Below are 115,343 nucleotides of genomic sequence, written 5' to 3'. Positions count from 1 at the left end.
AAACGATGGCGAAGTCAGCCTTGAGGCGCGACTGCGCGTCGACGACGCCGAGGTCGACGCCACCCACGTCGGCAACGGCCCGATTGATGCATTCTTGGGCATGCTGTCCGCACAGGGCCAAGGCATTGAAGTGAAGCTCTACGACTACGTCGAGCACACCATGAGCGCGGGCAGTAATGCGCAGGCTGCTGCCTACGTTGAGCTTGACATCAACGGTCAACGTCTGTGGGGCGTTGGCATCGATGGCGACATTTCGCGGGCATCGCTCAAGGCGATTGTCTCGGCAGTCAACCGCTGGGTGCGAGCAACGCGCACCGCTCCCGAACCAGAACTGGTTGCAAGCTAGCTCAAGTTGTGACATCACTAGAGCCCCGCTGCCGTGTGCCGTGGGGCTCTAGTGCCTCTGTGCCTCTGTGCCGTTGGTGCGTTGGTGCGTTAGTGCGTTAGTGCGTTAACCGTCGCTGAGACGAACACATCGAATGGACCCTGCACGGATGCGACTCACGCCACCTTCGTGCTCAGGGCCGACGGAACTTGGGCATGCCGCTGATAGTTCGTTGCTCCGGCAGCGTCCAGTTGAAGAGCACCGCCAAGACGCGCACGCCGACCGTGAGCCCGACACAGATTGTGGCGGCGAGAAACACAGGAACGTCGAAACTTCGCATGATCACTAGGCTCGTCGCGCCGGCAGTGGCGGCGACGGCATAGAGCGAACCGACATGCATGAGTGCGATTGGCATCGATAGCAGCACGTCGCGCAAAATTGATCCGCCAACAGCGGAGATCACGCCAACGAAAATTGCCGGCACCTCGGGGAGCCCCAACGACAGTGCTTTCGTTGTTCCGATTGCTCCAAACAGGCCAATCGTGAGTGCGTCGAGCACTGTGATCAGTGGGCCCATGCGAGCAATGAGCCGCTCAAGCAGCATTCCGAACAGAGCGGCACCCGTTGCCACGATGAGATACCAGTTGGTTGTAAGAACTATTGGAACCTCAGACAGCACGATGTCGCGGACCATGCCACCGCCAAAACCTGTCGAAATGCCAATAATGGCGACTCCGAGAAGATCCAGCCGGCGATCGCGGAACTGGGCCGCAAGCATTGCACCCTGCATGGCGCCAACGCCGACAGCCAACAGTCCGGCCCACAGCGGGATCTCGAAAGTCTCATTCACGCACCATTCGTACCATGGGCGCCGTGGGCCGGGTAGTTGTGTTGCGGGCAAGCCTGCGATTGCCGCTCCTGAGAGAAGGGACAGGTTGGAAGACGCGAGCAGCGATAGAGGGCTCGGGAACCGAGGCGGCGCGTCGCTTTTGGATCCTCGACCCGACCTCACACCGCTGCGATCTTCGAAAACTCAGGAAAATTTGACCGAGTGGCGACTTGACCCCTGAAAACTGGTGCGGCATCAAATCAATGCGCCCTAGCTTCCTGAATTTCCGAATAGGAGCGGTGAGCAGCCTAGAAGTGAGGATCAAGGTTCACTGGCGGCGCGGGGGTAACCCCGCAAACCAAGTGTCCGGGTAGATGGTGCAAACTGCTTCGACATGATCATGGACCCGCAGCTCACTATTCGCTACTTTGTCGATGCGGATGCTCCCGCGCAGAAATCGCATCCGAATTGTGGCGCTTGTGGCGCTTGTGGCGCTTGGGGCGTGCGTGGGCAGCGGAGGAGGGAGCGGCCTCGGTTGGTGTCGACACCGCGGTTCCTGCCGAGCATCTCGTGCGGCTGTATCGTGCCTGGGGCTTCGAGCAGGTCACGACGATCCACTGGTCAGGCAAAACCTACGACAGCGTTGTGATGGTTCGACTTCTCGGGCCAGCCGATACCGAGTAGCCTCGGGCCGTCGCTCAGTAATCGCAGGCTAGCCGGGGGATACTTGAGGGGTGCCAACCTATCGTGATGAAGCCGTCGTGCTGCGCACCCACAAACTGGGTGAAGCAGACCGCATTGTCACGATGCTGTCCCGCGAGCACGGCAAAATCCGCGCGGTAGCAAAGGGCGTTCGTCGCACGGGGTCAAAATTTGGGGCGCGGCTAGAGCCATTTATGGTCGCCGACATCCAGTGCTATATCGGTCGCAGTCTCGACATCATCCAGCAGGCAGAGTCTCTTGGTTCGTATGGCTCAGACATCACCGCTGACTATGCGAGCTATACCGCAGCCAGCGTAATGGTCGAGACGGCGGACAAAGTCACGGATGACGACGGCTCGCTGCAGCAGTACTTACTGCTGGTGGGAGCGTTGCGGTCTCTCGCACGACGCGAGCACAACCCGAGCCTGACGCTTGACTCGTACCTGTTGCGCAGTCTGTCGATTGCCGGTTGGGCACCAAGTTTTGTCGACTGCGCGGTGACCGGAGCCCCCGGCCCGCACTCCGTTTTCGTGGCGCAGATGGGTGGTGTGGTCGCCGATGAGGTTGCCCCACCCGGCTCGCCCCGGCTGAGCCAAGACACCCTTGAACTGCTGGGCGCGCTGCTTGCCGGCACATGGGATATCGCCGAAGCGTCAGATGAACGCTCACGGTCTCACGCCAGCGGCGTCGTTGCCGCTTACACGCAGTTTCACCTGGAGCGCAGTCTTCGCTCCATTCAGCATGTGGATCGGAGCGCATGAGCCGCGTAGCAAAAACCCACAAGATGGCCGAAGAATTTCGTCCGCTCGATTGGACGGGCATCCAGCCGCCCACGCTGCCCAAGGGCGCCGTTCCTGAGCATATTGCGATCGTCATGGACGGCAATGGCCGCTGGGCCAACGCCCGCGGCCTGACGCGAGTGGAAGGTCACAAGGCGGGGGAGGCGAGCCTGCTCGATGTGGTGGCAGGCGCCATCCAAATCGGGGTCAAGCACATCAGCGTCTACGCGTTCTCAACCGAAAACTGGAGCCGTTCTCCCGAAGAGGTGCGCTTTTTGATGGGCTTCAACCGCGATGTGTTGCACCGCCGCCGCGATCAACTCAACGAGTGGGGTGTGCGCGTGCGCTGGGCTGGGCGTCGACCTCGGCTGTGGACGTCAGTAATCAAGGAGTTGCAGTTCGCTGAGAAGCTCACCGAGAAGAACAGCACTCTTACTCTGACGATGTGTGTGAATTATGGCGGTCGCACTGAGATTGCGGATGCCGTGCGCTCGATTGCCGATGATGTTGCGACCGGAAAGCTGAAGCCCTCCGCGGTTTCAGAGAAGCTCATCCAGAAGCGTCTCTATCAACCCCAGCTTCCCGACGTTGACCTGTTTGTGCGCTCGTCAGGGGAGCAGCGGATGAGCAACTTCATGCCCTGGCAGAGCGCCTATGCCGAGATGGTGTTTTTAGACACTCTGTGGCCTGATTTCACTCGCGAACAGTTGTGGCAGGCGATCGAGATTTATGCGGGTCGCACGCGACGTTTCGGTGGGGCAGTCGACGCCCCCGATACCTCTCCCGGCTAACGGCTCTTTCGTTTTGGTCACGCTGACTTTAAGGTGTATTCTGTGTTCAGGTCAACATGACTCTTACTGAAGGGAGTGGCGATGCAGAAGAATGAACAACGAATATCGCTCGCGGTTTCAACCGTGATTTTTGCGTTGCGCCCCATTCCTGAGTCGGGCCAGAGCGCTCTCTGGATCCCTCTGGTTCGTCGCACGCGCGAACCTTTCGCTGGACAGTGGGCATTGCCTGGTGGCTGGGTCGGCAACGACGAAAGTCTGGCGGATGCCGCGGCCCGTAATTTGCTCGCGACCACCGCGCTTGAACCTGCCTACCTAGAGCAGCTTTATGCCTTTGGCGATGTGGAACGTTCGGTCAGCAGCAGAGTGGTATCGATCATCTACTGGGCACTGGTTCGGCAAGAAGAGGCAGAGCGCGCCACAGAGAACGAGAACGTGCGCTGGTTCGCCGCCGACAACCTTCCCGAACTTGCTTTCGACCACAACGTCATCATCGACTACGCGCTCTGGCGACTCCGCACCAAGATGGAATACTCGCGCATCGCTCGTGCCTTTCTCGGTGACACCTTCACGTTGAGCGAGCTGCGACTCGTGCACGAAGCCGTGTTGCAGCGGCAGCTAGACCCCGCGAACTTTCGCCGCCAGATCGAAAATTCGGGCTCACTGGTGCCCACAGATCATGTTGTCTCAGGTGGGCGTCATCGGCCGCCGAGGCTGTACCGCTATGACGAGGGCGTAGAGCTCGTCGACAACGGCCCTCTGGGTCACGAAAAGACAGGGAGCACTCGTGTCGTCAATTGATTCGACCATTCAGCGCATCACCAAGACCGGAGATGGCGAAACCTGTGCTCCTGAGCTAGCGGATGGTCCTTGGACCTTCGACCTCGGCGTGCCCAGCTACGGCCCCGGCGCATCGATGGGCGATGTGATTCCCACCGGTGCACCTCGACAGGGCCAACTGCCCGTCGAATACCAGAAGGCATCCAACGAAGACTTGCACGCCCGCATCATCGCGGCGAAGGCAACGCTCGGCGACCGCGCGGTAATTCTCGGTCACTTCTACCAGCGCGATGAGGTCGTGCGGCACGCCGATTTCCTCGGCGACTCGTTCCAGCTCGCCAACGCCGCTCAGACCGTACCGAACGCCGAAGCAATCGTCTTTTGTGGTGTGCACTTCATGGCCGAAACCGCTGACATTCTTGCGCGTTCCGACCAGGCCGTAATCCTGCCGAACCTTGCCGCCGGATGCTCCATGGCCGATATGGCTGACATCGACTCGGTTGAAGAGTGCTGGGAGCAGCTCATGGAGGTGTACGGCACCGAGCCGGATGCCGATGGCCGTGTGCCGATCATCCCCGTCACGTACATGAACTCGTCTGCCGCGCTCAAGGGCTTCTGCGGCCGCAACGGCGGAATCGTCTGCACGAGTTCTAACGCCACAACGGTGTTGGAATGGGCGTACGAGCGTGGACAGCGTGTGCTGTTTTTCCCCGACCAGCACCTGGGGCGCAACACGGCAAAGAAGATGGGCATCTCGACCGATCTCATGCCGATGTGGAACCCCAATAAGCCACTCGGCGGCAACGATGCCGAAGCACTCAACGAAGCAAAGGTTGTACTCTGGCACGGTTTCTGCAGCGTGCACAAGCGCTTCACCGTTGGCCAGATCGAACAGGCTCGCGCAGAGCATCCTGGTGTGCGTGTGATCGTGCACCCCGAGTGCCCGATGCCGGTTGTGGATGCCGCAGATGAGGCTGGGTCGACCGACTACATCCAGAAGGCTGTTGCTGCCGCCACCGAGCCAACCACCTTTGCGATCGGTACCGAGATCAACATGGTGAATCGTTTGGCTGCCGAATACCCGCAGCACACGATCTTCTGTCTCGACCCGGTGGTGTGCCCGTGCTCGACGATGTACCGCATCCACCCCGGCTACCTTGCGTGGGTGCTTGAGGGGCTCGTTCGCGGTGAAGTGCTCAACCAGATCACTGTTCCGGACGATGTTGCAGAACCAGCGCGGATTGCGCTCGAGCGGATGCTCGCAGCCAAGCCCCCGGTGGCGCCGAAAGAGGCATAACTATGGCACGGGTCATTGTTGTCGGTACAGGAATCGCGGGGCTTATCACCGCCTACCGGGCGAGCGCACACCACGATGTGGTTCTTGTTACGAAGGCAGAGCTTGCGGAGAGCAACACCAAGTACGCGCAGGGCGGTATTGCTGCGGTGCTGTTCCCCGATGACTCGGTAGCCAGCCATGTCGCCGACACCATGCGTGCTGGCGCGGGCCTGTGCGAGCGGGATGCCGTTGAAGTGTTGTGCAGCGAAGGTCCGCTACGGGTGCAAGAACTCATCTCCCTCGGCGTGGAGTTCGACCGCATCAACAGCGGTGAGCTTGCCCGTGGTCACGAAGCCGCCCATTCCTCGCGTCGCGTCATCCACGCCGGTGGTGACGCGACCGGGCTCGCCATCGAAGTCGCGCTGTTGCGCGCCGTTCGCGCCCTCGCGGTGGAAACCTACGCGTACACGTTCATGCGCGATCTCGTCACTGAAACTGACGCTGACAGCAAACCCCGCGTCACGGGAATCGACGTCATTGCCCCCGACGGCAATTCGCGCGTGATCGACGGTGACATCGTGGTTCTCGCTAGCGGTGGTGCGGGCCAACTCTACAAGCACACAACGAACCCGTTCGTCACGACAGGTGATGGTGTGGCTGCCGCCTACCGCGCTGGTGCCGCACTCGCCGACGTTGAGTTCTTCCAGTTCCACCCGACCTCGCTTGCTGTACCCGGCAACCCGCTCGTTTCTGAAGCGGTGCGCGGAGAGGGGGCAACCCTGCTCGACGAACACGGCAAGCGCTTCATGTTTGATGTGCACCCCGATGGCGAACTCGCACCCCGCGACGTTGTTGCGCGTGGCATCGCTCGGGCAATGGAGAAACAGGGCGGTCGCCCAATCATGCTCGACGCCACCGCCCTCGGTGCCGAGTTCCTCGCCACGCGGTTCCCTGGCATCACCGAGGTGTGCGAGGAGCACGGTTTCGAATGGGGAACCCAGCCCATTCCTGTCACGCCAGCAGCTCACTACTGGATGGGCGGTATCCGCACCGACATCGACGGCCGCACGAGCGTTCGCGGACTCTATGCCGTCGGAGAAGCATCCTGCACCGGCGTGCACGGCGCAAACAGACTCGCATCCAACTCGCTGCTGGAGTCGTTGGTCTTTGCCTGGCGTGCAGCCGACGCGCTCAACGAACCCCAGCGCGCGATCGAGGTCGACGCGGTGGAGCCCCAGTTTGAGATCACCGGCAAGGATCCGTTCACTCGCGATCAGCTGCGTGAACTCATGTGGACCCACGTCGGTCTCGAACGCGATGCAACTCGACTCGAAGAAGCTGCCGCGATCCTGGCGAGTTGGCACTCCGAGGCAAAGACCGTTGAGGGTGCAGAGAATGCGAACCTGCTCGACCTCGCACGACTGGTTGTTGTCGCAGCCCTCCGCCGCACAGAGTCCCGCGGCGCTCACGAGCGCACCGATTACCCCGAGACGCGCGAAGAGCTCGCCTTCTCCACGCGCTGGGCTGCAGTCAACGTCGCAGGAGACTTCATTCCAGCAGAAGATCGAATTCCGGCAGAAGACCAAGCAGAAACGGCCACTCGATGAATCAACAGCTCGTCGACGACGTCATCCGTATGGCGCTCGCAGAGGATGCCCCGTGGGGTGACGTGACGAGCGAGGCGTTCGTGCCGGAGACTGCCGTGGCCACAGCGGTGCTCAACGCTCGTGAGCCCGGGGTTGCGAGCGGACTCGAGGTCTTTGCTCGCACCTTCATGCTCGTGGATGCTCAGGCCGAGGTCACTCTTCATGCCAGTGATGGGGACACTTTCACCGCAGGCCAGCAACTCGCTACCGTGTCAGGTAACGCACGCGCCGTGTTGCGGGCGGAGCGCATCGCTCTCAACCTCAGCCAGCGGATGTCGGGAATCGCTACGCAAACTGCGGCCTACGTCGCGCAGGCTGCTGGCACGCACGCGCGCATCGTTGATACTCGCAAGACGACGCCGGGGTTGCGCGCTCTCGAACGTCACGCCGTGCGCTGTGGTGGCGGACACAACCATCGCTTCAGCCTCTCGGATGCGGTGATGGCTAAGGACAACCACCTGGCGGTTCTCGCGGCCGAGGGAATCGACCTCGGTGAGGCTATTCGTCGTGCCCGTGCTCGCATCGGACACACCACGCACCTTGAGGTGGAGGTTGATCGCCTCGATCAGGTGGAGACGGTGGTGTCGGCTGGTGTCGACACGATCATGCTCGACAACTTTTCGCTCGAAGACCTGCGTTCCGGTGTTGCACTCGTTGCCGGTCGCGCAATCGTGGAAGCCAGTGGTGGAGTGAACCTCGACACTGTTGCCGCAATTGCCGCAACAGGGGTTGATGTGATCTCCGTCGGGGCGCTCACCCACAGTGTGCGTTCGCTCGACCTTGGTCTCGACATTGCGGTGAGTGCAGCAGCCTAATGATCTTTCTCGACTCCGCAGCAACCACGCCTGTGCGCCGCGAGGTGTTAGAGGCGATGTGGCCGTTTCTGACGGGTGATTTCGGTAACCCGTCGAGCCATCACGAGCTGGGGGAGTCCGCGAAGCGTGCCCTTGATGGTGCGCGCAAGAGTGTCGCAGCGGTGATGGGGTGTCGGGCATCCGATGTCGTCTTCACGTCTGGCGGTACCGAGTCAGACAACTTGGCTATCAAAGGGTTGGCGCTCGCTGAGCCGCGCGGACGCCACATTGTCACGAGCGCGATCGAACACGAAGCAGTGCTGGAGTCGGTTGACTACCTGAAGCGCATTCATGGCTTCGAGGTTTCGGTCGTGCCGGTAGATAGCGCGGGCCTCGTCGATCTGCAGCAGGTGGGCGAAGCACTTCGCCCCAGCACGACGCTCTGCACGATCATGTACGCCAATAACGAGGTGGGTGTCGTGCAGCCCATTGCGGCGATAGCCGAGTTATGTCGCGAGCACGCCATACCGATGCACACGGATGCCGTGCAGGCGGCAGGCTGGCTGTCTCTCGACCTTGCCGAGCTCGGCGTCGATGCGCTGAGCCTGTCAGGCCACAAGCTCGGTGCGCCCAAGGGCATTGGTGTGCTCATCGTCAAGGGCCGCCGCAGTCTCGAACCCGTGCTGCACGGGGGAGGCCAAGAGCGGGGCAAGCGTTCGGGCACCGAAAACGTTGCTGGCGCTGTCGGCTTTGCGCATGCCCTCGCGCTCGCGGAAAGTGACCGCCTAGAGCGAGCAGAGCGCACCTCACGACTGCGCGACGACTTTGTGGCCGATGTGCTGAGCCGAGTGCCGGATGCGATCCTCACTGGGCCCGCGCTGGCTGGGCCTTCTCTGGCTGAGCCTGCTCTGACTGCCGACGCCGACACGGGCGTTGATGCCAACGCCGCATCGGAGACAGTGGCACACACCAGCGCGTCCACGCCCCGACGACTCCCCAACAACGCGTCGTTCTGTTTCCCCGGCACGAGCGGCGAATCACTACTGCTGGAGCTGGGGCGCGCCGGAATCATCTGCTCAGCAGGCTCGGCCTGCGCAGTAGGCAGTGACGAGGTCTCTCATGTGCTCACCGCACTGGGCATCGAGGAGGCGATCGCTCAAACGGCCGTTCGCTTCAGCCTCAGCGGGGATACGACGGCCGAACAGCTCGCCACGGTTGCCGCCGAGATCGAGACCGCCTACCGCGCGGTTCGCTCGCTCTCGGGATAATCCCGTAGGCCCCACGCGGCTCCACCAAGCGCGGTGAGGGTCGCAATTGTTGTGGCGACACTCGGGATCCGGGTTGCCCCGGGCTGAATCACGTACTGAATAGTGCGCTCACTTGATGGCTGCGGAGCATGGATGCTCACGCCCTCGGGCAGCGTCAGTGACGACAGTGCCAGCTGGGGGAGTAGAGCAACACCCAAACCTCGGGAGACAAAGCTCAGCACGGCGAGAGCGTTATCCGTCTCCAACCCGATCTCAGGGGCGAAACCCTCAATGTTGCAGAGGGCAAGCAAGTGACCACGGCACAGCGTGCAGCCAGCAATCCAGGCATCATCAGCCAGATCGGCGAGGCTGACACTATCTGCCGACGCGAGAGGATGGCTGTCGGGCAGCACAAGCACAACAGGTTCCGTGAACAACGGCACCGTCGTATGGCCGCCATCGCGGGAGAGATGCGGGTCTGCTCGGTCTTCCGGATACGAGAACGTGATCGCCACATCCGCGGCCCCATCCCGCAGCAATTGCAGCGCCTGGGGTGGCTCAGCCTCCACATAATTCACCGTCAGATGTGGATGCTGCTGCCGCAGTTGACGGATCAGCCGCGGAATCAATGTCGATGACGCAGTCGGGAACGCCGCAATGCGCACTGTTCCACTCGACAGCCCGGCCAGTTCTGAGAGTTCGGCGCTCGCAGCATCCACCGCATTGAGCACCGTGACGGCATGGCTGGCTAGTGCTCGACCGGCTTCGGTGAGGCGCACTCCACGGCCGGAGCGAACGACGAGCGCGAGCCCAATGCGGGTCTGCGTGCGAGTGAGGTGCTGGCTGAGCGCTGGCTGGCTGTAGCCGAGCGTGCGGGCGGCTTCGCTAATGGTGCCGTGCTCGGAGATCGCGCGAACGATGCGCAGCGAGAGAAGGTCTGGAGTGGTGTCCATCGATCAAGCATAACCAAATATGATTGTTTATATCCCAAGCATGCCCTTGTCGCATGAATTTCACGAGAGCACTATGGAGACATGACATCACCGGCCCTGGCGCACGCGATCGCGAGCTTCGACAACACTCGCGGCTATCTCTCTGCCGCCACCATGGGATTACCGACGCGTGCTGCCGTCACCGCGATGACCGAGAAGCTACACCAGTGGGCAGCAGCGACCTGCAACCCGATGAACTACGACGACATCGTTGAGCGAACCCGCGGTCACTACGCGAGTCTCGTCGGCATCGATCACACCCGCGTTGCCATTGGCTCGCAAACCTCGGTGATGGCGTCTCTCATTGCCTGCTCGCTCCCGGCTGGCTCCGAAGTGCTGTGCGTCGAATCAGACTTCACCTCGATCGTGTTCCCGTTCTTGCAGCATCGCGACCTCGTCGTGCGCGCGGTGCCACTCGCCGAACTCGCCGACTCCGTGCGTGACAGCACGGCGCTCGTTGTGTTCTCGCTCATCCAATCGTGCAACGGCGCCGTCGCCGATGTTGAGGCCATCACCGCAGCGGCATCTCGTCACGGAGCCCGAACGCTGTGCGACGTCACCCAGGCTGCCGGTGTGTACCCGGTGGATGCCACCCAATTCGATGCGACCGTCTGCCACGCCTATAAGTGGTTATGCTCGCCTCGCGGCGTCGCGTTCCTCACGATTTCCGAGGATTTCGCGCAGCACATCACTCCCGTTCAGGCGGGCTGGTACGCCGGTGACGACGTATGGAACAGTGTCTACGGCACCGAGATGAACCTTGCGAAGAATGCGCGCCAGTTCGACGTTTCGCCCGCATGGCAAGCATGGGTGGGTGCCGAGCAGTCGATCGCGTTATTCGCCGACCTCGACATTGCCGAAGTGTGGGAGCACACCACACGCTTGGGCAACATGCTGTGCGACAAACTCGGAATCGAACGACAGAACCAAGCGATTGTGACCTGGCCGGATGAGAGTGGCACCGATCTGGCCAAGCTCGCGGCTGCTGGAATCACCGCTTCGGCTCGCGCCGGCCGGCTGCGCGCAGCATTCCACCTCTGGAATACGGAAGAAGACGTCGCTGCGGTTATCGCGGCGCTGCGTGTCTAGCTAAACTGGACACCCGCCGACCGTGCATCCAGCTCGGCTGACTATTGGAGTTTCTGTGGCTACGCCTAACCCCCTCGACGCCGTTATCAACCTCGCCAAGCGCCGAGGTTTCGTCTTCCAGTCGGGAGAGATCTACGGCGGTTCACGCTCAGCTTGGGACTACGGCCCGCTGGGAACCGCACTCAAAGAGAACATCAAAAAGCAGTGGTGGCAGACCATCGTTCAGGGCCGCGAAGATGTTGTTGGTCTTGACTCCGCAGTCATCCTGCCACGTAAGGTCTGGGAAGCATCCGGGCACGTGGAGGTCTTCTCTGACCCGCTCGTGGAGTCGCTGCACACCCATAAGCGTTACCGCGCCGACCACCTTCTCGAAGCGTACGAAGAGAAGCACGGTCACCCACCTGCTAACGGGCTTGCCGACATCCGCGACCCTGACACCGGTCAGCCCGGATCGTGGACCGAGCCGCAGAACTTCTCGGGCTTGCTGAAGACCTACCTCGGCCCTGTCGACAACGAAGAGGGCATGCACTACCTGCGTCCCGAGACTGCTCAGGGTATCTTCACCAACTTCGCCAACGTCATGGGCGCTGCGCGCATGAAGCCGCCGTTTGGTATCGGCCAGGTCGGAAAGTCGTTCCGTAACGAAATCACGCCAGGAAACTTCATTTTCCGCACGCGTGAGTTTGAGCAGATGGAGATGGAATTCTTTGTCGAGCCCGGCACGGATGAAGAGTGGCACCAGTACTGGATCGATGAATCCATGAAGTGGTACACCGACCTCGGCATCAACCCCGACAACCTGCGCTTCTACGAGCATGCTGAAGAGAAGCTCTCGCACTATTCCAAGCGCACTGTGGATGTCGAGTACCGTTTCCGCTTCGCTGGCAGCGAATGGGGCGAGCTCATGGGTATCGCTAACCGCACCGACTTTGACCTGCGCACGCACTCCGAAGCATCCGGTGCTGACCTGTCGTACTTCGATCAGGCCAAGGACGAGCGCTGGACACCGTACGTAATCGAGCCCGCGTTCGGACTCACCCGTGCACTCATGGCTTTCCTCATCGACGCGTATGCCGAAGATGAAGCGCCCAACGCCAAGGGCGGCGTTGATAAGCGCACTGTGCTGCGTCTCGACCGCCGTCTTTCGCCGGTGAAGGTTGCCGTTCTGCCGCTCTCGCGCAACGAACGCCTCTCGCCGCTCGCACGCAGTGTTGCAGCGGACCTGCGCAAGTTCTGGAATGTCGATTTCGACGATGCTGGCGCAATTGGTCGTCGCTACCGTCGTCAAGACGAAATCGGAACGCCGTTCTGCGTCACGATCGACTTCGATTCGCTCGACGATAACGCGGTAACGGTACGCGAGCGCGACACGATGGAACAGAAGCGCATGCCGCTGGAAGAACTGCGCGGCTACCTCGCCCAGGAGCTCATCGGCTGCTAACGCACCCCGATCACTCAGCCACACTTCAGCACTACACGAGCGGGTCCGAACAAGTTTCGGGCTCGCTTCTGCTGTGCGGGAATAGCGCGCGCGTCCCAGCAACGCTCCCGGTGCGCCAGCGCTCCCGCCCGCTCCCGCCCGCTCCCGCCCGCTCCCGCCCGCTCCCGCTCGCTCCCGCCCGCTCCCGTTACTGTTATCCCGGAAACTCAGGAAAACGGAGGGCGCAGGACTTTCAGCCTCGCTGAATACCGACAAGCGCTACAGCGATTCCACTAATTTCCTGAATTTCCGAAGCTGTCGGCTACTCCACAGCCGTAACACACGGGGTAAGTCCACCGATCAATGCTGCTTCTGATCGGCCGCTAACTTTCGCCTCGATGCTCTCTATATGACGGACATTCAGGCACTAGTCAACGGGCTGGGCGGACTCGCGCAGAAACGCCAGCTTGTGACTCGAGGTGCGCAAGACTGCGAATTGACCCGGGCGGTCAGGGATGGGGCGGTAGCGAGAGCGCGCCAAGGCTGGTACACAACGGTGGACCTCGCGGCACCGCGGGTGAGAGCGGTTCGAGTCGGCGGACGACTGACCGGGATATCCGCCATCAGCGACTGGGGCGGTTGGGTTCTTGGAGAGCACCCGCTTCACGTTTCGGTTCCGCAGAACGCGGCGCGATTGCGCAATCAGTGGAACCGAAAGAAACTAATTGGGGCGCGCCGCGGAGTGCGTCTGCATTGGGATCCGCCATTCAGCGGCGAACGCGGATCTGTCTGGCACGTCGGTCTGGCTGAGGCCCTTCGGAGAGTGGTGGTAGACGAGGATCTCGAGACAGCGGTTGCTGCTATCGATTGGGCACTGTACACGGCGCGGATTGACCACTTCGACTTCGAGCAGTTGATCCTCAGCCTGCCTCGTCACAAACGGTGGATCAGGTCGTGGGTGGATGGCAGGTGCGAAAGCCTTCCGGAAAGCCTCGCACGCACGCGATTGAGGCTTGCTGGTCACACCGTTGAGATTCAGGTCGCCGTCGGGAATAAGCGAATAGATATGGTTATTGACAATATTGTCGGACTCGAGATCAACGGGAAACAGTTTCATGCGCACACCTTCGAAGAAGACCACCTGAAAAGCATCGAGATCACGATCGTTGGTTTTCACGCGATGAGCGTGAGCGCAAAAATGGTGTTCACCCAGTGGGACCTCTTCTCCCGAGCGGTCAGGATGGCGCTGGCATCCCACGCCCCGCGCAACTTCGGAAATTCAGGAATTTCGTCCGGATGAGGTGCAGGACACCTGTGCTATCAGGCGCGCACAGCCGCACTTGGCGGGGATTCCTGAATTTTCGATTGGAGCGGCGGGGAATACCTATAGCTGCGGGGTGTTGAGATCACAGTGAATGAAACTGCTGCAACTGCGAACGAGCCCGTAAAAATCGACATCTGGTCTGATGTTCAGTGCCCTTGGTGCTACATCGGAAAGCGACGGTTCGAAGCCGCAATCGAAAGCTCGGGCGTTGCGGTCAAGATCGAGTACCACTCCTTTGAGCTCGCACCAGACACCCCTGTTGAGTACGAAGGCACCCCGATTCAGTTCTTGAGCGAGCGCAAAGGCTTGCCAATGCCGCAGGTCGAAGAGATGCTCACTCGTGTGACCGATATTGCGACGAGCCTGGGGCTCGACTACGACTACGAGCACATCCACCAGACCAATACGGTCAAAGCTCATGAACTTCTGCACTACGCCAAGGCTCAGGGCCGCCAGCTTGAGATGAAAGAGCGCCTGCTCGACGCCTACTTCATCAAGACCGAGCATGTCGGCCGCATCGAGGATCTCGCGGATATCGCGGCATCCATTGGCTTCGACCGCGACGAAGTGATTCGCGTTCTCGAGTCGAGCGAATACCTGCCCGCAGTGAAGGCAGACATGGAAGTTGCCATGCAATATGGCATCCAGGGTGTGCCATTCTTCGTGATTGACGGCAAATATGGGGTTTCGGGCGCGCAAGAAAGTGAAACTTTCGCTAACGTTCTCACACAGGTACTTACCGAAAGAGATGCATAACCCATGGACGCCGTAACGAAGCCCATCCCGACCTTCGATCTACAGCAGGTCGGTGACCCCAATGTTGGTGTTTGCGAGGGTGACGCATGCGTCGTTGACGACCACCGCTCTCAAGCCTTCGTCAACCGCCAGATCGACGAAGGACTCGTTTAGTCGCTGATTGTGGCGCCGGACTCGCGTGGGTTCGTAAACCAGCGTTAGCCGACGAAGCCTCTGTTCGCCCATTCGATGATTTCTGTTGCGGTCGAGTGAGGGGGAGCAGCCCGCGCGACTCTTGAGGGCACGTGCGTAAGGGGCACAGTCGTGGGGCGATCCGGAAGTGATGCATGCTGCCCATCAGGCGCAGTGAACCGCTTGTTCACGAGCGCTCCCAGGACGGCACCGACGCCGAATCCGAGCGGAAGCAGCAGCAGGTACCCCGTCGGATCCGCTTCCGCCACCGTGCCGAGCGCCAGGGTCGAAGCCACGCCGACCACAGCCCCGATCGTGATGGCGACCCACCATCGCTGAAGTTTTGTATTTGTGGCATCCCACTCTCGCTGGGCGCGAAGCTGCGTAATTGCTTCGTCTCGCGGTGCCATGCTTACCCACGTGCGACCTTCGAAGCGGAAGACATTGGGGTGATTGTCGAGTGCCACTAGTTTGTTGACCCTTCGATAGTGATGTCGGCGATGGTCGCGTCGAGGCCACCGATGAGGTCATCGGTGTGAACCCACGCGGCATAGCCGTGGTCTCCTGAACCCATCGAGACTCGCTTGCCAGTGATGCGTTCGTCAGCGAACACGGGCCAGGCGGTGCTGCTGCCGAGTGGGGTGATGGTGCCGCGCGCAAACCCGGTGGCTTCGAGGGCAAGTTCGGCTTCGGGCATCCGGAGCTTATTGACGCCGACGACGGCACGCAGTTTGGGCCACGATATTTGGCGATCACCAGGCACGAGGGCAAAAAGGTAGCTGCCATCGCTGCGTTTGATGACAAGCGACTTCACGATCTCGGCTGGCGTGATGCCCAAGAGCTCAGCGGCGTGCTCGAGCGACTGTGCTGGCGGACGTTCGACGATTTCGATCGGGATTCCACGGCGTTCGGCATCGTCGCGAACGCGGTCGGTTCCTGCCGTCATTCGGGGCCTCCCGGTATGTGCGGCGTCGGATCAGGCGCGCCGTGGGACAATTACTGTGTGACCATTCTTGCCCCTGCCGACCCGCGTGTCGCGCCACAGCTATCTATTGGGCGTCTTGAGCTCGACGTACCCGTCGTTCTGGCGCCCATGGCGGGCATCACCAACACCGCTTTTCGGCGTTTGTGCCGCGAATATGGTGCGGGGTTGTATGTCAGCGAAATGATCACGAGCCGCGCGCTGGTTGAGCGCACGCCCGAAAGCATGCGGCTGATCACGCACCACGAATCCGAAACGACGCGCAGCATCCAACTGTATGGTGTCGACCCTAAGACGGTCTCTGAGGCCGTGACGATGCTGGTGGCCGAAGACCGTGCCGACCACATTGATTTGAACTTTGGATGCCCCGTGCCCAAGGTCACTCGCAAGGGTGGGGGAGCGGCTCTCCCGTGGAAGATCGACTTGTTCCGCGACATCGTTGAGGGCGCTGTTAAGGCCGCCGGCGACGTGCCGCTGACGATCAAGATGCGCAAGGGCATTGACTCTGACCATTTGACCTATCTGGAGGCTGCCCGCGTTGGCGCTGGGGCTGGTGTTGCCAGCATTGCACTGCACGCACGCACGGCCGCAGAGTTCTACTCGGGCACGGCTGACTGGTCGGCTATCGAGAAACTCAAGAACACGATCACCGATACCCCCATCCTCGGCAACGGTGACATTTGGAGTGCAGCGGATGCACTCCGCATGGTCGATGAGACCGGATGCGACGGGGTTGTTGTCGGTCGCGGTTGCCTTGGTCGTCCGTGGCTTTTCGGTGACCTCGCCGCCGCTTTCCGTGGTGAAACCCTCAAGGCGGAGCCAACACTTGGCCAGGTTGCGGCCGCGTTCAAGCGGCACGCAGAGTTGCTCGTCGAGTTCTTTGGCGAAGAGGATCGTGCCTGCCGCGACATCCGCAAGCATGTCGCGTGGTATTTCAAGGGCTATGCGGTCGGTGGCGAATTGCGTGCCGGAATGGCAACGGTTCAGTCTCTGGCGCAACTCGATGACCTTCTCGGCCAGCTTGACTGGTCGCAGCAATATCCGGGTGCTGATGCCGAAGGTCAGCGTGGTCGCGCTGGCACCCCTAAGAAGCCGTCGCTTCCGCAGGGTTGGCTCGATAGCCGCGAGCTGCAGGAGATGCACCGTAGCGAACTCAACCAAGCAGAATTGAGCACCAGTGGCGGCTAAGGGCTACACCGAGGCCGACGCAGAGCGTTGGTTCCCCGAGCAGCACTCGAGTCGTCGTAGCGATTTTGCGCGCGATCGTGCGCGGGTGTTGCACTCGAGTGCCCTCCGCCGCCTTGCTGCGAAGACGCAGGTTTTGAGCCCCACGATGGGCACCGACTTTGCCCGCAACCGTCTGACGCACTCTCTTGAGGTTGCGCAGGTCGGCCGCGAGTTGGCCGACAGTCTGGGTCTCGACCCCGATGTGGTCGACACTGCGTGCCTCTCGCACGACATCGGGCATCCGCCGTTCGGGCACAACGGTGAGCGCGCGCTCAATGAGTGGGCGGATGACATTGGCGGCTTCGAGGGTAATGCCCAGACCCTGCGACTGCTGACCCGCATCGAACCCAAGGTGTTTGGCCCTGAGGGCAAGAGCTACGGCCTCAACCTCACTAGGGCAAGCTTGGATGCGAGCACCAAGTACCCCTGGCCGAGCGCTCAGGGCATTCCTGACCCCAGTGGTCGCAGCAAATACGGGTTCTTCGACGACGACACAGCAGCCTTCGAATGGCTGCGTTCGGGCGCCCCCGACCGTCAGCGCTGTATCGAAGCGCAAGTCATGGATCTGTCCGACGACATCGCCTATTCGGTGCATGACTTCGAGGATGCGATTGTTGGCGATTTTATTGACGTCACCGCGCTGGGCGCCCGCGTCAACCACGACGACCTCGTGAAGTCGATGTTCGAGTGGATTGGAGGCGAGTTCACGCACGAGGAACTCATCGCGGCCTTTGACCGTCTTGATCTTCTCGAGCCGTGGATTGACCAGTGGGATGGCAGCCGTGCAGCCCACGGCCTCCTCAAGAACCTCACGAGCCAGCTCATCGGTCGCTTCGCTGGAGCGGCTGTTCAGGCCACACGCGAAGCCCACCCCACCGTCGCCCTTGCCCGTTTCGGCGGAAGTCTCATCGTGCCTCACGAGATCCAGGCCGAGATCGCCGTGCTCAAGGGAATCGTCGCCGCATTCGTGATGTCAACAAACGCTCGTCGACCGATCTACCAACAGCAGCGTGACGTGCTCACTGAACTCGCCGATGTTCTGCTGTGGACAGGCCCGAGCAACCTCGATTCCGGGTTCACTGCCGATTGGAATTCCGCTGAGAATGATCACCAGCGCAAGCGCGCAGTAGTAGATCAGGTGGCTAGCCTCACGGATCAGTCCGCAATGGCGTGGCATACACGGCTAGTTGGCTAGAGTCACCGGCCGGTGAGCCTACAATTACGAATGTGGCTGGCCTGATCAAAAGAAGCGATATCGACGAGGTGCGTTCGCGCACTAACCTCGCCGATATCGTTGGCGACTATGTCACTCTCAAGAGTGCGGGTTCCGGCTCGATGAAGGGCCTGTGTCCTTTCCACGAAGAGCGCAGCCCCAGCTTCCATGTTCGACCGCAGGTGGGTTTCTACCACTGCTTCGGATGCGGTGAAGGCGGCGACGTTTTCACGTTCCTGCAGCGCATGGACCACGTCTCATTCTCCGAAGCTGTTGAGCGCCTTGCTGGCCGCATCAGCTATGAGCTGCACTATGAGGATGGCGGCGCGGCAACTGATCACGGCAACCGCGCACGCATCCTCGCTGCCAATCAGGCGGCATCCGACTTTTTCGTCGCCCAACTAGCGACCCCTGAGGCAGAACCCGGGCGCAGCTTCTTGGGAGAGCGCGGGTTCGACCAGTCGGCAGCCGAGCGATTCGGTATCGGTTTTGCGCCCCGCGGCGGTTCCCTCACGAAGCACCTGAATACACTCGGCTTTACCTCTGACGAACTTGTGGTCGCAGGTCTCATAGGCAAGGGGGAGCGCGGCGACTATTACGACAGGTTCCGTGGGCGTCTGGTGTGGCCGATTCGCGATGTCACTGGCCAAACTCTTGGCTTTGGTGCGCGTCGCTTGCTCGATGACGACAAGGGCCCCAAGTACCTCAATACGCCCGAGACTCCCGTTTATCACAAGAGCCAGGTGCTCTATGGGCTCGACCTCGCCAAGAAAGACATTTCTCGCAGCAAGCAGATCGTTGTTGTTGAGGGCTATACGGATGTCATGGCCTGCCATCTTGCCGGCGTCACGACCGCTGTTGCTACCTGTGGCACCGCGTTCGGTGTCGACCACATCAAGATCGTTCGACGGATGATCGGCGACTACGACAATGCGGACACCACCGCCACCGGCGAAGTGATTTTCACTTTCGACCCGGATGAGGCGGGCCAGAAGGCCGCGAACCGTGCGTTCGCCGAAGAGCACCGTTTCGCCGCACAAACGTTCGTTGCGGTGGCCTCTGACGGTCTCGATCCTTGCGACCTTCGGCTCAAAAAGGGCGATGGTGCTGTTCGTCGTCTTGTCAGCACGCGCAAGCCCATGTTTGAGTTCAAGATTCGCCGTGAGTTGGCCGTGCACGATCTCGAGACCGTTGAGGGTCGCGTAGCTGCTTTGCGCGCCGCAGCGCCGGTCGTCGCGGGCATTCGTGATCAGGCACTCGGTATTGGCTATGTGCGCAGTGTCGCTGGCTGGCTCGGCATGGAACCCAGCGAGGTTCAGAGCGCGGTGACGTCGGCAAAGCGTCAGGCGCCCAGCGCTGGTCCGGCAGCAGCGTCGTCGACTTCCGGCTCCGGCCCCGGTGCTGGCTCTGGCTCTGGCTCGGGCGTAGGAAGTCGCCCTGGCTCAGCGGCTGCGGCACCGGAGCTGGCGCACGAGCAGGGTCCGTCGATCATGGGCCTTAAGACTGATGCCACTACGCGCCTTGAGCGCGACGCGCTTATGGCTGTGCTGCAGCATCCGGATGTCGTCGGTGACGAGCTCATCCGTAAGCTCACCCAGATAGCGTTTGCCGATAACACTCTTGCGGTAGTTCGCGATGCGATTGCGTCGCAGGTTGAGAGTGCGCTGCTGCCAGGCTGGGCATCAGCGGTCGCGGACGAGGTACCTCAGTCGTTCTCGACATTCGTCAAGCAACTGAGTGTTGCGCCGATTCCTGAGCGCGAAGACCGCATCCCGGTGTACTGCGTTCAAGTGACAACTGATCTGGTTGAGCGGGACCTATTGCGCCAAAAACGTGAGCTTCTTGGGGTACTGCAACGCATGGATCGGGAGAGCGATCCAGCCCGCTATGTGCAGACTCAACGTGACCTCATGAGGATCGAAGCAGAGCGTCGTGCCCTGCGCGAGGACTAGCAGTTTTACTCACTTGGTTGCGTTCGTGTAAACATCGTTCATTTGGATGCCAACAACGTTGAGCTTGCCCGTCACTTTGTGTTTCTATTGGAAAACTACGATGCGCGGCGCCTACAAACGCGCCGTCGCATTTTCTGCACGCAACAGGAAGAGGTAGACGGATATGACATCCGCATCCAAGAACAGCAAGCGAATCCTTGCTGTAGTTGCCGGTTCAGCAGCGTTCGCGCTCGCTTTGACTGGCTGCCAAGCTGGAGGAGACTCCTCCAGCGGTGGCGGTTCTGAGTCGCTTATCGTGGGCACGACTGACAAGGTCACGTTCCTCGACCCGGCCGGTTCATACGACAACGGTTCGTTTGCACTGATGAACCAAGTTTTCCCGTTCCTGCTCAACTCCCCGCTGGGCACCTCCGATGTTGAACCTGACATCGCAGAGTCGGCGGAGTACACGAGCGACGACGAGTACACGGTTGTGCTCAAGTCGGGCCTCAAGTTCGCCAACGGCAACGACCTCACGTCTTCTGACGTGAAGTTCAGCTTCGATCGTCAGGTCGCTATTGCTGACGAAAACGGCCCTGCCGTTCTTCTCGGCAACATTGACAGCGTTGAAGCCGTCGACGAGACCACAGTCATATTCCACTTGAAGAATGGCAACGACCAGACGTTCGCACAGATCCTGTCGAGCCCTGCTGCGCCGATCGTTGACGAAGATGTATTCGCAGCAGACGCCGTTACCCCCGACGCTGACATCGTCGACGGCAACGCATTTGCTGGCCAGTACGTTATCGACAGCTACGACTTCAACAACATCGTTGCGTTCAAGTCCAACCCTGAGTACCAGGGCGTGCTTGGCGCTGCAGCGACCGATAGCATCACGCTCAAGTATTACACCGACGCTTCGAACCTGAAGCTCGATGTACAAGAGGGCAACATTGATGTCGCGCACCGTAGCCTTTCGGCTACCGACGTTGCGGACCTCGAAGGCAATGACAACGTCAATGTCGTCGTAGGCCCTGGTGGAGAGATCCGCTACATCGTGTTCAACTTCGACACCCAGCCCTTCGGTGCTGCGACTCCTGAAGCTGACGAAGCAAAGTCTCTTGCAGTTCGTGGAGCCGTTGCTGACCTCATCAACCGTCAGGAAATCTCAGACCAGGTTTATAAAGGCACCTACCTGCCGTTGTACTCCTACGTTCCCGACGGACTGACCGGCGCAACTGAGGTTCTCAAGGACCTTTACGGCGACGGTGAGGGCGGACCAAGCACCGAAGCAGCGCAGAAGCGTCTTGCGGATGCCGGTGTTGAGACTCCTGTGACGCTCAACTTGCAGTACAACCCAGACCACTACGGTGAGTCCTCGGGTGACGAGTACGCGCTTGTTGAGAGCCAGCTTGAGGTCGAGGGAATCTTCGACGTCAACCTGCAGTCGACTGAGTGGGTCACGTACGCCAAGGAGCGCACGGCAGATGCTTACCCCGCGTACCAGCTGGGTTGGTTCCCTGACTACTCCGACGCTGACAACTACCTGACCCCGTTCTTCGGTGATGGTAACTTCCTCGGCAACCACTACGCGGATGCTGAAGTCAACGATCTGATCGTGGCTCAGGCAACCGAACTCGACCCTGCCGTGCGTGAGGGAATGATCGAGGAAATCCAGGCGAAGGTTGCGGCTCAGCTGTCGACCGTACCGTTCCTTCAGGGAGCGCAGATCGCTGTAACAGGCAAGGACGTCACCGGAGCTACGCTCGACGGTTCGTTCAAGTTCCGCTACGGCAGCTTGGCAAAAAACTAGGGGTAATTCGCCCCAGTTAGGCCTTTGTCTAACGTTGTGACGAATAGGGGGTGACCCACACACAATGTGGGTCACCCCCTCGTCTTCATTCTCTGCACGATAGGTAGGTATGTCGCAGTTTGCTTCCGCCGTGATCGATCCGGCACCGTCTCCAACGCCCACCCGGCGTCCTCGGGGGATTACAAATCCTCTTGCTCGTTTTCTTATCGTCCGTTTCCTTCTCATTTTTCCGACCGTGTTCATCCTCGTAACGATGGTGTTCGTATTGATGCGGTCGATCGGTGATCCCATCACCGCGGCGCTCGGTGGCCGTCTGACTGCCGCTCAGCTTGCAGAACGTATTAGTTCGGCCGGTTATGACCGCCCGATTCTGGTCCAGTACTTTGAGTACCTGGGGCAGATCTTTACTGGCAACTTCGGTACGGCGATCACCGATGGTCGCCCGGTCTCAGAACTTCTCGTGACCTACGGAAGTGCCACTCTTGAGCTCGCGTCATACGCGATTCTGGTTGCGCTGATCGTTGGTATCCCGCTGGGAATGGTTGCGGCATACTTCCGGGATAAGTGGCCAGACGCAGTGCTGCGTGTCGCCGCGATCCTCGCCTACGCCACCCCGGTTTTCTTCGCCGGGCTGCTTCTCAAGCTGGTATTCGCTGTGTGGCTCAAGGTGTTGCCGGTCGCGGGCCGCGCATCCACTCGCACCGAATTGCAACTCACCACTCTCGACAACAAGTCGGGAATCTACCTGATTGACGCGATCCGTTTGGGGAGTCCGGCGGCAATCGGAGACGTACTCTCTCACGCGGTGCTGCCCGGCCTCGCCCTCGGCCTGCTTACGGCAGGCATCTTCATGCGTCTGGTCCGCACGAACGTCATCGGCTCGCTGTCGATGGACTATGTGGATGCCGCTCGCTCACGTGGCGTTAGCGAATTCCGTCTCGTGCGCAAGCACGCCTACAAGCCTGCGCTCATCCCGATAATTACGGTAATCGGTTTGCAGATCGCGCTCTTGCTTGGAGGCGCGGTGCTGACGGAAACCACCTTCGAATGGAAGGGTCTCGGTTTCAAGCTCGTCGAGTATCTGGGCGCTCGTGACTTTGTTGCGGTGCAGGGCATTGTTGTGCTGCTGGCCGTGATCGTTGCGCTCACCAACTTCATCGTCGACATAATTGCGGCGATCATCGACCCGAGAGTGAGGTACTAATCATGACTACGACATCCTCTCGATTGGTTCGTATCTGGCGGCGTTTGCCCGTCGTGCACCACGTGCGTCAGGCCGTCGGCCTGCAGCGCGGAATGCTCGTTGCCGGTCTCATCCTGACCGGAATCTTCTTGTTCACCGCCCTATTTGCACCTCTGCTAGCGCCGTATGGCTTCTCGCAACTGCGCGATGCTGACGGCACTTTCGGCGCTCAAGTTCCTCCTGGTGGCGAGCACATCCTTGGCACCACGGTCGGTGGCTATGACGTGCTGTCGCGGGTTATCTGGGGATCGCGCACTGCGTTTCTGGTGATCGTCGTTGCCGTCTCGTTGTCGATTTTTGCCGGTGTGCTTCTGGGACTGGTTTCGGGTTACCTCGGAAGCTGGCTCGACCGCGTTCTGGTTGTAATCTCCGATGCTGTTTACGCGTTCCCGACACTGTTGCTGGCGATCGTTGCGGCAATCGCTATTAGCGGTGGTCGATCGAGTTTCTGGGGCGGTGTCTTTGCGGCGGCGATCTCGATCACGGTTGTTTATATACCGCAGTACTTCCGTGTGATCCGTGCAGAAACTGTGCGGATCAAGTCGGAAGCGTATGTTGAGTCGGCAAAGGTTCTCGGTGCGAGCACGCCTCGCATCATGTTCCGTCACGTGTTCCGCAACGCCACTCGCACCCTTCCGTTGATCTTCACGCTCAATAGTTCAGAAGCAATTCTGACGCTGGCTGGTCTCGGGTTCCTCGGTTTCGGTATCGAGCCGTCCGCTGCTGCAGAGTGGGGCTACGACCTCAACAAGTCGATTTCGGATGTCACGAGCGGTATCTGGTGGACGTCACTGTTCCCCGGTATGGCTATTGTGCTCGTTGTGCTCGGGATTACCCTCGTGGGGGAGAGCCTCAATGACCTTGCTGATCCGCGATTGCGCACTCGTCGTCGTGCAGATCAGTCGGCGCCGATTCTTGAGACCTCAGCCCTCGACACCGTCGACAGTGATGGCAGCGAGATAACGATCGATCCTTTGGAGGCTCGCTCATGAGCGACATTGTTGAGATCAAGAATCTCGAAGTGACGTTCGCCACTGACGGCGGAGATGTGAAAGCGGTCGATGACGTTTCACTGACGGTTACCCCTGGCGAGGTGCTGGCGATTGTGGGTGAGAGCGGCAGCGGCAAGAGTGTTACGGCTAAGTCTTTGCTCGGTCTTCTCCCTGAGACTGCGGTCTCGCGTGGAGCGATCCTGCTCAACGGCAAAAACGTGATTGGCATGTCGGGGAAGCGACTGCGCGAGTTGCGTGGTGTCGATGTCGCCATGGTCTTTCAGGAACCTTCGCTAGCTCTCAACCCTGTCTTCACCGTTGGCTGGCAGATCGCGGAAGGCTTTCGGGCGCACGGCAAAGTCAGCAAGAAGCAGGCGCGTATCAAGGCGATTGAGATCTTGCGCAAGGTAGGGATTCCCGAGCCAGAACGCCGGGTCGACTACTACCCGCATCAATTCTCCGGCGGACAAAAGCAGCGCGTTGTCATTGCGATGGCGCTTGTGCTTGAGCCTGAGTTGATTGTCGCTGACGAGCCAACTACCGCTCTGGATGTCACTGTCCAAGCCGAAATTCTCGACCTGCTTCGTCGGTGTCGTGATGAGTTTGGTGCCGCGATCATCCTGATCACTCACAACATGGGCATTGTGGCCGATCTTGCTGACCGGGTAGCTGTGATGTACGAGGGCAAGCTTGTTGAAGAGGCTCCCGCTCAGCAGCTCTTTGATTCTGCTCATCACCCGTACACGCAGAAGCTGCTTGCCGCTGTGCCTCGCATCGGCACCGGTGCCGCGCGTGCTGCTGCTCGGGTCACTGACCGCAAGGAAGCGGGCGGTGACACTCACGTCGAGCCCCTAGTTGTGGCAAAAGACTTGGAGATATCGTTCCCAGGCCGCTTCGGCACACCACCCTTCCGGGCCGTAGATCGCGTTAGTTTCAGCATTTCTCCGGGAGAAGTTCTCGGTCTTGTTGGCGAGAGCGGATCGGGCAAGACCACAATCGGCCGTGCCATCGGCGGTCTCAACAAGATTAGTGGCGGCTCGCTGCAGGTTCTTGGTCACGAAATGCTGGGCTTCAAGGAGCGCAAGTTTAGGCCGGTTCGTGGCGAAATTGGGTTTGTGTTTCAGGACCCGGCATCCAGCTTTAACCCGCTGCTGACGATCGCGGAGTGCGTTGCGGAACCTCTGATCGTTCACGGTCAGGCTCAGGACCCCAAGGATGCCCGCAAGCGCGTTGACGAACTGCTTGAAGCGGTGCAATTGCCGCGCGCCTTCGCCGATCGCTACCCGCACGAGCTCAGTGGTGGCCAACGTCAGCGCGCAAGTCTCGCCCGCTCGCTTGCGTTGCGGCCGCGTCTACTGATCGCCGATGAACCGACAAGTGCGCTTGACGTGTCGGTCCAGGCGAAGGTTCTTGAGCTGTTTGCTGGTCTTCAGCAGGATCTTGGATTCGCGGCGTTGTTCATCAGCCACGATCTCGCGGTTGTCGACATGCTCTCCGACCGTATTGCTGTGCTCTACAAGGGAAAGCTCGTTGAAGAGGGCGTTGGCTCTGATGTGCTCGGAAACCCGCAGCATCCGTACACGCAGCGCTTGCTTGCATCGCTTCCGGTTCCCGATCCACGGGAGCAAGCTGAGCGTCGCGAAGCACTGAGGTCGCTGACTGCCGTAGATTAACGAGGTGACTTCTACTCAGCCAACAGTGATCGCGCGCGACTTGTCGTTGCGCTACCCGTCGCGCAACCCAGAAACACGTTCGGTTGCCGTCAACGGACTGAGTTTTGAGATTGCCGCAGGTGAAGTGCTGACCGTCGTTGGCGAGAGTGGCTCGGGAAAGAGCACCCTCGCCAAGGCGGTCGCACTCCAGGCCGAGACTGGTGCTTTCGGATCGCCGCTGTTCAGCGGGGGCGAGCTGAGCGTCATGGGAACCGAGCTCAGATCGGTGAGTCGACGCAAGCGAGACCATTTGAGCCTGCGCGTTGGATATCTGCCTCAGGATGCTGGCAACCAGCTCAACGGCCGACTCACCATCGGTGAAAATATTGCCGAGCCGATCTTTGTGCGCGATCGCCGTTTCAATCAGCGCGAAGCTGCCGAGGCCGTAGCGACGCTCATTGACACCGTGCGGTTGCCGCTCTCGGTGATGAATCGCTATCCATACGAGCTGAGCAAGGGGCAGCGTCAGCGTGTCGCAATCGCTCGGTCCATGATCCTCGAACCGCAATTGCTGGTCGCCGATGACCCCACCGCGGGAATCGATGTCAACGTGCGTGCGGCCATTCTCGATCTCATTGTCGACCTTCAACGCGATCGCTCGTTTTCCGCGCTTCTTGTCACCGCTGACCTTGCTGCGGTCCGCCGCATATCGACCAACATCGCAGTGATGCATCGCGGAATCTTGGTGGGTATTGGTGAACTTGAGGAAGTTCTGTCCGACCCCTGGCATCCCTACGTGCGGGGACTCGCCAATTCGCTTGTGGAACTCACAAGTGAACAGCACTGATCTGATCGCACATTCCCCGTCGACCTGGCTGGTGGGAGGGTTTGGGCCAGACATGGAGTGCGAATCCGAAGGTATTTCGGTGATGCGCAGCCGCACAGATGGGTCGCTCGAACTGTCGCATCTGGCCACTGCGGCGCCCTCAGCATCGTTCCTTGTCGTTGACGGCGAGCAGGTTTTCGCGACTCTTGAGGGTTCGGGTCAGGTTGCAGCGTTTGACCGCGACGGCGAGACTCTCAGCAATAAGAGCAGCGCCTCCTCCGGTGGCAAGTTGCCGTGTCACATCACTGTGTGGGGCTCGACGGTGATCGCGGCCAACTATGGCACCGGAACGCTCGGTGTGCTCGAGCGATCGACGAACTCAGGCGCGCTTGAAAGTCGGCATGTGCAAGAAACCACAGGCACCGGGCCACGACCTCAGCAGGAGGGCCCACACGCTCACTCATCACTCTTCGTTGACGACTCGACACTCTTCACCCTCGATCTCGGTGCTGACCGCATCCGAATCTTCAACTACAGCGACTTCACGCTGAGCCAGGTGGATGAGGTGGTGCTGCCTGCCGGATTCGGTCCGCGTGACATTGTGGCTCGCCCCGGCGACCTTTTCTACATTGTGGGAGAACACGGGCTTGGCTTCCTCGTGTTCGAGTGGCGCGATCGTGCACTTCACCAACTCTGTGCTGTCGCACTGCCGGGCGCTATCGAAGGCGACCAGGCCTCCGCGATCGCCATCTCTGCTGATGGTCGTCACGCTTATGTCGGTGTGCGCCGCAGCAACCTCATTGCGGTGCTCACCATTGCCGAAGACGGCCGCAGCGTTGCGCCCCTCACCGCTGTGTCGTGCGAGGGCGATTGGCCGCGGCACATTGTCATGCACGACGATGTTTTGCACGTGAGCAACCAGTTTTCGCACTCCGTCGCCAGTTTCCGCCTCGATGAGAACGGCATCCCTAAGCTGATTGCACCGCCGACCCGGGTGCTTTCGCCGACCTACCTTGCTCGAATCGCCTGATGGTTTTTGATGTGCGCAATCATTTGCTAAAGTAGTTCCGTTGCACAGCGATCCTCGATAGCTCAATTGGCAGAGCAATCGGCTGTTAACCGGTAGGTTCTTGGTTCGAGTCCAAGTCGAGGAGCTTATGAGTCCCGGCCATTAAGGTGGCCGGGACTTTGTGCATTCCGGAGCCGTGTTTTTGGGGCACCGGTTTCGAGCGCCATCCTTTCTGGCGTTCGCTATCGAGCACGGTGCATCTGACCCGTACTCCGCAGGGAGTAGCGCGGCGTGCGCCGCAGAGCCGATGTGTACGGCGCGGTGGACAACTAGCATCGAGGCATGCGCTCATCCGATCGATCGACCCGCACTGCCAGTGCCATGGTTGACGCGATGATGAAGGGTCAGCGTTTCGGCTTTCCGCGCTCTCGACGGTCAACCATGGTGCGGCTGTGGCTACCGGTGCTCATTTCGCTGATCGTGCAAGTGCCGATCACCGTGATCAGCGTTGTGCACGCCGATGAATTTGGTGCGTCGAGCATTGCCCTCATTCTGCTCTCGATTGTCGGGCCGGTCTTATTGACCTGGGTTCGCCAGTATCCAGGGCCGATCATTGCCATCATGTCGGCTGCGGCCGCTGCCGACTTCCTGCTCGGGTATTCGGTCATCTCTCCGCCGTATGTGGCCTTGGCATTCGCGATCGTGATTGCCATTTCGCGAGGCGCGCGCACGTGGACGTGGATCTCGCTGATCGTCGTGTGGGAGGCGACTCTGTTGGCCGCTCTCTTGGCGGGTATCGCGCTCGAGCCACCCCGCATCGTTGTCACGACTCTCGGCTTGCTGCTTGTTCTCGGATTCGCTGAATCCAATCGGCGACGCAGCGAACACTTTGTGCAGTTTCAGCAAGCATTCGCTGATCGACGCGATTCAGAAATGCGCGCCGAACGCGTTCGTATTGCGCGAGAACTTCACGATGTTCTGGCGCACTCACTGAGCCAGATCAATGTTCAGGCTGGCGTTGGGCTTCACTTGATGCACAAGCAGCCCGAGCAGGCTGAAGCTGCCCTAGCCAGCATCAAGAGCTCCAGCAAGGAAGCGCTTGATGAAGTCAGATCGCTGCTGGGGATGCTGCGCACAGAGGGCACAGACGACGACAACCTCGATGGCGATGCCGTGCCGCCCGTGCCAGAACCGGATCTTTCCCGATTGAACAGTCTCGTCGAGTCGGTGCGCTCTCAAGGGTTGGAGGTGCAGATATCCTGTGAGGTTTCATCCGAGACCCCGACGGCCGTGCAACTGGCTCTCTACCGAGTCGTGCAAGAGTCTCTGACCAATATTGTTCGTCACGCCAATGCAACCGAGGTGGGCGTCAGCGTCGGCTACGACGGGGGCGACTATCTCGTTACGATTGCCGACAGCGGAGTTGGAATCGACGACGCCGTCTATAACGAGGGGCGAGGCTTGCTAGGCATGCGTGAACGAGCCGACCTCTTGGGCGGTACCCTCCACCTGGGCGAATCAGTAGCGGGTGGCGCACTCGTGACGGCACGCATTCCGCGTCGAACGGCATCCGTATGATTCGCGTTGTCATTGCTGACGACCAGCAACTGATTCGTGCCGGCTTCCGTAGCTTACTTGACGCTGAAGACGACATTGAGGTCGTTGGCGAGGCTGCAACCGGCACCGAAGTGATTGATGTTGTGCGCCGTGAGCGTCCCGATGTGGTGCTCATGGACATCCGGATGCCCGAGGGCGATGGTTTGTGGGCGACAGAGCGGATCGCGACCTTCCCCGAACTCGCTGCGACCCGGATTGTTGTAGTGACAACGTTCGAAGTTGATGAGTATGTTGCCCGTGCTATCAGGGCCGGCGCGAGCGGTTTCCTCGTGAAAGACACTGAGCCGGTGGAGTTGATCCGCGCAGTGCGGGTCGTGGCTGCGGGCGATGCACTACTGAGCCCTGGCGTCACGAAGCGCTTGCTGGCTAAATTTGCCAGTGGGTCCTCGGCGGCTGTCGACGACAGCATCCTTACAGCAATCACGTCGCGTGAGCGCGAAGTTCTTGCCCTCGTGGGTCAGGGGCTCACGAACGCAGAGATAGGCGAGAAGCTCTTCCTGAGTCCGCTCACGGCCAAAACGCATGTCTCTCGCATTATGGCAAAGCTGATGGCGCGCGATCGCGTTCAGCTGGTCCTGTTCGCCTACGAAACAGGACTGGTTTCTTCAGGGCGCACAGTGTGACCGAAACTAAACGCACACGATCACCTGAGGTCTCTGCGGCTATTCGATCGAGTTTCGCGGTGGGGCTCGCCGTTGCGGCCTACGGCATCTCTTTTGGCGCGCTTTCCGTCGCTGCCGGGCTGGATGTCTGGCAAACCTGCGTGCTGAGCTTGCTGATGTTTTCTGGTGGGTCTCAGTTCGCGTTGGTGGGAGTTCTGGCGACCGGAGGAGCCTCTGCTGGCGGTGCGGCGATTGCTAGCGCTGTGCTCCTGGGAACACGCAATTCGTTGTATGCGCTGCGGGTTGCGCCGATGATTGGTCCGGGCGTGCTGAAACGGGTGTTGGCCGGCCACTTGACGATCGATGAGACCACCGCGGTCTCGACTGCGCAGCCCACGCTCGAGAGCCAGCGTGCGGGTTTCTGGTGGACGGGCCTCGTCATCTACGTTGGCTGGAATCTCACCACATTGATCGGTGCGCTGATTGGTGATCAGTTGGGCGATGTGAGCCGCTATGGTCTCGATGCGGCCGCTGCTGCAGCTTTCCTTGGCTTACTTTGGCCTCGCCTCAAGCAACTTCAGCCGATTGTGGTCGCGATTGGTGCTGCGCTCGTTGCGGCCGTGCTGATGCCGGTTCTGCCTGCAGGCGTTCCGGTGCTTGCTGCTGCGCTCGTTGCCGTCGTTGTTGGCCTCACGAACTTCTTTGGTACGCGCGAGAGCGACATCGCCGAAGCCGAGCCCGATCCGATGGGGGAGCGATGACTATTTGGCATATTGTGCTGCTCGCCTCGATCGCGGTGCTCGCGCTCAAGCTCGCTGGCTTTGCGGTACCTGCTGTTTGGGCAGAGAAACCCACCGCGGCTCGTCTCGCCAATCTACTGACGGTAGCGTTGCTCTCGGCGCTCGTTGTTGTGCAGACCTTTGGGTCTGTGCGAGGTTTCGAAGTGGATGCTCGGCTACCAGCAGTCGCGGTGGCCGCGCTGCTGTTCGCACTTCGGGTGCCGTTCATCCTGGTGATTATCGCTGCAGCCCTCGTTGCGGCCGCGATTCGCGCCTTTAGCTAGAGACCGAGCAGCTGGCACCGACCGCTGGGCGTCGTGCACCTAGGCGTCGAGCTGTTCCTCGGTGGGCAGCCATGAGTGACCTGGTTGACCCCAGCCCTGCTTGCGGATTGCTTTTGCTGCTGCTTTGGCATCCGGTTCGCGCAGGCGGTCTGTATAGAGCACACCGTCGAGGTGGTCATATTCATGTTGGAAGATGCGGGCGAGCCAGCCGGATGCTTCGATCTCGAATGGCTTCTGGTCGAGGTCTACCGCGCGCAGGCGGACGCGGTCGGCGCGCACCAACCCGAATCGTTCGCCGGGAATAGAAAGGCAGCCCTCTTCATCCTCCTCGCCGGGTTCGAAGATGGGGGTTGGGGTGTGCCAGAGTTCGGGGTTGATGGCGACTCCGCGCCAGTGAGTGTCGTTGTCGTCGATCCAGTCGTAGACGAATACACGCTGCGAGACGCTCACCTGAGGGGCCGCGAGGCCGACTCCTGGGGCCTCTTCCATCGTCTCAAACATGTCAGCCACAAGTGTGCTGAGTGAGCTGTCGAAGGCCGTTACCGGGCTCGCGGGAGTGTGGAGCACCGGGTCACCGGTGATAATGAGGGGAAGGACGGCCATGCACCCAGAATATCCCGGTTCGACCGAGTACATTTGACGGGTGCCGCCGGACATTCTTGACCTCACCGATCAGATCAGTCTCACCCCTTTGCAGGCTGTGGGCATCCCTCTCGCTCTGATAGGTGCCATTTTGTTGTCATTGGGTGCGCAGTTTCAGCACCGCGGTGTCGCTCGCATGGAGAAATTTCACGGTGGGGAAGCAAGTTCTGGACTGAATTTTGCGCAGATCAAAGCGTTACTGGCTCGGCCGTCCTGGGTAATCGGCACAGGGTTTCTTGGTCTTGCGATTATTTTCCAGCTGTCTAGCTTGGCGATCGCGCCCATCATGGTTGTTCAACCATTGGGTGCGGTGGCGTTGGTGATGACGGCAATCATGAATTCGCGACTGACGAAGATTCGGCTGGATGCCGTTTCAATCCGCGCAATTGTGATGTGTGTTGGTGGTGTCGGCGTCTTTGTCGCGCTAGCGGCAGTGTTTGCGAAGTCCACGGTTATCACGCAGCGTGAGTTGTCGACGGTTCTGATTATTTTGGTCATTGTTCTGGCGCTGTGGATTGCGTTGTTTGCGATTTTCCGCAAAGGCGCGTCGCCGGTGTTCTACATTTTGGGCGCCGGAATGCTGTTCGGTTTTGTTGCGACACTCGCCAAAGTCGTCATTGATCGCATCAAGACGATCGTGATTTTGGGGTCGGGGATCGAAAGCACTGACCTGCTGACGGTGCTGTGCATTGTTGGGCTGATCGCGGCATCCTTGCTCGGCTCGTACTTTGTGCAGACGGCGTATGCGTCTGGTCCGCCAGATCTGGTTGTTGCGGGTCTCACCGTTGTTGATCCGCTGGTTGCGGTCTCGGTGGGAATCATTGTGTTGGGCGAGGCTTCAGATGCGCCCGTGTGGGCGGTGATCGCGTTTGTGATTACCGGTGCGGTCGCCATTTTTGGCGTCTTTTCGCTCTCGAAGCACCATCCTCAACTCAAGGCGTAGCTTTTCGGATGCTCGGCAGAGCAGCCCGCGTGGGAGGGTGTAGTGGGGTACGTTATTAGGTGCCGTTGACCTGACCGGGTCGTAAACGAGCTGGCTTGTGACGCAAAATTGTTAAGGAACTCTTCGACTGTGACTTCCGCTGTGAAACGTTCGCCCCACGAGGGCAAACCGCGACTTCGCATCCTGATTGGTGCCGACACTTTCTGGCCTCAGATTAACGGGGCAGCCACGTTTATCGCTCGATTGGCTGCTGGCCTTGCTGAGCGTGGGCATGACGTGCACATTGCGGCACCGTCGTATTCCAATAAGAAGCTCGGCCAGATGGTGGAGGAGCATGAGGGTCAGAAGATGACTCTGCACCGCATGTATTCGTGGAAATGGCCTGGCCACCCGTGGCTGCGGTTTATGCTGCCGTGGCGCATCAAGCGCAATTCGGCGATCATTCTTGACAAGGTCAAGCCCGACGTCATTCACTTTCAGTCGCACATTGTGATTGGGCGCGGTATGACTCTTGAGGGTAGCAAGCGTGGTATCCGACTGGTTGGCACCAACCATTTCATGCCCGAGAACTTGCTCGATCACGCGTACATCATCCCTAGGTTTATGCGCGACAAGGCTATCCGGATGGGGTGGGCCGCGGCTGGTCGTTCATTTGCTCGTGCAGAGCGAGTGACTACTCCAACACGTCGTGCCGCTGACTATCTTGAAGAGAACACGTTAGTTCGTAATGTGATTGCAGTGTCGTGTGGGATCGATGCTGATGGTTACAACGGCAACCTCGAACCGAAACCCGAGAACCTGATTGTGTTCTTGGGGCGTCTGGCTGAAGAGAAGCAGATCGACAAGCTGATTCGTGCTTTCGCGATTGTGGATCCTGCGCTTGATGGGAAGCTGGAGATTGTGGGTGGGGGAGAGCTTGAGGGCAAACTCCGTGCTCTGGTCACGTCTTTGGGTATTGACGATCGTGTGACGCTCACGGGCTTTGTCGATCAGGATCAGCTGCGTGACGCTCTCCAGCGTGGCTCAGTGTTCGCTATGCCATCCACTGCGGAGTTACAGAGCATCTCGACCATGGAGGCGATGGCATCCGGTCTTCCGGTTGTTGCCGCCGATGCCATGGCGCTGCCTCACCTTGTGCACGACGGCGAGAACGGGTTCCTGTTTGAGCCGGGCAACGTTGAGGACCTGGCGACGAAACTCACCACGGTGTTGACGATGCCTGCGGATGAGATTCTGAAATTTAAGAAGGAAAGCCTCGTAATCGTCGCGGCCCACGACATCCAGCGCACTCTGGATACGTTCGAAAGCTTGTACCGCGGCGAAGAAGTTACTGACCCGGCGGTTTTGGGCAAAAAGAACGAGAGCGCCTCCTAAGGAGACGCTCTCGCGGGGGCCGCAGCTCGGGGTGAGGCGTGGAGTCTACTTCTTTGCGGGGGTACGGTTCTCTGCGGAGACCATCCAGGCGTACTGCTCAAGGGTCTCGATGATGGCGTGTAGCAGATCTGCGCTGGTGGGGTCTTCTTTATCGATGGGGTCGTGAACCTCACGGATGGTAGCTACGGTGCCTTCGAGACGTTCTGTGAGCAGATCGATGGTGTCCGTGGTGCTGATTTCGCCGGCGGGGAACTCGGGGACTGTCGTGGTGGCGGCTACCGTGTCGCTGCGACCGTCTGGAGTGGCGTGGAGCGCGCGCATCCGTTCGGCAATGGTGTCGCTGAAGCCACGTGCGGCCTCGATGATTTCGTCGAGTACGAGGTGGGTGTCGCGAAAGTTCTTGCCGACAACATTCCAGTGAGCTTGCTTGCCCTGCAGTTGCAGTTCGAGCAAGTCAACGAGCACTAGTTGCATCTTGTCGGCAAGCCCCTTGGAGGCGGTGAACCCGTGCTCGGCGTTCTGGCGGCGGGTTTTGCGAGCTCCAGACTTAGCTGGAGTCGTGGTCTGCGCTTTCTGCGAATCAGTCATAGGCTAAATGTACGAGCGTTGGATGAATAATTGCTCAAAGTTTTTTGAGAGGATGCCGTACATGGGCAAAAAACTTCTACTGTTCGCTGCATGGCTTGTCCCCGCAGCGATCGTCGTGCTGGGCATCAACACAGGCGCCACCATTTGGTATTACATGGAGCCGCAAATAGATTCACTTCCTGATCCGAGTACCTACTACGTAGCGGCGTTCGCGGGCTTTGCGGCGTTAGCGCTAAGTGTGATCGTCGCTGTCGGAATCTCTATTCACGTTGCGACCTCTAAGACTGTGGATGGAGGAGTCCGCTGACGCGGGTGGGCGCTGCAACTCGACGCGGGAGCGACGCGCTCGGTCTGCGCAATCAAGTGACACCCTGTGTGCCCGATTTGCCGGTAACGTAGTTACGCGTTCGCACTAGTGCGGGCACGGGGCGGTAGCTCAGCTGGTTAGAGCAGCGGACTCATAATCCGTCGGTCACGGGTTCAAGTCCCGTCCGCCCTACAACCCTGCTAATCGCCGAAGTAGGCAGCAATCTCGCTGAGCTTGTGAACAGTGACCGTGGGCGGGTGGAAGTGCTCAGGATAGGTCGCGCCAGTCCGATTGACCCACACAGTGGAGAGTCCCGCTTCGGCAGCACCATGAATGTCCCAGGGGTGCACAGCCACGAGGTAGGCGATTCCGCCGGTGCCGGTGCCGGTTCGAGTGAGGGCATCCTCGTAGGCGGCGCGAGTGGGTTTCCATGGCGCATGGCCTTCGACCGAGAGAACGTCATTGACCAGGGATGAGATACCTGCCGTCTCAAGCAGACGTTCGGCAGTACTCGTCGGCCCGTTAGACAGCGTGAACAGTCGGTGTCCCGCGTCGTGGAGAGATCGGAGACCCTCTGCAACATCATCATGCAACTGAACGAGCGAGAATGCGCGCAGTATGGCATCCACTGAGTCTTCCAGCGAGGCGTTGAGCCGCACCCCGCGCAAGATGTCTCGCGCGTTATGTGTGGCAATCTCTATAAAGCGCGCGTTGCTTCCCGCGGCGGTCAGCGCGAAACCATCGCGGAGGACGGCATTGAACCACGTCGCGGCGACAAGCCGGTCTGCGCCGACCTCTCCGAAAGCATCGGCAATTGGCTCAAGGTTCGAGAGCGTTTCATTGACGTCGAAAAAGAGAGTCACTGCATGACCACTCATGTCTCACCGGCTTTCTTTCGTTGAGGCGCAGAGCACCGGGAGTGGTGTCACCGCGTTATACGGATCTACGGTACCCGCAGCATTGACGACTTGCGAGCGAACCGAAGGCGAGCATCACTACGACGAGCGCAGCAACCGCCACGCGGAGGATTGTGATGAATGCGGCATCGACTCAAGAAATGCTCGTCACATTCGGAGTGCTATTCGGCAGTGCGAGGCGTATGGTCAAGCCACACGCGACATCCACAAAAGAAAGTTGGTTCGTCATGGCAGGTAAATCTCCGCGAAGCGGAAGCACCAAAAAGGAAGCCAAGCTGTCACTCAAAGACAAGCGGACCCAGAAGCGTGAAAAGACCGAAGAGGCCGGATTTTTGAAGCCGCGCAAACCCACCGCGAAGTAGCGGCCGCGTCACCAGGGTGCGTGACGTGCTAGTTGCGCACCTTGCCGCGACCGAAGATCAGCCACAGGATCGAGCCCAAGATCGACAAGAAGAATGCCACCAAGATCCACACAAACTTGCCGAGCACGCCATGGTTGTTGCTCTTCACGATCGACACGACCGTGATGATGAAGATGATCAGACCGAGAAGGCCAAAACTGAAGCTAATAGGTTCCATGGTCTAAATCTAACGGGCGTGGCACTATCAAGTTATGAGTTTGCTGGATGCCGCGTGGCAATCCCTTGGAGAGGATGCCGCAGCCCTCGCCCTAGTGCGCGACCACGGCACTGCTGTTCCGCTCTCTGGCACCCTCCCGTCGGGCCGTTTCGTTCACGATGCCATTGCTGCGGCCTCGTTCTCTGCTTCGCTACTTGCGGCACGCCGGGTCGGATGCGCGGTGCCCTCCGTCGAACTCGACCCCGCCAAAGTCGCCACCGCGGTCACGAGCGACAAATACTTTCGGCTCAACGGTGAACCCGTCTCAGCCTGGGCAGAGCTCTCCGGATTCTGGCCCTGCAGCGACGGCTGGGTTCGCACTCACGCCAATTACCCACACCACCGAACAGCGCTCCTCAGTGCGCTCGAACTTTCCGACGACACCGGAGCCGACGAGTTCATGCTCGCCCTGCATCCGCTGAGTGCGGCCGATGTCGAGCAGCAGGTCGTCGCCGCCGGGGGAGTCGCGACAGTGGTGCGCACGGCCGAAGAGTGGGCCGAGCATCCACAAGCCCAACAGCTGGCAGACCTGCCGGTCGTCGAACTGACCAACCTCGGCGACACCGGGCCCGCACAGCTCACCGAAACAACCGTCGACGCACCGCTCGCAGGACTCCGTGTGCTCGACCTCACGCGCGTCATCGCCGGACCCGTCGCGGCACGAACGCTCGCACTCTGGGGAGCCGACGTTCTGCGCATCGACAGCCCACAGCATCCAGAAATCAGCTGGCAACACCTCGACACCGGAGCGGGCAAACGCTCAACCCTGCTCGACCTCGACGCCGCCGCCGACCGTGCGACGTTCGAGAAACTGCTCGAGACCGCGGATGTCGTACTCACCGCCTACCGCCCCGGCTCCTTAGATAAGTTCGGACTTTCGCCCGCGGCTCTCGCCGAGCGACGCCCGGGAATCATCGTGGGCCGCCTCTCTGCGTGGGGAACAGTCGGACCGTTGGCCGAACGCCGTGGCTTCGACAGTATCGTGCAGGCTGCTACCGGCATCGCAATGGTGGAGGGTGACGGATCGGGCACGCCCGGTGCGCTCCCCGCGCAAGCACTCAACCATGCGGCGGGGTATTTGCTCGCTGCAGGAATCACTACGGCGGTGCGTCGCCGTATCGATGCCGGTCATTCGTGGCGCGTTGAGGTGTCGCTCGCGCGCTTGGCAACTGAGTTGTTGCAGCAGCGCCGACCACGGCACACCCCTGCGGCATCCAGTGCCTTCGTGCCGACCGTGACGACTCGTGACGGCGTGACGAGCGCGGTGGCGGCTCCTCCCTACGATGGTGGCCCAAGCAACTTTCTGGCTCCTGCCGTTGAGTGGGGTGCGAGTGAAGCAAAGTGGCTTTCCTGAAATAATCCCGTGTCGGCGGTGGTTGGCATGATGGACTTCAACAAGGATGGACTTTATGACTGACACTGCTGCCCCCACACTCACGCCCGAAGCTAAACTCGCGAAGTTTCGTGAACGACGCGACCAGGCGGCCGTGCAGCAAAACGGTAACCTCGCACTGACCAACACTCAGTGGGTTGACTCCGAGCAGACCATTTGGGGCGTGCCAGGCACGTGGACTCCGCACGAGGATGGCCTCACCGTCACGGCCACGGCCGACGACAACATTGTGGTCGATGGTGCGCTCGTTGACGGCTCAGCCGTAGTCCGCAGCAAGAGCCACGAGAACCCCAGCGCGATCATCTTCGGCGAAACCGTGACCGGTTTCGTCATTAAGGCACCCGAGGGCAACCACGCCCTGCGCGTCTGGGACAGAAACTCGCCGGCCATCCAAGAGTTCGGCACGATCGACGCTTACGCTTACAACCCCGACTGGGTCATCACTGCAACGTTCACGCCCAACCCCGACGGAACCACGCTCGGCTTTGAGCACCTCAAAGACAACGGCCAAGAGCGTGAGCAGCCGATCCCCGGCGACATCTCGTTCACTCGGGATGGCGTCGACTACAGCCTCGCCGCGTTCAAGTCGGGCCGCGCGCTCCAGCTGGTTTTCGCTGACGCAACGAGCGGCGTCGACACCTACAGCGTTGGCCGCTTCCTCTTTGTCGCGCCCAACCCTGATGGCACCATCGTGCTCGACTTCAACCTCGCGATCCTGCCGCCCTGCGCCTTTAGCTACAACTTCAACTGCCCGATGCCTCCGAAGCAGAACCGTTTCTCAGTAGCGATCGAGGCCGGCGAGAAGAACGTGCTCAAGAAAGACGGCTCGCTGCTGAACGGCTAGCGGAATGGCCGGCTCGCACTCCTGACGGAACGCGGGCCAGTGCCTAGAGCCGCACTAGCCGAGCTCCACTAGCCCTTAGGCGAGTGCGTCTCCAAGAACTCGAACACTTCGGTGGAGTCCACGCCCGGATACATTCCCGTGGGCATCGCCGCGAGCAGAGAGCTGTTGAGGCGCGCACTCGGGATCGAATGCTTTGCCCAGCGCTCCGAAAGATTCTCGGGTGCGCTGCGGCAGCATCCATCATCCGGACACGTCGATACTGCCCGATTGGCGGTATCGCGGCCGCGGAACCACTTTGCCGACGCGAACGGGGTGCCCAAGCTCACCGAAAAGTCACCGCGACGGCCCGACTGAATGCGCGACGTGCACCAGTAGGTGCCGCCCGGCTTATCGGTGTATTGGTGGTACGGACTGAAGCGGTCTTCCACGTCGAATACCTGGCGAGCACTCCACTTGCGGCACACGGTTTGCCCCTCGATGGCGCCGAGCGCATCCGTGGGAAAGGCCGCGTTGTCGTTCTCGTAGGCCTTCGAAATCGTTCCACCCTCATGAACTTTGAGAAAGTGCACCGGCACACCCAAATGCTCCGTGGCGAGATTCGTGAAGCGGTGGGCTGCTGTTTCGTAGGGCACAGCAAACGCATCCCGCAGATCCTCAACAGAGAGCTCGCGCTGTGCCTTGGCCGCAGTGAGAAACTCAACCGCAGTCTTCTCGGGCACCATCAGTGCAGCAGCCAAATAGTTGGTCTCTACCCGCTGGTGCAAGAACTCGGCATAATTCGCAGGCTCGCGGATGCCCAACACATGCCCTGCAAGAGCCTGCAATAGGGTCGACCGCGGGTCGGTACTCTCGGCCTGCGCCACCGGCAGATAGATGCGGCCATTGTGCAGATCCGTGACGCTGCGAGTGGATCCGGGCAAGTCAGGCACGTAGTGCAGCGAAAACCCGAGATGCGAAGCGAGGTCGGCGGCCACCCGCTGGGAGAGCGGACCGCCGGCATGGCCCACAGCATCCAATAGTTCACGGGCAGTGGTTTCGAGTTCGGCGAAGTAGTTATTGCGTTTGCGCATCATGCGGCGCAGTTCAGTGTTTGCGCGCCGAGCCTCTTCAGGAGTTGCCGCGCGCTCTTGGTGCAGTCGTTGCAGCTCATCGTGCAGCCCCAGCACGGTTTCGATAGCTTCGTCGCTCAAGGTCTTGCGCACCGGCAAGTCGGGCAGGGCGAGAGAGGAATAGAGCGGACCGCGCTGGGCGCGTTCGAGCGCAATCTCTAGGGCAGCTCGGCGCGACGGCGGTTCGCTATTGAGCAGGTCGTCGACGCTCACGTCAAAGATGCGCGCCAACTTCTGCAGTTCGCTGAGCTTCAGTTCACGCTTTCCGTTCTCGATAACCGAGACCTGCGAGGCGGCACGGCCCAGCACAGCGCCAAGGTCGTCGAGCGTGAGTCCGCGGTCGGTGCGCAGTTGGCGCACGCGGCGGCCAACGGTGAGGGAATCGAACATGTCCTCATCGTCTGCCTGCGTGAACGTGTGTGGGTTCATCTCAGCGTCCTCCTTGACGACCTTCTGCGGAAAAACAGAAGAATTGCAAGAATTCTGCCCTAAAAGCCGGTGAAGAACCAGTGCAAGGGCCCCAGAGTCGAAGAAACACAGTACCCACACCATGACGAACCGACCGAGGAGCACACCATGACGAACAATCGCCCAGGCGACCAGATCCAGACCGCAGCCGAACTCGAAACCGAGTGGAAGACGGATGCCCGCTGGAATGGCATCGACCGCGACTTCAGCGCTGAAGACGTCATCGCCCTCCGCGGAAGCGTTCGAGAAGATCGCACCCTCGCTCGTCGGGGAGCCGAGAACCTGTGGAACCTCATTCAACGCGACGACACCGAATGGGTTGCCGCACTCGGAGCACTGACCGGCAATCAAGCAGTGCAGCAGGTTCGCGCAGGGCTCGAAGCGATCTACCTGAGCGGATGGCAGGTTGCAGCAGACGCGAACCTCTCGGGTCAGACCTACCCCGACCAGAGCCTCTACCCAGCGAACAGCGTTCCTGCTGTCGTGCGTCGCATCAACAACGCACTCCTGCGGGCCGACCAGATCGAAACCGCCGAGTTCGGTGCCCCTGCCACCGACTGGATGGCGCCGATTGTCGCCGATGCTGAGGCCGGCTTTGGTGGGCCGCTTAACGCTTACGAGCTCATGTCATCCATGATCGAAGCCGGAGCTGCCGGCGTGCACTGGGAAGACCAGCTCGCCTCAGAAAAGAAGTGCGGCCACATGGGCGGCAAGGTGTTGATCCCCACAGCCCAGCATGTTCGCACCCTCAACGCGGCCCGCCTCGCCGCTGACGTTGCCGGTGTTTCGAGCATCATCATTGCCCGCACCGACTCGCTCGCTGCCGACCTCATCACCAACGATGTGGATGACCGAGACAAGCCATTCCTCACCGGAGAGCGCACGGGCGATGGCTTCTACCGCACCACACCGGGCATCGAGACGGTGCTCAGTCGCGGCCATGCCTACGCTCCCTATGCAGACCTGCTGTGGGTGGAGAGTGCTGAGCCCGATCTTGAGCTCGCGCGAACGTTTGCGGAGAGCATCCACCGGGAGTTCCCCGGCAAGAAACTGGCCTACAACTGCTCGCCGTCGTTTAACTGGAAGCGTCACCTCGACGATGCTCAGATCGCCACTTTTCAGCGCGAACTTGCTGCCATGGGTTACGCGTTCCAGTTCATCACCCTCGCCGGATTCCACGCCCTCAACCACTCGATGTACACCCTCGCCAAGGGCTACAGCGAGCGTCACATGAGCGCCTATGTGGAACTGCAAGAGGCAGAGTTCGCGTCAGAAGCCGACGGTTACACGGCAACGCGCCACCAGCGCGAAGTCGGCACGGGGTACTTCGATCGCATCGCGACCGCCCTCAACCCCACGAGCGAAACGCTCGCCCTGGTCGGAAGCACCGAAACCGCCCAGTTTCACTAAATCAGCACCGCCATTAAATCAACACCGCCGTTAAGTCAGCACTGTCACTAAGCCAGCACCGCTGCATCCCAACCACACTGCACACCGCCAATACTTTCTAAGGACATCAAATGACTACTCGCAGAATGGAACCGATCGCTGAATCGCAGGAACGATTCGACGAGATTCTGACCTCAGAAGCACTGCACTTTCTGACTCGACTCCACGACCAATTTGCGGGGCGTCGACACGACCGCCTCGCAGCACGCATGGAGTCGCGCAAACACATCACGAATGGTCGCAACCTGCGCTTCTTGCCCGAGACGGCAGCGATTCGTGAAGACCCCAGCTGGCGCGTTGCCGGTGCGGGCCCCGGCTTGCATGATCGCCGCGTTGAGATTACGGGTCCAACGGACCGCAAGATGACGATCAACGCCATGAACTCGGGTGCCAAGGTGTGGCTTGCTGATCAGGAAGACGCCACGAGCCCGACGTGGCAGAACGTGATCGGTGGGCAGGTCAACCTCCACGATGCGATCCGCCGACAGATCGACTTCACGACTCCCGAGGGCAAAAGCTACGCGCTCGGTGAGGAGACCCCGACGATCGTGATGCGCCCACGAGGATGGCATCTGGTAGAAAAGCACCTGCGGTACACCGACCGCGCAGGGCTTCGCACGCCGGCATCTGGTTCACTCGTTGACTTCGGGCTCTATATATTCCATAACGCGCACGAACTCATCGAGCGCGGTAGCGGTCCGTACTTCTACATCGCCAAGATTGAGAACCACCTCGAAGCGCGACTCTGGGACGACGTGTTTACTTTCGCTGAGAACGCCCTCAACATTTCGCACGGCACGATTCGCGCGACAGTGCTGATTGAGACAATTCCTGCTGCGTTCGAGATGGACGAGATATTGTACGAGCTGAGGGAACACTGCGCTGGCCTCAATGCTGGTCGCTGGGATTACATCTTCTCGATCATCAAGAACTTCCGTGGCCGTGGAGCGAGTTTCGTGCTTCCCGACCGTGCCGCTATCACCATGACGGTGCCATTCATGCGGGCATATACCGAGTTGCTCGTGTCGACCTGCCATAAGCGGGGAGCACATGCCATTGGAGGCATGAGTGCCTTTATCCCGAACCGACGTGACCCCGAGGTGACTGCTCGTGCACTGGATGCCGTGACTCGCGACAAGCGACGCGAAGCCACCGACGGCTTCGATGGCACCTGGGTCGCGCATCCGGATCTCATCGAGACCGCCCGCGCAGAGTTCGACACCGTGCTGGGGGATCGCCCCAACCAGATCGACCGTTTGCGTGACGACGTGCACGTGACAGCGGAAGACCTGCTTAACCTGCGCATTGACGGAGCGGTGACGGATGCCGGAGTGCGGTCGAACGTGTCCATTGCGTTGCGCTACATCGAAAGTTGGCTGCGCGGGGTGGGAGCCGCCGCGATTGACAACCTAATGGAAGACGCGGCAACCGCCGAGATCAGCCGCAGTCAGCTCTGGCAGTGGATGCACCAGCGCGTTGTTACTGCTGAGGGCACGGCGATCACGCACCGTCGTATTGAGACTGAGTTGGAGCAAACGCTCGCCGAAATCGAGCGCAGCCACGGCGACCGCTTCGACGATGCGGCGGCAGTCTTCCGCGAAGTAACGCTCGAGGAGGAGTTCCCCACCTTCCTCACGCTGAGCGCGTACAGCAGTTATCTCGTTGAGCAACAACGGGAGAACGCAGCCTGACGGCCCCACGGGCTAGCCACGTATGATGAACGCACTCGACCAATGATGATCGGAGTGACGTGGCTAGCCCTTGGATTGCCGTCGCAGACGAGACCGCCCGCGCCCGGATTGCTCAAGCTCACGACCGAGTCATTGGCGAGCGGCAGCCGGTTGTCGGAGTGCGTCGACTCGTCCAAGAGTCGTGGCAGCGTTCGCTACAGCTCCATCTGGATCCCGACCAACCTCTGGGATCGCGACAGCTCACCGAAAATGATCTTCGCGACTACCGCGATTCGCATCCACTGTCGCTCGCGCTCCCCACGATTCATCGGCTACTCATACGGCACACCTTTGATGCGGGACTTATTGTCGCCATTGGTGACCAAGACGGTCGACTCCTATGGATTGACGGCGACCGCACCCTCCGTCGACGGGCAGAAGACATGCTGTTCGTTGAGGGAGCGGACTGGAGCGAACGCGCGGTAGGCACTAGTGCGCCCGGCACCGCGCTTGCACTTGACCATGGCATCCAGATTCATGGTGCCGAACACTTTAATCGCATCGTTCACCCGTGGAGTTGTACCGCCGTTCCCGTGCACGATCCCGCTACGGGAGCCATGCTCGGAGTTATCGACATCACCGGAGGCGATGAAGCGGTTGCTCCCGCGACCCTCCCGCTCATGGAAGCAGCTGTCGCTGCAGTGGAAGCCGAATTGCGGATACGCCGGCTCGATGATCTAGCCGCGATGCCGCGCAGGACCATTCAGCGAGCAGTGATTCGCCCTGACGTGCTGCCTGCGTTTTCGGTTCTCGGACGAGAAGGCGGGCTGCTCGAAGTCGCCGGCATTTCCGCGGAACTCAGCATGCGGCACACCGAAATACTTGTCTTGCTCGCTTGGCACCCAGCGGGCCTCTCCGCCGAACGTTTGGCAGATCTGCTCGGCTGCACCGCAGAAACCCTTCGTGCAGAAATGGTGCGCCTTCGTCGCGTACTCGAGACCACGGATGCGCGGCTAGTTCCCACCTCGCGCCCCTATAAGTTGGTACATGGCTTCGACCTCGATGCACATCGCGTACTGGCCTTCCTCGATCGAGGCGCGCATCGCGTCGCGTTGGCAGGCTATTCGGGACAGCTCCTGCCCCCCTCCGTAGCGCCGGGCATCCGCACTATTCGTGACGAAGTCAGTGGTCGATTGCGCGAATCGATGCTCACTGATGCGTCAGTTGACACTCTGTTGGAATACGCCCGCACCGATGAAGCGGCCTACGACGTCGAGGTCTGGACCGCGTGTCTGACTCGGCTTCCTGCGAAGTCGCCAAAGCGGGCCTCGGTGGTTGCGCGAATTGAACGTATCAACGCTGAACTAGGCTGACCCTCGCCCACCTACGCAACCTTGTGCAACGTTGCTGCAACCTGCTCGCGCGTAGCGTCCTGGTATCGGCATGAATAACCGCCGCGTCCCAGACAACGACGTCAACAGGAGCAAGCACGTGACCATCTATGCAGCCCCAGGCACTCCCGAATCCCTGATCACTTTCAAACCACGTTATGAACACTGGATCGGGGGCGAGTGGGTCAAACCCGCGCAGGGCAAGTACTTTGAGGATATTTCGCCCGTCAACGGCAAGCCATTCGCTGAAGTCGCTCGCGGAACCGCGGAAGACATTGATGCGGCCCTCGATGCCGCGCACAAAGCCGCTCCCGCATGGGGAAAAACCTCCACGACCGAACGTGCGGCCGTGCTCAACAAGATCGCCGACGTCATCGACGCGAATCTAGAAATGCTTGCCGTTGCTGAGACATGGGATAACGGAAAGCCCATCCGCGAGCCGCTCAATGCCGACCTTCCGCTCGCCGCCGACCACTTCCGGTACTTCGCCGCCGCGATTCGTGCACAAGAGGGTCGCTTCGCGGAAATGGATAGCGACATGACCGCGTACCACTACAAGGAGCCACTCGGCGTTGTGGGTCAGATAATTCCTTGGAACTTTCCCATCCTCATGGCTGTATGGAAGCTCGCGCCGGCACTCGCCGCAGGAAACGCAGTTGTGCTCAAGCCGGCGGAGCAGACGCCCGTCTCGATCTTGGTTCTGATCGAGCTCATCGGCGATATCCTCCCACCTGGGGTGCTCAACATCGTCAACGGATTTGGGACTGAAGCGGGCAAACCACTCGCGTCAAGTCCTCGCATCCGAAAAATCGCGTTCACTGGTGAGACCACAACCGGAAGGCTGATCCTCCAGTACGCCAGTGCCAACATTATTCCTGCAACTCTGGAATTGGGCGGCAAAAGCCCCAATATGTTTTTTGCGGATGTCGCTGATCAGAATGACGCCTATTACGACAAAGCACAGGAAGGGTTTGTGCTCTTCGCGTTCAATCAAGGCGAGGTCTGCACGAGTCCCAGTCGCGCACTGATTCAGAAACCAATCTACGATTCCTTCCTCGGCGACGCAATTGAGCGCACCAAGTTAGCGATTCAAGGGAACCCGCTCGACACGGACACTCAAGTCGGTGCCCAGTCGTCCAATGACCAACTCGAGAAGATTCTGAGCTACATCGATATTGGAAAGCAGGAGGGCGCCAGGCTTGCCCTTGGCGGCGAGCGTGTCGACTTAGGCGGTGACCTCAGCGGTGGATTTTACGTTCAGCCCACAATCTTTGAGGGCGACAACAAGATGCGGCTCTTTCAAGAAGAAATCTTCGGGCCCGTCGTCGCTGTCACGAGCTTCGAGGACTATGCCGACGGCATCTCGATCGCGAATGACACGCTCTACGGCCTGGGAGCAGGCGTCTGGTCGCGCAACGGCAATCTGGCGTACCGTGCCGGTCGCGATCTCCAGGCTGGCCGAGTGTGGGTGAATAACTACCACGCGTACCCAGCCGGAGCAGCCTTCGGCGGCTACAAGAGTTCGGGTATCGGCCGAGAGAACAGCGCGATCGCACTCGACCACTACCAGCAGACCAAGAATCTGCTCGTCTCTTATTCAGAGAACAAGCTCGGATTCTTCTAAATCTCGGATCAAGCCGTGCGGGTGGCTGCTGCGCTTAACCAGCATGGTAGCCACTTCATTCTCGGTTTTCGCGCCACAGGAGCTGTCGAATGATTGAAGCAAGTGTTGTGATTCCGGGGGAGTCGCTGCCGCGGTTAGCGATCACGGCGGAAAGTGTTCACCTCCTGCGAGCGCTCTGGAACACGCACGGTGCGCTCATGTTCCACCAGTCGGGGGGATGCTGCGACGGTAGTTCTCCCATGTGTTTTGCGGAGGGGGAATTCATTACTGGAGCGAACGATGTGTTGCTTGGGGTGTTCGACATTGCACCTCAGGGGTTGCCGGTGCAGCCCATAGAGTTTTGGATGTCGAAGGAACAATTTGCTTATTGGAGCCATACATTTCTTACGGTGGATGTTGTGGCGGGGCGTGGTAGCGGTTTCTCGCTCGAAGCGCCGGAGGGAGTACGCTTTCTCATCCGATCCCGACTTATGGAGGAAGCGCAGCCGTTCGACTAACGACGAGAAGTGAACTAACCGAGGGTGCCTTGTTCGTCGGTGGTGCAGGGCAGACTAGGTGCGTGTTCATAGTTCTTTCCCGCGTAGGTGTCCAAGTGACGGCAATGCATATCGACTCTGAGGGTGTTCACCTCGAGCAGCATGCCGTGGATGATCTGCCGCGGTTCGTCGCCGAACACGAGCCCGAGCATCCGCGCTGGGTGTGGCAGGACACTGCTGACTGGTATCCGGAACTGCTGAGATCGCGAATCCGGGTTCAGCGCTGTTTCGACCTACGGTTGTGCCACACGATTCTGCGAAATTCTGCGCTGAGCTCCTCGTCTGAGTTGGCGCAGGCGAAAGCTGACCACTGGGATGCGCTCGGATCAGGTGTTCTTCCGCCCATTGAGGGGCGACCTGTTCCTGCCCACTCCACTCTGTTTGACCTTGAGCAGCCACTCGTCAGTGACGAGACAGATCCGTTGGATGCGCTCCGTGAATTTGAGCGTCAGCGCATCGCGCTCGCTGGTTCCGTGGATCCGGCGCGACTCTCGCGCTTGCTCGCTGCCGAATCAGTCGGCGCGCTCATCGCCGCCGAGATGCGCTTTGCGGGCTTGCCGTGGAGTGCTACCGCACACGACCAGATCCTCACTGAGATGCTCGGGCCACGACCGACAGCTGAGGGCGATCGTCCGAGCAAGCTGCAGAATCTGGCCGAGAAAATTCGGTCCCTGCTCGATGCCCCACAGCTCAACCCAGATTCGCCGAACGATCTGCTCCGCGCCCTCAACGTGGCCGGAATTCAGACCAGCTCGACGCGTGCCTGGGAGTTGAAGCAACTGAAGCATCCGGCAATTGAGCCACTTCTTGAGTACAAAAAGATGTCACGGCTGCTCGCAGCGAACGGCTGGAACTGGCTCGACTCGTGGGTGCGTGATGGACGCTTTCGCCCCGACTATGTGCCCGGTGGAGTGGTGACGGGGCGCTGGGCTACCAGCGGGGGAGGCGCACTTCAATTACCTCATCTGATTCGTGGTGCTGTGATTCCCGATCCTGGTTGGAAGCTGATTGTCGCCGATGCCTCGCAGCTTGAACCACGTATTCTCGCTGCCATGTCTGCGGACCGAGGAATGGTCGAGGCCGGAGCATCCGGCGATCTCTATGAAGGAATCGTTGCCAGCGGAGCGGTAGAGACGCGTGCACAGGCCAAGCTGGCAATGCTCGGCGCGATGTATGGCGCAACCACTGGCGAAAGCGGCCGGCTCATGCCCAGACTTGCCCGTGCGTATCCCCGGGCTATTCAACTTGTTGAGGATGCTGCGCGGGCGGGTGAGCGCGGAGAGGTTGTCTCCACCCAGCTTGGTCGAAGCTCACCGCGGGGTGCCGACACTGGCACCTATGACGATTCGCTGACTCCTGCTCAGCGGTCAGCGGCGCAGGAACGTGGGCGATCGTGGGGTCGTTTTACCCGCAACTTCATTGTTCAGGGCACGGCAGCAGAGTGGGCGCTGTGCTGGATGGCGAGCATCCGAATTCGTCTCGATGCGCTTGCCGATGGCAAGTGGCTCACCGATTCGCCGCACCTTGTTTTCTTCTTGCACGACGAAGTGGTCATTCACGCCCCTGCGGAGTCGGCGGCGGCTGTTGCCGCCCTGGTCGCCGATGCGGCGCAAGAGGCAGGCCGACTATTATTCGGCGAGTTGCCGGTGACGTTTCCGCTCACTGTTGCAGTGGTCGACCGCTACGACGCAGCCAAATAGTTTCGGCAGGCAAGACAGTGCCGGGCGACCTTGGCACGGTTTGCGGTGACGTACTTGGGAACATCGGTCATGGCAGTTGCACCTCTTCCTTGTGAGAATCGGATGCTGGTCGCCCGCGTTTGGGCTTCGTGGTGTTCAGCGGGAATGCGGATGCTCGGCCCTCTGCATTTGCCCTCTGCAGCGACTGCTCGACGTGATCGAGCCAGCGCAGCTCTGCCTCGGCATGAGCCTGCATCGAGGCAGCGACTAGTTCTTGCGCAAAGTCTCCGGCATCTGTGGCATCCACGCGCGCAGTTGCGCCCAGTATGAGGGCGTCGAGGGCACCGCGTGTTGCTTGCCGTTGTCGTTCGATCACATCGTTTGCATCGACTCCGGGAAGGGTCACGGCAAGAGCGACTTTAAGCGCCAGTTCATCCCGGCCGACTGAATAGCGCTTCGCAGGAGAAAAGAGCCACTGATCTGACCCGTACTGGCCGGCAGCCGTCACGGTGTAGTACGTGTGCTGAGTCGAGCTGGAAGCGAGATCAGCGCTACCGTCGCCGGTGCCCACCGCCTTATCGACAAGTTTGTCTCGCACAAGTCGATCGAGCGTGTTGTAGATTTGCCCAACGTTAACGGGCCAGGTTGAGCCCGTTCGCCGGTCGAACTCCGTGCGAAGTTGGTAGCCGTAACACGGCCCTTGTGCCAATATCGCAAGCAAACTGTGGCGAATCGACATCTCGTACCTTCCGGCTAGGGGTCCGTTGTGACTGAGTATATGCATGTTGAGCATGCTCGGCGCGGGGAGGGGCCGCCAGTGTGGAGACATGCGCCGCCATCGGTGAGTACGGAACAGTTCGGAATGGCTGTCGTTCCGGGGCGCGATGTTCGACACGAGCACATAAATGCAACTACATGCTTGTATTTTCGGAGTTTCTTCGGCGATAATGGCCGGTAAGCGGTTCGCCGCACAATTTAACAGCTTCAGTGTTGTCACAGACACCGTTCGTGGGTCGATGGGGAAGTCGCACCCAAACGGAACGGAGATATCGTGACTGCACAAAACGCTCGCGGAGTGCTCTATGTGCACTCTGCTCCTCGCGCGCTCTGCCCACACATCGAGTGGGCAGCTGGTCGCGCTCTTGAACGTGCCGTGAACTTTGACTGGGACGATCAGCCGGTACTCAAGGGTTCTCAGCGTGCTGAGTTCTATTGGGAAGGCCCTCAGGGCTCCGGCGCAAAACTCGCATCCTCGCTTCGCGGCTGGGAGCACCTTCGTTTCGAGGTCACCGAAGACCCATCGCCCGGTAGCGATGGCGGGCGCTGGATGCACACTCCAGACCTCGGCATCTTCTTTGCCCAGACTGACACTGTCGGCAACATGGTCATTCCCGAAGATCGCGTTCGGTACGCCATGGAAGTCGCGGGTTCAGACGCATTTGAACTTCACCGCGAACTTCGCTTGGCACTCGGACAGGCGTGGGATGAAGAACTTGAGTCATTCCGCCACGCAGGTCAAGATTCTGCCGTTGTTTGGCTACACAAGGTGGGATGACGATGATCTCTGCGCAAACTCGAATCCCGGAACCTGCTGTCGACACGCACGTTCCGCTTCTTGAATGGCAAGACTGCAGTGATGTTGTTCTCGATCCTGCTGATTCACTCTTTGACGGTGAGTGCACCCAGCACGATGGATGCCGTTCGATCCTTTAGCGTCCGCTGATAGTTAGCTCAGAGCGTGGCTCTCGGGTCGCATGTAACAGACTCCCGGAGTAGCGTCGAGTTGTGGCCGGAAGTGATCGGGCACGGTTTTCACAATGGGCCGTTCTCGTGCCTCCGGGCTGCACCCTCCGGCTGAAACTCATTCAGTAGTGGAAGGAACGTCATGGCTAGGTTCGATGGAAAAGTAGCCCTCATTAGCGGCGGAGCACGCGGCATGGGAGAGTCACACAGCCGCGCGATCGTTGCAGAAGGTGGCAAGGTCGTCATCTCGGACGTATTGGATGCCGAAGGCCAGACCCTCGCTGACGAACTCGGCGAGAACGCGGTCTACACCCACCTCGATGTCACCAAGGAAGACGAGTGGAACGCGGCAGTCAAGCTCGCCGTTGACGCCTTCGGCGGACTCAACGTCTTGATTAACAACGCTGGAATCGTGAACTTCGGCACGCTCGACACCTACACTGAGAAGGACTGGGCGCTGATTATTGGTATCAACCTGACCGGCGCATTCTTGGGCATCAAGGCATCGACACCCGAGCTCGTGAAGCACGAGACCTCGTCGATTGTGAACATCTCATCGACCGCCGGTATGCAGGGCTACGCCGCACTCCACGGCTACACCGCCTCGAAGTTCGGGTTGCGAGGACTCACCAAGTCCGTCGCTATGGAACTGGGTTCGCAGGGCGTGCGTGTGAACTCCGTTCACCCCGGCGGCATCCGCACACCGATGACCGCTGGCCTCGACATTGGTAACCCCGGAACGCCGATCAATCGTCTCGGGGAGCCAGAAGAGATCACGAAGCTCGTGCTCTTCCTCGCGAGCGAAGATGCCAGCTTTTCAACTGGCTCAGAGTTCATCAGTGACGGTGGAACGCTCGCCGGCGAAGGCGCAGTCAGCTAGCCGATATGCGCCAACTCGCGGTGCGAGTGACACGCATGGCTAAACCGAACGGAACGCAGCAACGGCGTTGTGTCCGCCGAAGCCGAACGAGTTGCTGATTGCGAGCTGCGGGCCTGAGCCGAGATCGCGAGGCGACGTGACGACATCCAGAGGAATCGCTGGATCTTGCTCGGTGAGGTTGATCGTCGGGGGAGCCGTGCGGTGGTGGAGTGCCAGCACCGTGAAGATCGCCTCGAGTGCGCCCGTACCGCCCAGAAGGTGGCCTGTGGCCGCCTTAGTTGCGGAAACCGGAATGTTGGGCAGGTGGTCGCCAAAAATTCGTAGGAGCGCCTTGTACTCGGCAATGTCGCCGACAGGTGTACTCGTCGCGTGTGCGTTGATGTGGGTCACCTGGTCAGGAGTTGCTCCCGCCGCCTCAAGAGCGTCGCGAACGGCACGAGCCGCAGCGGTTCCCCCGGGGTCTGGTGCGGTGATGTGGAACGAGTCGCTCGTTACAGCGCCACCGGCGAGCTCAGCATAAATTCGTGCGCCGCGAGCAAGAGCGTGCTCTTCCGTTTCAAGCACGAGCGTTGCAGCGCCCTCACCAAGCACGAAGCCATCGCGAGAAATATCGTAAGGGCGCGAAGCGGTTGCGGGGTCGTCGTTACGCTTCGATAGCGCCTGCATGGATGCGAATGCAGCGATCGGAAGCGGGTGGACCACTGCTTCAGTACCACCGGCGATGACGACATCCGCAAGCCCGGCCTGAAGGTGTGCGTAGGCGTTGGCGATAGCCTCGGTGCTGGAAGCACAAGCCGAAACGTCGGTGCGAGCGTAGGCGCGTGACGGGATCGCCATGCTGATTGCGGCAGCAGCGGCGTTCGGCATGAGCATGGGGATCGTCATTGGCAAAACGCGACGGGGTCCCTTTTCGCGCAGGGTGTCCCAAGCGTCGAGCAGAGTCCATAGGCCGCCGATACCGGTGGAGTAGTCAACACCGATGCGCACGGGATCGACGTCGGGCGAACCCGCATCAGCCCAGGCTTCACGGGCGGAAATCAAAGCGAACTGGCTCGAGGGGTCGAGTCGCTTGTACTCGACGCGCTCCAGAACCTCTTCGGGGCGAACCTTTGCCTGTGCGGCAAAAGTCACGGGGAGAGAATGCTCGGCAACCCAGCCGTGCTCGAGTGTTCGAGCACCAGATTCGCCAGCAAGAAGGGCGTTCCACGACTCGGTCGCGGTTCCGCCGAGCGGCGTGGTGGCACCGATGCCAGTTACTACGATTTTTTTGGTCATTTCACGTTCCTTTTGAGTACACGGCTCAGGCATTCCACGAGGGGCTGCGCGTCCACAGGGTGCTGCGCGGAGGCCAACCGAACACAATATCGGCTGGCCGTCCGCGATTAGCTCTTTCTAGCTCTGAGCGTTGGTGATGAAGCTCACAGCGTCGCCGACGGTCTTGAGGTTCTTTACCTCTTCGTCGGGGATCTTTACGTCGAACTTCTCTTCGGCGTTAACAACAATCGTCATCATCGAAATCGAGTCGATATCGAGGTCATCGGTGAACGACTTGCCCATCTCGACAGTGTCGGTCGCAATGCCGGTCTCGTCGTTGATGAGCTCAGCCAGTCCGGCCATGACTTCTTCGGTGGACAGTGCCATGTTTTTCTCCTTGGGATGTAAATTGACCGTTAGCCAGTGTAGGCCAGCAGCCACGTTTAGCGGGGTTACTAAGGCAGAACGATTACTTGTGCGCCGAAAACGAGACCAGCACCGAAGCCAATCTGCAGTGCGAGGCCGCCGCTGAGCTCGGGGTTCTCTTCGAGCAAGCGGTGGGTAGCCAGCGGGATTGACGCGGCTGACGTGTTGCCGGTGTCGGCAATGTCGCGTGCGATAACGACTGATTCGGGAAGCTTCAACTGCTTCGCGAACTCGTCGATGATGCGCATGTTGGCCTGGTGGGGGATGAAGGCGGCGAGGTCCTCTGCGGTGATGCCTGCGACATCCAGAGCTTCCTTCGCGACCTTTGCCATGTCCCATACAGCCCAACGGAACACCGTCTGGCCCTCTTGACGCAGGGTTGGCCAGGCGGCGTCACCCTCGCGGAAGTCAACGAGAGTCGCGTTCATCTTGATCGCATCAGCTTTCGAACCATCGGAACCCCACACCGGTGCCGAAATACCGGGGGTATCGCTTGGGCCAATGATGACCGCACCGGCGCCATCGCCAAGCAGGAAAGAAATGCTGCGGTCCGTGGGGTCAACGACGTCTGACAGCTTCTCGGCACCGATCACAAGCGCGTACTTTGCTGCACCGCTGCGGATGAGGGCGTCAGCCTGAGTAACGGCGTAGCTGAAGCCGGCGCAGGCCGCATTCATGTCATAAGCTGCAGCGGGGTTGGCACCAACGCGGTCAGCGACGACAGCAGAAATCGAGGGCGACTGCTGCACGTTGCTGATGGTCGCAACAATAACGACGCCGATCTCTGCGGGATCGATGCCCGACTTGTCGATGGCCTCGCGAGCGGCATCTGTTGCAAGATCGAGCGCGAGGATGCCCGGCGATGCGCGACGGCGCGTGATCATGCCGGTGCGCTGCTGAATCCACTCGTCGCTCGAGTCGATCGCTTCGACGAGTTGGTTGTTGTCAACGATCAGGTCGCCGCGTGCGGCGCCATAACTGTAGATTCTGGTGAACTGTGACCCGACAGACTGGGTGAGGGTGGGTGCGGTCATACGTTGGCCTCCATCAGGTCAAATGCTGCTGATAAATCTTCTGGTGTCTTGACCGCGACCGCCGGGATGCCCCGGAGTCCACGCTTCGCGAGACCAACTAAAGCGCCTGCAGGCGCAAGTTCAATGATCCCGGTGACGCCGGCATCCGCCAGCGATTTCATTGTGAGATCCCAGCGCACCGGCGATGACACTTGGCCGACAAGCAAGTCGACGAAGTGTTCACCAACTTCAATGAGCGACCCATCGCGGTTGGTGTAGATCGGCAATGTTGGGTCGTTCTTGGTGAGGCCTGCAGCAACGTTCTCAAGGTGCGCAACCGCGGGCTGCATGTAGCGGGTGTGGAATGCACCGGCGACCTGAAGTGGAATGACGCGGGTGCCCTTGATGGGATCCTCCGCAAATTTGGCCAGGGCATCGAGTGCTCCAGCGACCACAATCTGCCCGCCACCGTTGAAGTTTGCGGGCTGTAGATCGAGGTCAGCGAGCCGTTCGAGCAGCGCTTCTTCATCTCCGCCTATGACTGCTGACATGCCTGTCCCCTCAAGGGCTGCCGCCGAAGCCATTGCAGAACCACGTTCAACCACAAATCGGATCGCATCATGCTCCGAGAGGATTCCTGCAGCCGCGGCTGCCGTGATCTCGCCGACAGAGTGGCCAGCGACAGCACTGATGTGCTCGCGGCGTCCGCCAGCGGTCAACGCATTGAGGGTGAGCAGTCCTGCCGCCACGATAAGTGGCTGGGCCACTGCGGTATCGCGGATAGTATCCGCATCCGAAACTGTTCCGTGCTTGATGAGATCGATTCCCGCAACCTCAGAGATAGCCGCGAGCTGATCGCGCAGAGAGCTATCGTCAAGCCACGGATCGAGAAATCCGGGGGTCTGGGAGCCCTGACCGGGCGCTACTACAACAATCACTTAGCTAGTCTGCCAATCTTTTCTCGGAACCGCTTGGATGACCCCACCAAACCTTTGGAGGATCATTGTGTGAACTCACCAAAAGACAGGACGGCGCTAGTTCGAGCGGCCCGACTCAGGATCAGAAATAGAACCGACAATGAGCGCTGCCTGCAAGATCAATGCCTCACGCGCACCGGTGGCATCCCAGCCGATCACCTCGCTGACACGCTTCAGGCGGTACCGCACTGTATTGGGGTGCACAAAGAGCTCGCGGGCCGTCGCTTCGAGCGAACGACCATTGTCGAGGTAGCACCACAGCGTGGTCAGAAGATCCGTGGAGTGAGCCTGCAAGGGTTTGTAGATCTTGTTGATGAGCGTCGAGCGCGCAAGCGGATCGCCCGCGAAAGCGCGTTCTGGAAGGAGGTCATTGGCGAGAGTGGGCCGAGGGGCATTGCGCCATGACCGAGCCACGGCGAACCCTGCGAGAGCAGCCTTTGCGCTCTTCGACGCGTCAACCAAGCTCGGAACCTCTGGCCCGAGCACAAGGTGACCGCTGCCAAACCCAGGCTCAAGCTGCTCCGCGATCGTAATAAACGGGAGCGGCTCAGCGCCGTCAGTCTTCTCGGAGCGGGGTGCTGCGCGGCCGATCACCAAGACGAGTCGGCTGCCTTGCACGCCGATCAAGACGTCGGCATCCAGATGGCGGGCTGTGCGTCGCAACTGGTCGACGTCGAGCATCCGTGGGGCAGTGCCAACCAAAACACATACCTCACCATGGCCATTCCAACCCAGAGCAGCAATACGACTGGGGAGCTCGTTGTCGTACTCACCGCTGAGGATCGAATCGACCACGAGCGCTTCGAGTCGTGCATCCCACAGTCCGCGTGCTTCAGCTGCGCGCGCATAAACATCTGCCGAAGCAAAGGCAATTTCGCGGGAGTACAACAGGATCGCTTCACGCAAGACATCGTCATCAGCTTTAACGCGCGCTTCCACCACCTCAACAGTGATGCGGATCAGTTGCAGCGTCTGCTGAAGCGAGACTGATCGAAGCAATTCGCGTGGAGCTGCACCGAATACATCCGCAGCAATCCACGGTGTCGTCGTGGGGTCTTCGAACCAGCTAATGAAGCTCGTAATGCCGGCCTGGGCCACCAGACCGACCGCAGAACGTCGCCCTGGTGGCATTTCGCCATACCAAGGCAGCGTGTCTTCAAGCCGCTTCAGGGTTGCCGTTGCAAGTTCGCCCGAAATCACACGCAACCAAGCGAGCGTCTGTGCCTTAGTTTTCTGTACCGGGGGAATGGTTGCGACCTAGCTTTCGCCGCCGGCAGAACCGGTGGTGCCCTCATTGACATCATGAAGGCTGTACTTCTCAATCGCTTGAGCCGGAACAGCCGGATCCATTTCGCCGCGCGTGACGAGCGACTCCAAGGTGCGAACGACGAGCGAGTGGCTGTCGATCTTGAAGAAGCGGCGAGCAGCGGCTCGCGTGTCAGAGAAGCCAAAGTCGTCGGCACCGAGTGTCGCGAAGTCGCCAGGTACAAACGCACGGATCTGATCGGGAACAGCGTGCATGAAGTCAGTGAGTGCAACAAACGGCCCCTTCGCATCCGCAAGCTTCGCAGTGACGTAGGGAACGCGAGCTTCCTCATTGGGGTTAAGGAAGTTGTGCTCCTCAGCAGCAAGTCCGTCGCGACGGAGCTCCGTCCATGACGTTACCGACCAGACATCAGCCGCGACACCCCAATCGGAGGCCAGCAACTGCTGAGCTTCAAGAGCCCACGGAACTGCGACACCAGAAGCCATCAACTGCGCCTTCGGCCCAGTGATAGTGGGAGCAGCCAAGTGATAAATACCCTTGAGCGCACCCTCAACATCAAAGTTCTCAGGCTCAGCAGGCTGAACGAGAGGCTCGTTGTACAACGTCAGGTAGTACATGACGTTGGGGTCTTCGTGCTTGCCGCCATACATACGCTCAATGCCGTCGCGCACGATGTGGCCAAGCTCGTAGCCATACGCAGCGTCGTAGCTGACGACTGCAGGGTTCGTGGATGCCAACAGCAGCGAGTGGCCGTCAGCGTGCTGCAGACCTTCACCCGTCAACGTCGTGCGACCGGCAGTTGCGCCCATGATGAAGCCGCGCGCCATCTGGTCGCCGGCAGCCCACATGGCGTCGCCAGTGCGCTGGAATCCGAACATCGAGTAGAAGACGTAGACCGGAATCAGCGGTTCGCCGTTCGTCGCATACGAGGTACCGACGGCGGTGAACGCCGCGAAAGCACCTGCCTCGTTGATGCCGACGTGCAGAATCTGACCCTGAGCGCTTTCCTTGTAGGCCAGCAATTGTTCACGGTCTACGGAGGTGTAGTGCTGCCCTGCGGGGTTGTAGATCTTCGCGGTGGGGAAGTACGCGTCCATTCCGAACGTGCGCGCCTCATCCGGGATGATCGGCACAATTCGGTTGCCGATTGATTTGTCGCGCAGCAGATCCTTGAGCAGTCGGGCGAAGGCCATCGTGGTGGCGATCTCCTGCTTGCCCGAACCTTTCTTGACCACGTCGTAGGTCTTGGCTTCAGGAAGCTCGATCTGCGTGTACTTGGTGCGACGTTCGGGCAGGTAGCCGCCCAGCTCGCGACGACGCTCTTGCAGGTACTGAATAGCCTCGTCGTCCTCACCAGGGTGGTAGAACGGTGGCTGGTACGGATCTGCTTCGAGTGCGGCATCCGTAATCGGGATGTGCATTTCGTCGCGGAACTTCTTGAGGTTGTCGAGTGTGAGCTTCTTCATCTGGTGGGTCGCGTTGCGGCCCTCGAAGCTCGGGCCGAGGCCGTAACCCTTCACAGTCTTCGCGAGGATGACAGTGGGCTGTCCCTTGTGCTCGCTTGCGGCCTTGAACGCTGCGTAGACCTTGCGGTAGTCGTGGCCACCACGCTTGAGATTCCACACCTGATCATCAGAGAGGTGTTCGACCATCTTGAGCGTGCGTGGGTCGCGGCCAAAGAAGTTCTCTCGAACGTAGGCACCCGACTCGGCCTTGTACGTCTGGTAGTCGCCATCGGGGGTGCGGTTCATGAGGTCGCGCAGGGCACCCTCGTGGTCGTTGGCGAGCAGGTCATCCCACTCGCGGCCCCAAATAACCTTGATGACGTTCCAGCCGGCACCACGGAAGAAGCTTTCAAGCTCCTGAATGATCTTGCCGTTACCGCGAACCGGGCCGTCGAGGCGCTGAAGGTTGCAGTTGATGACGAAGTTGAGGTTGTCGAGCTTCTCGTTTGTGGCCCATTGAAGGGCTCCACGGCTTTCGACCTCATCCATTTCGCCGTCACCGAGGAACGCCCAGACCTGCTTCTCTGAGACGTCGCGGATGCCGCGGTTGGTGAGGTACTTGTTGTTTTGTGCCTGGTAGATGGCGTTAATCGGGCCGAGACCCATCGACACGGTGGGGAATTGCCAGAACTCGGGCATGAGGCGCGGGTGCGGGTAGCTCGAAATGCCGTTGGGCGCTTGCGACTTCTCTTGACGGAAGCCTTTGAGCTGGTCTTCGCTCATGCGGCCTTCGAGGAAGGCGCGAGCATACATGCCGGGGGAGGCGTGACCCTGGTAGAAGATCTGATCTCCACCAGATTCGTGGTCTGCACCACGGAAGAAGTGGTTGTGCCCTACTTCGTAGAGAGCAGCGGATGATGCGTAAGTTGCGATGTGACCGCCGACGCCAATACCGGGGCGCTGTGCGCGGTGCACGGTAATTGCGGCGTTCCACCGGATCCAAGCACGGTAGCGACGCTCGAGTTCCTCATTGCCAGGGAAGTCGGGTTCGTCCTCTTTAGCGATGGTGTTGATGTAGTCGGTGGTGGGAACCATCGGCACACCAAGGTGCAAATCTTTAGAACGCTTGAGAAGGCTGAGCATGATCTCGCGACCGCGCTCGTGGCCTTGTGCTGCAACGAGGGAGTCGAGTGATTCGTTCCACTCGGCGGTCTCCTCCGGGTCCTTATCGGTGTTGGTTACCGAGTATGGGTCCTGGTCGTTTACCGTCACCGTTGACCTCTTTCGTGTAGAGAACAGAGTCGTGCGAGTCGAATCACAACCGGGTTGCAGATGTGATGGGATCGACTACGCCCAACGATTCTAGTTGTCGAATGCGGCAACATTCGAACCGAGCGCGAATGCGACCGAAACTTCGGGTCGCTCATCCGCAAATGAAAGGTCTGTAGACATGGCGATTGCCGTAGGGGATCACGCACCGGGTTTTAAGTTGAAGAATCAGCATGGACAGAGTGTGCAGTTGGGCGCGTTGCTCGAGCATGAACCCGTAATGGTGGTCTTTCTCCCGCTCGCTTTCTCGGCGACCTGCACGAGTGAGATTGAGATTCTGCAGCGCGAAAGACAGCGTTTCGTCGACGCAGGCCTCACTGTTGTGGTGATTTCAGTTGACTCGACCGCGACGTTGCGAGCGTGGGCGGATGCCGGCGGCTACGACTTTTCGTTTCTGTCAGACTTCTGGCCGCACGGCACTGTAGCGCGCAGTTTTGGGGTGCTGCGTGAAGACCGAGGATTCGCCGGGCGGGCAAGTTTTCTGATCGATCGATCGAGAATTGTCCGCTGTGTCATTGAGGCTCCCCTCGATGGCATCCGTGAGTTTTCTCACTACGAAGACGCCATTTCTCTGATGGAAATTGCCGAGTGGTCGTGAGCCCGAACACGGTGTTCAACGTCGTGCAAAAAAACCTGTAACATTATCTCGCGCTGCTTCGCAATGCGATGCTGCGGGCCTTTAGCTCAGCTGGTAGAGCGCCACGTTTACACCGTGGATGTCATCGGTTCGATCCCGGTAGGGCCCACCACAATAGAAAACCTCCACTAGCGGCACAGGGGGCGGATCCGTCTGTGGTTATCGATCTTCTCGCGAGTCAGGCAGAAGTCGGCATGACCTCCTGCAGCTCGCCACGCTATTTCGGATTCGTGATCCACAGATGCGCACAAGTGGTTGAACGTTCCCTACGACAGCGGTCTGGCCATCGTGAAGCATTCTTCTGACCATCGGGCGGCGACGATGTCTTCGGCGACGACGATGACACGACGCGTGCCGTGGTGTCTGGTGTTCAGGAGGAAGGAACATGCTGGGCGAGTGGCACGACGTGGAATGGGGAGGCCGCGATGCGCGTATCGGTCACAAATTGGGCTACCTCAAAAGAAGACATTGCACAGAGTGCTGCTGCAATCCTCACAATCTATCGAGACCTTCAGCAGCGCTGAGATGGCGTGGCAATAGGCTGACGAGGTGTCGACAAGCGCAGCAAATAGGTTCGGGTCTCTTTCCATCATCGGGGCCGCCACCTTGTGGGGAACTACGGGGACTGCGGCAAGCTTCTTTCCGGATGACATCAGCCCGTTAGCTATTGGTGCGGCGACGATGGCTGGCGGCGGCATCCTGCTCTTTCTCGTCAGTTTTCGGCATGCTCGAGCAGCGTTCCGCGATCGCAGAGCACAACCGTGGTTGCTGCTCGGTGCGATCGGGGTATTTGTCTATCCGCTCGCTTTCTATAGTTCAATGGATCTCGCCGGAGTCGCGGTCGGAAACGTGGTTTCCCTCGGTACGGGGCCCGTTTTCGCTGCCCTTCTCGAGCGTGTGCTCGAACGCGAACGACTCAGCGTGCTCTGGAGAGTGACAACTCCCATCGCGTTGCTCGGCGTTGTGTTGCTAACTCTCGGCGGCGGCCACTTAAGCGGTGGGGGCAGTGGTGGATCGATAGTGCCCGGCGTGGCTCTCGGACTGCTCGCCGGACTCTCGTATGCGCTCTACACCTATTGCTCAACGCGAGTCATTCGCGAAGGCCATACTTCCGGCGCGACGATGGGCGCCATGTTCGGCGTAGGTGCGCTCGGTCTGTTGCCGGTGCTCGCGATGTTTGGTACACCACTTCTGCAATCAGGCGTCAGCATCGGCATCTCCAGCTACTTGATAATCGGCCCGATGTTTGTGGCGTACGTCTTGTTTGGGGTCGGGCTGCGCACCAAGCGCAGCTCCACAGCAACCACCATCACCCTGCTCGAACCAGTCGTGGCCACGCTGCTCGCGGTGATCGTCGTGGGGGAGCTGCTTGCGCCAGTCTCTTGGGTCGGTCTTGCCCTCATATTTGTTGCGGTATCTGTACTGAGCACGGCTCGTCATCCCCGCAAAACACTGGACTCGCCTTAGTATCTGTGCATGGCATTCCACGACGACGTTGACGACGCGAACGATGCGAACGACAAAACGTCTTCAGAGCACGAGTTCGAGCTACCTTTTCCTCGGCGCGCAGCATCGAGTACCCCCGCTGCCAATTCGGCCAATGACGGCGATGAATCCGCCCCAGTCGACCTGAGCGAAGCGTCCAATGACCGTGTGTATGACTTGGATGCGGAACTCGGCGTCCCCGCTATTCCTGAAACGGCAGCCCCGAGGGATCTGCCACAGCCGTCTCGTACGACATCCACCTTCGCACCGATCGACGTGAACGATAAGTTTCAGCGTTCTGATCTGTCTGAAGGGCTCGACCAGGAGAAGCGGCCTTGGGCAATGGCACCCGCCCCTGATCCTACTCAAGCAGTGCCCCAGCTCGATGCACCTGACGGACTGTCAGATAAGCAGCGTTCAGCAGCATTTGAGACTGACGAGACCGAGACCGAGACCGACGAAATTCCCGTCGACGACTCGGCGCAGCAGGTCGACGAATTCGCAGATTCTGCGGAGCCAGAAAACGCGAGCGACTTCAACTTCGATTCGCTTTTCGCTACCGAAGATCCTTCCGTGAGGGCTGAGGCATCCGCGCCTGCAGTCGACACGTCATGGGCGGAAGTATCGCCAGCAGCCGATTCGCCAAACACGGCGACTGCCGAAGAAAGCCCCACGACTAACAACATCTGGAAGCTCGGACCGCTTGAGCCAAACGCGGCGGCTGAAGACACGGCATCGCCCGACGAGGCAACAACTACGGAAGACGAAGCAGTAAGCAGCGTTGATGAGATGCCAAGCGCTCGTGAGACCGGTGACGACGTCGACCCAACGTCTACAGAACTTCCGCTCGCCGGTGAAGAAGTCATCGAGGGTCCGCGAATCTGGAACCTCGACGGCGTAGACGCTCCCGATGCGGGTGAGCAGACCGCAGCTGCTGAATCCGGCGATGAGCCCGAGATCCCTACGCCTCCGGTTCGGCGTTCAATGGCCGACGACGAACTACTCAATTGGGTCGATAGCCCCGAGAATCAATCAACCGGTACTCTCAGCGTTATCCAGGTGCTCGAGGCCCAGCTTCGCCTGCGCGAAGAAGAAGCTCGCGAATACCGCGAATGGGAAACGACCCTTCACTCCAAGGTTGCCCCGGGTGACGAAGAAGTTGTTGAGGAGGCGCCCACAGAGCCGGTAGTTCCCGAGAGTTCCGCCGCCGCCGCCGCCGTCGCTGCAGCTCCCGCCCCGACTGCTGCGCAATTGCCGGCCTGGGACGTGCCGCCGCCAAGCGACACCTGGGCTCCCAGCGATGAGTTCGACGATGAGATCCCATTCGCAGCGCACGCGGATCCCACCGGTTCGATCACCCTCCCGGTGCTTCACGAAGAAACCTTGAACGAGGTTCTGGTCGAGGACGAATCAGTCACCAACGCTATCCCGGCAGGAGGGCCCTCTAGCGAGAGCGAAACTGGTGACGCCGCAACAGACGACGCTCCTGAATTCGCAGATTCTGCGGCCGCAGCGGCAGAACCCGAGCAAATCGCGCCGCACTTGGACGCGGAAGCTGGCCCATTGAGCTTGGATGGCATCCCGCGGATGCCGGCACCCGCGACCCCGTCGGTCGATGACGCCGACAGCGCACCAACGGCTAGTCAGTTCGAACAGTCTCCAGAGTCTCCGGAGTCTCCTGAGTCTCCTGCAGACGAAGATGGCGACTACGACGAGATTCCCTTCACCCCGCCGCCCCTAGTCGAGCCAATCACGGCACCGTCGACACCCCGGTCAAACCTTGACGAGCAGGTGTCGTTCGGTGACTTCGGTTTCACGCCACCAATTTCTGGAGAGCCAGAGGCCGGGGCGGAGCCCATAACGGATGCGACAGCCGCTGCGCCTGCGAGCGATGCTGACAGCGATTCCCCGTTTGCTTTCGATCTCGATTCGCCCTCGGCATCCGGTGCAGCGAGCGAACCTGATCTTCAGACAAGCGGCACCGACGCAGTCGACGATGAAGCCGACACGCATGCAGCGGTCGTCGAAAATTCGATCGCAGCACCGGAGGCCGATAGCGACGCAGCTCCGGCCGCGTTCAGCTTCGCTTCGCAAGAAACACCGCGCTACGTTCCGACCGCGCCGCTAAATTTTGACGACCTGCTGAAGACTGATGACCTCGACGACTCTGACGAAGAACCCGAGTTCGACGAGACCAACCCCCTTGATGCCGTCATCTCGGAGCCAGACACCGAACTTTTCCCGCAGGCAGACCCGCTCCCAGCAGACCTCGCTGCCCCGCACGCCGAGGATGACAACAACACCATCCCATTTGCGGCAGCAACGGCAAGCGCATCCGTTGCCGCCGGGGCAGTAAGTTCTGCAGCACCGCCAGCACCGGGCCCCACCACCGCTGCCCCAGCTGCCGGAACCGCGCCACTCGCGATCGACGCATCGGCCGTGCCTCAACCCATGTCGCTCTCGACTGCGCGCGTGAGCCAGCAGCCACTCGGCCTCGAGGATGTAGCACCTACCGCTCAGCGGGTGTTTAGCCTCGAGGAGAGCGGGCTTGAGGCCACTCCGGTTGATCGCCGTATTGGTCATGCCGCACGGTTGTTTTGGCTATGGTTTGCCGCGAACTCGTCGATTGTGAGTATCGGTCTCGGCGCCGCCGTCTTTGCCGTTGGAATGAGCCTGCGCCAGTCTGTTCTGGCAATCCTTGCCGGTGTTGCGCTCTCGTTTATCCCGCTGGGGCTCACGACACTCGCGGGTAAGCGAAGCGGCCAGCCAACGATGGTGATCTCACGATCAGCATTCGGTTTGCTCGGCAACATTGTTCCGTCTCTCGTAGCGCTCGTCGGTCGACTCTTCTGGGGTGCAGTGCTGCTGTGGGTTTTGGCGTCATCCGTTGCTATCGTGCTGATCGGCTCCGATCTCAACGTTGGATTGGGCGATCGCCAACTGTTGCTCATTGCGCTTGCGCTGTCCTTCCTCGTGGCGCTCGTGATTGCGTTCGCGGGATACCCACTCTTTGCCCGCATCCAACTGATCCTGAGCATCATCTCGGGTGTCTTGGTTGTGGGACTCATCGCACTCACCGCTCAGTACGTCGATGTGTCACAGGCACTCACCACTCCAGACGGGTCGTGGCTCCTCACTCTTACCGGTGCGGTACTGGTCTTCAGCTTCCTGGGGCTGGTGTGGGCGTATAGCGGCGCTGATATCGCTCGTTACCAGCGTGTCTCGTCGAGCGGACCAGCTGCGGCTCTCTCTGCTTCCTTCGGTGCAACCCTGCCCGCGTTCGTACTGATTGCCTATGGTGCGCTACTGGCAGCATCCGATCCTGCACTCGCACGTGGCTTCCTCGCCTCGCCGCTCGACACCCTGCTGCCTCTGCTGCCTGGCTGGTACCCCATCCCGCTGCTGTTGGCCGCGGCGCTGAGCTTGCTCTCGGGCATCACACTGAGCCTCTACTCGGGTGGATTCGCACTCCAAGCCATCGGGGTGCGCGTCCCACGTCAGTGGTCAATCGTGATTGTCGGCGTGCTGTTGGGCGCGTTGTCGGTCTTGTTCGCCTTCGGCGTCAATGGTGGAATCAATGAACTCTTCCGCGACGTAGCAACCACCCTTGCGGTTCCGACCGCAGCCTGGGTGGGAATCTTTGCCGCAGAAACCATGATTCGAACCCGTCGACTCGACAGCGCAGCACTGACCACGCGCGGCGGAATCTACGCGGATGTCCGCTGGGTGAATCTCAGCGCCTTCATCTTGATTTCGGCAATCGGATTCGCACTGACGAGCGCAACAATCGGATGGCTCTCCTGGCAGGGCTACGGCTTCGAGACACTCGGTATCGACCTCAGCTCTGAACTGGCTGCATCCGACCTCGGTGTACTCGTCGCACTGGTACTAGGAATGCTCACACCGATCGTTACGGGCATCCCAGCCATCAAGCGTCAAGAGGCCGGAAGCTCCGAGCGCGCTGTCCGCCCCGCCTAGACTGAGAGCGTGTCTACTACTGTCGCTGATGTAATCGCCGCAACCGAACAACTCTGGCCGTCCTCGGGCGCCGAAGCGTGGGATGCAGTAGGTCTCGTAGCTGGTGACCTTGATGCGCCCGTATCCCGCATTTCCCTTGCCGTGGATGCGGTGCTCGGCACCGTCCACGAAGCGATCGACGATGGTGCAGACATGCTCATCACTCACCACCCGCTCCTGCTACGAGGCGTGACCTCAATCGCCAGCGATCGCTACAAGGGCGCTGTCTTGACCAAGCTAGTGCGGGCGGAATGTGCCCTACTGGCTGCACACACCAATGCTGATGTCGTTGAGACCGGAACATCAGGCCGTTTTGCTGCGAAGCTGGGCCTCACTGAGGTCACTCCCATGGTTACTGGGGAGACTCCCGATCGCGGCATCGGTCGTACCGGAAAATTGCCGAAGGCGATGACGCTCGGCCGACTCGCCCGCCTCATTGGTGAGATTCTTCCGGCAACGGCGACCGGCATCCGGGTGGCAGGTGATTATGACCGGGTCGTGCAGTCGGTGGCGTTGTGTGGGGGAGCAGGTGACGCATACTTGAATGACCCTGCGGTGCTTGCCGCCGATGTTTATATTACGAGCGACCTGCGGCATCATCCGGCTTCCGAGGCGCGTGAGAATGCCCGCCTAATGCGGGGCCCTGCGCTGGTCGATGTTTCGCATTGGGCGAGTGAATGGTTGTGGCTGGAGGCCGCATCGGAAGAGTTGCGGGCACTGCTGCCAGAAGTGACGATTACGGTGAGCGAATTGCGCACCGATCCTTGGGATTTTGCGGTTGTGCAGTAAGCGCACCGGTATACAGAAAGAAGCATCACTATGGCGTTAACCGCTAGCCCCGCCGACCAAGCTTTACTACTCGACTTGCAGGCGTTTGACACGAAGATTTCGCAGCTTGAGCACCGTGTCAAGAAACTTCCGCAACATGTGGCGCTGACCGAGCTGCAGCAGCACCGTGACAAGCTTCAGCTGACCCTGCTTGAGGAGCGAGGTATCAAAGAAGATATCGAGCTTGAACTCAGTCGTATCGACTCCGACGTGAAGGTTGTTGACGCTCGGATCGCTCGCGACAGTGCGCGTCTCGATGCAACGTCGTCGGCGAAAGATGCGGCAGCATTCGAGCACGAGCTGATTGCTTTGCGAACACGACTGAGCAATCTCGAAGACATTGAGCTGGCCGTCATGGAGCGCCTCGAGGGTCAGCAGAAAGTTGTCGACAACCTCATCGAGCAAGGCGGCAATCTCGCCGCCGAAACTTCTGAGCTTGAGGCAAGCCGTGATGAAGCGCTCCGCGATATTGAGGCCGAGCTGGGCACCGTTCGCACCGGGCGTGCCGCACTCCAGAACACGCTCCCTGAAGACCTGCTTGCCCTCTACGAACGCCAGCGTTCACGCTACGGCACCGGCGCATCGCTCCTGCGTGGCGGCGTCTCGCAGGCATCCGGAGTCAAGCTTCTCGAGAACGAGATGCAGGAGATTCGGGCAGCAGCACCGGATGCCGTCATCATGTGTGCAAGCAGCGAAGCAATTCTGGTGCGCACCGATCAGTCGGGCCTCTAAGCCCTACGTCGCACTCTGGTGCGCTGCGAGCGGCGCGAACGATAAGCTTGGCAGCTGAATGGGTCGGCAAGACGGTCGCGTTATCCGAAAGGGTACCGAGGAACGTCCGGGCTCCGCAGAGCAGGATGGTGGGTAATACCCACCCGGGGTAACCCGCGAGAACAGTGCAACAGAAAGCAGACCGCCACGGATTTCGATCCGGGGTAAGGGTGAAACGGTGGTGTAAGAGACCACCAGCGGCTGGGGTGACTCGGCCGGCTAGGTAAACCTCGTCCGGAGCAAGATCAGACAGAAGACGCTAAGGCTGCTCGCCAAGTCTTCGGGTAGATCGCTAGAGGTGTGCGGCAACGTACATCGTAGATAGATGACCGTCCAGCACGTGGTTTCGGCCTCGTGTGAACAGAACCCGGCGTACTAGCCGGCCCATTCCCTCGCTCCACCACTCGTGCCAAATGAGTCGGGCTAGACCACTCCGCTGTTGCCCAGCAACGTTCCAATCAGGAATGTCGTGGCCAGGGCAATTGCCCCGCCAATGACGATTCGAAGTGTTGGACGTACCCACCTGTTGCCGCCAACTCGCGCCGAAAGGGTGCCAGTAATGATGAGCGCGGTTAGCACGGCGACAAATGTTGCAAGCACGCGAACGGGTTCGGGTGCGAGGAGGATGGCGGCCAGCGGGAGAATTCCGCCGACCGTAAAGGCTAGCGCCGATGCTCCGGCGGCTTGCCACGGGCTCACGACGTCGTGCTCGGTGATCCCTAGCTCGGCTTCGAGATGTGCAGCCAATGCGTCGTGTTCGGTGAGTTCTTCGGCAACTTGCTTGGCGGTTGCAAGGCTGATGCCCTTTGATTCATAAATTGCCGTCAGCTCTGCGAGTTCTTCTTCCGGCATCTCGGCAAGCTCGCGGCGCTCTTTCTCGATGAGCGCGCGCTGGCTGTCACTTTGGCTGCTCACGGAGACGTATTCGCCCAACGCCATAGAGATTGCGCCACCGACGAGTCCCGCGATTCCGGCGGTGAGGATAGGAGCGATGGCAGTTGTCGCACCAGCGACACCGACGACGATCGCCGCAACCGACACGATTCCATCGTTCGCGCCGAGAACCCCGGCGCGAAGCCAGTTGAGCCGACCGGCAAGATCACCGGAGTGCGGCTCATTCGGGTGCAGACTCATGAACTATTCCTTCACAGCGAGGGCGGCAGCCCCGAGGATGCCGGCGTTGTTGCGTAGCTCAGCGGGAATGATGGGGGTGTTCAGCTTCAGCAGCGGCAAAAACTTCTCATGGCTCTTAGAAACACCACCACCAACAAGGATAAGGTCGGGGGAGAAGAGCAACTCGAGGTGAGAGTAGTAGCGCTGAAGGCGCTTAGCCCACGCAGCCCAGCTGAGTCGGCGGCGCTCTTTTGCCGCGTAAGACGCACCCTTTTCGGCGTCACGGCCGCCGATCTGCAGATGCCCGAGCTCTGAGTTGGGCACGAGCGTTCCGTTGTAGATCAACGCACTTCCGATGCCCGTGCCGAGCGTGGTGAGCAAAACCAAACCAGGCACGTCTTTTGCGGCACCGTAACGAACCTCGGCTACGCCAGCGGCATCTGCATCATTCACAAAGTGGATGTCGCGGCCAAGGGCACTCTCGAAGAGTTGCTCGGCCTCAAGCCCGATCCACTCGTCGGAAATGTTTGCAGCTGACATGGTCTTACCGTTGCGCACAATCGCGGGGAAGCACACGCCAATCGGCATGGTGGGCGAAATCCCGCCAAGTTGGGCGATGAGCTCGACGACAACGTCGACGATAGCATCGGGTTTGCCAGACTTGGGCGTGGCGATCTTCTTGCGTTCGCTCACCAATTCGCCGGTGGCTGTATCAACAACGGCACCCTTGATTCCGGTGCCGCCGATGTCGATTCCTAGAGCGTGGGTCATACTGTGCCTCTTTCGCGTGGTTAGGGAAGCGTCAGAATTTCGGTGCCGCGTTCGGTGACAACCATGGTGTGTTCGAATTGCGCGGTCAGACTCTTGTCGCGGGTTGTGACAGTCCAGTCATCTGCCCACTGATCCCAATCGTGAGTTCCCAGGGTGAGCATCGGTTCGATCGTGAAGACCATGCCGACCTCGATAACGTCATTGAACTGGGGGGCCGAGTCGTAGTGGGGAATGATGAGGCCAGAATGAAAGGCTTCGCCCACTCCGTGACCGGTGAAGTCCCGCACAACGCCATAACCGAAACGCTTTGCATAAGATTCGATGGCGCGACCGATCACGTTGACCTGGCGGCCTGGAGCGACAGCCTTGATGCCACGATTGAGCGCCTCTTGCGTGCGTTCCACGAGGTTGCGCGCATCTTCTGACACGGTGCCGACGAGAAAGGTTTTGTTGAGGTCGCCATGCATGCCGTTTTTGTAGGCGGTGATATCGATGTTGATGATGTCGCCATCTTCGAGCACGGTGTCGTCAGGAATTCCGTGACAGATCACCTCGTTGATGCTTGTGCAGCACGACTTGGGGAAGCCTCGGTAACCCAAGGTTGACGGGTAAGCCCCGCGGGAGATCATGTACTCGTGGGCAATGTGGTCGAGCTGTGCGGTCGTCACACCCGGTGCGATTGCGGCCCCAACGGCGTCGACTGCACCGGCCGCGATCTTTCCAGACTCACGGATGCGGTCGACAGCCTCAGCGCTATAGATGTCAGAACCGGTAAACGGCCGTGGGGCGGTTTTGCCGACATACTCCGGCCGCGTGATTCCTGACGGAACCGCCAGAGCGGGTGGGATTACGCCCGGAACGAGGTGACCAAAATTATTCCGAGGCATCTCACCAGTCTACCGGCGTAGCCTTGCAGTCGACGAAGGGACGAACCATGACGCAATGGTGGTACAACCATAAGACCAATGAAGTCGAAGAAGGCCCGCAGTCGCTCGGGGTAGATCGTGATGGTCCATTCGATACTCGTGAGCTGGCCGAGCAGGCGCCACAAATTATTGCTGAGCGAGCTCGCAAGTGGGCCAATGATGAAGCAGACGAAGAAAAAACTAGCTAGTTTGTGCGCACTGTGTTCCTAGTAGGAGTGCTCCGCCGTCGGGTACGTGCCAGCTTCCACTTCGGCGCGATACTCGGTGACGGCGCCCGCCAAAGTTGACCGAAGGTCTGCGTACTGTTTGACGAACTTGGGGATCCGTCCCTTGGTGAGTCCGGCCCAGTCTGTCCAGACCAACAGTTGGCCATCGACGTGAGGGCCGGCACCGACACCGATTGTCGGAATCCGCAGCGCTTCGGTTACCTTGGCTGCCGCATCCGCTGGAACCATCTCGAGTACGACCGCGAACGCGCCAGCGTCTTCGACCGCATGCGCGTCGGCAAGTAGCTGCTCGATGTCGTCGCCACGACCCTGGATCACGTGGCCGCCCAAGCCGTGCTCACTTTGCGGCGTGAAACCGATGTGGGCCATCAGTGGGATTCCGGCATCCACGATTCGTCGGATCTGTTCAGAACTGCGAACGCCACCCTCAAGCTTCACAGCGTGAGCGCCAGTCTCTTTCATGAACCGGAATGCTGTGTGGAGGGCCTCGTCTGGGCTAGTTTCGTACGAACCGAAGGGAAGATCAGCCACGACGAATGCGCGAGTGACGGCACCGGCTACAGCGCGAGTCAAGGGGATGAGGTCATCGATGCTGACGGGCAACGTCGTTTCGTAGCCATAAACGTTGTTTCCGGCGGAGTCACCGACAAGCAGAAAGTCGATGCCTGACTCGTCAAAGATGCCAGCAGTTAGCTGGTCATAACTAGTGAGTCCAACGATTTTGATCCCATTCTCTTTGGCAGTCTGAAAATGGCGGGTGCGGACACGTTTAAGATTTGCTTGCGCGGCAGCTGCGGCAGGGTCAGTCATAGTCGCAAGTCTAACGACACCGGCTATGGCCAGTGATTGGTGGGGCGCGACGGCGCGTGCGCTGCATTGCCGCTTCAGAGCAAGTAGCCTAAGTAAGGCACAATCGACGTCGCGCATTCGCGACACGGCACGGATCGAGGGACTCAATGTCAATGGACAAGCAGCGCGACTTCGTTCTTCGTACGATCGAAGAACGTGGAATTAAGTTCGTTCGACTCTGGTTTACCGATGTCGTAGGAACCCTCAAGAGCGTTGCTGTTGCTCCAGCCGAAATCGAAGGTGCGTTTGCTGAGGGCCTAGGCTTTGACGGCTCAGCCATCGAAGGGTTTACCCGCGCCTACGAGGCAGACATGCTCGCGCATCCTGACCCCACAACTTTCCAGATCCTGCCGTGGCGGGGAGAAATAGACCCTACCGCGCGCATGTTCTGTGACATCACGACTCCAGACGGACAGCCAGCATCATCCGACCCTCGCAACGTGCTCAAGCGCACGCTGGCGAAGGCCGCCGACCGCGGCTTCACCTTTTACACGCACCCCGAAATCGAGTTCTACCTCCTCAAGTCGAGCAAGCTCAAGAATGGCAGCCCTCAGCCCGTTGACTCCGCAGGGTTCTTCGACAACGTTCCCGGAGGCACAGCGCACGACTTCCGTCGCCGTTCGGTGCGAATGCTCGAAGATCTCGGAATTTCGGTGGAGTTCAGCCACCACGAGTCAGGCCCAGGCCAGAACGAAATTGACCTGCGTTACGCCGACGCATTGACCACGGCCGACAACATCATGACGTTCCGCACCGTGATCAAAGAGGTCGCAATCGAGCAGGGGGTCTACGCAACCTTTATGCCGAAGCCGATGTCTGGACAGCCGGGTTCGGGAATGCACACCCACATGTCGCTTTTCGAAGGTGACCAGAATGCGTTCTACGACGCAAGCGGTCACTACCAGCTCTCCAACGTTGGTCGCCAGTTCATGGCAGGAATTCTCAAACACGCCCCTGAAATCACGGCAGTTACCAACCAGTTCGTGAACTCCTACAAGCGACTCTGGGGCGGCGACGAAGCGCCTAGTTTCGTCACATGGGGCCACAACAACCGTTCGGCTCTCGTGCGGGTTCCTCTGTACAAGCCCGGCAAGGGCCAAAGCGCACGCATCGAATACCGGGCGCTCGATTCAGCGGCGAACCCCTACCTGGCATACTCACTTTTGCTCGCCGCAGGGCTTAAGGGCATTGAGGAAGGCTATGAACTGCCCCTCGAGGCAGAAGATGCTGTTGGGGAACTCTCCGAGCACGAGCGCCGCGCGCTCGGCTACGAGCAGTTGCCGTCGAATCTTAACGACGCTCTCAGTATTATGGAAAGTTCGGAACTCGTTGCTGAAACGCTGGGCGAGCAGGTTTTCAACTTCGTTCTGCTTAACAAGCGTCGCGAATGGAAGGCATACGGCGCGCAGGTCACTCCATATGAGCTGGAGAGCAACCTAGAGATTCTCTAGAGGTTGTTGTTTCCTCATGTCTAGGTCTCCGTATACTCTGACCGAACTTGCCAAGCTCGGCTTTTTGGAGCTGAGCGAAGCGCGCGAGCGACTCGTCGCCCTCGATCGTCCTGAAGTTCTGCGCCTCTTCGCGCGAGCGGCAGACCCCGACCAAGCGTTGCGGCTGCTTCTGACGCTATCGGAGTCCGCGCCAGAAAAGCTTCAACCCATTCTCGAGAATGACGATGCGGCTGTGCGGCTCGTGCGAATTTTGGGTGCGTCCTCGGGCTTGGGCGATTACTTCGTGCGGCATCCTCAAGAATTGGATGCTTTGTGTGCGCCAATCGCGGGTCCGTCGACGCCTGAGGAGTACGTGGCCGTGCTGGCTGAGGCAACCGTAGGACTTGCCAGCGAGGATGCGTGGGTGGCTTTGCGCGTCCGCTACAGGCGAGAACTTGCCAAGCTCACCGGCTGGGATCTCGCACAGGCGGATCCGCTTGGCGCAGTAGACCGCGTTGCGATGGCACTGGCAGACCTCGCTGGTGCCGCGCTCGAGGAGTCATTGAACATCGCGCGGCGTACAGTCAACTTTCCCGAGTCAGACATCGCAGGCACCCGAGTCGCTATCATTGGAATGGGCAAGGCCGGCGCGCGCGAACTGAACTATGTATCGGATGTCGATGTCATTTTTGTCACCGAGCCGGATGGTATTGAGGCCGACCACGCGGTTAATATCGCAACGAGCCTTGCCGTTCAGACCATGCGCGGCATCAACGACCTCACGCTGGAGCCCGGATTGTGGGAAGTCGACGCAAACCTTCGCCCCGAGGGCAAAGACGGTGCACTGGTTCGTACGTTGGAATCGCACCTTGCGTACTACGAGCGCTGGGCCGACAGTTGGGAGTTTCAGGCACTCCTCAAAGCGCGGCCGATCGCGGGAGATCAGGACTTGGGCGCACGTTATGTTGCTGGCGTCGCGCCGATGGTCTGGTCGAGCGCATCCCGTGAAAACTTTGTCGCGTCAGTTCAACGGATGCGTGAGCGCGTTACCGAGAACATCCCTCCGGAAGAACGCGATGTGCAACTCAAACTGGGCCCGGGCGGGCTGCGCGATATCGAATTTACGGTGCAATTGCTGCAACTCGTGCACGGGCAAAGCGACGAAGAAGTGCGGCAGACCTCGAGCTTGCGGGCACTGATCGCACTAGCGGAGCACGGCTACATTGGGCGCACCGAGGCGGGGGAGTTCGCGCGCGACTACCGCTTCTTGCGCCTACTTGAGCATCGCATCCAGTTGTCGCGCTTGCGGAGAACTCACTTGATGCCACGAGATCCTGATGACCTTCGTGTGCTCGCGCGATCAACCGGAATTGCCAAGAGCGCGAGCGACCTGACGGAACAGTGGCAGCGCACCAAGATCGCTGTTCGTCGTTTGCACGAGCGCCTGTTCTATCGCCCATTGCTTTCGGCGGTTGCTGCGCTTCCTGAAGAGGGGATCGCCCTGTCGAGTGACCAGGCTGCTGCACGTCTTGCAGCCATCGGATTCCTTGATCCCAAGGGCGCATTGGGCCACATCGCTGCGCTGACGGGCGGCCTCACACGTCGTGCGACTGTGCAGAAAACACTCTTGCCTGTCATGCTGCAGTGGTTTGCCGATGGGGCAGACCCTGACTATGGACTACTGGCCTTCCGGCGCCTCAGTGAAGCGCTGGGGGAGGCGTACTGGTTCTTGAGGATGCTGCGCGACTCCTCTGGGGCAGCAGAGCGGTTGACTCATGTTCTGTCGGCATCCAAATATGTTGGTTCACTTTTTGAGCGGATTCCCGAAGCCGCCGCATGGCTAGAACATGAGAAAGAGCTTCGCCCACGGTCGATTGAGGTTCTGCGCGAAGAGTCTCGCGCGATTGTCTCTCGTCACCGTGGAGACGAGAATGCGGCAGCGGTTGCGCTGCGCACTGCACGACGTCGCGAAGTGCTTCGTCTTGCTCTGGGGTCAATCCTCGGCGTCACTACGATCCAAGAGTTGGGTCGCGGGCTCAGCGATGTGACGACCACTATTCTTGGGGGCGCTCTAGCGGTGCTTCGGCCCGATCCGGATGGCATCGAATTCGGCATTATCGCTATGGGGCGTTACGGCGGAGCGGAGTCCGGCTTCGGCTCAGACACCGACGTTATGTATGTCTATCGTGCGACGGATGCCGCAAGTGAAGATGCGGCGAAGCGCGCCGAAGCTCTCGCTAGGGGCCTCAAGCGCATTACCGAGGATATGAAGCTGCCGTTGGACCTTGATCTTGATCTGCGTCCGGAGGGTAAGAACGGCGCCATTGTCCGTTCTTTGGAGTCCTACGATGCCTACTACAAGCGTTGGTCGCTCACGTGGGAAGCACAGGCGCTTTTGCGTGCGCGTGGCGTAGCGGGCGACCAGGCGCTTCTGAGCGACTTCGAGGCTCTGGCTAGTCGTGTGCGCTATCCGCAAGCGATTTCACCGCAAGATGTGCGCGAGGTCAAAAGGATCAAAGCCAGGGTGGAGTCCGAGCGACTCCCACAGGCCGCAGATCCTTCTCGTCACCTCAAACTAGGTCGTGGTTCGCTTAGTGACGTGGAGTGGTTTGTGCAGTTGTTGCAGTTGCAGCATGGCGCTCGAGTTGAGGGGCTACGCACGACGTCGACCTTGGATGCGCTTGATGCGGCTGTGGCAGAGAAACTTGTCATTGCATCCGACGCTGCTCGCTTGCGCGAAGCGTGGATATTGGCGTCGCGTGCTCGTTCCGCGATCACACTGTGGACTTCTAAGGCTGCAGACGTTCTTCCGAACGATCGACTGCAGCTTGAAGGTATAGCTCGGATGCTGGAGTACCCGCCAGGGTCGGCGACCAAGCTCGAAGAAGACTACCTTCGCGCCACGCGCCGTTCACGACGTGTGTTTGAGCGACGCTTCTATGGCGTCGTCAACGCCGTGCGCTCCTAGCCACCGCGCTGCCTTAGGGGCCGTCGTGTCGTTAGCGCGACCGCGTGCGTTCTCAGCACTATCGCTTAACGCACTGTGGGCCGCACCCCGAAGGGTGCGGCCCACAGTTGTGCTGTGTTAGCGCTTAGACGCCGAAGTACAGTTCGTACTCGTACGGGTGCGGGCGCTGTGCGAATGGAAGCAGTTCGTTCGTTCGCTTGTAGTCGATCCAGGTCTCGATGAGATCCTTCGTGAAGACGTTGCCTTCCATCAGGAAGTCGAAGTCAGCCTCGAGCGCCACGAGCGCTTCTTCGAGCGAAGCAGGAACTTGAGGGATCAGGCGTGCTTCCTCGGGCGGCAACTCGTAGAGGTCCTTGTCAACGGGCTCGTGCGGCTCAATCTTGTTCTTGATGCCGTCGAGGCCAGCCATGAGTTGCGCCGCGAACGCGAGGTAAGGGTTACCAGATGCATCGGGTGCGCGGAACTCGATGCGCTTTGCCTTAGGGTTCGTTCCAGTGATCGGGATACGAATGGAAGCCGAACGGTTTCCCGCCGAGTACACGAGGTTCACGGGAGCTTCGAATCCGGGGATCAGGCGACGGTATGAGTTCACGGTCGGGTTGGTAAATGCGAGCACAGCTGGTGCGTGCTTGAGCAGTCCACCGATGTACCAGCGAGCGGTGTCGCTGAGTCCGCCGTAGCCTTTCTCGTCGTAGAACAACGGCGTGCCGTCGTTCCAGAGCGACTGGTGGGTGTGCATTCCAGAACCATTGTCACCGAACAGCGGCTTCGGCATGAACGTTGCGGTCTTGCCCCACTCGTTCGCCGTGTTCTTGACGATGTACTTGAACTTCAGGATGTCATCACCGGCGTGCACGAGGGTATCGAACTTGTAGTTGATCTCACCTTGTCCTGCGGTGCCGACCTCATGGTGGCTGCGCTCGACGTCGAGTCCGACATCGATGAGCTTCACGACGATGTCGTCGCGCAGGTCAGCGTGCTGGTCAACGGGGGAGACGGGGAAATAGCCGCCCTTGAATGGAGTCTTGTTGGCGAGGTTTCCGCCTTCTTCTGTGCGGCCGCTGTTCCAAGCACCTTCGCTGGAGTCGACTTCGTAGAAGCTCTTGTTGGCGCTCACTTCGTAGCGAACGTCATCGAAGATGTAGAACTCTGCTTCGGAGGCGAAGAAGGCAGTGTCCGCGATTCCGGTCGAGGTCAGGTACTTCTCGGCCTTCTTGGCGACCTGACGCGGGTCGCGAGGGTAGATTTCGCCGTTGCGGGGGTTGTAGATGTCGAAAATGATGATGAGCGTGCGCTCGACACGGAAGGGGTCGACGTATGCAGTGGTGACGTCGGGGATTAGCTGGAGGTCAGACTCGTGGATCGACTGGAAACCGCGGATCGATGAACCATCAAAGAGCTGGCCTACGGAGAAGAAGTCCTCGTCGACGGTGGCAGCAGGAATGTTGAAGTGCTGCTGGATTCCGGGCAGATCAGTAAACCGGATGTCGAGAAACTTCACGTCTGTGTCCTTGATAAATGCAAGAACCTCAGACGAATTGGAAAACTTCGGATGAGACATTGAGTGGAACTCCAAGGGGTTCATTGGCGATCGGCTGTCGTTACAACCACCTCTTAGGGTACAGAACCCGAGTTTCGCAAGCATCACCGAAATGTTTCGGGCATGTTACATGCGTGAAATTGGTTAGGCTGAGGCGGTGAATCAGCAGCAAAACTCAAACGATCAGTGGCCGGGCAAGCACATCGGACTTCCGGCTGACGGCCCACGTTCTATAGCGAGGCTTGGTCGTCGTCTTGCCGCACTGGCGGTCGACTGGGGTTTTGCTGTTGTGGTTTCGATCGCGTTCTTCAACTACGATGCTCTGGCAACCCTAGGCGTGTTTGTCACCGCTCAGATTGTATTACTCATCACCGCAAACGGCAGCTTTGGTCATCTCATCATGGGCCTGCGGGTTGTTCCACTCGCCGGAGGCTACCTAGGTCTGTGGCGGCCAATCGTGCGAACACTCCTCATGGCGATCGTCATCCCTGCAGTGATCTGGGATGCCGATCAGCGGGGCATGCACGATCGACTCGCAGGCACACTGCTCGTTCGTCGCTAGTAACGTGCGCCTGAGAGACACGGGCCCTAGGCACACGCCCGCACAGGCTAGGCGCGTTGTGAACGCTGCGCGCGTGCCTTCATCGGGTCAATTCCCTTAGGAATGGGGAGCCCGTTCTTGTCGAGCGAGGTTAGGCGGTTAGTAATTGCAAGAATTTCTGGCTTGCGGAGAACATTCTTGAGGCGACCGAGGGTGGGCGCGAGCTTGTGCAGCGCTACCGAATCTGCGTCAGGGCCGACGTAGATGAAATGCACCGGAACGTTGGGCAAGAAGCGAACCAGCTTGCGGCGTTCGTCTTCGAGCATCTTTTGAGTGCGGCTACGTGGGCCTTCGCCAATCAGCGCGATTCCGCCCTTGCCTACAGCACGGTAGACGGCGTCCTGGGTCTTCGGGCTGATTGCGACAGGCATTTCGCTCGCAGTCCAACCACGACGCAGCGAGCTCTTCAAGACGGCACCAACTGCACCGGGCTCTCCTGCGATCTGCGAGTAGGCAGCCCGTTCTGCGCGACGACCAAGAACTATGAGGAACGCGAGGAGACCGGCCATGACACCCGCAACGATGTAGAGCACAAAGCCCAAGACGTTTCCCGCGGAAATCAGGAATGCAAGTGCGAGTCCGACAAGAGTCGGGAGCAAAAATGCGAGCAAGAAGTACCAAATCGCGAGGTTGTCGTACCGCCTCGTCATCTGGAAGACTTGGTACATCTGCTTGATGCGGCCTGGTTCTTTCGGAGCCTTCGTCGTCTTTTCTCTGCGTGCCATGCTTCTAGGATACGGCCTACAACGCGATGCTGAATTCCTGATTTGAGCTGTTACCCAAATCGTGACGCTGTTGACAGCGTGTCGGCCTCACCTCACCTTCACTGCACGATGAGTTGGGTAGTTCTCCACAGCTCGCTAGTCACTTCAATGAGGTTCGGGCAGTCCGCCGAGGATTGGGCTGTGACTGATGACGCCGTGACTGGGTATAGGACCATTCGTGCCCTCGCCGAAACTGCCCGCGCGAGAGTGATTCTTGTGCACACGAGATACCCCGATCAGCGAGCTTCTGCGCTTCAGCGGTCGGCATCAGTGCAGTCGATCGTTGAACCGCCACCCGTAATCCGAGCCCTCAAGCGGTTCCACATCGGCACGACAACCGCACAAATACTAACGGAGGTCGAGTGCCTGTCACGGGCGAGTGGTGCCCACATCCTTGCTATTGATGATCTCGCTGCCTCCGCTGATGACGCACCCGTTCTTGTCGTGCGCTGGATCGGGGCGGGCACGCTGCGGCGGCTATTGCGCGATCGACGTTCGCTGCGGCCCGGTGAAGCGATCACGGTCATTGCGCCACTGGTTGCTGCGCTCAGCCGTGCCCACCGGTCAGGGGTTGCAATCGGAGCTGTGACCGCGGATGCCGTGCAGTTCGATGATTCTGGGTGTCCGTTCTTCAGCGAGTTTGGCTTTGCGCAGTTGACTACTACGAGTCCAACTCCCGTCGAGCTGCAACTCGATGAGGCATTCAGAGAAGATCGGCGCCAGTTAGCAACGCTCGCGGGCAGTGTGCTTGCTGCAATAGGTGCTGACAGGGAGGCGTCGCGTTCGGTGCGCGAGCTCAATGATTGGCTTAACGATGACGCAAACACTGGCGTACCCGACTGGGATCAGCAACTTGAGCAGCGGTTGTTTTGCATAGGAGCGCCAGAGCCGCTTCGGCTTGCTGCAGATGCCACGGATGCGGCTACCGAGGCGTCGAGCGCGGTGCGCTTGGTCGCCTCGATTGACCGTGCCCACGGGGTGCCAGCGCTGAGTGAGGCGCGCTCTGTACTTGCTCTACCTTTGGGGCTGGATGGGCATGTTGCTGAGGCAGTGCAGCACTTACAGCAACGTTGCGCTAGTGGCCTCAGTGCACTCGGTGCGTGGTGCCGCCCAGTGCGGGTGCGCACCTGGGTGCTCGCCGCCATCGGGTTAGTCTGTGTGATTTCAGCGGGCGCGATCGTTACCATTGAGGCCGCGGATAGTGGAGACTCAACCGCACAGGCAAACGAGGTGACGGGATTCGCTGAGGAGTTAGTCCCAGAAACGCCGGGCGCAACGGACTCGATCGATGGACTCCCTGCTGACGCAGAGCATGCGCTACCCCTGCTGCTAGCGGCGCGATCCGCGTGCCTTCGGGATCTCTCCGTGGTCTGCCTCGAGTCGGTATCTTCCCTTGGAGCACCCGCGTATGTCAACGATGTCGCACTAGTCGAGGCTGTGCTTGGCGGCGGCGAGATGCCAACCGCCTCCTTGTTCGATCCAGAAACCAGTGTGAAGACACAACAGCTCGGAGACAGTGTGCTCTTTGAATTCGTGGATGGAAAAACAAGCCAACCGGCCTCGGTCCTTCTGGTGAAGGGCGAGACCGGTTGGCGAATCAGGAGCTACACGCTGCCTGAGTGATTCGGATTGAGCTAGATGCCGAGTTTGTCAGCGAAGTCGCCGCCTTCGAGGCGGTTCTTCATATCGACGAGGAAGCGAGCTGCATCAGCGCCGTCCACGATCCGGTGGTCGTAGCTGAGCGCCAAGTACACCATTGAACGGATGCCGATCGAGTCACCATTGGCGTCGCTAATAACAACGGGCTTCTTAGTGACGATTCCCGTGCCCAAGATCGCTGACTGGGGGAGGAACACAATCGGAGTGTCGAACAGGGCGCCGCGCGAACCAGTGTTGGTCAGCGTGAACGTTCCGCCCGAAAGCTCGTCCGGCGTGAGCTTGTTATCGCGAGTGCGCTGTGCGAGATCGGCAATCTCTCCAGCGAGTCCCGCGAGGTCAAGCGATGCGGCATCGCGGATGACTGGCGTGAGAAGTCCACGCTCGGTGTCAACAGCAATGCTGATGTTCTCCTGCGCCGGGTACACGATCGAATTGTCTTCGATTGTCGCGTTGATAATCGGGTTCGACGTGAGTGCTTCGGCCGCAGCAAGTGCGAAGAATGGCAGGAACGAGAGTTTCGTTCCTGTCTTCTCGTGGAACTTGTCTTTGACAGAATTGCGGAAGTTGGCAACAGCCGTGACATCGACTTCGACCACCGAGGTGAGCTGTGCAGAAGACTGCATCGAGATAACGGCACGCTCGGCGATGACCTTGCGCAGTCGAGACATCGGCACTGTCGTGCCACGAAGCGGTGAGACCTCGCGAGCGACGGCTGCGGTTGGAGTAGCAGTGGGCGTTTCAGCGCGTGACGCCTTTTCACTAGCGTCAAGCACATCCTGCTTGCGAATCCGACCACCAACACCGGTACCGGTGATGGTGCTCAGGTCGACACCACGCTCGTTGGCAAGCTTGCGAACGAGAGGAGTGAGGTATCCGGCCTGCGAGTCGTCAGCATCTGAATCGTCATTGTCAGATTCATCGCTGGTCTCCGAAGCTTCTTCTGCAGCAGGCGCAGCGGGGGCCTCTTCAGCGGGCGCGGCCTCAGCAGCGGGGGCATCGGCAGCTGGAGCTTGTTCAGTTGGTGCGGCCTCTGCCTGAGCTTCCTCAGGAGCTGGAGCTTCAGCTGATGGAGCCACCGCAACAGGGGCAGCAGGCTCGGCAGCGGCAGGAGCAGCCTCTTCTGCTGGGGCTTCGGCGGGTTCTTCGGTAGCGGGCGCAGCTTCGGCAGCAGGTGCTGCCTCAGCCGTTGGTGCAGCGGCCTCAGTTTCGGCTTCGGTGGCGGCGGCACGCTCAGTCGTGGCGGCGGGAGCAGCGTCTGAGCCACCCGAACCGTCACCGATTCGAACCAGCGCGGTGCCTACTTCAACTGTCTCGTCTTCGGCAACCAAAATCTCTTCGATGACTCCGGCAACGGGAGAAGGAATCTCCGTGTCTACCTTGTCGGTCGAGACTTCGAGCAGGGGCTCGTCAACCTCTACGCTCTCGCCGACTTGCTTAAGCCAGCGGGTCACCGTGCCCTCGGTGACACTCTCGCCGAGTGCCGGAAGGTTAACGGATTCGCTCATCAGTACTGCTCCTTTGTGATGCTTGTAGTCAATAGCTTAGTTCCGTGATTGAGGCGGAGCCTATACCGCGTGAAGCGGCTTGCCTGCCAGAGCGAGGAATGCCTCGCCGAGGGCCTCGTTTTGAGTGGGGTGTGCGTGTAGCAGCGGTGTGATGTCTTCTGGATGTGCTTCCCAGTTGACGATGAGCTGTGCTTCACCAATTAGTTCGCCTACGCGCGCGCCAATCATGTGTACGCCAACGACGGGGCCATCAACGATGCGAACGACCTTGATAGATCCGGTCGTGCCGATGATGGCGCTCTTGCCGTTTCCGCCCAAGTTGTAGTCGTAGGCCTTGACGTTGTCGGCACCGTGCAGTTCGACTGCCTTGGCTTCGGTCAGACCAATGGATGCAACCTCAGGGTCGCTGTAGGTGACCTTGGGGATGTTGAGGTCGTCAATCACGATCGGCTTGAGGCCGGCGATCTCTTCGACAACGAAGATTCCCTGCTGGAACCCGCGGTGTGCGAGTTGGAGGCCGGGGACAATGTCGCCAACCGCGAATACGCCGGCAACGTTTGTTGCGAGTCGATCGTTGGTCAAGACGAAGCCGCGATCCATTTCGATGCCGACTTCCTCGAATCCGAGACCCGCAGTTGACGGGCCACGACCGACAGCAACGAGAAGAAGCTCTGCCTCAACGATCTCGCCGTTCTCGAGAGTGACAACCACTCCCTCGTCGTTCTGTTCAACGCTCTTGAATCGCACGCCGGTGTGGAAGTTGATGCCACGACGGCGGAAAGCGCGCTCGAACTGCTTGCTTACCGATTCGTCTTCGTTCGGAACAAGGTTGGGGAGACCCTCGATGATCGTCACGTCGGCGCCCCAGCTCTTCCAGACACTGGAGAACTCGACACCGATTACGCCGCCGCCGAGAACGGCAACCTTCTTGGGCACGAAGTCGAGCTCAAGAGCCTGCTCGGAGGTGATTACGCGGCCACCGATTTCGAGACCGGGGAGCGATCGCGAGTACGAACCCGTAGCAAGAACCACGTTCTTGCCGACAACGGTGTCTTCGCCAACCTGAACCGTGTTGGGCGCAACCAGCTTGCCTTCACCCTCGATGACGGTGATTCCGCGCATCTTGATGAGGCTCTGGAGGCCCTTGTACTTGCTGGCAACGATGTCCTGGCGGTACTTCGTGACGCCAGCAATATCAATGCCCTCAAGCGTGGTGTTTACGCCGTACTTGGCGGCTTCCCGGGTGACGTCAGCAACTTCTGCCGAGTGAAGAAGCGCCTTGGTGGGGATGCAACCCACGTGCAGACAGGTGCCGCCGAGCTTGCTCTTCTCGATCAAGCCAACGGTCATGCCTAGTTCGGAGGCGCGCAACGCAGCTGCGTAGCCACCACTTCCTCCACCAAGAACGACAAGGTCAAAATTGTGCTCAGCCAATACAGCAGCTCCTCTTGTAAGGAAATTGATCGCTGGCCCGCAGAGTTGTTTACGGTGCGACCGGATGGTGCGGAAAGAACCCGCATAAAAAAACCTTACTACGGACGAGAAAATTCCTCGGCCAGTTCGATGAGTGTTCTCACACCGATTCCGGTAGCGCCCTTGCCGACATAACCCCAGCCACCAGCGCGGTTATCGGAAGGTCCGGCAATATCAATGTGCGCCCAGGGGATGGTCTCGGTGCTGTCAGCGCGCTTGCCGACGAAGTCCTTGAGGAAAGCAGCGGCAATCAACATGCCACCGGCGGAGTTGCCCGCCTTGATGTTCGCGATGTCCGCAACGTCAGACGCGAGCATGGGGCGCAGTTCAGGGCTGATAGGCATCGGCCAAAATGGCTCACCTACCCTATCGGCAACCGCGACTAACTGATTGACGAGCTCCTTATCGCCCATCGCGCCGGCATAGCGGTTTCCCAGTGCAACCACGGCAGCACCGGTAAGCGTGGCGATATCCACAATGGCATCAGGGTTCTCTTCGCTGGCAACGACAAGGCCATCCGCCATGACGAGGCGACCCTCAGCATCCGTATTGAGCACTTCGACAGTCTTACCGCCGCGAATGGTCAACACATCGTTAGGACGTATTGCGGTGCCGGATGGCATGTTCTCAGCCAGGCACAGCCACGCCGTGAGACGCACATTGGTGCCGAGCTTTGCGCAAGCCTCGACAACGGCCATGACGGTAGCTGCGCCACTCATGTCGAACTTCATGCCGATCATACCGAGGCCTGGTTTAAGCGAAAGCCCTCCCGAATCGAAGGTGATTCCCTTGCCGACCAGCGCAAGGTGTTTAGTGGCGCCGGCGGGGTTGTAGCTGAGCTTGACGAGACGCGGGCCCCGGCTCGAGCCCTGCCCAACACCAAGGATGCCGCCAAAACCGCCCTCTTCGAGTTCTTTCTCTGCAAGAATTTCGACCTCTACATTGTCGAGCGCAGAAAGTTCACTGGCGCGATCTGCAAAGGTTGCGGGGTAGAGCTCACGAGGAGCTTCGTTCACGAGATCGCGAGTCACGTGAGTTGCGTGAGCAATAATCGTGGCTCGTTCGATTAGCGTTGCATCGTTTATTGGGCTCACGACGGTGATGGCCGTGGCGAGGCTCTTGGATGCTTCAGGCTTGCTCGAGCGGTACGCGTCATAGGAGTAGGCGCCGATCGCTGCGCCTTCGAGCGCTGCGAGTGTGTCGTCAGCCGAATCGGTTCCTAAGGCAAGCGCGATGTGGGCTGCTCCGCGCAGTTGGCGCGCTGCCGACCCTGCTGCGTAGCGCAAAATTTCGGGGGAGAGGGCCTGGTCACCGAGGCCGATAAAGGCAACAGCAGGTGCGGCGATACCGGATGCTGGAATGCGGTGAACTTCGTCTTGTGCACCAGTGGCGCCGATGAGGCTCAGAGCCTCAGCAAAAGGCGCGAGAGCGGCCGAAGTATCGACCAATTGAGGTCCAGATTCAGTCTTCACCACCCCGATAACAAGTACCTCGGTTTCGATCTCGGAGGCGGGCGCGGTGGACAAATGCAACGTAGCAACGGTCATGCCCTCATGATATCCAGCATCCGCCTGCATGTTCGCTAGCAGCATGACGCTGTGGGCCGTAACGCTCAGGATGCGGGCGTGCACGCGATTAGAGTTGAATTATGCGAGATCCAGCCGGCCTGTATGACATCGCGACAGATGTCGCTGGGGTGCCGCGCGGTCTCCCGCTTGTCGCTGGCCTTACCGGGTTCGCTGATGCGGGTGGAGCGGTTAGCCAACTCAGCCAATATCTCCTCGATACGCTCGAACGCACTGTGGTCGCATCATTCGACAACGATGCGCTTCTGGACTATCGCGCCCGCCGCCCGACGATTTACTTTGATCAAGATCACTTGAGCGATTACCGTCCAGCCAGGCTCGAGCTGTATCTCGCAAAGGATGAGTTGGGGCAGCCCTTCTTGCTCCTCACCGGCTATGAGCCCGACTTTCAGTGGGAGCGTTTTTCGGCCGCTGTACTCAGGCTCGTCGAGAAGTTCGATGTGAAGTCCACGACGTGGGTTCATGCGATCCCGATGCCTGTCCCTCACACGAGAAGTGTTGGCGTCACAGTAAGCGGAAATCGCAGTGAACTGATCGACTCGTTGTCCGTGTGGAAGCCGCACACTCAAGTGCCGGCCAATGCCATGCACTTGATTGAGTTCCGACTGCAGGAGCTCGGGCACCCAACTGCCGGCTTTGTTCTGCTCATTCCCCACTACCTCGCTGACACCGAATGGCCGACCGCCGCCGTTACCGCGCTGGAAAGCGTGAGCGCGGCGACTGGGCTCATATTTCCTACAGACAGACTTCGTGAAGATGGCCGAGAGTTTGTGGCCAAGATCGACAGCCAGGTCGAAAGCAATCAAGAACTTGCGCGACTTGTTGGCACCCTTGAAGAGCGTCACGACAACTACATGGAAGAGAATCCCATGCGGTCGCCGTTGACGGATGAAGATGGCGAACTGCCATCTGCAGACGAGATTGCTGCCGAGTTGCAAAAGTTCCTTGCGATTAAACGTGCCGGCGACGACGACAGCAACCCGGGGCTGCCTCTCTAAGTCTGGTGTTCGGCACCAAAAAAGCGTGGCATACTAGTAGTAAGACCCGTTCTTGTTCTAGAACCGTTGTGCAGTGCGCAGAACGTTCAGATACTTGACATGGGTCTTAGTACTGCCCGAAAACCTCGGAAAGGTGTTCAGATGGCGACCCGAACTAAGACTGCGGAGTCCGCAACCGCAACGAAGAAGGCTCCTGCTAAGGCAGCAGCACGCACGAAAGCCGTCGACGCGGTAGACGAGGCGACCACAGCAGCCGATGGCGCGGAGAACACCGCCAAGAAGGCAGCCACCAAGAAGCCCGCGACCAAGAAGGCAGCGACGACGAAGTCGACCGCCGAATCGGCAACGGCAACGAAGGCCGCGGCAGTCAAGAAGCCTGCTGCGGCTAAGGCGCCCGCCAAGGCGAAAGCGCCGGCAAAGTCTCGGAAAGCCGCAGCTGCCGCTGCTGAAGTCGTTGAGGCTGACGGCAACGAAGAGTCGAAAGACGACGAAGAAGAAAAGTCGACGAGCAAAGACGAAGCACTGCCCACTGGCGCGCTCGTACTGTCGCTCGTAGACGATGAAGACGACGTTCCCGTTTACTCGGCCGCGATCACCGGTGCTACCGCTGACCCCGTCAAGGACTACCTGAAGCAGATCGGTAAAGTCGCGCTGCTCAATGCAGCTCAAGAAGTTGAGCTTGCGATGCGCATCGAAGCAGGCCTTTTCGCCGAAGATAAGCTTGCGGAGATGGCTCCAGCCGAGGTTCGTTCAACGCTCGGTCGCGAACTTCAGTGGGTAGCTAAAGATGGACAGCGCGCCAAGAGCCACTTGCTCGGGGCAAACCTTCGACTGGTCGTTTCGCTTGCCAAGCGCTACACCGGTCGCGGCATGCAGTTCCTCGACCTGATCCAAGAGGGAAACCTGGGCCTTATCCGTGCCGTCGAGAAATTCGACTACACGAAGGGCTTCAAGTTCTCCACCTACGCAACGTGGTGGATCCGCCAGGCAATTACTCGCGCCATGGCCGACCAGGCTCGCACGATTCGTATTCCCGTGCACATGGTTGAGGTCATCAACAAGCTTGCTCGTGTTCAACGCCAGATGCTTCAGGACTTGGGCCGCGAGCCCACTCCAGAAGAGCTGTCGCGCGAACTGGATATGACCCCTGAGAAAGTCGTCGAGGTTCAGAAGTACGGCCGCGAGCCCATCTCGCTGCACACCCCACTGGGTGAAGACGGCGACAGCGAATTCGGTGACCTCATCGAGGACACCGAGGCCGTCGTGCCGGCGGATGCTGTTGGATTCACCATGCTGCAGAAGCAGTTGGAGAGCCTGCTCGACTCGCTCTCGGAGCGCGAAGCCGGAGTAATTCGCATGCGCTTCGGACTCGGCGATGGAATGCCCAAGACACTTGATCAGATTGGTGACACGTTCGGCGTAACTCGCGAACGCATCCGTCAGATTGAGTCCAAGACGATGGCCAAACTGCGCCACCCGTCACGCTCGCAGTCACTGCGCGACTACCTCGAATAGGCCAATAATGGGTGCTGAAGCGAACGCTGGAAAGAGTCTTACCGTCGAGGTCGATGGAGTCGTTTACGAACGACTTCCCATCAAGACTCGATTGGTGATTCGCGACGATGACATCGTTCAGGTGGTGTCGGAGTACGCAACGGATGTCGTGCGCGATGGCGACATTCTTTTCGTGACCGAGAAGATCGTCGGCATCACACAGGGCCGTGCGTATCCCATTTCTGAGGTGACCCCGCGCAAGCTAGCGACAACACTCTCGAAGTACGTCACGAAGACGTCGCACGGTATTGGTCTCGGCATGCCCGAGACCATGGAAATGGCGCTGCGCGAGTGTGGCACCCCACGCATCCTTTTTGCGGCAGCTGTGGCTGCCGTTACCAAGGCCGTGGGCCGAAGTGGGGATTTCTACCGAATCGCTGGCCCTAAGGCGCGCGCGATTGATGGCCCAACGAAGAACACCATCCCGCCGTACGACTCCCATGTGGTTCTTGGCCCAGCACGTCCCAATGGCGTCGCCAGCGACATTGCTCAGGCACTCGGCGGCTCGATCACGGTCGCTGTAGTCGACATCAATGACTTCGGCGGCAACATTCTTGGGTCGACTGATAAATCCACCAACGCGTTGGTGCTGCAGGTGCTCCAAGACAACCCTCTTGGCCAGGATCACCAGAGCACGCCTCTTGGCGTCATCCGTCGCGTAGCACAGGCTTAGTCAGACTCGCGATCGCTGCTAGAAGTCGATGACTTCGCGAAACTTGGGCAGCAGCCCGGTCTTGATTCCAGTGAGGCTTGGCTTCATCTGAAATACGCCGGTGTTGTAGTTGCCTTCGATGATGGCAGGCCCAGTGGTAGAGATTGCGATGTCCCACCCGACGTAGGGAATCTGCGGAATTATTCGGGAAACGGTGTCGAGCGTGCTCAGCACCTCGTCGTACAGGGGAACCTGAAAGCCGACGATAGGTGTTCCCGTTTGTGGGTGAGTGGTAAAGGTGTTCGCGTATTTGTCGAAGGCGCCATACGGAGCGATTCCGGTCTTTTCATCGAGCACCGTATACATGCCGCCTCGACCGTAATTGTCGACGTCGGCGCCGTTGCCCATTCGCAGCACGGCCTCGAGAACGTGCACGTCGGTGCCGTCGAAGAAAGTGATCATGCGTAGCGAGTTCACACTCGTGGGGCACAGGGCTGACATGCCTGGATGCTGCTCGATGAATGCTTCTACGAGAAACTGGCGGTTGCTCATGAGCTCGCGATACAGAGCCTGCGCGTCGGCGAGTTCTTCGCCGGAATGTTTTTCGATTCCGGCGCCACTCATGCTGTCGACAACCTTGACCATGATGGGGTCGTGAGAGCCGACGAACTCCACAAACTCTGACTCGCTGGCAGTTCTCAGGTCGAGCCAGTCGCGACCAAGCCACTCGTTGAACGTTGCGTTGAATGTTGGCTTGTCGTAGAAACGTTCGCGAAAGTCGCGCTGGTTGTATTTGACGACGATGGAGTTTGCGTTTCCGCTCGTAATCCACGTGCGTCGCTCAGCGCGGTTGAGCACGGTGAATTCGAACTCTTCGTAGTCGAGGTAGCCGGCTTGATAGACAAGCGAGCACCACACCATGTCGAACAGGATCAGAATCGTGGGTGTGCGATCGCGCGCACTGATGGCCCGCGCTACCGCCAGCATGTTCTTGACATCCAGCGACCTAAGACGAGACACGTAGTGTCGGATGCGCTTCACAGTTCTCCTACGAAGGTCACACCGACACTCGTGCCGGCAACGAGCAAACTATCTGACGAGACTAAACAGTGCGTCCAGCGGTCAGACGGCTCGACTCATCGATCCAGTTCACAGCGGTCGGAAACAGCTTTTCCTTGAACTTGGCTCCGTGGTGAGCGCAGAAGAGAAGATCGCCACTGGCGAGGGTCGCGCGAATGTATGCCTGCGCGCCACAACTGTCACAGCGATCGAGCGCCGTGAGGGTGTAGTCCATCTCATCGACTGTGGTGTCTTCTGTTGCAATGTGTGACATGGCCTACTCCTTCTTGCTAGCGGTTGTTAATCCGTACACCCATACAAGCATGAGCACCTGCGGATTGTTCCTATATCGCGGGCATTTCGCTCAGCGCGTATCAGAATTGGTCAGCCTCAATGTCCCCGAGCGATGGGTGTTGATGAGCGGCAATGTCGTGCAAAGAACGTAGTCTTAACGCTGGTCTTCCGTCGTCAAACCCTAGGAGTACATCATGGCGAGCTCTGACTATTCAGCCCGTCACCTCTCAGTACTTGAGGGGCTCGAAGCTGTTCGTAAGCGCCCCGGTATGTACATCGGCTCTACCGACTCACGCGGGCTTATGCACTGCCTCTGGGAGATCATCGATAACTCGGTAGACGAGGCACTCGACGGCCACGGCTCAGAGATCAGTGTGATTCTGCACGCCGACGAGAGTGTTGAAGTTCGTGATCAGGCGCGTGGTATCCCCGTCGATATCGAACCCAAGACGGGGCTCTCGGGCGTTGAGGTTGTCTTCACGAAGCTGCACGCGGGGGGAAAGTTCGGTTCTGGGTCGTATGCGGCTTCCGGTGGACTCCACGGCGTGGGCGCTTCAGTGGTCAACGCGCTGTCTGAACGACTCGACGTTGAAGTTGACCGTGATGGCAAGACGTGGGCGATGTCGTTTCACCGCGGCGAGCCAGGAACGTTTGAGGATTCGGGCGCACCAACACCGGACGCGCCATTTACGCCTTTCGTTTCCGGCAGTGAGCTGCGAGTAGTCGGCAAGGTTCCCAAGGGTCGAACTGGAACGCGCGTTCGTTACTGGGCTGACCGCCAAATTTTCACCAAGGGTGCAGCATTTCAGTCCGATGGGCTGATCGATCGACTGCGTCAAACTGCTTTCCTCGTGCCTAACCTCACCCTGAACGTGGCTGACGAGCGAGGCGATGAGCCACGTCGCGAGAGTTTTGCGTTTGAGGGCGGGATCTCTGAATTCGTTGAACACCTCGCCGTTGACCCTCCGATTACCGACACATGGCGGCTTACCGGCTCTGGGGGATTCACCGAGAGCGTGCCGGTACTGCAGGAGAACGGCCACATGGTTTCGACCGAGGTCTCTCGAGATTGCGTTGTCGATGTCGCGCTGCGCTGGGGTACCGGCTACGAGACTGTCGTCAAGAGCTTTGTCAACATTATCGCGACGCCCAAGGGCGGAACCCATCTCGCGGGGTTTGAGCAGAGTTTGCTCAAGTTCTTGCGCTCCGAGACAGAAAAGAATGCGCGCCGCCTAAAGCTCGGCAACGACAAGCTCGACAAAGACGACGTGCTTGCTGGGCTCACCGTAGTGCTCACGGTGCGCCTGCCCGAGCCGCAGTTTGAGGGCCAGACCAAGGAGGTCTTAGGAACGCCGGCAGTTCGCGCAATCGTCGCCAAGGTCGTTGCCGCAGCTCTCACCGAGAAGTTCTCGTCAACGAAGCGTGACGACAAGGCACAGTCTTCGCTTGTGCTCGACAAGGTTGTTGCCGAGATGAAGTCGCGCATTTCTGCCCGCGCGCACAAAGAGACACAGCGTCGCAAGAATGCGCTTGAGAGCTCGAGTCTGCCGGCGAAACTGGTTGACTGCCGCTCCAACGATGTCGCGAACAGCGAGCTTTTCATCGTGGAAGGTGATTCAGCGCTCGGCACGGCGAAACTGGGCCGCGATAGCGAGTATCAGGCTCTCCTGCCGATTCGAGGCAAAATTCTCAACGTTCAAAAGGCATCCATCAGCGACATGCTCTCGAACGCTGAATGCGCATCGATCATCCAGGTGATTGGTGGAGGTTCTGGGCGCAGCTTTGATCTCTCGACAGCTCGCTACGGCAAAGTCATCATCATGGCGGATGCAGACGTTGACGGCGCCCACATCCGCACGCTGCTATTGACACTGTTCTTCCGCTACATGCCCGATATGATTCGGGATGGTCGGGTCTACGCCGCGGTTCCGCCGCTGCACCGCGTCGTCGTCATCAACCCCGGATCGAAGCCCAACGAGACGATCTACACGTACTCCGAGAAAGAGCTCAACGCAGTTCTGGCTGGCCTCAAGAAGTCGGGAAAGCGGTATCAGGATCCGATCCAGCGCTACAAGGGTCTGGGGGAGATGGACGCCGACCAACTGGCGACCACCACCATGGACCGCAACAACCGCGTGCTACGCCGTGTGAATATTTCGGATGCCGAACAGGCTGGATCAGTCTTCGAGCTGCTCATGGGCAACGAGGTTGCTCCGCGCAAGGAGTTCATCATCCAAGGCCAGGGCCTCGACCGCGACCGCATCGACATCTAGCGACGCAGCTAGGGAGTTGTTCCGATCGAGCCGATCACACTCTCTAGTGGCGTTCCTGAGGCGTCACGTTTGGTCAGCTCGGTTGGCAGCTGACGCACGACGCCATCGGGCGCCACAGCGGCGGCAGGAGCCCTTCCGACCCATCCCAGTGTCAGCACGTCTTCACCCTTAAGCAGCGAGTGTGCGCGCACACCGCCCGTGCCTCGGCCCTTTGCCGGGAACTGGTCAAATTCGCTCACCTTCGCGCGGCCGGGGTCGGTTCCGGCGATTGTTGCGCTCGAACCGGAAACGGTAACCGCGACAGCGTCGGAGCCCGGGTCAACGGAGTCGAAGAAAATCACGCTGGCATCGGCATCCACTCGAATTCCCGCCATTCCGCCGGCGGTGAGTCCTTGAGGGCGCACTGATGAGGCAGCAAAGTGAAGCAGTTGTGCGTTAGACGTGATGAAAGTGAGCTCGTCGCCGTCGCTGCTATGTGCGGCGCCAATAAGTTCGTCGCCGCCCTTGAGCGCAATGACCTCAAACTCGGGCTTTGAGGGCCACGCGCCGGGAGCAATGCGCTTCACGGTGCCCTGTCGTGTTCCCAAAGCGATCGGCTGTTCGCTGTCGAGGGAGACGAGCGCCAACACCTTTTCTTTGCCGTCGATGGCCAAGTACTCGTTGATTTTGGCGCCCGCACCAAGCTGCACAGAGCTCGACGGCACACTCGGGAGATCCACGGCGGTGAAGCGGATGAGTCGGCCGCGAGTGGTAATTGCGCCAACTTCGGCGCGACTAGTCGTGGTCACGCGAGATCGGATCGCATCGTGCTTCGAACGGCGGGGAGCCGCAAGCACGGTCTCACCTTCGGCGATGCTCACACGGATCACTCGACCCGTTGTGGAAAGCAGCACCATGCACGGCTCGTCAGCGATCTCAAGAACGGGCAAGTTCTTGCGTGCAGCCGAACGAGAGGTGGTTGCAATGGATGCCGGGGCCTCGGTCAACAGGGTGCGACGCGGAGTTCCAAACTTCTCAGCAACTTCTTCGAGTTCGTCGGAGACGAGGGCCCGGATCAGGTTGTCGTCTGCCAGTAATGCTTCGAGCCGTTCGATCTCCGCGCGCAGTTTCTCGGCTTCGGCTTCGAGCTCGATCCTGCTGAACTTGGTGAGGCGACGCAGTCGGAGTTCAAGAATATATTCGGCCTGTAGTTCGCTCAGGTCGAAGACGTCGCGCAATCGGGTGCGAGCTTGATCGCTGTCGTCGCTCTGACGAATAACCTGAATGACCTCATCGATGTCGACGATGGCGATGAGCAGGCCTTCGACCAAGTGCAACCGTTCGCGGTGCTTGGTGAGGCGGAAGGTGCTGCGTCGCGTGACGACCTGGAGGCGGTGTTTGAGGAACACTTCGAGCAGCGCTTTGAGGCCAAGCGTCTGCGGGCGGCCATCAACGAGCGTGACCGCGTTGATGCTGAAGTTGTCTTCTAGGGGAGTAAGCCGGTAGAGCTGCTCGAGTACGGCATCCGGGCTGAAGCCGGTCTTGATACCGATGACGAGTCGCAGGCCATGGTTGCGGTCGGTGAGGTCGGTGACATCAGAAATACCGACGATCTTCTTTGCGTTGACACCGTCTTTGATTTTTTCGATGACTCGTTCTGGGCCGACGAGGTAGGGGAGCTCGGTCACGACGAGCCCCATCTTGCGCGCAGTGATGGATTCGACGGACACCTTTGCGCGTGTCTTGAACGCACCGCGTCCATTCGCATAGGCATCTTTGACCCCGGCAAGGCCAATAATCTTGCCCCCTGTCGGAAGGTCAGGGCCGGGAACGAACTGCATGAGTTCCTCGAGCGACGCATCGGGATTCGACAGCAAGTGACGTGCGGCACCGACTACTTCGATGAGGTTGTGCGGCGCCATGTTGGTCGCCATCCCGACAGCAATTCCACTCGCCCCATTGACGAGCAGATTGGGGAACGCCGCAGGAAGCACCTCGGGCTGAGTGGTCGAATTGTCGTAGTTAGGAACAAAGTCAACGACATCTTCGTCGAGATTGTCCGTCATTGCGATTGCCGACGCCTGCAGGCGAGCCTCGGTGTAACGCGGAGCAGCGGGGCCGTCATCCAGCGAACCGAAGTTGCCGTGGCCATCAATCAGCGGCACGCGCAAAATAAAGCTTTGTGTCAGTCGCACCATCGCGTCATAGATCGACGCATCACCGTGAGGGTGCAGCTTTCCCATGACGTCACCAACAACGCGGGAGGACTTGACGTGTCCCTTTTCAGGGCGCAGACCCATTTCGCTCATCTGGTACAGAATGCGGCGTTGCACCGGCTTCAAACCGTCGCGTGCGTCGGGAAGTGCGCGCGAATAGATCACGGAGTACGCGTACTCCAAGAACGACCCCTGCATTTCAGTGGTTACATCGATGTCTTCGATGCGTTCGCCGGCAGGGGAGTCTGGGGTGGGTTTAGTGGGAGTAGCCATAGGATTGCCCTAATGTTACCGGCGCTCAACCCAGACTCAGCGAACCTTACCGATGTGTTGTCAAGTTCACTTCAGGCAATCGAAGGCGAGGCCAATCGCTTGCGCTTGCCGTCGGTCACACACGCCGTGGTCTTGCTCGTTGACGGGCTTGGTGCGCACAGTCTCAAAGCTCGATCCGGTCATGCTCGCACTCTCAGTTCGGCGTTCTCGAAGCACTCGGTCATTCAGTCCGCGTTTCCCACGACGACGGCATCGGCGATCGCGAGCCTCACCACCGGGGCGCGCGCAGGCCAGCATGGTTTAGTCGGTTATAGCGCCCTCGATACCGTCAATGACCGCGTGCTCAACCAGCTTTCTGGATGGGATGCTCGGCTCGACCCGGCAGCTTGGCAGCGGGTTCCGACACTCTTCGAGCGCGCAAGCGAGCGGGGCCACACGGCGGTTGCAGTCGGGGCCGCCCGCTACCGCGATTCCGGGTTTACACGGGCGGTGCTGCGCGGAGCCAAGTACATTGCGGCGGGATCGTTAGCTGAGCGACTGCGCGCCGCGGTTGCTGTTGCCGATACGAGTGATGCGACATCCATCACTTATGTCTATGCGCCTGAACTCGACATGGCTGGCCATGCTCACGGCTGGCAGTCACCCCAGTGGACCCACGCCCTTGAAGCCCTCGATGGGGCACTGGCAGGGGTTGTCGGCCACCTCGCTGACGACCAGGGAATGCTCATCACCGCGGATCATGGCATGGTCGACGTTCCCGCTCACGCGCACGTGCTTTTCGATACAGCCCCAGAACTGCTCATCGGGGTTCGACACGTCGCGGGCGAACCTCGGTGTCTTCAGCTTCATCTCGAACCGGGTGTGAGCGCGGATGAAAGTGCGCGTGTACTCGATCGTTGGCAACAAGCCGAGGGCCACCGGTCGTGGGTCGTTAGTCGTGAGGACGCTGTCGCCGCGGGCTGGTTTGGCGATGTTGACCCGGAGGTCGCACCGCGCATCGGAGATATTATCGTCGCCGCGCGCAAGGCGATTGCGTACTATGACTCGCGCATCCCAAACGATCACGGTCGACTCATGGTCGGTCAGCACGGTTCGTGGTCAGACGATGAGCTGCGTGTTCCTCTACTGAGGTTCGGGGCATTCGCGAACTAGCACGTGGGCGCACCAGCGTCAACGATGCCCACTGCGTGTGGGTTGCTTAGGCGGGATCGTCGTCTGGCTTAGTGCCAAATACGATGTCATCCCAACTGGGCATTGCTACCCGGCGTCTGCGTGGCTTCGCTGTCGGCTGGGGCGCGGGTACCTGGGCCGGTGCAGGAGCGTCGTGGCGCTGCTCAACGACGGGCGGATCGAGAAGCCGCATTGATGGCTCCGGGCTAGTGGATGGCGACTCATCCTCGTCTGCAGCGTCGAAGCTTGCAGGCTCGCGCTCGCCACGGCGTCGGCGCAGTGCGTCGAGGAGGTCAGCAGTTTGGTTGCCCACTCCGGTTTCGGCAGTGCGATCACGCATGACGGGAAGCTCTGCAGGACGAATGGGCTCTGGCTCTTCGTCGAGATCATTGACGTCGAACGCTCCGCTGTCGAAGCGCGTGGCATCCGCTGTGCTATCTACCGGAGCCACAGCGCGAAGTCGTGGAATGAGTGCACCGGTTGCTTCGCCCTGCTGTGACAATGTTTTTGCTTCATTGTTAAGAGGTACCAACGACTGACGTTTGGGATCAAACTGCCAGCGGGCATCGTGGTCGATCTCGCTGGCGGTGAAGGCCAGCTTGACGATCCAGCCGGTTTCCGGGTCTTTCCAGCTCGCCCAGCGTTCGTCAGCGGCTCGTAGCTCAAGCAGACGCTCTCGAATCGCAGATCCGAAGGTGCGTGACGAGGTGAGCGAATCGGTCTCGCCCGCAACATGAACGGGAACGCCGAGCGCAGACTCAATGACGAATTCACGCTCCGCCATCACGGGACCTTCGAAACGAAGAATGTATTCCAGATCAGCACCGGTGACGCTAGCGACATCCTGCGCAGACATTCCTGCACGAATGTGTGCCTGAACCTCGCGAGGCGCAAGCTTGGGCACTGCGCCAACTTGACCGCGACTCTGCCGGAGGCGTGACTGAAGCACGCTATCTACCGCGAGGCGGTACTGCGTTCCATCAGTGCCTGAAACGATCAGTGCACCGTCTTGTACTTCGACTACCCGAAGGTCTTCCATAGTGAACTTCTCCAGCCCTGACGATTCCGCTATAGGATCGCACGGAGTTGCCCCAAAACGTGGGAATAACACGCCTCGGATAACAGTTGTCACAGGCGCTGCACAGTGATGCAGATTCGGCGGTTTGCAATTCGGCTAGCTTTCATGCAAACTGTGGCCGCCGATTCCGGTGATTCAACGTAAAACAGAAGTGGATGGGCATGGCCACCGACTACGACGCACCTCGTAAGACCGACGACGACTCCGAGTCGATCGAGGCTCTTAAAGAGCGTGTTCCTGACAAGATGTCGGGCTCGGTTGATGTCGAGGATTCAGACAACCCGGCGAACTTTGAACTCGCAGGGGCAGACCTTTCTGACCTTGACCTCGACGTGGTTGTTCTGCCTCCTCAGGCTGACGAATTCACTTGCGTGAGCTGCTTCCTCGTGAAGCACCGCTCGCAGGTAGACCACAACACCAAGCTCGGCGCTATTTGCTTGGAGTGCGCAGCTTAGACTGCGCGATTGCTTCAGCAAGCAACTCGGGAGTGCGACTCGACAACAACCAATATGGCGTCGGGTCGCCCTCATCGTTGACCTCCAGTTTTGCAACCGGTGCAACCCAGCCTCGAATCATTAGCCAGGCACGCGCATCGAGCCGCTGCCCGCGTTCGAGGGTTGCTTCTGCGCCGTCGAAAGTTGTTACCGCTCCGATGATTGCTATCGGCAGCCGTGCTTTTCCTGCGCGAAGCTCAGTCTCGTTAACTTCAATAGTTGGCGCTGACGACAATAGGAACAAGACGACGCCGCCGTACAACACTGCCGCGGTGATGTAGCCCGCGACGATGTTGATTGGCATGAAAACCAAGATGCTCGCAGGGATGACGAGTGCGGTGCTGATGTAGAGCCAGGCTGTTGGCCATAGGCGTTCACGATAGATAGTCACTCATCCATTACACACTGCTTTTCGGGTCAGTGTTTCGGGGTCGCGACTGATCTGCACTAACCTCGACTCGTGATCGACAACGTAGAGGTGCTTATCTCCGGAGGGCAAGTGCCCACCTATGCGCATCCAGGTGATGCCGGAGCCGACTTGTATTCGGCTGGCCACTACACGCTGGCTCCCGGTGAACGAGACACAGTTGCTACTGGCGTTTCTGTTGCGCTTCCCGATGGATACGTCGCTTTTGTCGTACCCAGGAGCGGTTTGGCGGCACGACATGGCATCACTGTCGTCAATAGTCCGGGAACAGTGGATGCGGGCTATCGCGGAGAAATCTGCGTTACCTTGCTCAATACTGACGCGGCATCCACGTTCGAGATCGAGCCGGGGGATAGAATCGCGCAATTGATCGTTATGCCGGTGTCCCGTGCTCGTTTCATTCCGGTTTCGACACTTCCCGGTAGTCATCGCGGTGAGTCGGGCTTTGGCTCGACTGGATTCCGCGCAGATTCAACCCAACAAGGAGCTACTTCGTGAGCGACAACACCGAATCTCTTGAACCTCAAGATCAGCCTAAGTCCGCACCAGAAAACCGTGCGAGCGAGGGTCCGCTCGATGAGAGCGAAGCCAACGCGGTTCGCCCGTATGTAGATCTCGGTGGAGTGAAGATTCTGCCGCGTCAAGAGCTCCACTTGCGTCTCGAAGTTGAAGAGGCGAGCAAGCGCGTTGTTGCCGTCGGACTCGACTATTCGGGTTCTACATTGCAGATTCAGCCGTTCGCGGCACCACGTTCGAGTGGGCTCTGGCATGAGATCCGTCAGCAGATTATCGAGCAGGTGCACACTCAGGGGGGAACCACCAAGGTCTCTGAGGGTCCTTTCGGTCCCGAAGTCTTTGCTGAGATCCCCGTTGCCGGTGCAAAGTCTGACGAGAAGCGCATGGCTCGTTTCGTTGGCGTCGATGGCCCACGCTGGTTCTTGCGAGGCGTTATTGCTGGCGAGGCACTTACCGACGCGGATGCCGCGACCAAGATCGAAGATTTGTTCCGTTCCATTGTGGTTGTTCGGGGTAACACGCCGATGCCGCCGCGCGATCTGATTCCGCTTCACATGCCCGCAACGGGTGAGAAGGAATCTCAGGCGTGAGTTCTATCGACGATCCCTCGAATTCCGTGGGTGACGACCAGCCGCCGATAGACCCTTCTGTTCGCGAGGCGTTAGTCTCAGCTGCTCGCCGGTCAGCGGTTGGTCAGGTGGCACCGGGGGAGACCCCGACTGCTGGGGCACTGCTGACAGCAATGGGCGGCATCCGAGGTCTCGTCGAATCAATCCTGCCGGGGTTGAGCTTCTTGGTCATTTTCACTCTGACTCAGCAGCTTGTGGTCTCAGTCGTGATTCCTGTGATTGTGGCCCTGGCGTTCGTCGTTGTCCGGCTGGTATCCCGCACTCCGGTTTCCTCGGCTCTCGTTGGTGTGCTCGGTGTTGCGCTCTCGGCCGGTTTGGCCCTGATCACTGGCCGTGCTGAAGACAACTTTTTGCTCGGTTTCGTCATCAACGCGGTGTTCTTGACCGCGATCATCATCAGCTTGATCGCCCGCAGACCACTGGTTGGCGTTGTCGCCACTCTCTTGGTGCCTGACGCCAGTGATTGGCGCGAAGACAAGGCAAAGTTTTACGTAGCGCTGATCGCGACGTTCGTCTGGGCAGGCATGTTTGCATTGCGGCTCGCGATCGAGCTTCCGTTGTACTTCGCTCAGGCAACACAGGCTCTCGCCACGATGAAACTGCTTCTGGGCGTTCCGCTCTATGCGGGTGTGCTCTGGGTTACGTGGTTGCTGATGCGTGCCGCTTACGGCCGACGGGCATCCGACTAGTTCGTGCTCTTCGCCGTGGCGGCTTAGCCATCGGGTGGCGATAGTGTATATTTATCTTGACATCAAGATACTTTTGGCCTCGCTCGCAGTCCACAAACTGCGATTCAGCCTTAGGCTTACCTTGCTGGATGCAGCGCACGCTCCGCGCAAGGATTGAAGAACCGTAGCAAGGGAGATGACAGTGTCGACAGTCAATAGTTTTGGGTCGAAAGACACACTCACAGTCGGATCAACCGACTACGAGGTGTTCCGCATCGACAAGGTGGCGGGATACGAAAAACTGCCGTTCAGCCTCAAGGTTTTGCTAGAAAACCTGCTGCGCACGGAAGATGGCAAGAACGTCACCGAGGCGCACATCAGGTCGTTGAGCTCTTGGGTTCCCAACGCTGAACCGGACACCGAGATTCAGTTCACCCCCGCACGTGTTGTTATGCAGGACTTCACCGGAGTTCCCTGCATCGTTGACCTCGCCACCATGCGTGAAGCCGTTGCCGAACTTGGTGGAGACCCCACCAAGATCAACCCGCTCGCTCCAGCAGAGCTCGTCATCGACCACTCGGTCATCGCAGACCTCTTCGGCTCCGAGGATGCGCTTGAGCGCAACGTTGAGCTCGAATACCAGCGCAACGGTGAGCGTTACCAGTTCCTCCGCTGGGGACAGACTGCCTTCGATGATTTCAAGGTTGTTCCTCCCGGAACCGGAATCGTTCACCAGGTGAACATCGAGCACCTCGCTCGTGTCACCTACACCCGTGAAGTAGACGGCAAGACCCGCGCTTTCCCTGACACTCTCGTGGGCACCGACTCGCACACCACGATGGTTAACGGCCTCGGTGTTCTCGGATGGGGCGTCGGCGGAATTGAAGCCGAAGCAGCGATGCTTGGCCAGCCTGTCTCGATGCTCATCCCCAAGGTTGTCGGTTTCAAGCTGAGCGGATCAATCCCGGCTGGCGTAACGGCAACCGACGTAGTTCTGACGATCACTCAGATGCTGCGTCAGCATGGCGTCGTCGGCAAATTCGTCGAGTTCTACGGCGAGGGCGTCGGTGCAGTACCGCTCGCCAACCGCGCGACCATCGGAAACATGAGCCCTGAATTCGGTTCGACAGCCGCGATGTTCCCTATCGACGACGTAACGCTCGATTACCTGCGCCTCACCGGTCGCAGCGAAGAGCAGGTCAACCTCGTCGAAGCGTATTCGAAGCTTCAGTCGCTCTGGCACGACCCTAGCGTTGAGCCCAACTACAGCGAGTACCTCGAATTAGACCTCGGCACCGTAGTGCCCTCGATTGCTGGACCGAAGCGTCCGCAAGACCGCGTCGAACTCACCAATGCTAAGAGCCAGTTCGAGATCGATCTCAATAACTACGCGTCGAGGGATCACTCCAAAGTCGATGCCGCTATTGAAGATACGTTCCCCGCGTCTGACCCCGTTGGCCTGACTTCGCAGGACGAAGATTCGGCTCATGAGCGTTCGCACACCCACGCCAGTCACGCTCCCTACACTGCGTCGTCACCAACTTCGGTGAGCGTAGATGGGGGAGACCCGTTCACGCTTGACCACGGAGCTGTGGCGATTGCCGCAATCACGTCGTGCACCAACACCTCCAACCCATCCGTCATGCTCGCTGCCGGCCTCCTTGCACGCAACGCTGCTGCGAAGGGTTTGACATCAAAGCCGTGGGTCAAAACCACGCTGGCTCCCGGCTCGAAAGTAGTCACCGACTACTACGCGAAGTCTGGTTTGGATGTCTCGCTCGAAGCCCTCGGGTTCTACACCGTCGGCTACGGCTGCACGACCTGTATCGGCAACTCGGGTCCGCTGCAGGATGAAATCTCGAGCGCGATCAACGAGAACGACCTTGCAGTGACTGCGGTTCTTTCGGGTAACCGAAACTTTGAAGGCCGTATCAACCCTGACGTGAAGATGAACTACCTGGCTAGCCCGCCGCTGGTCATTGCCTACGCTCTTGCCGGCTCGATGAACTTCGACTTCGACCACGATGCGCTTGGTCAAGACCAGGACGGCAATGATGTCTTCTTGAAGGACATCTGGCCCGATGCTTCCGAAGTTCAGTCCACGATCGACTCGTCGATTGACCGCGAAATGTTCATCCACGAGTACGCGGGTGTATTCGACGGTGACGAGCGTTGGCAGAACCTGCCAACGCCGACCGGCTCCACCTTCGAGTGGGATGACGAGTCGACCTACGTGCGCAAGCCCCCGTACTTTGAGGGCATGACTATGGAGATCACTCCTGTCAGTTCGATCTCGGGAGCTCGCGTTCTCGCGAAGCTCGGCGACTCGGTAACTACCGACCACATCAGCCCCGCGGGCTCGATCAAGGGCGACAGCCCGGCCGGTCAGTACTTGGCTGAGCATGGCATCGACCGCAAGGACTTCAACTCCTACGGTTCGCGTCGCGGAAACCACGAGGTAATGATTCGTGGAACGTTTGCGAACATTCGCCTCAAGAACCAGCTTCTTGATGGCGTCGAGGGTGGCTACACGCGTGACTTTACGACCGTGGATGCCGAACAGTCGTTCATCTACGACGCCGCCCAGAACTACGCGGCGCAGGGCACTCCGCTCGTCGTTCTCGGTGGCAAAGAGTATGGATCGGGTTCCTCACGCGACTGGGCTGCAAAGGGCACGAGCTTGCTCGGCGTCAAGGCTGTCATCTGCGAGAGTTTTGAGCGTATTCACCGCTCGAACCTCATCGGAATGGGCGTTCTTCCCTTGCAGTTCCCCGAGGGAGAGACTTGGGATTCGTTGGGTCTCGATGGAACCGAAAGCATCAGCATCTCGGGCGTCGAAGAACTCAATGACGATCGCATCCCGAGCACGCTGCACGTAGTAGCAGAGCCGACTGCGCACTCACCGGAGGGCAAGACGACAGTAGAGTTCGACACGAAACTGCGCATCGACACCCCCGGCGAAGCGGACTACTACCGCAACGGCGGAATCCTGCAGTACGTTTTGCGTTCGCTGGTCTAACGAGCAACAGATACAGAGGGCGCGTGGCTAAAGTTTTTCACTCTAGCCACGCGCCCTCTGCGTTGTGCGAGCGCGCAATCGCCGTACCTCAGAACCTCATCCGCAATCCTTCACAGGTCGGGCAAGAAGCCTAGAATGAAGGAATGAACTTACTCGAGGGAATCAACGGTCCCCGAGATCTTGACGGTCTCTCCACTGCCCAGCTTGCCGAGTTAGCTCAAGAAATTCGTGAATTTCTGGTTGAGAACGTGTCTCGAACCGGCGGGCATTTGGGTCCGAATCTGGGCGTGGTCGAGCTGACGACCGCGATCCACCGCGTCTTCGACTCACCCCGGGATGCGATCGTCTTTGACACGGGCCACCAAAGCTATGTCCACAAGATTCTTACGGGACGCAAAGACTTCACAAAACTGCGTACTGAAGGCGGGCTAGCGGGTTACCCACAGCGCTCAGAGTCAGAGCACGACATCGTCGAGAGCTCTCACGCGTCGAGTTCGCTGTCATGGGCTGACGGAATATCTCGAGCATTCGAGATGACAGGCCAGAACGACCGTCACGTGGTTGCTGTCGTTGGTGACGGTGCTCTCACCGGAGGCATGACGTGGGAGGCACTCAACAACATCAGCGATGACAACAGTCGCAACCTCGTCATCGTGGTCAACGATAATGGTCGCTCGTATGCACCGACTATCGGTGGAATGGCCCACTTCTTGAACAGCGTGCGCACGCGTCGTTCCTATCGCTCGTTGTACAGCTCGAGTCAACGATTCTTTGGAGCATTTGGCGGACCAGGGCGCGCACTGTATCGCGGCATCCGCGGCGGCGCGCACGGCTTCCTCTCGCGTTTCAGCAACAACGAGGCACTGTATTCCAACCTCGACATCAAGTACTTAGGTCCGGTTCACGGCCACGACATCGCTGCGCTTACAGAAGTGCTTGAGCAGGCCAAATCATACGGCGCACCAGTAATCGTGCACGCCATCACTGAGAAGGGCCGCGGCTACGAGCCGGCGCTGCTTGACGTCGCCGATCAGTTCCACGCGGTTGGCCAAATTGATCCCACAACGGGGGAGCCGGTTCAATCGGCAGGTGCTGCGTCGTGGACCTCGGTCTTCTCGAAAGAGATCGTCATCCTCGCGGACGACAACCCCCGACTGGTTGGCATAACTGCCGCCATGCTGCGCCCAACAGGACTTCACCTTTTCGCTGAGAAGTATCCGGAGCGCGTTCACGATGTTGGCATTGCGGAACAGCACGCGGTCACTTCGGCGGCAGGGATGGCCTACGGCGGTCTGCACCCCGTAGTCGCGCTCTACGCCACGTTCATGAATCGTGCATTCGATCAGGTGCTCATGGATGTCGCGCTTCACCGCGCCGGCGTCACATTCGTCCTTGACCGTGCCGGTGTCACCGGGCCGGATGGAGCAAGCCACCATGGCATGTGGGATCTCGCTCTGCTTCAGGTTGTTCCCAACATCCGAATCGCTGCACCGCGTGACGCTGAGCGCCTGCGAGAGGAACTCGGCGAAGCGGTAGCGGTCGATGACGCACCGACCGTCATCCGCTTCGCTAAGGGCACCATCGGCACCTCATATGACGCTGTTCGTCGAACAGGCGACGGCGTGGATGTTCTCCGTGAAGATGAGCAGCATGACGTGCTCATCGTCACTGTGGGCTCGATGGCAAAGACCGGTCTTCAAGTAGCCGAACTTCTGGCCGCTCAGGGGATTGGTGCGACCGTGATTGACCCGCGATGGGTAGTCCCAGTTGCGCAGAGCGTCATCGACTTCTCGGCGCAGTACCGAATCGTGATCACGATTGAAGACGGCATCCGTGTCGGCGGAATCGGCACCCGAATTCGACAAGATATGCGAGCACAGGGCGTGGACACTGCGGTGAACGAGCTGGGGTTGCCCGCTGAGTTCCTCGACCACGGTAGCCGCGACTACATACTCGACCAGGTGGGCCTCACACCTCAACACATTGCCCGCGACGTGGTAGCTCAGGTGCTCGGGAGCAAGATTCCCATCGCGCGCCCTCTGAGTGATACCGATTCGCAGCCAGTTTCGCTTCCTGCCGAACGCAGCTAGACGAAAGCGGGCACGCTCAACACTGAGCAACGAAAGAGGACCGATCCAGATTCAGCCTGGATCGATCCTCTTTCGTTGCTGCGCGGCGCTACCGCTGAATACTTACTGCACTCCGCAGATCTGCGGGTCGTGGAACGTTCCGCCGAAGGCACGCTCGGAGGCCCCAGCACGATCGAGATACGGAGTGACACCACCCATCTGGAAGGGGTAACCGGCACCGAGAATGAGGCACAGGTCGATGTCTTCGGCAGCGGCGACGACGTTGTCTTCCAACATCCGATGAATCTCGTCTGCAAGCCCGTCTTCGATACGGATCTGAAGCTCTTCAGCAGTCATGGGCGAGTTGCCGCCCTTGACAATCTTGACAGCCTTCTTCGACACCCCCTTTGACTTACCCTTGCTGTCTCGGTCGAAGATGAAACCGAGTTCAGCGAGCTTGTGTAGGTTCTTGCTTTCGAAAAACCGCTCGGGGAATGCCGCGTGATGAGTGTCGAGCACGTGTGCTCCCACCTTGAGCCCAACGAGCTCGAGAAGCTCGAACGGAGTCATCGGCAGTCCGAATGGTCGGGTTGATTCCTCAACGACCTCAAACGGGGTTCCGGTGTCAACAGCGTGCATAGCCTCGCCCAAAACCTTTGCAAGAATGCGGTTCACGACGAAACCCGGAGTGTCGGTCGTGATGACTGCGGTCTTGCGCAGGTTCTTTGCCGTGACCATTGCTGTCGACAGCGTCTCATCGTTGGTGTGAGGAGTCTTGACAACTTCAATGAGTGGCATCACTGCCACAGGGTTGAAGAAGTGGAAACCGACGAGGCGCTCAGGGTGCGTCAATTTCGCACCGATCTGCTCAACCGATAGCGACGAGGTGTTCGTGGCTAGGATTGCCTCTTCGGAGATGTACTGCTCCACCTCGGCAAACACGGACTGCTTGGCGCCCAGTTCCTCATAGATCGCTTCGATGACCCAGTCGCAGTCAGCAAAGTCTTCTTTGTTCGTCGTGCCGGTGACGAGTGCTGTGAGACGGTTCTTGTCATCGGATGACAGCCGGCCCTTCTCATATAGCTTGTCGATCTCCTGATGGATGGCGGCAACTCCAGCATCTGTCGCGGCCTGATCGAGGTCAGTAATGACCACGGGTACCTGCAAGCGACGGACGAAAAGAAGTGCGAATTGGCGAGCCATCAGACCAGCGCCAATTACGCCGACCTTAGTGACCTTGCGTGCGAGCTCCTTGTCAGGGGCCCCAGCAGGTCGCTTGGCGCGTTTCTGCACGAGATTGAATGCATAGATGCTTGCCTGGAACTGATCTCCAGAGATCATGTCTGCCAGAGCCTCATCTTCGGCTTCGAACCCGGTCTTCTTGTCGGTGTTCTTTGCTGCCTTGAGCAGTGCAAGCGCAGCATACGGCGACTTGGCAACGCGGCCGATGCGGTTGGCGAGCATCTTCTCTGCAATGCCGATCGCAACATCCCACTTGACGGTGCGCTCGATTTTGCCTGGCTCGTTCTTGCGCTTGACCTTCGTGGTGCCGGCGATGACACCGTCGGCCCAGCGGATTGAATCCTCGAGGAAGTTTGCTGGCCCGAACATTGCGTCAGCAATACCGAGCTCGAAGGCCTCAGGGCCCTTGAGCATCCGGTTGTTCTTGAGGGGGTTCTCGATGACAACCTTGAGAGCATTCTCGATGCCGATCAGGTTGGGCAGAAGCCATGCACCACCCCAGCCGGGGATGAGGCCGAGGAACACCTCGGGGAGTGCCAGCGCGGGGACCGAGCTGTCGATTGTGCGGTAATCGGCGTTGAGGGGAACTTCCACACCACCGCCGAGCGCGAGGCCATTGATGAAGACAAAAGACGGAACGCCAAGGTCGCTCAACTTGCCCAGCGCCCAATGGCCAAGCTGGGCCATCTGCTTGCCGGTCTCACGGTCGGGGATCTCGCTGACCTTTGAGAGGTCAGCACCCGCGGCGAAGATGAATGGCTTACCCGTAACGGCTACACCATGGATCTCGCCCGCGGTTGCCCGTTCCTTCTGCTCATCGAGTACGCCCGCAAACTCCAGCAGAGTTGCGGGGCCGAGAGTGTTGGGTCGGGTGTGGTCTTTTCCATTGTCGAGAGTGATTAGCGCAAGTGTGCGCCCCTCTGAGAGCGCCACATCGCGAACGAACGAATGAGTGATGACCTCGTCTTTAGACAGGCCAGCCAGACGTGCAAACTGCTGGGTCATTGTTACTTTGCTCCCTTGTGGTTGGGGTTCTCCCAGATAACTGACCCGCCCTGGCCAAGACCGACGCACATGGCGGTAAGTCCGTAGCGCACCTCGGGGTGCTGCTCGAACTGGGCGGCGAGCTGAATCATGAGACGCACACCAGAGGATGCGAGTGGGTGGCCCATGGCGATGGCGCCGCCCCACTGGTTGACTCGAGGATCTTCGTCGTCGATGCCGTAGTGATCCAACAGCGAGAGAACCTGAACGGCGAAAGCCTCGTTGAGTTCGAAGAGCCCGATGTCATCAATCGAGAGGCCAGCCTTGCGCAGAGCCTTCTCCGTTGACGGAATCGGTCCGATACCCATGATCTCGGGCTCGACTCCGGCATACGCGAAGCTCACCATGCGCATCTTGGGCTTCAATCCAAACTCGCGTGCGGCATCCCCACTAGCGATGATGCTGGCGGTTGCTCCGTCGTTCAAACCTGAAGCATTTCCGGCAGTGATACGACCGTGCGAGCGGAACGGAGTCTTGAGCGCTGCAAGCCCCTCAAGGGTTGTTTCGGGGCGAAGTCCCTCATCGCGAGTCGCCATTCCCCATCCGGTATCGCTCTTGGTGGCGACCGGGATGAGGTCGGGCTGAATGTTGTTCGCCTCATACGCGGCAGTCGCTCGTTGCTGACTACGCAACGCAAAGGCATCTGCGCGTGCCTTAGTGAGGTGCGGGAAGCGGTCGTGAAGCTTCTCGGCCGTATTGCCCATGTTGAGCGCTTCGGGGTCGACTAGCTTCTCGGCCAGGAATCGGGGGTTGGGATCAACGCCGGAGCCCATTGGGTGGTGGCCCATGTGCTCAACGCCGCCGGCAATTGTCAGATCGTACGCGCCAAAAGCGATCCCGCCAGCCATGCTGGTCACTGCCGTCATGGCGCCAGCGCACATACGGTCAATGGCGTAGCCGGGTACTGACGTGGGCAGTCCAGCAAGAAGCGCAGCGCTTCGGCCAATCGTGAGGCCCTGATCGCCCGTTTGCGTCGTCGCGGCAATTGCAACTTCATCAAAGCGTTCCTGGGGAATCTGGGGGTTACGTTCGAGCAGCCCGATCATCGCTTTGACGACAAGGTCATCAGCTCTGGTATTCCAGAACATGCCCTTCTCGCCAGCACGTCCAAATGGAGTACGGACTCCATCTACGAATACAATCTCGGTTTTCTTGGCCACAATGCCTCCACTAGATTCTTGGATGTAGCACTGATCCTAGGTGGCCGAGATTAGCGTTAGGAATCCTTTGATTGTTCCTACGACTCGGTGTCGTCGGAGTCCTCAGGCGTTTGGCTGGCTTCGACAAAGGCTTCGGCGATTGACTGTGCAGAAACGTCAATTTGCCATTGCCGCGCTCCCAGGGCCTGCAGCGCTTCAGAAACGCCCTCTGCCGTGATTTCTGCTGGAGGCGTCCACGAAACTCGCCGCAAATAGTCGGGAGTGAGCAGGTTCTCGATCGGGATCGACAACTCTTCGGAGTGCACGGCCATCAGGGCGCGAGCAGCCTTGAGCCGAAGGTCAGCTTCGGGATTCTTATCCGACCACACGCGCGGCGGCGGAAGCGCATCACTGGCAACCCGAGATGCGGGGATGTCAGTCGATGCCAATCCAGCTTGGATTGCATCCCACCAACGATCGATCTGGGTGCGGCTGGCTCGCCCGCTGAACTCTTTCATTGCCGAGAGCTGACGCTTGGACTCCGGAAGAAAGCGCGCGGCGGCGAGGAGAGCAGAATCGGGCACCAGACGACCGGGTGCCGTGTCCACTTCTTGGGCATAGGCATCACGAGCAAGCCAAAGTTCGCGCGCAATGGCGAGATTCTTTCCGCCACGAATCGAGTGCACACCGCTGAGCCGGCGCCACGGTTCGGCGCGCACGTTGCTGAGATCCCGAGCTAATACGGAGTCAAATTCTTGCTGGGCGATGTCGTGCTTGTCGGCCGAATCGAGTAGTTCGCCGAGGGCTTCGCGAAGATCAACAAGTAGCTCTACATCGAGGGCTGCGTAGACGAGCCACGCTTGCGGCAGGGGGCGAGTTGACCAATCCGCAGACGAGTGTTCTTTAGCAAGGTGGATGCCGAGCAGGTGTTCTACGACCGTGCCGAGTCCGACCCTGGGTAGTCCGGCAAGGCGCGCGCCCAACTCGGTATCGAACAGCCGTGTGGGATGCAGGCCCACTTCACGTAAACAGGTCAGGTCTTGCGTTGCTGCGTGCAAGATCCACTCTTCGTCGGCGATGACGTCATTTAGTTCTGTGAAATCGCCGATCGCGGGCGGATCGAACAAAAATGTTCCTGCACCGCGGCGGAAAATTTGGATGAGGTATGCGCGTTGCGAATAGCGGTAACCGCTCGCACGCTCGGCATCGATCCCGATAGGCCCGTGGCCCTGGGCGATAGCCTCTACGGCGGCAAGGTAGTCGTCCCGACCGTCAATAACGAGTACGGGATCGTGAGGGGCTTGGGTGGCGTGCGACTCGCCCTCAGACGCTGCACTTTCGGTTGCGCTACTCACGTCCAACTTTACGGGCCGACAACAGGGTGACTCCTTCAATTGCTGGTGGTAGGCCGGCTAACATGCAGACCAATTCACTCCAGCCTTCCACATGCGCGGCCATGCTGAGATCTTTGGGGCTCCACGAGGCGCGCAATTCGATCTGTGCGCCATCGGGTTGAGACGCGAGTTCGCCAAATCCAGTCGAGAGGATTCGAGTAGCGGTGCCGGACACCTGATCGTAGGTGGCGCCACGACCGGCTAGTGCATCAACGAGCCACGACCACGTGACCTCGCTAAGAAAGGGATCGACGCCGATCTCGGGCTCCAGGGGCGCCTGAGCGAAACAAATGATCCGAAACTCGCTGTCCCACGCATCCGGAACTTCGGGGTCATACAAGAGGACAAAACGGCCAGTGCCCAGATCTGAGTCCTCGCCGTGACGTGCGGGAGTGACATCCGCTGCCAGCGCAAAAGACCATGGCGCAATCTGGGAAGGAGCAGTTATTTCGGTCACAGCCAGCTCAGTGCGCAAGACTGCACCACGAAGAGACTCAACCGCTGCAGCAAATGCCGCGGGTGGTGTTGGGTCAGCTGGCGAATCGGGCACGAGTGAAGATTAGGCTTTAGGGGAACGATCGCTAGTGAGGCACGCCGCACCATTGCGGCTGCGAGACGGAGGTTTTCGGATGCGGGGAGCAGGACGAGTACGCGTCGCCGCCGGAATCATTAGCGGTGTTGCGATCGGTGCCGCAGCGATCGGTGTCATCGGATTGACATTGAGCGCGGCACTTTCAGTGTTGTTCGCTCGGCGGCTGGTAACTCCACCCGGCCGTGCCGAAAGTGGCTTGCGGATTCTTGCCTTAGGGGAGTCGACCATAGTTCTCTCAGCTTCGGTCGAGATCCGTGCTCCCGGAAGGTTTAGCCTCTGGTTTGCCGATCAGACTGGTCATGCGCGCATCGGTGCTGTGATCTCGCAGAGCTCCCGCTGGGTGGCTCGGGAGCTGCTCTCGGTGCAGTTTGGCGAGCCGAAGCCAGGCGATAACGCACGTACCAGTGGCTGGTTCTATCTCAACCCTGCTGATCTTGGGCTCGCATTCTCCGACGTGGACATTGAGACTGAACTGGGCCCGGCACCCGCATGGTTGGTACCCGCAGCCCAGCCGAGTTCCACGTGGGCGATTCATGTCCATGGTCGTGGTGTCCAACGGCCAGAGACGTTGCGCGCCATCACTGAGTTTTACGATGCAGGTCTGACGTCGTTATCGGTGTCGTACCGAAACGACACCGAAGCGCCAGATTCTGCGGACCGACGCTACGGCTTAGGTTCAACGGAATATCGGGATGTCGATGCCGCGATTAGTTACGCGCGGGCAGCCGGGGCTGAGCGAATAATCCTGATGGGATGGTCGATGGGCGGGGCAACTGTGCTGCAAACCCTGATGCGTTCGGCGAACCGAGACATGATTGTCGGGCTTGTGCTCGATTCGCCTGTCGTCGCGTGGGGCCCCATCCTGCAGCTGCACGGGGCCATCAACCGAATTCCTACGCCGATTCAACGCGCGGCTCAGGCGGTGCTCGGAAGTGAGCAAGCACAACTGCTCGTTGGCACCGAGAACCCGCTCGATTTTCCGGCGATGAACTTTATTGATCGCGCCGACGAACTCGACAGACCAATTCTGCTTATGCACAGTGCAGACGACGCCTATGTTCCCGTAGAACCGTCGCGCGCCCTCGCAGAACTGCGCCCAGACATCGTGACCTACGAAGAATTCGATACTGCTGGTCACACGAGGCTGTGGAACTACGACAGCGAACGCTGGCTGGGCACGATTCGAGCGTGGCTGAGCATCCAACTGGGTGAAGGAACTGCAGACAAGCCCGCCGGGGTTGCGACTAAGTGAGGCTCTTCAGCCGGATCTGACGCTTTGCTCGCGCTAGCATTCCCGTCATTCCCCGCAAGCGGAGTGGGCTTACTGCTTTGGCAAGGCCAAGTGACTGGGGAAAGTCATCCGACAATTCCAAGACCTCGTGGGTGCTGAGGCCAGAAAGCCCTTGTGCCAATATCGACGCGAAACCCCTGGTGGTCGGTGCCTCAGGAGGTGCGGTCGCGAACATGTGCACGGTGTCGTTCTCAACCTCAACGAAGATGAAAACGGGGGATTGGCACTCCTCGACCCGTTCGAACAGATCGGGGTGATCGCGATAGCGCTCAGGTAGTTCCGGCAGCTCGTTTGCAAACTCAAGAAGAAGTTGCAGCCGATCCCGGAGTTCCAAGTCTAAGAAATCGTCGCGGATTTCTGCCAACTGGGTCGGGATCTGCTGCTCACTCATCGGTTAAGTCTAACGCGATGGAACTTCGCCGGGCTCAACGCCAATGACGATCGGAACGGCAACCAAGGAACCCCATTCGGTCCACGATCCGTCATAGTTGCGAACGTTCTCGAAGCCCATGAGGTAGTTGAGTACGAACCAGGTGTGACTTGATCGCTCACCAATGCGGCAGTAAGCGACGATGTCGTCGCCATCCTTCAGGCCTGCACCGTCGCGGTAGATCTCGTTGAGTTCGTTAAGCGGACGGAAGGTTCCGTCATCGGCGACAGCCTTTGACCATGGCACGCTCTGAGCGCTCGGGATGTGGCCGGCGCGCAGCGCACCTTCCTCAGGGTAAGCAGGAGCAGTGGTGCGCTCTCCGCTGTACTCCTCAGGAGAGCGGACATCGATGAGCGGGTTGCCAAGGTGAGTGAGAACATCGTCACGGAATGCGCGAATTGTCGAGTCATCGCGCTCGACGATTGGGTACTCGGTGGGCGCAGGTGTCGGAACGTTGAGCGTGTACTCGCGGCCATCCGCTTCCCACTTTGCGCGGCCACCATCAAGCAAGCGAACGTCGTCGTGGCCGAAGAGCGTGAACACCCACAGGGCATACGCAGCCCACCAGTTGGTCTTGTCGCCGTAAATGACCACAGTGGTGTCTCGTGAGATTCCACTGCGCGACATGAGCTCGGCAAAGCCTTCGCCGTCGATGTAGTCACGAGTCACAGGATCGTTGAGATCTGTGTGCCAGTCGATCTTCACAGCACCGCGGATGTGGCCGGTCTCGTAGAGCAGCACATCTTCATCAGATTCAACCACTACCAACCCGGGGGTCTCGAGACGTTCTTCAAGCCAGTCCGCAGAGACCAGTCGTTCAGGGTGTGAGAACTCAATGAATTGAGGGGCCGGGTCGCGTTCGATAGTCATAGCTACCTCCGATTGTGGTTGGAAAAACTGGTGCGGGCATCAAACTAAGCTTGATTAGTCCCTTGCCCAAGAAAATTACGCATTCGCCGCTGATTACACCGCGTTGCCGTAAGACTGCGAAACATAACCGAGGCTGAGAATGAGCGCTACTGCGCCTACGACTCCTGAGCGTCTAGTCGATCGTATCCCGTCGTTGACCGGAGCGCAGATGCTCGCCGAACTCGTGCCACCGCGCCAGTTCACTGAAGCGACTTTAGATTCCTATCGACCTGACCGTGACTACCCGTCGCAAGGCGCCGCCATTGCTGCGATGCGCAACTTTTCCGCGGCCGCTAAGCAGGGCGGCGGGCTGCTCTCGCGCAAGAAAAAGTCTGTAGCGAAGCCGGGGGTGTATCTGGATGGCGGATTCGGTGTCGGCAAGACTCATTTGCTGGCCGCACTATGGCATCAGATGCCTGGGCGAAAGTATTTTGGCACGTTCATTGAATACACAGCGTTGGTTGGCGCGGTCGGGTATGCGCAAGCAGTCCAACTGTTGAAGGGTGCCTCGCTGGTCTGCATCGACGAGTTTGAGCTGGACGATCCGGGCGACACACGGCTGATTTCTCGATTGTTGTCTGAGCTTGTCGGCTCAGGAACAAAGATTGCGGCCACCTCGAATACACCGCCAAACGCATTGGGCGAAGGTCGCTTTGCGGCTCAAGATTTCTTAAGAGAGATCGATTCCCTCTCAGCTAAGTTCGAAACCATCCGTATCGATGGGCTCGACTACAGGCGCCGAGACACGGGGGCGCACGCAATTGCCGTCGAGGACGCGGCGGCTGCCGTCGCCACTGTCGCCGGCACGGTGACCCTCGATTCCTTCGATGACGTGCTGAAGCATCTCTCTGGAGTGCACCCCTCTCGCTACGTGAAGCTGATTGAGGGTATCGACGCGATTGGGCTAACAGGAGTGCATCCGTTCAAGAATCAGACTGACGCGTTGCGCTTTGTCGCATTTGTCGACCGACTCTATGACGCCCAGGTGCGCATTTACGCGGAAGGGACGCTGCTTGATGACGTGTTCCCCGAGGACATGCTTGCGGGCGGCTACAGCAAGAAGTACTTGCGTGCTGTTTCTCGTCTCATCGCCCTAACCTCAAACAATAAGTAGGTCGGATTAGCACGGACGGCGCCAGATAAGAGGCAGGTTCGGGTGGTTCTTGGCGTAGCCATTGTGTATGTGCCCGATGAGGCATAAGACTGTGCGCGGGAGGTTCACTGTGGCGGAAGAATTCGCGGCGGCGACCATTGGGGCGATTGCTCTTGCGGTGCTGTTAACTGCGCTAATCGTGTTGTATGCCCGGATCCTGCCGGCTGCTTCATGGGTGCGCGTGATTGCGGAGTCTTTTGCGTGCGCGGCGCCGGGGGTCCTTGCGTGGTTAGTGCTGTCTCCGATCATGTCTTCGGGCGTACGAGGTGTCATGATGCCGTCATTAGCGTTGCTCGGCGGAATCAGTTGCTACCTGGTTACTCTTGTGGCTCGCAGCGCGGGTGCCTCATTCGTGCGCAGCCTGATCTTCGGTTCAATTTGGGCTGTGGCGGTGTTCATTCCCACAGCTGTTCGCACGTTCGAATCTTTTGATGCGACCGCACCTCTCGGGTTGAGCCCGATTGATCACGGCGGCGCTTTAGTGATGAGCGTTGCGGTCGGTTCTGGCATGTTCGCGGTGCTCGTTGTGGAGCGCAAGTCTCTGATTCGCGGTGCTCGGATGTTTGTTCCCGTTCCCGCAGGAATCGTCGCGTTAGCGGTGGTCGTTGTGTCGTGGATTGGATGGCTCGTCGGCGCAGAGTTCGCCATCGATGATGTTGCGGGCCTCATCGTCGTCAACGGAGCAGTGAGTGCTATTGCCGGTGCCGTTGGTTGGAATGCTGTTCAGTTGATCACTCATGGTGCAATCAGCCTTCGATCGCTTGCTGGCGGTCTAGTCAGCGGCCTGATCGCGGTCACTGCAGGAGCTCCGCTATTCACTCCGGTGTCTGCTGCGGTGGCTGGACTGATTGCGGGAGCTGTTGCGTGTGTCTTTACCGTGCGACGTGGTTCCCCGCTGGGCAATCAGTTGCGTTTTCTTGTTAATACGCATCTGCTCGGCGGAAGCATCGGTGTGGTGTCGTTGGGGGTCTTGGCCACCGGTTCGGGTTTTCTTTTTACCGGCCAAACAGCAATCTTCGAGGAACAGCTGTTGAGCGTTGTGGCTACTGCTAGCTGGTCGTTTGTTATTTCGTCAGGATGCTGGTGGGTGCTCAGCAAGATTGGCAGAAGGGTCCGCGTCGATAGTGGCCGAGTCCTCGTCGAGAAGTGATCGTGTGAGCAGGGTCGCGCCAGCCAGTGCAGCTGGCATTGCGATCACTGCGCCAAACGGGATCAGAAAAATCAGATAGGTCGCAACCCCCAGCCCGAGTGATGTGGCTCGTGACCCTCTGAGCACGCGTCGTCGCGCCGTGAGGTGCATGCCGCGCGACTCGAAGGGAATGTTGGCAAGCTCGACAACCAGTAGCCAACCGCCGAGGAGAGCGCCGGCCGTTGCTGCCACGATCGTGCCAGCGATCGGGATGAATCCGAGCACAAGTATGAGCAGTGCAAGACCGATGGTCGGAAATAGCATTCGCAAGCCTTCGCCTAGCCCGCGACGCGCGTCCTTCCAGAACCCTTGGGGGCTGGGCGCTGCCGGTGCACCGTGACGCGCATCCACGTGCCCCGCAATCTTTCGGTAGAAAGCATCCCCGACCATCAGGGTCACCGTCGTGTAGGTATTCACGATGATCAGGATGCTCGCCAGGGTCACAGCTAAGCCAGCGCCGAAGCGGATCGCTGCACGGGGGAGGTCGTCCCAATCGGCAGCGAACGGCGTCAGAAACGCCGCTATGGGCTCGATACCGACAATGAGCGTGATGAATAGAGCAATTGCAACTGCTCCAACTATTGCCGCCGGAATCATGCCGAGAAACATCAGGCGAGGTGCGGTGGCCAAGATGCGAAAGCCGCGAAACAAGAACCCAACGCCAACGAAGAAGTTTCGAAGCGGTGACCGTTTGCGGGGCTGTGTTGAGGCCATCGCTTAAGATTAGCCGGTCGACAGACAGGTGATTTTGGCGTGTGCGGATATGGTTTCCCGCGGCTGAAGAGTGGGCGATACCGGGCTCGAACCGATGACCTCTTCCGTGTGAAGGAAGCGCGCTACCAACTGCGCCAATCGCCCGCAAAGCAATCTTCGCATATCTTCGCGACACGCTCGCAACCGAATTGGCTCTGAGCGCAGACTTCGTATACAGTCATCTAGCACGCGAAAACGGGTAACTAAATCGGGTGCAATGCGGATGTGGCGCAGTGGTAGCGCATCACCTTGCCAAGGTGAGGGTCGCGAGTTCGAATCTCGTCATCCGCTCGAGTGAGAAGTGTCAGCCTCGCTGGCGCTTCTCATGTGCGGTGGAGTGGCCGAGAGGCGAGGCAGCGGCCTGCAAAGCCGTATACGCGGGTTCAAATCCCGTCTCCACCTCGGTAATTAGTGATTTTTAACTCAATAGCATGAGCGATTGGCGCAGCGGTAGCGCGCTTCCCTGACACGGAAGAGGTCGCTGGTTCGATCCCAGTATCGCTCACGACAGAAACCCCCGGAATTCCGGGGGTTTTTTCGTTTAACCGTGCCTGCGATCGGTCGCGCCAGAGTGCGACACTGCGGTTGGGGCTTATAGGCCAAAACGTGTGGATGGCTTTGGGCGTGTCATGCCCGGCCGGTCCATCCTGATCTGGCCCAGAGGCCTTCTTCGGCTGTTGTGTTGGTGTCGTAGTAGCTCGGCTCGGCTTCTTCC

The 115,343-nt window shown here is 59.5% G+C and carries 103 protein-coding genes, 7 tRNA genes and 1 other RNA gene (1 of these 111 running past the window's edge); 73 read left to right on the top strand and 38 right to left on the bottom strand.

What is annotated here, in order from left to right:
• Positions 1–346: the end of a 2-isopropylmalate synthase gene (gene leuA, locus ACTJJW_RS08265; RefSeq protein ID WP_462643690.1), read on the top strand. Its footprint begins 1,433 nt before the window's first position; 346 of the gene's 1,779 nt are visible here — the last part of the coding sequence; the start codon falls outside the window, past its left edge; the stop codon is at positions 344–346.
• A gap of 172 nt (positions 347–518) precedes the next feature.
• Here the strand turns inward: leuA and ACTJJW_RS08260 are convergent, their stop codons facing one another.
• Positions 519–1,175: a trimeric intracellular cation channel family protein gene (locus tag ACTJJW_RS08260; protein WP_462643688.1), complete on the bottom strand. Its 657-nt coding sequence runs from the start codon at positions 1,173–1,175 to the stop codon at positions 519–521.
• A 456-nt stretch (positions 1,176–1,631) separates the two neighbouring features.
• Between ACTJJW_RS08260 and ACTJJW_RS08255 the strand changes: the two genes are divergently transcribed.
• From ACTJJW_RS08255 to ACTJJW_RS08220, 8 genes are all read left to right on the top strand, one after another.
• Positions 1,632–1,838, top strand: a complete 207-nt coding sequence (locus ACTJJW_RS08255; RefSeq protein WP_462643687.1) for a hypothetical protein — start codon at positions 1,632–1,634, stop codon at positions 1,836–1,838.
• A 50-nt stretch (positions 1,839–1,888) separates the two neighbouring features.
• Positions 1,889–2,617, top strand: coding sequence for a DNA repair protein RecO (recO, locus tag ACTJJW_RS08250; RefSeq protein ID WP_462643686.1), 729 nt, complete (start codon positions 1,889–1,891; stop codon positions 2,615–2,617).
• Positions 2,614–3,426, top strand: a complete 813-nt coding sequence (locus ACTJJW_RS08245; RefSeq protein ID WP_462643684.1) for an isoprenyl transferase — start codon at positions 2,614–2,616, stop codon at positions 3,424–3,426. Before recO ends, ACTJJW_RS08245 begins: the two co-directional genes overlap by 4 nt.
• An 81-nt stretch (positions 3,427–3,507) precedes the next feature.
• Complete coding sequence (locus tag ACTJJW_RS08240; RefSeq protein WP_462643683.1) at positions 3,508–4,224, top strand: NUDIX hydrolase; 717 nt, start codon at positions 3,508–3,510, stop codon at positions 4,222–4,224.
• The gene (gene nadA, locus ACTJJW_RS08235; protein ID WP_462643681.1) at positions 4,211–5,500 is read left to right on the top strand and encodes a quinolinate synthase NadA; all 1,290 of its coding nucleotides are present in this window, start codon (positions 4,211–4,213) and stop codon (positions 5,498–5,500) included. Before ACTJJW_RS08240 ends, nadA begins: the two co-directional genes overlap by 14 nt.
• A 2-nt stretch (positions 5,501–5,502) precedes the next feature.
• A complete protein-coding gene (gene nadB / locus ACTJJW_RS08230; RefSeq protein ID WP_462643679.1) occupies positions 5,503–7,086 on the top strand; it encodes an L-aspartate oxidase in 1,584 nt (527 codons plus the stop codon).
• On the top strand, positions 7,083–7,940 hold the full coding sequence (gene nadC, locus ACTJJW_RS08225) for a carboxylating nicotinate-nucleotide diphosphorylase (RefSeq protein ID WP_462643677.1): 858 nt from the start codon (positions 7,083–7,085) through the stop codon (positions 7,938–7,940). Before nadB ends, nadC begins: the two co-directional genes overlap by 4 nt.
• The gene (locus tag ACTJJW_RS08220) at positions 7,940–9,187 is read left to right on the top strand and encodes a cysteine desulfurase family protein (RefSeq protein WP_462643675.1); all 1,248 of its coding nucleotides are present in this window, start codon (positions 7,940–7,942) and stop codon (positions 9,185–9,187) included. Before nadC ends, ACTJJW_RS08220 begins: the two co-directional genes overlap by 1 nt.
• Here ACTJJW_RS08220 and ACTJJW_RS08215 read toward each other — a convergent pair.
• Positions 9,157–10,119: a LysR family transcriptional regulator gene (locus ACTJJW_RS08215; protein WP_462643674.1), complete on the bottom strand. Its 963-nt coding sequence runs from the start codon at positions 10,117–10,119 to the stop codon at positions 9,157–9,159. The two genes, ACTJJW_RS08220 and ACTJJW_RS08215, sit on opposite strands and share 31 nt — an antisense overlap.
• 81 nt (positions 10,120–10,200) lie before the next feature.
• Between ACTJJW_RS08215 and ACTJJW_RS08210 the strand changes: the two genes are divergently transcribed.
• The 5 genes from ACTJJW_RS08210 (at position 10,201) to ACTJJW_RS08190 (ending at position 14,900) form a co-directional block, all read left to right on the top strand.
• Positions 10,201–11,247, top strand: a complete 1,047-nt coding sequence (locus ACTJJW_RS08210) for an aminotransferase class V-fold PLP-dependent enzyme (RefSeq protein ID WP_462643672.1) — start codon at positions 10,201–10,203, stop codon at positions 11,245–11,247.
• A gap of 55 nt (positions 11,248–11,302) precedes the next feature.
• The gene (locus ACTJJW_RS08205) at positions 11,303–12,688 is read left to right on the top strand and encodes a glycine--tRNA ligase (protein WP_462643671.1); all 1,386 of its coding nucleotides are present in this window, start codon (positions 11,303–11,305) and stop codon (positions 12,686–12,688) included.
• 388 nt (positions 12,689–13,076) lie between these two features.
• Positions 13,077–13,967 (top strand): hypothetical protein, encoded by an 891-nt coding sequence (locus ACTJJW_RS08200; protein ID WP_462643670.1) that lies wholly within the window; start codon positions 13,077–13,079, stop codon positions 13,965–13,967.
• A gap of 111 nt (positions 13,968–14,078) precedes the next feature.
• On the top strand, positions 14,079–14,747 hold the full coding sequence (locus ACTJJW_RS08195; RefSeq protein ID WP_462643668.1) for a DsbA family oxidoreductase: 669 nt from the start codon (positions 14,079–14,081) through the stop codon (positions 14,745–14,747).
• A 3-nt stretch (positions 14,748–14,750) separates the two neighbouring features.
• Positions 14,751–14,900 (top strand): hypothetical protein, encoded by a 150-nt coding sequence (locus tag ACTJJW_RS08190; RefSeq protein WP_462643666.1) that lies wholly within the window; start codon positions 14,751–14,753, stop codon positions 14,898–14,900.
• A gap of 44 nt (positions 14,901–14,944) precedes the next feature.
• On the opposite strand, the gene ACTJJW_RS08185 is transcribed toward ACTJJW_RS08190, so the two are convergent.
• Complete coding sequence (locus ACTJJW_RS08185) at positions 14,945–15,385, bottom strand: hypothetical protein (protein WP_462643664.1); 441 nt, start codon at positions 15,383–15,385, stop codon at positions 14,945–14,947.
• Positions 15,385–15,864 carry an aminoacyl-tRNA deacylase gene (locus tag ACTJJW_RS08180; RefSeq protein WP_462643662.1) on the bottom strand — a complete coding sequence of 160 codons (480 nt, stop codon included), beginning with the start codon at positions 15,862–15,864 and terminating at the stop codon, positions 15,385–15,387. The genes ACTJJW_RS08185 and ACTJJW_RS08180 overlap by 1 nt, the downstream gene beginning before the upstream one ends.
• Positions 15,865–15,879: 15 nt before the next feature.
• On the opposite strand from ACTJJW_RS08180, the gene dusB reads away from it, so the two are divergent.
• The 14 genes from dusB (at position 15,880) to ACTJJW_RS08110 (ending at position 31,088) form a co-directional block, all read left to right on the top strand.
• Positions 15,880–17,088: a tRNA dihydrouridine synthase DusB gene (gene dusB / locus ACTJJW_RS08175; RefSeq protein WP_462643660.1), complete on the top strand. Its 1,209-nt coding sequence runs from the start codon at positions 15,880–15,882 to the stop codon at positions 17,086–17,088.
• Positions 17,078–18,322, top strand: coding sequence for a deoxyguanosinetriphosphate triphosphohydrolase (locus ACTJJW_RS08170; RefSeq protein ID WP_462643658.1), 1,245 nt, complete (start codon positions 17,078–17,080; stop codon positions 18,320–18,322). The genes dusB and ACTJJW_RS08170 overlap by 11 nt, the downstream gene beginning before the upstream one ends.
• 32 nt (positions 18,323–18,354) lie before the next feature.
• On the top strand, positions 18,355–20,292 hold the full coding sequence (dnaG, locus tag ACTJJW_RS08165) for a DNA primase (RefSeq protein WP_462643656.1): 1,938 nt from the start codon (positions 18,355–18,357) through the stop codon (positions 20,290–20,292).
• Positions 20,293–20,455: 163 nt separating this feature from the next.
• Positions 20,456–22,084 (top strand): ABC transporter substrate-binding protein, encoded by a 1,629-nt coding sequence (locus tag ACTJJW_RS08160; protein WP_462643654.1) that lies wholly within the window; start codon positions 20,456–20,458, stop codon positions 22,082–22,084.
• Positions 22,085–22,193: 109 nt separating this feature from the next.
• Complete coding sequence (locus tag ACTJJW_RS08155; protein WP_462643652.1) at positions 22,194–23,288, top strand: ABC transporter permease; 1,095 nt, start codon at positions 22,194–22,196, stop codon at positions 23,286–23,288.
• Between the two features lie 2 nt (positions 23,289–23,290).
• The gene (locus ACTJJW_RS08150; protein ID WP_462643651.1) at positions 23,291–24,319 is read left to right on the top strand and encodes an ABC transporter permease; all 1,029 of its coding nucleotides are present in this window, start codon (positions 23,291–23,293) and stop codon (positions 24,317–24,319) included.
• The gene (locus tag ACTJJW_RS08145; protein ID WP_462643649.1) at positions 24,316–25,992 is read left to right on the top strand and encodes an ABC transporter ATP-binding protein; all 1,677 of its coding nucleotides are present in this window, start codon (positions 24,316–24,318) and stop codon (positions 25,990–25,992) included. Before ACTJJW_RS08150 ends, ACTJJW_RS08145 begins: the two co-directional genes overlap by 4 nt.
• 4 nt (positions 25,993–25,996) lie before the next feature.
• On the top strand, positions 25,997–26,818 hold the full coding sequence (locus ACTJJW_RS08140; protein ID WP_462643648.1) for an ABC transporter ATP-binding protein: 822 nt from the start codon (positions 25,997–25,999) through the stop codon (positions 26,816–26,818).
• A complete protein-coding gene (locus tag ACTJJW_RS08135; RefSeq protein ID WP_462643647.1) occupies positions 26,805–27,827 on the top strand; it encodes a lactonase family protein in 1,023 nt (340 codons plus the stop codon). The genes ACTJJW_RS08140 and ACTJJW_RS08135 overlap by 14 nt, the downstream gene beginning before the upstream one ends.
• A gap of 51 nt (positions 27,828–27,878) precedes the next feature.
• Positions 27,879–27,951: transfer RNA gene (locus tag ACTJJW_RS08130), tRNA-Asn, on the top strand.
• A 197-nt stretch (positions 27,952–28,148) separates the two neighbouring features.
• Positions 28,149–29,384, top strand: coding sequence for a sensor histidine kinase (locus ACTJJW_RS08125; RefSeq protein WP_462643645.1), 1,236 nt, complete (start codon positions 28,149–28,151; stop codon positions 29,382–29,384).
• A complete protein-coding gene (locus ACTJJW_RS08120) occupies positions 29,381–30,046 on the top strand; it encodes a response regulator transcription factor (RefSeq protein ID WP_462643643.1) in 666 nt (221 codons plus the stop codon). Before ACTJJW_RS08125 ends, ACTJJW_RS08120 begins: the two co-directional genes overlap by 4 nt.
• Positions 30,043–30,786 (top strand): AzlC family ABC transporter permease, encoded by a 744-nt coding sequence (locus ACTJJW_RS08115; protein ID WP_462643642.1) that lies wholly within the window; start codon positions 30,043–30,045, stop codon positions 30,784–30,786. The genes ACTJJW_RS08120 and ACTJJW_RS08115 overlap by 4 nt, the downstream gene beginning before the upstream one ends.
• Entirely contained in the window at positions 30,783–31,088 is a 306-nt protein-coding gene (locus ACTJJW_RS08110) for an AzlD domain-containing protein (RefSeq protein WP_462643640.1), read from the top strand. Before ACTJJW_RS08115 ends, ACTJJW_RS08110 begins: the two co-directional genes overlap by 4 nt.
• A 39-nt stretch (positions 31,089–31,127) precedes the next feature.
• Here the strand turns inward: ACTJJW_RS08110 and def are convergent, their stop codons facing one another.
• Entirely contained in the window at positions 31,128–31,691 is a 564-nt protein-coding gene (def, locus tag ACTJJW_RS08105; RefSeq protein WP_462643638.1) for a peptide deformylase, read from the bottom strand.
• Positions 31,692–31,731: 40 nt separating this feature from the next.
• Here def and ACTJJW_RS08100 point away from each other — a divergent pair, with 40 nt between their 5' ends.
• Entirely contained in the window at positions 31,732–32,673 is a 942-nt protein-coding gene (locus ACTJJW_RS08100; protein WP_462643636.1) for a DMT family transporter, read from the top strand.
• Between the two features lie 129 nt (positions 32,674–32,802).
• Complete coding sequence (locus ACTJJW_RS08095; protein WP_462643634.1) at positions 32,803–34,047, top strand: glycosyltransferase; 1,245 nt, start codon at positions 32,803–32,805, stop codon at positions 34,045–34,047.
• 45 nt (positions 34,048–34,092) lie between these two features.
• Here ACTJJW_RS08095 and ACTJJW_RS08090 read toward each other — a convergent pair whose 3' ends face one another.
• Complete coding sequence (locus tag ACTJJW_RS08090; RefSeq protein WP_462643632.1) at positions 34,093–34,635, bottom strand: Dps family protein; 543 nt, start codon at positions 34,633–34,635, stop codon at positions 34,093–34,095.
• A gap of 61 nt (positions 34,636–34,696) precedes the next feature.
• On the opposite strand from ACTJJW_RS08090, the gene ACTJJW_RS08085 reads away from it, so the two are divergent.
• Together ACTJJW_RS08085 and ACTJJW_RS08080 are read left to right on the top strand one after the other, a co-directional pair.
• The gene (locus ACTJJW_RS08085) at positions 34,697–34,942 is read left to right on the top strand and encodes a hypothetical protein (protein ID WP_462643630.1); all 246 of its coding nucleotides are present in this window, start codon (positions 34,697–34,699) and stop codon (positions 34,940–34,942) included.
• Between the two features lie 118 nt (positions 34,943–35,060).
• A tRNA-Ile gene (locus ACTJJW_RS08080) sits at positions 35,061–35,134 on the top strand.
• An 8-nt stretch (positions 35,135–35,142) separates the two neighbouring features.
• Here the strand turns inward: ACTJJW_RS08080 and ACTJJW_RS08075 are convergent.
• The gene (locus ACTJJW_RS08075; RefSeq protein ID WP_462643628.1) at positions 35,143–35,805 is read right to left on the bottom strand and encodes a haloacid dehalogenase type II; all 663 of its coding nucleotides are present in this window, start codon (positions 35,803–35,805) and stop codon (positions 35,143–35,145) included.
• A 170-nt stretch (positions 35,806–35,975) separates the two neighbouring features.
• Between ACTJJW_RS08075 and ACTJJW_RS08070 the strand changes: the two genes are divergently transcribed.
• Positions 35,976–36,221, top strand: coding sequence for a hypothetical protein (locus ACTJJW_RS08070; RefSeq protein ID WP_462643626.1), 246 nt, complete (start codon positions 35,976–35,978; stop codon positions 36,219–36,221).
• A 28-nt stretch (positions 36,222–36,249) separates the two neighbouring features.
• Here ACTJJW_RS08070 and ACTJJW_RS08065 read toward each other — a convergent pair whose 3' ends face one another.
• The gene (locus tag ACTJJW_RS08065) at positions 36,250–36,438 is read right to left on the bottom strand and encodes a PLDc N-terminal domain-containing protein (RefSeq protein ID WP_462643624.1); all 189 of its coding nucleotides are present in this window, start codon (positions 36,436–36,438) and stop codon (positions 36,250–36,252) included.
• Positions 36,439–36,472: 34 nt separating this feature from the next.
• On the opposite strand from ACTJJW_RS08065, the gene ACTJJW_RS08060 reads away from it, so the two are divergent.
• Positions 36,473–37,831 (top strand): CoA transferase, encoded by a 1,359-nt coding sequence (locus ACTJJW_RS08060; RefSeq protein WP_462643622.1) that lies wholly within the window; start codon positions 36,473–36,475, stop codon positions 37,829–37,831.
• Between the two features lie 55 nt (positions 37,832–37,886).
• The gene (locus tag ACTJJW_RS08055; protein WP_462643620.1) at positions 37,887–38,714 is read left to right on the top strand and encodes a DUF1684 domain-containing protein; all 828 of its coding nucleotides are present in this window, start codon (positions 37,887–37,889) and stop codon (positions 38,712–38,714) included.
• A gap of 68 nt (positions 38,715–38,782) precedes the next feature.
• Here the strand turns inward: ACTJJW_RS08055 and ACTJJW_RS08050 are convergent, their stop codons facing one another.
• Positions 38,783–40,252, bottom strand: a complete 1,470-nt coding sequence (locus ACTJJW_RS08050) for a helix-turn-helix domain-containing protein (protein ID WP_462643618.1) — start codon at positions 40,250–40,252, stop codon at positions 38,783–38,785.
• 147 nt (positions 40,253–40,399) lie between these two features.
• On the opposite strand from ACTJJW_RS08050, the gene aceA reads away from it, so the two are divergent.
• The 6 genes from aceA (at position 40,400) to ACTJJW_RS08020 (ending at position 48,661) form a co-directional block, all read left to right on the top strand.
• A complete protein-coding gene (gene aceA, locus ACTJJW_RS08045) occupies positions 40,400–41,701 on the top strand; it encodes an isocitrate lyase (protein ID WP_462643616.1) in 1,302 nt (433 codons plus the stop codon).
• A gap of 110 nt (positions 41,702–41,811) precedes the next feature.
• Positions 41,812–43,431 (top strand): malate synthase A, encoded by a 1,620-nt coding sequence (gene aceB / locus ACTJJW_RS08040; RefSeq protein WP_462643615.1) that lies wholly within the window; start codon positions 41,812–41,814, stop codon positions 43,429–43,431.
• A gap of 59 nt (positions 43,432–43,490) precedes the next feature.
• Positions 43,491–44,783: a sigma-54-dependent transcriptional regulator family protein gene (locus ACTJJW_RS08035; protein WP_462643613.1), complete on the top strand. Its 1,293-nt coding sequence runs from the start codon at positions 43,491–43,493 to the stop codon at positions 44,781–44,783.
• A 118-nt stretch (positions 44,784–44,901) separates the two neighbouring features.
• Positions 44,902–46,425, top strand: coding sequence for an acetaldehyde dehydrogenase ExaC (exaC, locus tag ACTJJW_RS08030; RefSeq protein ID WP_462643611.1), 1,524 nt, complete (start codon positions 44,902–44,904; stop codon positions 46,423–46,425).
• A gap of 89 nt (positions 46,426–46,514) precedes the next feature.
• Entirely contained in the window at positions 46,515–46,922 is a 408-nt protein-coding gene (locus tag ACTJJW_RS08025; protein ID WP_462643609.1) for a DUF779 domain-containing protein, read from the top strand.
• A gap of 62 nt (positions 46,923–46,984) precedes the next feature.
• Positions 46,985–48,661 carry a bifunctional 3'-5' exonuclease/DNA polymerase gene (locus ACTJJW_RS08020; RefSeq protein WP_462643608.1) on the top strand — a complete coding sequence of 559 codons (1,677 nt, stop codon included), beginning with the start codon at positions 46,985–46,987 and terminating at the stop codon, positions 48,659–48,661.
• A gap of 67 nt (positions 48,662–48,728) precedes the next feature.
• On the opposite strand, the gene ACTJJW_RS08015 is transcribed toward ACTJJW_RS08020, so the two are convergent.
• Complete coding sequence (locus ACTJJW_RS08015) at positions 48,729–49,424, bottom strand: PadR family transcriptional regulator (protein ID WP_462643606.1); 696 nt, start codon at positions 49,422–49,424, stop codon at positions 48,729–48,731.
• Between the two features lie 267 nt (positions 49,425–49,691).
• Here ACTJJW_RS08015 and ACTJJW_RS08010 point away from each other — a divergent pair, with 267 nt between their 5' ends.
• From ACTJJW_RS08010 to ACTJJW_RS08000, 3 genes are all read left to right on the top strand, one after another.
• Complete coding sequence (locus ACTJJW_RS08010; protein ID WP_462643604.1) at positions 49,692–50,195, top strand: DUF3145 domain-containing protein; 504 nt, start codon at positions 49,692–49,694, stop codon at positions 50,193–50,195.
• Positions 50,192–50,353, top strand: a complete 162-nt coding sequence (locus ACTJJW_RS08005) for a hypothetical protein (protein ID WP_462643602.1) — start codon at positions 50,192–50,194, stop codon at positions 50,351–50,353. The genes ACTJJW_RS08010 and ACTJJW_RS08005 overlap by 4 nt, the downstream gene beginning before the upstream one ends.
• Positions 50,354–50,525: 172 nt before the next feature.
• Positions 50,526–51,263 carry an SDR family oxidoreductase gene (locus ACTJJW_RS08000; RefSeq protein ID WP_462643600.1) on the top strand — a complete coding sequence of 246 codons (738 nt, stop codon included), beginning with the start codon at positions 50,526–50,528 and terminating at the stop codon, positions 51,261–51,263.
• Between the two features lie 39 nt (positions 51,264–51,302).
• Here the strand turns inward: ACTJJW_RS08000 and ACTJJW_RS07995 are convergent, their stop codons facing one another.
• The 6 genes from ACTJJW_RS07995 to aceE form a co-directional block, all read right to left on the bottom strand.
• On the bottom strand, positions 51,303–52,538 hold the full coding sequence (locus tag ACTJJW_RS07995; RefSeq protein WP_462643599.1) for a beta-ketoacyl-[acyl-carrier-protein] synthase family protein: 1,236 nt from the start codon (positions 52,536–52,538) through the stop codon (positions 51,303–51,305).
• A 117-nt stretch (positions 52,539–52,655) separates the two neighbouring features.
• Positions 52,656–52,904 (bottom strand): acyl carrier protein, encoded by a 249-nt coding sequence (locus tag ACTJJW_RS07990; protein ID WP_462643597.1) that lies wholly within the window; start codon positions 52,902–52,904, stop codon positions 52,656–52,658.
• Positions 52,905–52,972: 68 nt separating this feature from the next.
• Positions 52,973–53,977 carry a beta-ketoacyl-ACP synthase III gene (locus ACTJJW_RS07985; protein WP_462643595.1) on the bottom strand — a complete coding sequence of 335 codons (1,005 nt, stop codon included), beginning with the start codon at positions 53,975–53,977 and terminating at the stop codon, positions 52,973–52,975.
• Complete coding sequence (locus tag ACTJJW_RS07980; RefSeq protein ID WP_462643593.1) at positions 53,974–54,894, bottom strand: ACP S-malonyltransferase; 921 nt, start codon at positions 54,892–54,894, stop codon at positions 53,974–53,976. The genes ACTJJW_RS07985 and ACTJJW_RS07980 overlap by 4 nt, the downstream gene beginning before the upstream one ends.
• A gap of 96 nt (positions 54,895–54,990) precedes the next feature.
• A complete protein-coding gene (locus ACTJJW_RS07975; RefSeq protein WP_462643591.1) occupies positions 54,991–56,139 on the bottom strand; it encodes a PucR family transcriptional regulator in 1,149 nt (382 codons plus the stop codon).
• Positions 56,140–56,190: 51 nt separating this feature from the next.
• Positions 56,191–58,917, bottom strand: coding sequence for a pyruvate dehydrogenase (acetyl-transferring), homodimeric type (gene aceE, locus ACTJJW_RS07970; RefSeq protein WP_462643589.1), 2,727 nt, complete (start codon positions 58,915–58,917; stop codon positions 56,191–56,193).
• 178 nt (positions 58,918–59,095) lie between these two features.
• Between aceE and ACTJJW_RS07965 the strand changes: the two genes are divergently transcribed.
• From ACTJJW_RS07965 to rnpB, 7 genes are all read left to right on the top strand, one after another.
• Complete coding sequence (locus ACTJJW_RS07965) at positions 59,096–59,572, top strand: redoxin domain-containing protein (protein WP_462643587.1); 477 nt, start codon at positions 59,096–59,098, stop codon at positions 59,570–59,572.
• 75 nt (positions 59,573–59,647) lie between these two features.
• Positions 59,648–59,723, top strand: a tRNA-Val gene (locus ACTJJW_RS07960).
• Between the two features lie 437 nt (positions 59,724–60,160).
• Positions 60,161–61,078, top strand: coding sequence for a DMT family transporter (locus ACTJJW_RS07955; RefSeq protein WP_462643585.1), 918 nt, complete (start codon positions 60,161–60,163; stop codon positions 61,076–61,078).
• A 9-nt stretch (positions 61,079–61,087) separates the two neighbouring features.
• Positions 61,088–65,074, top strand: coding sequence for a purine-cytosine permease family protein (locus ACTJJW_RS07950; RefSeq protein ID WP_462643583.1), 3,987 nt, complete (start codon positions 61,088–61,090; stop codon positions 65,072–65,074).
• A 9-nt stretch (positions 65,075–65,083) separates the two neighbouring features.
• Positions 65,084–65,902: a Nif3-like dinuclear metal center hexameric protein gene (locus ACTJJW_RS07945; RefSeq protein ID WP_462643582.1), complete on the top strand. Its 819-nt coding sequence runs from the start codon at positions 65,084–65,086 to the stop codon at positions 65,900–65,902.
• Positions 65,903–65,932: 30 nt separating this feature from the next.
• The gene (locus ACTJJW_RS07940; protein WP_462643581.1) at positions 65,933–66,673 is read left to right on the top strand and encodes a zinc ribbon domain-containing protein; all 741 of its coding nucleotides are present in this window, start codon (positions 65,933–65,935) and stop codon (positions 66,671–66,673) included.
• Positions 66,674–66,732: 59 nt separating this feature from the next.
• Positions 66,733–67,103: RNase P RNA component class A (gene rnpB / locus ACTJJW_RS07935), an RNA gene on the top strand.
• A 32-nt stretch (positions 67,104–67,135) separates the two neighbouring features.
• On the opposite strand, the gene ACTJJW_RS07930 is transcribed toward rnpB, so the two are convergent.
• From ACTJJW_RS07930 to map, 3 genes are read right to left on the bottom strand one after another with little or no spacing between them, the layout of a single operon-like run.
• Complete coding sequence (locus tag ACTJJW_RS07930) at positions 67,136–67,846, bottom strand: VIT1/CCC1 transporter family protein (RefSeq protein ID WP_462643580.1); 711 nt, start codon at positions 67,844–67,846, stop codon at positions 67,136–67,138.
• A 3-nt stretch (positions 67,847–67,849) separates the two neighbouring features.
• Positions 67,850–68,596, bottom strand: coding sequence for a polyphosphate--glucose phosphotransferase (gene ppgK / locus ACTJJW_RS07925; protein WP_462643579.1), 747 nt, complete (start codon positions 68,594–68,596; stop codon positions 67,850–67,852).
• A gap of 20 nt (positions 68,597–68,616) precedes the next feature.
• Complete coding sequence (map, locus tag ACTJJW_RS07920; RefSeq protein ID WP_462643578.1) at positions 68,617–69,483, bottom strand: type I methionyl aminopeptidase; 867 nt, start codon at positions 69,481–69,483, stop codon at positions 68,617–68,619.
• Positions 69,484–69,530: 47 nt separating this feature from the next.
• On the opposite strand from map, the gene ACTJJW_RS07915 reads away from it, so the two are divergent.
• Entirely contained in the window at positions 69,531–69,710 is a 180-nt protein-coding gene (locus ACTJJW_RS07915) for a methionine aminopeptidase (RefSeq protein WP_462643577.1), read from the top strand.
• An 18-nt stretch (positions 69,711–69,728) separates the two neighbouring features.
• Here the strand turns inward: ACTJJW_RS07915 and panB are convergent, their stop codons facing one another.
• Positions 69,729–70,559, bottom strand: a complete 831-nt coding sequence (gene panB / locus ACTJJW_RS07910) for a 3-methyl-2-oxobutanoate hydroxymethyltransferase (protein WP_462643576.1) — start codon at positions 70,557–70,559, stop codon at positions 69,729–69,731.
• A gap of 152 nt (positions 70,560–70,711) precedes the next feature.
• Here panB and ACTJJW_RS07905 point away from each other — a divergent pair, with 152 nt between their 5' ends.
• Complete coding sequence (locus ACTJJW_RS07905) at positions 70,712–72,049, top strand: glutamine synthetase family protein (protein WP_462643575.1); 1,338 nt, start codon at positions 70,712–70,714, stop codon at positions 72,047–72,049.
• A gap of 16 nt (positions 72,050–72,065) precedes the next feature.
• Complete coding sequence (locus ACTJJW_RS07900) at positions 72,066–74,996, top strand: bifunctional [glutamine synthetase] adenylyltransferase/[glutamine synthetase]-adenylyl-L-tyrosine phosphorylase (protein WP_462643574.1); 2,931 nt, start codon at positions 72,066–72,068, stop codon at positions 74,994–74,996.
• Between the two features lie 124 nt (positions 74,997–75,120).
• On the opposite strand, the gene glnA is transcribed toward ACTJJW_RS07900, so the two are convergent.
• Positions 75,121–76,557 (bottom strand): type I glutamate--ammonia ligase, encoded by a 1,437-nt coding sequence (gene glnA, locus ACTJJW_RS07895; RefSeq protein ID WP_462643573.1) that lies wholly within the window; start codon positions 76,555–76,557, stop codon positions 75,121–75,123.
• A 136-nt stretch (positions 76,558–76,693) separates the two neighbouring features.
• On the opposite strand from glnA, the gene ACTJJW_RS07890 reads away from it, so the two are divergent.
• A complete protein-coding gene (locus tag ACTJJW_RS07890; protein ID WP_462643572.1) occupies positions 76,694–77,098 on the top strand; it encodes an RDD family protein in 405 nt (134 codons plus the stop codon).
• Between the two features lie 47 nt (positions 77,099–77,145).
• Here ACTJJW_RS07890 and ACTJJW_RS07885 read toward each other — a convergent pair whose 3' ends face one another.
• A complete protein-coding gene (locus tag ACTJJW_RS07885; RefSeq protein ID WP_462643571.1) occupies positions 77,146–77,862 on the bottom strand; it encodes a DUF4191 domain-containing protein in 717 nt (238 codons plus the stop codon).
• A gap of 180 nt (positions 77,863–78,042) precedes the next feature.
• Here ACTJJW_RS07885 and ACTJJW_RS07880 point away from each other — a divergent pair, with 180 nt between their 5' ends.
• Positions 78,043–79,524 (top strand): hypothetical protein, encoded by a 1,482-nt coding sequence (locus tag ACTJJW_RS07880; protein ID WP_462643570.1) that lies wholly within the window; start codon positions 78,043–78,045, stop codon positions 79,522–79,524.
• 11 nt (positions 79,525–79,535) lie between these two features.
• Here ACTJJW_RS07880 and sucB read toward each other — a convergent pair whose 3' ends face one another.
• From sucB to ACTJJW_RS07865, 3 genes are all read right to left on the bottom strand, one after another.
• Positions 79,536–81,065: a 2-oxoglutarate dehydrogenase, E2 component, dihydrolipoamide succinyltransferase gene (sucB, locus tag ACTJJW_RS07875; RefSeq protein ID WP_462643569.1), complete on the bottom strand. Its 1,530-nt coding sequence runs from the start codon at positions 81,063–81,065 to the stop codon at positions 79,536–79,538.
• A 60-nt stretch (positions 81,066–81,125) separates the two neighbouring features.
• Positions 81,126–82,499, bottom strand: coding sequence for a dihydrolipoyl dehydrogenase (gene lpdA / locus ACTJJW_RS07870; RefSeq protein WP_462643568.1), 1,374 nt, complete (start codon positions 82,497–82,499; stop codon positions 81,126–81,128).
• Between the two features lie 98 nt (positions 82,500–82,597).
• Complete coding sequence (locus ACTJJW_RS07865; protein ID WP_462643869.1) at positions 82,598–84,130, bottom strand: leucyl aminopeptidase; 1,533 nt, start codon at positions 84,128–84,130, stop codon at positions 82,598–82,600.
• 56 nt (positions 84,131–84,186) lie between these two features.
• Here ACTJJW_RS07865 and ACTJJW_RS07860 point away from each other — a divergent pair, with 56 nt between their 5' ends.
• The 3 genes from ACTJJW_RS07860 to ACTJJW_RS07850 all read left to right on the top strand — a co-directional run bounded on the left by ACTJJW_RS07860 (position 84,187) and on the right by ACTJJW_RS07850 (position 87,349).
• Entirely contained in the window at positions 84,187–85,122 is a 936-nt protein-coding gene (locus tag ACTJJW_RS07860) for a proteasome assembly chaperone family protein (RefSeq protein ID WP_462643567.1), read from the top strand.
• 99 nt (positions 85,123–85,221) lie between these two features.
• A complete protein-coding gene (locus tag ACTJJW_RS07855) occupies positions 85,222–86,637 on the top strand; it encodes an RNA polymerase sigma factor (RefSeq protein ID WP_462643566.1) in 1,416 nt (471 codons plus the stop codon).
• A gap of 7 nt (positions 86,638–86,644) precedes the next feature.
• On the top strand, positions 86,645–87,349 hold the full coding sequence (locus ACTJJW_RS07850; RefSeq protein ID WP_462643565.1) for a coenzyme F420-0:L-glutamate ligase: 705 nt from the start codon (positions 86,645–86,647) through the stop codon (positions 87,347–87,349).
• 18 nt (positions 87,350–87,367) lie between these two features.
• Here ACTJJW_RS07850 and ACTJJW_RS07845 read toward each other — a convergent pair whose 3' ends face one another.
• The gene (locus tag ACTJJW_RS07845) at positions 87,368–88,369 is read right to left on the bottom strand and encodes a sugar-transfer associated ATP-grasp domain-containing protein (RefSeq protein WP_462643564.1); all 1,002 of its coding nucleotides are present in this window, start codon (positions 88,367–88,369) and stop codon (positions 87,368–87,370) included.
• 61 nt (positions 88,370–88,430) lie between these two features.
• Positions 88,431–88,661, bottom strand: a complete 231-nt coding sequence (locus ACTJJW_RS07840) for a DUF7455 domain-containing protein (RefSeq protein WP_462643563.1) — start codon at positions 88,659–88,661, stop codon at positions 88,431–88,433.
• 214 nt (positions 88,662–88,875) lie between these two features.
• Between ACTJJW_RS07840 and ACTJJW_RS07835 the strand changes: the two genes are divergently transcribed.
• Entirely contained in the window at positions 88,876–90,954 is a 2,079-nt protein-coding gene (locus ACTJJW_RS07835) for a DNA gyrase/topoisomerase IV subunit B (RefSeq protein WP_462643562.1), read from the top strand.
• 8 nt (positions 90,955–90,962) lie between these two features.
• On the opposite strand, the gene ACTJJW_RS07830 is transcribed toward ACTJJW_RS07835, so the two are convergent.
• Complete coding sequence (locus ACTJJW_RS07830) at positions 90,963–93,422, bottom strand: DNA gyrase/topoisomerase IV subunit A (protein ID WP_462643561.1); 2,460 nt, start codon at positions 93,420–93,422, stop codon at positions 90,963–90,965.
• 12 nt (positions 93,423–93,434) lie between these two features.
• Here ACTJJW_RS07830 and ACTJJW_RS07825 point away from each other — a divergent pair, with 12 nt between their 5' ends.
• Positions 93,435–94,574 (top strand): alkaline phosphatase family protein, encoded by a 1,140-nt coding sequence (locus tag ACTJJW_RS07825; protein ID WP_462643560.1) that lies wholly within the window; start codon positions 93,435–93,437, stop codon positions 94,572–94,574.
• A gap of 46 nt (positions 94,575–94,620) precedes the next feature.
• On the opposite strand, the gene sepH is transcribed toward ACTJJW_RS07825, so the two are convergent.
• Positions 94,621–95,631 carry a septation protein SepH gene (gene sepH, locus ACTJJW_RS07820; RefSeq protein ID WP_462643559.1) on the bottom strand — a complete coding sequence of 337 codons (1,011 nt, stop codon included), beginning with the start codon at positions 95,629–95,631 and terminating at the stop codon, positions 94,621–94,623.
• Positions 95,632–95,831: 200 nt separating this feature from the next.
• Between sepH and ACTJJW_RS07815 the strand changes: the two genes are divergently transcribed.
• Positions 95,832–96,125: a DUF4193 family protein gene (locus ACTJJW_RS07815; protein ID WP_040800223.1), complete on the top strand. Its 294-nt coding sequence runs from the start codon at positions 95,832–95,834 to the stop codon at positions 96,123–96,125.
• Here ACTJJW_RS07815 and ACTJJW_RS07810 read toward each other — a convergent pair.
• A complete protein-coding gene (locus ACTJJW_RS07810) occupies positions 96,100–96,555 on the bottom strand; it encodes a DUF3093 domain-containing protein (RefSeq protein WP_462643558.1) in 456 nt (151 codons plus the stop codon). The two genes, ACTJJW_RS07815 and ACTJJW_RS07810, sit on opposite strands and share 26 nt — an antisense overlap.
• 69 nt (positions 96,556–96,624) lie before the next feature.
• On the opposite strand from ACTJJW_RS07810, the gene dut reads away from it, so the two are divergent.
• The 5 genes from dut to dxs all read left to right on the top strand — a co-directional run bounded on the left by dut (position 96,625) and on the right by dxs (position 103,513).
• Positions 96,625–97,089: a dUTP diphosphatase gene (dut, locus tag ACTJJW_RS07805; protein ID WP_343923981.1), complete on the top strand. Its 465-nt coding sequence runs from the start codon at positions 96,625–96,627 to the stop codon at positions 97,087–97,089.
• A complete protein-coding gene (locus ACTJJW_RS07800; RefSeq protein WP_343923983.1) occupies positions 97,086–97,697 on the top strand; it encodes a DUF3710 domain-containing protein in 612 nt (203 codons plus the stop codon). Before dut ends, ACTJJW_RS07800 begins: the two co-directional genes overlap by 4 nt.
• Complete coding sequence (locus ACTJJW_RS07795) at positions 97,694–98,425, top strand: DUF3159 domain-containing protein (protein WP_343923985.1); 732 nt, start codon at positions 97,694–97,696, stop codon at positions 98,423–98,425. The genes ACTJJW_RS07800 and ACTJJW_RS07795 overlap by 4 nt, the downstream gene beginning before the upstream one ends.
• A gap of 181 nt (positions 98,426–98,606) precedes the next feature.
• Entirely contained in the window at positions 98,607–101,423 is a 2,817-nt protein-coding gene (gene acnA, locus ACTJJW_RS07790; RefSeq protein WP_462643557.1) for an aconitate hydratase AcnA, read from the top strand.
• 143 nt (positions 101,424–101,566) lie between these two features.
• Entirely contained in the window at positions 101,567–103,513 is a 1,947-nt protein-coding gene (gene dxs, locus ACTJJW_RS07785) for a 1-deoxy-D-xylulose-5-phosphate synthase (protein WP_462643556.1), read from the top strand.
• A gap of 102 nt (positions 103,514–103,615) precedes the next feature.
• Here the strand turns inward: dxs and ACTJJW_RS07780 are convergent, their stop codons facing one another.
• From ACTJJW_RS07780 to ACTJJW_RS07765, 4 genes are all read right to left on the bottom strand, one after another.
• On the bottom strand, positions 103,616–105,739 hold the full coding sequence (locus ACTJJW_RS07780) for a 3-hydroxyacyl-CoA dehydrogenase NAD-binding domain-containing protein (RefSeq protein WP_343923989.1): 2,124 nt from the start codon (positions 105,737–105,739) through the stop codon (positions 103,616–103,618).
• A 2-nt stretch (positions 105,740–105,741) separates the two neighbouring features.
• Positions 105,742–106,938, bottom strand: coding sequence for a thiolase family protein (locus ACTJJW_RS07775; protein WP_462643555.1), 1,197 nt, complete (start codon positions 106,936–106,938; stop codon positions 105,742–105,744).
• 77 nt (positions 106,939–107,015) lie between these two features.
• A complete protein-coding gene (locus tag ACTJJW_RS07770; RefSeq protein ID WP_343923991.1) occupies positions 107,016–108,272 on the bottom strand; it encodes an HRDC domain-containing protein in 1,257 nt (418 codons plus the stop codon).
• Positions 108,265–108,861, bottom strand: coding sequence for a DUF3000 domain-containing protein (locus ACTJJW_RS07765; RefSeq protein WP_343923992.1), 597 nt, complete (start codon positions 108,859–108,861; stop codon positions 108,265–108,267). The genes ACTJJW_RS07770 and ACTJJW_RS07765 overlap by 8 nt, the downstream gene beginning before the upstream one ends.
• Positions 108,862–108,940: 79 nt before the next feature.
• Between ACTJJW_RS07765 and ACTJJW_RS07760 the strand changes: the two genes are divergently transcribed.
• Positions 108,941–110,155 (top strand): alpha/beta hydrolase family protein, encoded by a 1,215-nt coding sequence (locus ACTJJW_RS07760; protein WP_462643554.1) that lies wholly within the window; start codon positions 108,941–108,943, stop codon positions 110,153–110,155.
• Here the strand turns inward: ACTJJW_RS07760 and ACTJJW_RS07755 are convergent.
• Both ACTJJW_RS07755 and ACTJJW_RS07750 read right to left on the bottom strand, forming a co-directional pair.
• Complete coding sequence (locus ACTJJW_RS07755; protein WP_343923996.1) at positions 110,148–110,585, bottom strand: SufE family protein; 438 nt, start codon at positions 110,583–110,585, stop codon at positions 110,148–110,150. The genes ACTJJW_RS07760 and ACTJJW_RS07755 overlap by 8 nt on opposite strands.
• 9 nt (positions 110,586–110,594) lie before the next feature.
• Positions 110,595–111,494: a sulfurtransferase gene (locus tag ACTJJW_RS07750; protein ID WP_343923998.1), complete on the bottom strand. Its 900-nt coding sequence runs from the start codon at positions 111,492–111,494 to the stop codon at positions 110,595–110,597.
• Between the two features lie 139 nt (positions 111,495–111,633).
• On the opposite strand from ACTJJW_RS07750, the gene zapE reads away from it, so the two are divergent.
• Complete coding sequence (zapE, locus tag ACTJJW_RS07745) at positions 111,634–112,647, top strand: cell division protein ZapE (protein ID WP_462643553.1); 1,014 nt, start codon at positions 111,634–111,636, stop codon at positions 112,645–112,647.
• Positions 112,648–112,756: 109 nt separating this feature from the next.
• Positions 112,757–113,836 carry an ammonium transporter gene (locus ACTJJW_RS07740; protein WP_462643552.1) on the top strand — a complete coding sequence of 360 codons (1,080 nt, stop codon included), beginning with the start codon at positions 112,757–112,759 and terminating at the stop codon, positions 113,834–113,836.
• Here the strand turns inward: ACTJJW_RS07740 and ACTJJW_RS07735 are convergent.
• Positions 113,759–114,589, bottom strand: coding sequence for an EI24 domain-containing protein (locus ACTJJW_RS07735; protein WP_462643551.1), 831 nt, complete (start codon positions 114,587–114,589; stop codon positions 113,759–113,761). The two genes, ACTJJW_RS07740 and ACTJJW_RS07735, sit on opposite strands and share 78 nt — an antisense overlap.
• A gap of 71 nt (positions 114,590–114,660) precedes the next feature.
• A tRNA-Val gene (locus ACTJJW_RS07730) sits at positions 114,661–114,733 on the bottom strand.
• A 114-nt stretch (positions 114,734–114,847) separates the two neighbouring features.
• Between ACTJJW_RS07730 and ACTJJW_RS07725 the strand changes: the two genes are divergently transcribed.
• From ACTJJW_RS07725 to ACTJJW_RS07715, 3 genes are all read left to right on the top strand, one after another.
• Positions 114,848–114,919: transfer RNA gene (locus ACTJJW_RS07725), tRNA-Gly, on the top strand.
• Positions 114,920–114,959: 40 nt separating this feature from the next.
• Positions 114,960–115,030 (top strand) — tRNA-Cys (locus ACTJJW_RS07720).
• Between the two features lie 31 nt (positions 115,031–115,061).
• Positions 115,062–115,133, top strand: a tRNA-Val gene (locus ACTJJW_RS07715).
• The last annotated feature ends 210 nt before the right edge of the window (positions 115,134–115,343 follow it).

The organism is Rhodoglobus galactosidasius, from assembly GCF_054957775.1.
This window is presented reverse-complemented; position numbering and strand designations above follow the sequence as displayed.

Coding starts and splice junctions, on each gene's coding strand:
- nadB (WP_462643679.1), top strand. CDS start 5,503: ATGGCACGGGTCATTGTTGTCGGTACAGGAATCGCGGGGCTTATCACC.
- ACTJJW_RS07915 (WP_462643577.1), top strand. CDS start 69,531: ATGACGCAATGGTGGTACAACCATAAGACCAATGAAGTCGAAGAAGGC.
- ACTJJW_RS07815 (WP_040800223.1), top strand. CDS start 95,832: ATGGCCACCGACTACGACGCACCTCGTAAGACCGACGACGACTCCGAG.
- ACTJJW_RS07990 (WP_462643597.1), bottom strand. CDS start 52,904: ATGGCACTGTCCACCGAAGAAGTCATGGCCGGACTGGCTGAGCTCATC.
- ACTJJW_RS08220 (WP_462643675.1), top strand. CDS start 7,940: ATGATCTTTCTCGACTCCGCAGCAACCACGCCTGTGCGCCGCGAGGTG.
- ACTJJW_RS08125 (WP_462643645.1), top strand. CDS start 28,149: ATGCGCTCATCCGATCGATCGACCCGCACTGCCAGTGCCATGGTTGAC.
- map (WP_462643578.1), bottom strand. CDS start 69,483: ATGCCTCGGAATAATTTTGGTCACCTCGTTCCGGGCGTAATCCCACCC.
- ACTJJW_RS08245 (WP_462643684.1), top strand. CDS start 2,614: ATGAGCCGCGTAGCAAAAACCCACAAGATGGCCGAAGAATTTCGTCCG.
- ACTJJW_RS08055 (WP_462643620.1), top strand. CDS start 37,887: ATGACTGACACTGCTGCCCCCACACTCACGCCCGAAGCTAAACTCGCG.
- ACTJJW_RS08180 (WP_462643662.1), bottom strand. CDS start 15,864: ATGACGGCAGGAACCGACCGCGTTCGCGACGATGCCGAACGCCGTGGA.
- ACTJJW_RS07750 (WP_343923998.1), bottom strand. CDS start 111,494: ATGACTATCGAACGCGACCCGGCCCCTCAATTCATTGAGTTCTCACAC.
- ACTJJW_RS08160 (WP_462643654.1), top strand. CDS start 20,456: ATGACATCCGCATCCAAGAACAGCAAGCGAATCCTTGCTGTAGTTGCC.
- ACTJJW_RS07760 (WP_462643554.1), top strand. CDS start 108,941: ATGCGGGGAGCAGGACGAGTACGCGTCGCCGCCGGAATCATTAGCGGT.
- dusB (WP_462643660.1), top strand. CDS start 15,880: ATGTGCGGCGTCGGATCAGGCGCGCCGTGGGACAATTACTGTGTGACC.
- ACTJJW_RS08015 (WP_462643606.1), bottom strand. CDS start 49,424: ATGCATATACTCAGTCACAACGGACCCCTAGCCGGAAGGTACGAGATG.
- ACTJJW_RS07855 (WP_462643566.1), top strand. CDS start 85,222: ATGGGTCTTAGTACTGCCCGAAAACCTCGGAAAGGTGTTCAGATGGCG.
- ACTJJW_RS07995 (WP_462643599.1), bottom strand. CDS start 52,538: ATGACCAAAAAAATCGTAGTAACTGGCATCGGTGCCACCACGCCGCTC.
- ACTJJW_RS08110 (WP_462643640.1), top strand. CDS start 30,783: ATGACTATTTGGCATATTGTGCTGCTCGCCTCGATCGCGGTGCTCGCG.
- ACTJJW_RS08120 (WP_462643643.1), top strand. CDS start 29,381: ATGATTCGCGTTGTCATTGCTGACGACCAGCAACTGATTCGTGCCGGC.
- aceA (WP_462643616.1), top strand. CDS start 40,400: ATGACGAACAATCGCCCAGGCGACCAGATCCAGACCGCAGCCGAACTC.
- dxs (WP_462643556.1), top strand. CDS start 101,567: ATGAACTTACTCGAGGGAATCAACGGTCCCCGAGATCTTGACGGTCTC.
- ACTJJW_RS07755 (WP_343923996.1), bottom strand. CDS start 110,585: ATGAGTGAGCAGCAGATCCCGACCCAGTTGGCAGAAATCCGCGACGAT.
- ACTJJW_RS07965 (WP_462643587.1), top strand. CDS start 59,096: ATGGCGATTGCCGTAGGGGATCACGCACCGGGTTTTAAGTTGAAGAAT.
- ACTJJW_RS08005 (WP_462643602.1), top strand. CDS start 50,192: ATGACGATGATCTCTGCGCAAACTCGAATCCCGGAACCTGCTGTCGAC.
- panB (WP_462643576.1), bottom strand. CDS start 70,559: ATGACTGACCCTGCCGCAGCTGCCGCGCAAGCAAATCTTAAACGTGTC.
- ppgK (WP_462643579.1), bottom strand. CDS start 68,596: ATGACCCACGCTCTAGGAATCGACATCGGCGGCACCGGAATCAAGGGT.
- sucB (WP_462643569.1), bottom strand. CDS start 81,065: ATGAGCGAATCCGTTAACCTTCCGGCACTCGGCGAGAGTGTCACCGAG.
- ACTJJW_RS07835 (WP_462643562.1), top strand. CDS start 88,876: ATGGCGAGCTCTGACTATTCAGCCCGTCACCTCTCAGTACTTGAGGGG.
- ACTJJW_RS07840 (WP_462643563.1), bottom strand. CDS start 88,661: ATGTCACACATTGCAACAGAAGACACCACAGTCGATGAGATGGACTAC.
- ACTJJW_RS08240 (WP_462643683.1), top strand. CDS start 3,508: ATGCAGAAGAATGAACAACGAATATCGCTCGCGGTTTCAACCGTGATT.
- zapE (WP_462643553.1), top strand. CDS start 111,634: ATGAGCGCTACTGCGCCTACGACTCCTGAGCGTCTAGTCGATCGTATC.
- ACTJJW_RS07900 (WP_462643574.1), top strand. CDS start 72,066: ATGTCTAGGTCTCCGTATACTCTGACCGAACTTGCCAAGCTCGGCTTT.
- ACTJJW_RS08085 (WP_462643630.1), top strand. CDS start 34,697: ATGGGCAAAAAACTTCTACTGTTCGCTGCATGGCTTGTCCCCGCAGCG.
- ACTJJW_RS07865 (WP_462643869.1), bottom strand. CDS start 84,130: ATGCTGCTAGCGAACATGCAGGCGGATGCTGGATATCATGAGGGCATG.
- ACTJJW_RS08065 (WP_462643624.1), bottom strand. CDS start 36,438: ATGGAACCTATTAGCTTCAGTTTTGGCCTTCTCGGTCTGATCATCTTC.
- ACTJJW_RS08215 (WP_462643674.1), bottom strand. CDS start 10,119: ATGGACACCACTCCAGACCTTCTCTCGCTGCGCATCGTTCGCGCGATC.
- ACTJJW_RS08000 (WP_462643600.1), top strand. CDS start 50,526: ATGGCTAGGTTCGATGGAAAAGTAGCCCTCATTAGCGGCGGAGCACGC.
- ACTJJW_RS07885 (WP_462643571.1), bottom strand. CDS start 77,862: ATGGCACGCAGAGAAAAGACGACGAAGGCTCCGAAAGAACCAGGCCGC.
- ACTJJW_RS08200 (WP_462643670.1), top strand. CDS start 13,077: ATGACGGACATTCAGGCACTAGTCAACGGGCTGGGCGGACTCGCGCAG.
- ACTJJW_RS08145 (WP_462643649.1), top strand. CDS start 24,316: ATGAGCGACATTGTTGAGATCAAGAATCTCGAAGTGACGTTCGCCACT.
- ACTJJW_RS08150 (WP_462643651.1), top strand. CDS start 23,291: ATGACTACGACATCCTCTCGATTGGTTCGTATCTGGCGGCGTTTGCCC.
- ACTJJW_RS08155 (WP_462643652.1), top strand. CDS start 22,194: ATGTCGCAGTTTGCTTCCGCCGTGATCGATCCGGCACCGTCTCCAACG.
- ACTJJW_RS08090 (WP_462643632.1), bottom strand. CDS start 34,635: ATGACTGATTCGCAGAAAGCGCAGACCACGACTCCAGCTAAGTCTGGA.
- ACTJJW_RS07940 (WP_462643581.1), top strand. CDS start 65,933: ATGGCGTTAACCGCTAGCCCCGCCGACCAAGCTTTACTACTCGACTTG.
- sepH (WP_462643559.1), bottom strand. CDS start 95,631: ATGGAAGACCTTCGGGTAGTCGAAGTACAAGACGGTGCACTGATCGTT.
- ACTJJW_RS07985 (WP_462643595.1), bottom strand. CDS start 53,977: ATGACCGCACCCACCCTCACCCAGTCTGTCGGGTCACAGTTCACCAGA.
- glnA (WP_462643573.1), bottom strand. CDS start 76,557: ATGTCTCATCCGAAGTTTTCCAATTCGTCTGAGGTTCTTGCATTTATC.
- ACTJJW_RS08190 (WP_462643666.1), top strand. CDS start 14,751: ATGGACGCCGTAACGAAGCCCATCCCGACCTTCGATCTACAGCAGGTC.
- ACTJJW_RS07850 (WP_462643565.1), top strand. CDS start 86,645: ATGGGTGCTGAAGCGAACGCTGGAAAGAGTCTTACCGTCGAGGTCGAT.
- aceB (WP_462643615.1), top strand. CDS start 41,812: ATGACTACTCGCAGAATGGAACCGATCGCTGAATCGCAGGAACGATTC.
- ACTJJW_RS07825 (WP_462643560.1), top strand. CDS start 93,435: ATGTTACCGGCGCTCAACCCAGACTCAGCGAACCTTACCGATGTGTTG.
- ACTJJW_RS08060 (WP_462643622.1), top strand. CDS start 36,473: ATGAGTTTGCTGGATGCCGCGTGGCAATCCCTTGGAGAGGATGCCGCA.
- ACTJJW_RS07930 (WP_462643580.1), bottom strand. CDS start 67,846: ATGAGTCTGCACCCGAATGAGCCGCACTCCGGTGATCTTGCCGGTCGG.
- ACTJJW_RS07780 (WP_343923989.1), bottom strand. CDS start 105,739: ATGACCCAGCAGTTTGCACGTCTGGCTGGCCTGTCTAAAGACGAGGTC.
- ACTJJW_RS08070 (WP_462643626.1), top strand. CDS start 35,976: ATGAATGCGGCATCGACTCAAGAAATGCTCGTCACATTCGGAGTGCTA.
- ACTJJW_RS08025 (WP_462643609.1), top strand. CDS start 46,515: ATGATTGAAGCAAGTGTTGTGATTCCGGGGGAGTCGCTGCCGCGGTTA.
- ACTJJW_RS08050 (WP_462643618.1), bottom strand. CDS start 40,252: ATGAACCCACACACGTTCACGCAGGCAGACGATGAGGACATGTTCGAT.
- ACTJJW_RS07830 (WP_462643561.1), bottom strand. CDS start 93,422: ATGGCTACTCCCACTAAACCCACCCCAGACTCCCCTGCCGGCGAACGC.
- ACTJJW_RS08210 (WP_462643672.1), top strand. CDS start 10,201: ATGACATCACCGGCCCTGGCGCACGCGATCGCGAGCTTCGACAACACT.
- ACTJJW_RS07735 (WP_462643551.1), bottom strand. CDS start 114,589: ATGGCCTCAACACAGCCCCGCAAACGGTCACCGCTTCGAAACTTCTTC.
- nadC (WP_462643677.1), top strand. CDS start 7,083: ATGAATCAACAGCTCGTCGACGACGTCATCCGTATGGCGCTCGCAGAG.
- ACTJJW_RS07905 (WP_462643575.1), top strand. CDS start 70,712: ATGGACAAGCAGCGCGACTTCGTTCTTCGTACGATCGAAGAACGTGGA.
- def (WP_462643638.1), bottom strand. CDS start 31,691: ATGGCCGTCCTTCCCCTCATTATCACCGGTGACCCGGTGCTCCACACT.
- ACTJJW_RS07950 (WP_462643583.1), top strand. CDS start 61,088: ATGGCATTCCACGACGACGTTGACGACGCGAACGATGCGAACGACAAA.
- ACTJJW_RS07860 (WP_462643567.1), top strand. CDS start 84,187: ATGCGAGATCCAGCCGGCCTGTATGACATCGCGACAGATGTCGCTGGG.